The organism is Telluribacter roseus, from assembly GCF_017355915.2.
In the GTDB taxonomy this organism is placed as follows: Bacteria; Bacteroidota; Bacteroidia; order Cytophagales; family Spirosomataceae; genus Telluribacter.
This window is the reverse complement of record NZ_JAFEUV020000002.1, coordinates 1-115,343: the sequence shown is the minus strand read 5'-3', so window position 1 is coordinate 115,343 and position 115,343 is coordinate 1. Positions and strand designations below refer to the sequence as shown.

Below are 115,343 nucleotides of genomic sequence, written 5' to 3'. Positions count from 1 at the left end.
TCGGCGGGGTAGTGGTCTTCAAGCATCTTGAGCGCATCCACCATATTATCGAAATACTCGATCTGGAGCTGATCACCAAAGCGCTCGATAAACTTGATGCTTTGCTCATAATCTTTATTAAGATACACTACTCTTAATAAAGCTGGCATAACCGAAACACCTTTAGATGCCGAAAGGGTAGTAGCTGTCTCCATAAGCGTTAGTATGAATAGCGATTGATACGTCTTAGTATAGCATTGACCTTCGCCACTACTTCCATGGGGTTAAATGGCTTAAGCATAAAGTCATCAGCTCCCAGGTTGAGACACTGAATCCGCTCACTGCTCTCATCTGTTCCTGACAGGATAATGATAGGAATGTCGTTGTACAGGTTGCTGGCCCTTACCACTCTTACAAATTCCTTCCCGTTCAGGTTGGGCATGTTCAGGTCGGCAATGATCATATCTACTTTATATCCCTCTTCCAGCCAGGCCATACCTTCCATTCCATCGCTTTTGGTAACAACCTGAAAATCTTTCCGCAGAAAATGCTCCAGTACTTTGCTGGTACTGGGCTCATCATCTATGATTAATAGGCTTTTGGGGGAGTTCATAAAGTATAGTAGGGAAATAGTGTTATTCTTTGATTAATGCTTCAGTTGCTGTAAAAGCAGGGGTGGCTCCTGCACACGCGTATGGGTTGGAGTACTACTCTGTGTAAGCAAATACAGGAAGGCAATACTCATGTACATTACGGTACCCGTCGGGATCTGGCCCAGTACCTGGTTTCCGTAGCTGGCCACAACAATACCCGTTACACCGGCGTATAGCGCCATTAACTGCTGACGGGTAGGTATATGGGGCATATTCCAGATTTTGATAAAGAAATAGCCGAGGAAAAACAAGAGCATGCCCAGGTGCAGTATCAGCCCTATGATGCCTGTTTCGGCCCAGATCTTGACGTACCAGCTGTCAGTGGGAGTCTGCGCCAGCAGGGTATTGGGACTAAACCGCAACCCCCAGTAACCGGCAGAGCCAATTCCTCCCCCTAAGGGACGAGAGGCCAGGTAAGTACCTAGTTTCTTCTGATTTTCAAGCCTGACCAGCAGCGACGGATCATTAGGATCAAGGGCGCTCCGCATACGCTGTATCTGATGGTTGCTCTGACCGATATGGGTAAACTTCAGCATTCCAAATACCAGGGCGGCGGCAAGTCCTCCCACGATCAGCAGCTTGAAGTTGCGCGCCAGGAACAGATACGCGGTGAAGCCAGCCAATGGCACAAACAGGGCGCCCCGGGTACCGGATATCAGCATACCATAAAAGCACAGCAGGCACGTTACCAGGTAGAACAGGCGCTTTCGGACCGGAAAGTCCCCAATAACCATAACAAGGCTTGCCAGCCCCGCGTGAGCCATAGCGGCTCCATACTGCCCCGCATCTGAGTAGAACGAGAACACCCGCAGCCGCCCATGCAGCACATGGGTGGAGGCGTTGCCGGCATTGAGCCAGGCCTGCTCTGCCGCATCTACTCCAAAAAAGAATTGCTTCATACCATATATGGCGGCCACGCATGACCACCCAAACCAGATCGTTATGAACCAATTAAAATGCCCTTCATTATCCATCAGCTCCATAACCAGCCACACCGTCAGGATCAGGTACAGGGCCACCCCACGCATAGCATAAAACCAGGCAGCCATACTACGGGCCTCGGGATTGGCTATTTCAAGTATACAGTACGCCCCCCATACCAGGATCACCGCCAACACCGGATTGCGGCGTAGCGATGGCCACTGCCGCGTTTCGAACCGGCGGAAAAACTCCGCAACCAGCGTCAGTACCAGCAGGGCATCTACAGAGAGTCCTATCGGTGCTGATACGTAGCGTGTCAGTCCGATAGCAATAAAAGAGATCACCAGTACCGAATACAGCCCTACTACCGGCTGCCTGAACACCCACACCGTATATCCTGTGGCAATCGGTAAGCCCAGTAAAGCCACCACTGCCAATAGTTGCCCTTTAGCAATAACTGCCGCTAGTGCCAACACCAGCACCAGCATCAGTAAACCATGAAATACATGACGCAAGCCAAGAACCATAGTTGTTTTCGACTAAGTTGGCATAAATAGATACCCTGCTGTCTTATGGCATGGTGAGGAGTTACCCAATACGCGTACTAGTACTCTTTCTCTGTAGGCCGCTAGTAGTATTCCCGTTGAGCACTGACTTACTATCCACCCCCCAAAGAGCCTTTTTTGCTAGTCACTCCTGGTTATATCCTATTATTTCTGCCAGGGTACCTGCTACAGCCCAGCATACCTACGTGGTAGAGCAATAATGCTGCCAATTTTGCCCCTGAGTAATATATCACCCGGTGGACGTTGCTCTTTCATAAATCATTTTTGTACTTTGCTTCCGAAAAGTTTCACGATATGGTCCCAATACAGTTTCCTGATGCCCTTGATAATACCATTCTGCAAGAATTATACGCCGACGATGTCAACTATGCTACATTGATGTTTGAGCTTTTCCTGTCGGAAATAGTCCCCCAAGTATATGAGCTTAAACAGGTTGCGGAGCAGCAGAACTGGCCTCTTTTCCGTCAGATAAGTCATAAGATCAAGCCTACCTTTGGAATGGTAGGTATCACTCAGATGGAGCATTGGTTCGACAAGCTGGAAGCAGCCCAGGACTTACAGAGTGCTACTGAAATAATTGATGTAGTTCATACTAAATTGGCTCAGGTTTTGCCGGTTATACACTCAGCCCATACTCATCTAAAAAGTCTTCAGGATGAAAATTAATTGTTTGATTGTGGATGATGAATCAATGGCCCGTCAGTCGCTGGAGCGCCTATGTTCAAAAAGACCAGAGCTGCACATTGTCCACGTATGTGCCAGTGCTCAGGAGGCGTTGCCCATGCTGGAATCCCAAACCATTGATCTGTTATTTCTGGATGTAGAGATGCCGGGGCTAACCGGCCTGCAGCTGCTGGACCTGCTCCCGTATACGCCACAGGTGATCCTGACTACCTCCAAGACCGAATATGCCTTTGATGCTTTTCAATACCAAGTGGCTGATTATATAAAGAAGCCCATTACCTTACCCCGCTTCAACCAAGCGGTTGATAAGATCATTGAAACATTACGGTCTGCGGCTGCCTCTCCGCCCGCCACCAACGATATCTACGTGCGTATCGATGGCCGGTTTGTGCGGCTGCCTTTTGACGATATTCTGTATATAGAAAACACCGGCGATTACGTCAAGATACGTACCACTGCACAGACTCACATCGTCCATACTACCATGAAGAACCTGGAAGAGAAGCTGGATACGCGCCGGTTTATGCGGGTACACCGGACTTTTATCGCCAACCTGAGCCGGATTATTGATATCGAAGAAAATACGCTGGTTATTGCTGATAAAGTCATCCCGATCAGCCGCGCCAACAAGGCAGAACTTATGAACCGCCTGAATATTCTGTAAATATTCAGGCTCAGAAACAGCGGTATTATTGCTCATTCCTGCGCTACATCCCTCTTTCACCTCCCAAAAAGTTGAGCAATACTAGCTGTCTATCTACATAATGCTCAGTTAACAATTTGAGAATTGGCCGTGTTTCTCTAATTTTACCCTGTTTTTTACGTAATCATTACACAGAAACCAATTCTGATGAAAGAAATAGCATTCAGAGACGCCATTCGGGACGCCATGTCAGAAGAAATGCGCCGCGATGAGCGGGTACTCCTGATGGGTGAAGAAGTAGCCGAATATAATGGTGCTTATAAAGCCAGCCAGGGCATGCTTGATGAGTTTGGGCCTGAGCGCGTGATTGATACCCCCATCGCTGAGCTTGGCTTTGCTGGTATTGGTGTAGGTGCCGCTGTCAACGGCCTGCGCCCCATTGTAGAGTTCATGACATTCAACTTCTCGCTGGTAGCCATTGATCAGATCATCAACAGTGCCGCGAAGATGCTTTCCATGTCAGGTGGCCAATATTCAGTACCTATGGTATTCAGAGGACCTACCGGTAACGCGGGTCAGCTGGGTGCGCAGCACTCTCAGAACTTTGAAAACTGGTACGCCAACACTCCTGGTCTGAAGGTAGTAGTTCCTTCTAACCCCTACGATGCCAAAGGACTCCTTAAGTCATCGATCCGTGATAATGACCCGGTTATTTTCATGGAGTCGGAGCTGATGTACGGTGATAAGATGGTTATTCCTGACGAAGAGTACCTGATTCCTATCGGTAAGGCCGACATCAAGAAGCCCGGAAAAGATGTAACGATCGTGTCGTTTGGTAAAATGGTTCCCCGCGTGGTAATGCCAGCGGTTCAGGAACTGGCCAAGCAGGGTATTGAAGCCGAAGTAGTTGACCTGCGTACTGTTCGTCCTATCGACTATGACACCGTTATCCAGTCTATCAAGAAGACCAACCGCTGCGTAATTGTAGAAGAAGCATGGCCACTGGCGTCGATCTCGTCTGAGCTGGCTTACTGGATTCAGCGTTACGCCTTTGATTTTATGGATGCGCCTGTCCTGAGAGTAACCAACCGCGATGTACCGCTACCATACGCTCCTACACTGATTGAAGAAATCCTTCCGAACGTGAAGCGTACCATTGATGCTGTAAATACGGTAATGTACCGTTAATTATATAGTACTAGTAATGATTTAACCAGTGAGGCCGCCTCTGATCAGAGCGCGGCCTCACTTTTTTACTTTTTATATCTGATGGACATTCTTTCTCTTACTGATGTTTCAGTTCGGAAGTACGATACTCCGGTACTGCACGACCTGCGGTGGCAGGTTAGGCCGGGTGAGCAGTGGGCAGTGGTAGGTAGCAACGGGTCCGGCAAAACTACCCTGCTCGAAGCCCTCGCCGGTCGCTGGGCTACCGCCCGGGGTACTATGCACCGGCAGGGAGCCGTGGAGTTTGTAGCCAATGACTATTCATTCAATCGCATTGTACGAGCAGCGGCCCAGTACTACCAGCAGCGATTTCAGGCGTACGAGGCCGAGGTAGCCCCCACCGTACGCGAGGTACTGACGGGCCGGCTTAAGCCCATAGGTACCGTCAATGAGCAGTCGGTAAAGTTGCCTGAGGTAACTATTGATACTGAACGCTTTGAGCAGGTCTCGCAGCTCCTGCACCTGACGCCCCTTCTGGACCATCCGTTCATTACCCTTTCCAACGGCGAAACCCGCCGGATGCTGCTGGCCCGGTCGCTGCTCAAGAGGCCCAACATCCTCCTGCTCGACCACCCCTTCGTAGGGCTTGATGTCCATTCGCGGCAGGTACTTAGAGAGGCCTTAGCCAGTTTGGCTACCGAGGGTGTCTGCATCGTACTGGCTACTCCTCCCTCTGAGCTTCCCGACTACATTACTCATGTACTGGAGTTAGATAACGGGCGAATCAGCCGGGCCCTTTCGCTCTCCGACTGGCTTACCAGCCAACCAGCCCCGACAGCAACGGCAACTACACCTACCCGTTCACCCCTTGCCGCTTTTGGTCCTCCGGGCTTCACGGATTTTTCGTATGCCTTCCGCCTCAGGAATATCCGGGTGGTGTACAATGGTCAGGCTGTACTGGATGGAGTAAACTGGGACGTCAGAAAAGGTGAGAAGTGGGCGCTCAGCGGTCCAAACGGATCAGGCAAGTCTACTTTATTGAGTATTCTTACAGCCGATCATCCCCAGCGCTTCGCCAACGACTACGATCTTTTTGATCAGAAACGGGGCGGGCAGGGGAAGTCCATCTGGGATATTAAGCAGCAGATAGGCCATGTATCACCGGAGCTGCATCTGTATTTTCCTACGGATACCCTGGTCTCCAAGACCATCGCGTCCGGATTTTTTGATGCCACGGGTGTCTACTTCCGTCAGTTGACTCCTGAACAAACGCAGCAGGTACACCGTACAGCTCAGCTACTGGGAGTCGAAGACCTGCTGGACCGTACCTTCAGCAAATTATCCAAGGGAGAACAGCGCCTCACGCTGCTGGCTCGCGCTCTGGTCAAAAATCCTCCCCTGCTCATCCTGGATGAGCCCTGCCAGGGACTGGACATAGCCGCTATCGAGAAGTTTAAGGAAGTGGTAGATGCCGTTGCAGGCGGAGCGGAGCGTACTTTGATCTATGTATCCCACTATCCGCACGAGATACCCGGCTGTGTGACGCATACCCTCCGCCTGCAGCAGGGGAAGGTAGTTTAGTAAAAACTAGCTGACGCGAAAAACAAAAGATCCGGCTCCTTGTACAGGGCCGGATCTTCTTGTTAAATCGTAACATCTATAAAACGCGGCACCTGCACAAAAAGTTGCGCCGCAGAAAAATAGTAACGTAGTTTTTCAAATTAAATACATAACTTATCAGAAAAAGAGGCTATTACGGAATCAGCCTAGAATTTCGTCATAAAGTTCAAATCACTAGTACCACATGGCAGCACGTCAGCAACCCATATATGAAGTAAAAGTAGAAACTACCATTCTGGCTAATCCTTTCCACTCCACTGAGCCTACCTATACCTACTTCTCTAACCTTAAGCGGGCCATAGATACCATACGTATCGTACTTGGAGCTCAAGGTTGGCCTGCTCTGGTGAGTTACTCCTCCGTATACCGCGACCTGAAGCTACGCAATGTATATTCCCAGACCTTCAGTGCCGAGGGCGTGCGGTACTTTCAGCTCACTATTTCCAAGCGAATTATTAACCCACACCTGACTACCCTGGGCATTGACGAAATGCCCAGACCCCGTACCAAAAAATAATACGGCTACTTCTTCTGGGGCCACCCTTTGATGAAGGCCATGTATCTGGTGACTTCGGCCTTTACAACCGGCAGCAGGAAGAACAAACCGATCAGGTTTGGAACGGACATAGCAAAGATCATGGCATCCGAGAAGTCAGTAACGGCACTTAAGCTGGCTGCCGCGCCAACGATCACGAATAAGCAGAAGATAACCTTGTAGAGAATATCGTTGAAACGACTTCTACCAAACAGGAAGAGCCAGGCCTGCAGACCGTAGTAAGACCAGGATATCATGGTGGAGAAAGCAAAGAGTACTACAGTGAATGTAAGTACATACGGAAACCAGGGAAGTACCGTGGCAAAAGACTCAGAGGTCATTTCTACTCCACCCATATTGCCCGCGTTGTCGTAGTCGCCGGTAATGATTACTACCAGGGCGGTCATGGTACAGATGATAACTGTATCAATAAAGGGCTCCAGCAGCGCTACCAGACCTTCACTGGCCGCATAGTCCGTCTTAACAGCCGAGTGTGCAATGGCCGCTGAGCCTACCCCTGCCTCATTGGAGAAGGCAGCTCTCCGGAATCCCTGCACCAGTACTCCCACCAGGCCCCCCGACACCGCCACCGGACTAAAAGCCTGAGTGAATATCATACTGATCGTTGCAGGTAGATTGGCAATATTCACCCCGATTACCACCAGCCCCGCCAGAATATAAATCCCGCACATAAAAGGTACGATCTTCTCGGTGATGGAGCCAATGCGTTTAATACCCCCGATGATCACCAGTGCCACCATTGCCGCCATTAGTACCCCAAATACGGTACCTGCCGAAGTGGATGTACTACCCACCATACTCAAAAACTGGCTGGCGGCCTGGTTGGCCTGGAACATGTTGCCTCCGCCAAACGACCCACCCACGCACATGATTGCAAAAAACACGGCCAGTACTTTACCCAGCTTTTCCTGTCCCCGCTCCTTTAGCCCCTTAGTCAGGTAGTACATAGGGCCACCATATACTTTCCCGTCTGGACCTATTTCACGGTACTTTACCCCCAGGGTACATTCCACAAACTTGGAAGACATTCCCAGAAAACCGGCCAGAATCATCCAGAAGGTAGCTCCCGGTCCACCCAGTGATATGGCGATGGCTACGCCGGCAATATTACCCAGCCCTACGGTACCAGACACCGCGGCGGTCAGAGCCTGGAAGTGGGAGACCTCTCCAGCAGCATTACTCGAGTCACTGTACTTACCCTGCACCGTTTCGATGGAAGTACGCAGCCCACGGACATTGATGAATTTGAAATACACCGTGAACAGGATAGCCGACAGCAGCAGGAAGATAATCACCAGTGGCATGTTGGTAGCCGCTGTATCCCCTAACTGTATCGGATAAAAGACTATACTACTTACAAAGTCAGTGGCGGGCTGTACTACATTGTTAATTTTTTTGTCAAGGCCTTCAGAGGCTTGTGCGAAGAGAGGAGTGATGCTGCCCAGGCAGCCAGTAAGAGTCAACAGTAGAGGCTTTTTTCTCATAAAGGATCTAAAAGTGGAATAGTAGTAGGGTAGAATCGTAGAATAATATTTGGCTCATAAAGGCATAAACTAATATAAAATTTTAATCAGAAGCAATAAAAAGCCCGTAAGCGTTTCCACTTACGGGCTTTTTAGTATGTGAAGGAAAGTACTTTATCAGCTGTTTTTATATTCTTTCCCCAAAATGCTGTTCTTCTTACCGTAGCCAAAGTAAATGGCCAGACCAAGTCCCAGCCAGATCGCCAGACGGTACCAGCTTTCTATCGGAAGAGAGTACATCAGGTATAAACAGACAATAATACCCATTAGAGGCACAAAAGGCACCAGAGGCGCTTTGAACGAACGGGGCGCATCAGGCATCTTACGGCGCAGCATCCATACACCCGCGCACACCAGGCAGAAGGCAAACAAGGTACCTATACTTACCATATGTCCCAGATCGCTTACGGGTACAAATCCTGCAAACACACTTACGAACAGCATGAAGAAGATGTTGGTTTTCCAGGGAGTGCTGAACTTGTGGTGTACTTCGCTGAAGAACTTCGGAAGTAATCCATCCTTGCTCATAGTATAGAATACCCGGCTCTGTCCCAGTAGCATCACCAGCATTACGGAAGTATATCCCGCCAGAATAGCCACAATTAGACCATTCTGCAGGAAGTCATAGCCCGTTTGGGCAAAAGCCGTGGCTGCTGGCTTGGCATCGTTCGCAAACAGCTTGTAGTTAACAAGACCCGTCATTACGTGCGCAAACAACACGTACAGTATGGTACAAACGGCCAGTGACCCCAGGATACCAATAGGCATATCGCGTTGAGGATTTTTAGCCTCCTGAGCCGCTGTAGACACCGCATCAAATCCAATAAAAGCAAAGAATACCACCGCGGCTCCGGTAGCAATACCCGACCAACCGAAGTGCTCGTATTCACCGGTATTAGCCGGTATATAAGGCGTATAGTTAGCAGGATCAATGTGGCTCCAGCCTAGTGCTATAAATATAAGTACTACGGCTACTTTTACCACCACCAGCAGGTTATTCATAAAGGCAGAACCTTGGGTACCTCTGATGAGCAGCAATGACAGCAACCATACGATCAGGATAGCGGGCAGGTTGATCATCCCTCCCTCAATGATGGTACCATCACTCAACTTTACTGTTTCTAATGGCGAACATACCAGCTCAACCGGTAGCTGTATTCCAAAGCCGTTCAGAAACTCCAGCAGGTACCTCGACCAGCTCACGGCTACTGTAGCTGCGCCCAGGGCGTACTCAAGTACCAGGTCCCAGCCGATGATCCAGGCTACGAACTCGCCCATGGTAGTATAAGAATAGGTATAGGCGCTTCCGGCGATGGGGATCATGGAAGCAAATTCGGCGTAGCAGAGCCCGGCAAAAGCACAACCAACAGCCGCCAGTATAAAGGAAATAGTTACGGCCGGTCCCGCGTGTTCAGCGGCCGCAATACCTGTGAGTGAAAAAAGACCGGCTCCAATAATAGCGCCGATCCCAAGTGCAACCAGACTGGATGCCCCAAGCGAGCGTTTCAGTTGATTCCCTTCATCGGATGATTCCTCCTGTAGTCTCGCCAGAGGTTTTCTTATCCAAAGTTGATTTGCCATAGTAAAAAGAAGAGAGGTACTTAATTTTTAGTGTCAATGAACCTTAAAACTAACGTAAAATTTGTCAATACAGGATTGGTAAAAATAGAAAAAGGGAAAAGCACATACTTTTCCCTTTTTCAAACTATAATGGATTAAGCCTTAGCGGTCTTTGTTTTTTTAGCAGCCGGCGCTGGCTCGACAGGTACTACCGCTGGTGCAGCGGAAGCTTCTCGTAGTTGCTCACGCTGCAGGGTATCTACCACGATAGGCGCTGCAATGAACAGTGAAGAATACGTACCTACGATAACCCCGATCAGCATAGAGAAGGTAAATCCGCGGATTACTTCACCACCAAAGATCAGGAGCACTACCAACACGAGCATTGTAGAGATACCCGTTACGGCCGTACGGCTCAGGGTACTGTTCAACGCGTTGTTGATGATCGTCGGGATGCTCTCACGCTTACCACCTTTGTCATTGAGGTAGTCACGGATACGGTCAAAGATTACCACGGTATCGTTCATCGAGTAACCCATGATCGTCAGAACCGAACCAATGAACGCCTGGTCGATATCCAGCGAGAAAGGCAGCAGACCGTTGAACAGCGAGAATATCGCCAACAGGACAATTACGTCATGTGCAAGGGCCGCTACGGCTCCGTAGCTAAACGCCAGTCGGCGGAAGCGCAGGAAGATATAACCAAAGTTAACGGCTACGGCCAGTAATACAGCCCAGATAGCTGATATCATGGTATCGTATGCGATGGTAGGCCCTACTTTGGCCGAGCTCACGATTTCTCCTTTATTACCCTGTACTCCTGCGATACCTGCTACTATCTTAGCTTTTGCCTGATCATCCGCTTCGGGAGTTGTCTGCTCGATCAGGTAGTCAGTAGTAATCTTAACCTGGTTAAATCCACCGAATGTTTTTACTTCCGGTGCTTCACCCAGTGTAGCAGCCATGCTTTGACGTACAGCGTCAGTACTTACATTCTGATCAAAACGTACCACGTAGGAGCGACCACCTTTGAAGTCAATACCCAGACCAAAGCCTTTGAAAATGAACGAAGCAATACCAATCGCTATAATAGCCGAAGATATAATGTAGAACTTACGACGCTGCGACACAAAGTCAAACTTGGTATCCTTAAACCAGTTCTTGGTCAGAGGCGAAGTAAATGCGAAGGTCTTGCCTTTTTTCACCTGGTACTCAAGCAGCAGGCGGGTAATGAAGATAGCCGCAAACAGAGAGGTAATCAAACCAATCACCAGCGTAGTCGCAAAGCCAAGTACCAGACCTGTACCAAATACGAACAGGATCACACCTGTAAGCAGGGTAGTAACGTTGGAGTCAATGATAGCTGAAAGAGATCCTTTAAAACCATCCGTAACCGCTTGAGCAAACGGCTTGCCGGCTTCCATCTCTGCTTTGATACCTTCATAGATAAGTACGTTGGCATCCACCGCCATACCAATGGTCAGTACAATACCCGCGATACCTGACAGAGTAAGTACGGCACCCATTGAGGCCATTACTCCCAACAGGAAGAACAGGTTGACGAACAGAGCGATATCAGCGATCCAACCGGCACGGCTGTAGTAAACCACCATGAATACCAGTACTACCAGCAGACCTACCAGCGAAGAAAGTACCCCGGCCGTAACCGCTTCTGATCCCAACGTAGAACCTACTACGGCTTCTTCTACGATATGGGTAGGAGCAGGCAGCTTACCGGCTTTCAGTACGTTGGCCATGTCCTTGGTCTCTTCTACGGTAAAGCTACCCGTAATGCTCGAGTTACCGTTAGGGATTTCACCCTGTACAGTAGGAGCAGTGTATACCAGGTTGTCAAGCAGGATAGCTACCGGACGACCGATGTTATTGGCAGTAAGGGTACGCCATTTACGGGCACCTTCACCGTTCATACGCATAGTTACTTCAGGACGGCCACGGTCGTCATAGTCGCTGGTAGCGTCTACGATTACATCACCTTCCATGGGAGCCTTCCCGTTAGACTTCTTCACAAAGTACAGAGGCAGGATTTCCTGGCCGTTAGTAGCCTGCATTCCTTTACGCTCCCACGCAAATACGATATCATTAGGGAACATAGAACGTACCTCAGGGCGGTTAAGAATCTCACTAGCACGGGCGGTGTCTTTCAGGTACACACCCAGTCCCTGTGGAAGGGGTACGAACAGGTTGGTCAGAGCGGCAGTCTGGCTGGCCAGAGCAGAGGTATCGGCCTGAGCAGTGTCACTCTTCTGAGCCAGCTGTGCCTCAAGGCTGCTTCCGGTAGCCGACCTGGTAGTATCGGCAGCAGATGTTGTTGCTTTGCTAGGAGATACTTTGTTAGCAGCATCTTCACGTGCCAGGTACACGGCCAGCTGATCGATAGCAGGAGCTATCTCCTGAATAGTATATACTTCGGCAAACTCCAGCTTGGCAGCTCCCGAAAGCAGACGACGAACACGCTCAGGGTTGTCAACGCCTGGTAGCTCTACCAGGATACGGTTGGTACCAGGCAGACGCTGCAGGTTAGGGTTAGCTACCCCGAATTTATCCACACGAGCCTGAATGATTTCAAATGCACGGCCAATAGCTCCCTCTACTTCGGTATTGAGCATATTGATTACTTCGGCATCTGATGAGTTGCTGTTGATCTTACTGCGGTTGGCGCTGTTGGCGAATACACTCGCCAGACGGGAATTAGGAGCTACCTCCTTATACGCATCCACAAACAGGTCTACATAGCTGCTCTGGCTGGTCTTTTGAGCTTCTTCAGCTTTCTTGAGAGCCTGCTGGAACTGAGCACTACGGGCATTACCACCAGCCAGTCCTCTTACGATATCCGTAGGGGATACTTCGAGTACCACGTGCATACCTCCCTGCAGGTCAAGCCCCAGGCCCAGTTCGCGCTCCATTACTTCCTGAAGCGTGTGTCCCAGGTACACTTCCTCCCGCCATAGCGAGTCGATGTACCGCTGTTTCTTAGTAAAATCTACTTTACCCTGCGCATCGGTAGCATACGCTTCCGCGTTCTGCTTGTAGTTACGAGCGACAAAGGTAAATGACAGGTAGTAAAGGCAAATCAAAGCCACTACTATCGTCAATCCGATTATTCCGGTTTTGTTACGCATTGTTAATTATACAGATAGATTAAATGAAATTACACTGAAAGAATAGAAGTGATACTCCCGTCTCCTTCCACCAGTCGCTACAGACAAGGGTACAGAGCAGGTATCAATACAAGTAAAATTCCACGAAGGGAAACCGCAGGAGCTGTGGGTCTAGGGGGCATTGATGGCAATATGATGCCCAAAGACCTTTCGAAAATAGGAGAATAGATGAAACGGCTCACTGAAAGAAGCCGGTATAGACGTAGCTACTTCCACAAAACGCCAGGTAGGCGGGGGAAGTAAGTAAACCGCTTGCGCAAAATCAAAAGAGGCCGCCGGTATCACTACCGCATCCAGCGACAGTTCGCTTACCTTGGCCGCGTCAGGACGACTCTCATCCGCAGCGGTAGCACTGTGTTCCAGGGCTACCTTGTGCTTTCCCTCCTGCGGTACTGAACATGACTTACCTCCCACTGCTACCATAAGCAGTATTGTGGCTAACAGCCAGCTCATCAATTGGGTGATATGTCCTTGCTTCTTAGGCACTGTCAGGCAGTAGGTTTACGATCGAGGGCGCAAAGTTCATTCCAAAAAATCAGATAACCAAATATTTAGCAGATAATAGTGGTACTAAAAGAAGAAAATATTGAAACAATCTAAATCCACCGTAGTATAGATTATATTGTTATCTTCTACAAATGAGCACCTTCTATGTACCCTCTAACGAAAATAGGGGTTTGGTCGTTTCATTAGTAGACAGTATTTTCGGCGATATGGAAACAAATCCTCATAATTTACAAGATCTTATCAAACTGGCGCTGCTGGAAGACATCGGAGACGGTGACCATAGTTCGTTGTCGTGTGTACCTGCCGATGCCTCCAAGCAGGCTCGCCTGCTGGTAAAGCAGGATGGTATACTGGCGGGAGTAGAAGTGGCGCTGACTATTTTTAAAGAAGTAGATGCTAATCTTCAGATAGATGTACACCTGCAGGATGGTGCCTCCATCAAAGTAGGAGACGTAGTACTGACCGTAGAAGGCAGTGCGCGTTCGATACTACAGGCCGAGCGGCTGGTACTCAACATTATGCAGCGCATGAGTGGCATAGCTACTTACACCCGACACATGGTAGACCTGATCGCTGATCTGCCGGTGAAGCTGCTGGATACCCGGAAGACCACACCTAACTTTAGAGCTTTTGAAAAGATGGCAACGCGTATAGGAGGGGCTGTCAATCACCGTATGGGCCTGTACGACATGATCATGATTAAAGATAACCACGTCGACTACGCCGGAGGTATCGAAGCCGCTATCACCAATGCCCGTACTTACTTACAGCAGACCGGCCGAAGTCTGAAAATAGAGATTGAAGCGCGTAACCTGGATGAAGTAGACCAAATACTGCGAATAGGTGGCGTTGATATAGTCATGCTGGACAACTTCTCGCTGGACGACATGCGCGAAGCGGTGCGCCGCATCGGCGGGCGGTTCGAGACCGAAGCCTCGGGCAATATCAAAGAAACGACCTTACGGGCCGTAGCCGAAACGGGGGTCGATGGAATATCGAGCGGTGCCCTTACGCACCAGATCAAGAGCCTGGACCTAAGTCTGAAGGCTTTTTGAACGCTGGCTGAATAGCTATGGATAGAAAAAGAGCCATACCGTCTGCGATAGTTTATTCCCTACGCCAGACAGTATGGCTCGTTGTTTTGATAGCGGGTCGTGCCTATGCTCAGGAGCCGCCCCGTCCCGAAATCGATATCAATGCTTTTATACAGGAGCTTTTTCCTGTCCCGACCGAAGAGGCCAACTACGAAGACCTGTTCGAAGCTCTTTTCCAGCTGTATACCAACCCGCGTAATCTCAACACCGTCACCCGCGATGAACTGGCGGCTACCTACCTGCTCTCGCAGGAACAGTTGAACGCCTTCCTTGACTACCGCGCCAGGCTGGGCCCTCTCCTGTCTCTGTATGAGCTGCAGGCCATACCGGGCTTTGACCTGGTTACCATCCGACGTCTGCTGCCATTCGTCATTGTCCAGGAAACGGCTCTACCTCTGTCCCAAAGCCTGCGCAACCCTACGCAGCACTTCCTGATGCTGCGGACGGAGCGGCTCCTGGAGACCCAGCGCGGCTTTGCTCCTGTTGATACTACCTCGCGCTCCCTGACCCGCTACGTGGGCGGTCCTATGCAATGGTACGCCCGCTACCGCTATGCCCGTACGGGTGCTTATAGCCTTGGCTTTACCATGGAGAAAGACGCCGGTGAGGTAGTTCGCTGGCAGCCCGACCGCCACATCTTTGGTCCTGACTTTACTTCTTTTCACGCCCAGATCATGAACCGAGGGCGACTCAGGAACCTCATAGTAGGTGACTTTCAGATGCAGGCGGGGCAGGGTATGGTGATGGCGGCAGGATTCTCGCTGGGAAAGGGCGCGGAAGTAATCCGAACTACCTACCGCAGTACCCTCGGGCTCCGTCCCTATACCTCGGTGCTGGAAGCGGGCTTTTTCCGGGGTGTGGCTGCTACCTACGCCCTCACGCCCACTGTTGACATTACTACCTTCTACTCCGGTGTGCGCCGGGACGCCAGCCTCAACACGGCCGATGCCGCTCCCGGGCAGCTACTGGTCTCCTCCCTCCAGACCGCTGGGCTCCACCGTACACCCGCCGAGCAGGCCCGGCAGGGGATTATCCCGGAGCAGAACCTGGGCTTCCACGCGCTCTACCGTTCCCCTACTCAACGGGGACAGGTGGGCATCACCGCACTACATACCACTTTCGGAGCCGACCTCCAGCGCCGGAACGCCCCCTATAACCAGTTTGAATTCAGGGGAAAGGAAAATCTGGTAGTGGGTGTACACGGCGACTACCGCTGGCAGAATATTCATCTGTTCGGTGAAGGGGCAAGATCCTCAAGCGGAGGTGTAGGGGGTATTGGAGGATTGATAGCAGCCCTGGGCAAGACACTGGATTTTACGCTCCTGCTCCGCCACTACGACCGCCACTTCCATACCTTCTACGGCAATTCATTCGGGGAGGCGACGCGCCCCATCAACGAAACAGGTACCTACTGGGGGCTTCGGTACTCGCCCAGCCGTCGCTGGCAGTTCAGCGGATTCTACGATCGTTTCCGCTTTCCGTGGCTCCGGTACCTGGTCAATGCTCCTTCCGATGGCTACGATTACTTCCTGCACGCGCAGTGGATGCCCAACCGCCGGCTGCGAACGTACGCGCTCCTGCACGAGGAGCACAAGCAGCGCAACCTGCCCGGAAGCAGCGACGAGCCTATGCGTCCGCTCGCTACCACCATTCGCCGTACGGCCCTGATTAACTTTGAATACGAAGTACCCTTGAAATACAGTGTACGTACGCGGGTGCAGGGCGGGGACTTTGCCTACCAGGGCACTTCGCGCTCACGAGGGGTTACGGTACTTCAGGACGTGACCTGGCGGTGGCAACAACTCGAACTGAGCGGTCGCGTGGCCGTATTCTCCACCGACAGCTACGACAGCCGCCAGTATGTGTATGAGAAGGATGTACTGTATGCGTTCTCGCTACCTGCCTATTACAACCAGGGCACCCGGCACTACCTCATGGCGCGGTACGCGCTCAGTAAGCAGCTGCGGATGTGGCTTCGCTGGTCCCAGACCCGTTATTCCAACGTAGATGTCATCAGCTCCGGCCTCAACGAGATCCAGGGCAGTACCCGCAGCGAAATAAAGGCCCAGGTGATGTACCAGTTTTGATTATTTAGTGATTGAGTGAATGAGTGAATGTCGGATTTCGACGGTTCGTCGCAGCTATTGTGGATTATCAATTTAGTAGTTTCAAATGCAGAGAGTAGAGGTTCAGGGCTGAGGTACTATTATAATCTGATTTCAGACTTAGCCGTGATTTATTAGCATTCCGCATTCGTTGCGGCGTACCCCACATTAATCAAAATTCCATTTTGTCCTTTTGCCACACAACCCTCACTCATTCTCTCAATCACTCATTCACTAACTAACCTACTCAATCTCTATCCGGTCGGGCTTTCGCCGGATCTATGATGGTTTCGGCACGGCTGATGGCCGATGTACCAAAGTACCCCAGCGCCTTCCGCCCGTTGGGATTACTGTTACGGATGTTGGTAAAGATATTAGCGGGTGGCGTAGCAAATATGCCTCCGTTGGACGACTCCTGCCGTACCTGCTGCAGGAAGTAGTAGGTTTCGGGCGTAATACTATGCAGCTCCACCCCCACGGTATCGCCTGCCGAAAAGAGCTGATTGACGTTGATCGAGCGCCGGAGTGGCTGTATAAACACCAGTCCGTCTGATACGGAGCCGGGCGAAAAAGCCGCGTCAAAAGCCAGCGTGATATTTTCGGGATCATTGGCATACAGGCCACCGCCTCGGAGGGCTTTGATCCAGTAGGTATCACCTATCCCTGAAAAGTCACGGGCGTAAAATTCGGCTATATACCCTTCCTTGGGTCCATTGGGTGGAGTGAAGGGCAATGTCTCAAACTGGTATACCAGCGAATCAATAACCGGTACACGTTTGATGGCACTGGTAGCGGTATATTCTTCGCCCGCATACCTGACTAGCAGGGTATAGCTGCGGCCTATATGGCCCAGGGCATCGGAGGTATTGAGAGAATCAGCCTTCTGAGGGGTCCATTCGTACACACCGTTGCTATTGGTGTCTTCAAAGACATATACCTTGCCCTGATCATCGGTCACGGTCACATCGGCGTTCAGAGCGGGTTGAGGCTCGCTATTATTAAAGTAGCCGGATGAGAGAGTCAGACGTATGCGCTGGGGGCCGGGCTGGTTGGTAATCCACCCATCCACTACCAGTAGCTCGGGTCCTTCCTCTACATTCAGATCTATTACATCTTCACAACTGACCAGCCAGGGGCTCACCACCAGGAGCAGTAGCAGGTACAAATAGGTATTAAGGCTATATCTCTTTTTCATGCTATTCATCACTACTAATTTGAAGAAATTACCGGCTTCTGCTTTACGTATTGGCCCGCCGTCAGGCACTCCAGCATAAATTGCGCTACCGCCCGGCGGCTGATCATCAGATTAGGCTTGGAAGCCGAATCCAGTACCACTTTCACCTCCTGATCTTTTTCGGAGTTGCTCAACCCAACAGGGCGGATAATTGTCCAGTCAAGACCCGACTTGTCGATAACCTCCTCCTGCCGCTCGTGGTCTTTGTAGGCTATTTTTAGTTTGCTGTTATCAATAAAGAACCGGAACCAGCCGGGCAGATCCTTTTTAGTCTCATGTACTCCCCAGGCCGTAATCACCAGCAACCGTCGTATCTGCAACTCTTCACATAACGCGACTACCTTCTTCATGGTAGATGAAAGTAGATCTGACGGCGATCGCAGCGGCGACCACGGGAACTCACTGGTGCGGGATATATTCAATGCACTTAGTACGGCTTCGCAGCCAATGAACGCGTTGCGCAGTACCTGTTCGTCATTCGGTGATCCTTCAACTACTGTTAGATTCTCGTGTCGGAGCGACCAGCCTGCCGGGTTACGCACGATGGCACGTACCCGGTGGCCTCCTGCCAGTGCTTCCTTTACAATCCAGAGGCCGGTACGGCCCGTGGCACCTATGACTGCTATGGTTAGAGGAGTTGACATGGGTTAGAGTTCAGACAGAGGCTTAAAACTTGAAGTTATAGGTCACAGCAGGTACTACGGTACCTATCACCGAGTAGCGTACCGCTTCCGTAATTTGAGGCATATCTTCTTTCTGACGTACATACACCGAGAAAGGATTGCGACGGTTGTACACGTTGTACACCGAAAATACCCACTCGCCTTCGCCCCTGCCGAACAGCTTCCGGCGTGCTTTCAGCGTGGCGGCCAGGTCGAGTCGGTGGTAGGACGGAATACGGTTGTTGTTACGGGCATTGTAGGTATTGTAGGGTAGCGCCCATCCATTCCAGACGAAGCGGTTGGTCGGGAAGGTAGCCGGCGTGCCGGACGTAAAGGTAAAGTTTGAGGAGAGGGTCCAGCGGTCGTTCAGCCCAAATATACCTACGGCGGTAAAGTTGTGGGGCTTGTCAAAGCGGGCCGGAAACCAGTCGTCGTTGTTAACTCCCTCTACCAGTCGTTCTGTACGCGCCAGCGTATAGCTGAGCCAGCCGGTCAGTCGGCCCTTGTTCTTTTTGACGTAAAACTCGGCTCCGTAGGCCCGTCCCTCGCCAAAGAGCAGATCCCCCTCCACGTAGCGGTTGAGCAGCAGGTCAGAGTTACGTACGTAATCGATCTGGTTTTGCAGGGTTTTGTAGTATACTTCTACGGATGCCTCGAAGGTATTGTCGCGGAAGTTCTGGAACCAGCCCAGCGCCACCTGGTCGGCCAGTTCGGGGCGGATGGTGCGGGTACTTAGCGTCCATACGTCCAGCGGTGAGCTCGCGGCAGTATTAGAGAGCAGGTGCAGGTACTGGGCCGTGCGGTTATAGCTGGCCTTAAGCGAAGCCGTAGATGATAGTCCAATGTTCAGCGCAAAACGGGGCTCCCAGTTGCCGAATTGCTGTATAACTTCACCTTTCTCAAACTGCTCACCCGGTAGTACCGGAAACTTCCGCTCGCCTTTCACGATTTCCTGGTAGTCATATACCAGTCCCGGCCCCAGGTAGCGATAGAGGGAGTAGCGTATTCCATACTGCAGCGACAGCCGCTCGGATACCTTCTGCTCATTGCCAATGTACAGGGCTGACTCGTCGCCGTAGCGAGGCTCAAGGCTGATATCACGCCGCTCACCGGCCGAAACGGCTACCGCCGCCCCTGGACGCGAATCGTAGTGGATGTACTGCCCTCCGAAGGTAATCTGGTTGTTGGGCGTCAAGTAGTAGGTAAAGTCAGGTTTAATGCTCTTGCTGATGATCTTGGAGTTCCAGGTAAACCGGTCCGGGTCGTTTTCATCCCGGCTCGATTCCAGCGCGTAGTCGTAGTTGCTGTAGTAGCCGGTCAGGTTCATGAACAGCTTGTTCGAGAATATGTGGTTCCAGCGGGCGGTGGCGGTACCATTGCCCCAGCTAAAGCCAAAGTCGGCCCCGAACACATCGCGTCCGAAGTACCCTGAGGCATAGAAGGTATTCTTGTCGTTGATGCGGTAGTTGACCTTGGCCGTAAGATCGTAGTAGTTGAAGCGCGAGCCCCGCAGATCTTTGTTTAGGAAAGGCTTGGCCAGTACATCGATATAGGAGCGACGCGCAGCCACAATAAACGAACCACGCCCCTCCAGGAAGGGCTGCTCGTAGGTAAGCCTAGAAAATATACTACCTATGCCACCGTTGATCTCGCGTTTCTTGGAGTTTCCCTCCTTCATCCGCACATCCAGAATAGATGAGATACGACCTCCGTATTGCGCAGGTATCCCGCCTTTGATCAGCTTGACATCTTTGACCGCATCCGGATTGAAGACCGAGAAGAAGCCGAACAGGTGGGAGGAGTTATAAACGGGAGCCTCATCGAGCAGAACCAGGTTTTGCGAAATATCTCCGCCTCGCACATTAAAGCCTGAGGCCCCTTCGCCAACGGTAGTCACACCGGGTAGTAGCTGAATACTGCGAATCAGGTCCACCTCCCCCAACAGGGCGGGCATCTGACGGATGGTTTTCATCTCCACCCGGTTTACAGACATCTCGATACTTCGCACGTTTTCGTCCTCCTTCCGGGTCGATACTACTACCTCCTGCAGCTGCTTACTTTCTTCCGTCATCTCTACATCCAGTCGCTGATCAGCGGAGAGCGTAACAGTCCGTTCTACCTTATTGTACCCGATGTAACTAAACACCAAAGTATAGGAGCCGCTGGGGAGCGTGAGCGAATAAAAGCCGTAGGGGTTGGTAACCAGGCCGGTACCCGCTTCACGTACATATACCGACACCCCGATCAGACCTTCACCGTTGGAAGCATCCTTGACGTAGCCGCTAATCGTTGGCTTGTCCTGTGCATAACCGGCCGCCGCTACACATAAGAAGAAAAAAGCAGAGAAGAATATACGCAGACAGCACCTCATAAAATTGAATTTTTCCCATTAGTATATAAGGCAAAACAACACCCACAAAGAATGGTTTGGTATAAAAAAATGATGAATCAACTAAAAAGGGGGCCGAACGGAGGAAAGGGAGATGTGAATCAGGGGCAGGGGCAAAACGAAAAGGCTTCACCGAGCAGGAGAAGCCTTTAGCAACACGTTAACAAATTCGTTGTATCGGAATACGATATCCGGTATCTTAGAAAGTAAGCGTACCTTTTTCGTATGCTTTCTTAATTACGGCCTCAACACCATTCTTGTTGATAGTGCGAAGTGCCGATGTAGATACTTTCAGAGTTACCCACTCCCCTGTAGAAGGAATGAAAAAACGCTTCTTCTGCAAGTTAGGGTAAAACTTACGCTTCGTCTTATTATTAGCGTGCGATACGTTGTTACCTACACGTGTTCTTTTTCCGGTAATTTGACAAACCTTAGCCATGATCTTTCAACTTTTGCAAATGAGGGTGCAAATATCTACAAAACTTCCCAAATCAACAAACAGATCTCTTAAAAAATACCTGATTATTATTCACTTTCAGGCTCTACCGGCTTTCGGGTAAAGCCATAGGGGCAGTGCAGACACCCACTCTTGCAGCAGTAGCCCCGCTTTAGATGGTAGTGTTCTGTAAATACCATCAGCCCCTTCTCATTAAGGTAATAATCCTCCTTCAGGAGTCCCCTGCGCTGGAGCATTGAGGTTTTACCGGACTTGCTACTCTTATCTGGCATTAGGTCAGAATATGGGTTTTTCTTAATTTTAACCCTCCAACCCTGTGTTTACTACCATTGTTTACTACGCTCCAACTGATTATTAGCTATACCTATGATACATTCTACCGAAACTACATCAGGATCTGCAACCCAGCGGGTTATTGAGACAGAGTACCGATATGGCGCCCATAATTACAAACCCATGCCTGTAGTGCTGAGCAGGGGGGAAGGTGTGTACGTCTGGGATGTAGAAGGCAAGCAATACCTGGACTTCCTGTCGGCGTACAGTGCAGTAAGCCAGGGGCACTGCCACCCACGCATTGTACAGGCGATGATCGAGCAGGCCCAGCGTCTTACCCTTACCTCCCGGGCCTTCTATAACGATCGTTTAGGAGAATGCGAAAAATACCTGTGCGAGTACTTCGGCTACGATAAGGTACTGATGATGAACTCCGGCGTAGAAGGCGGCGAAACGGCCCTGAAACTGACCCGCAAGTGGGCCTACAAAGTAAAAGGTATCCCGCAGGATCAGGCCAAGACGGTATACGCGGAGGGTAACTTCTGGGGACGTACCCTGGCGGCGATTTCCTCTTCAACGGACCCCTCCAGTACCAATGACTACGGCCCTTTCATGCCGGGCTATGAGATAGTACCCTACAATGACTTGAATGCCCTGGAAGATCTGTTCAGAAAAGATCCACACATCGCGGGCTACATGGTAGAGCCCATACAGGGTGAAGCGGGCGTACGGGTACCGGACGAGGGATACCTGAAAGGAGTGCGGGAACTATGTACCAGGTACAATGTACTATTTATTGCCGATGAGGTACAGACGGGTATTGGGCGTACAGGTAAGCGCCTCGCCTGCGACTGGGAGGGAGTAAAGCCCGACATACTGGTACTGGGTAAGGCGCTTTCGGGAGGTACCATGCCCGTATCAGCCGCGCTGGCCGACGACGAGATCATGCTGACGATCCGGCCGGGGGAGCATGGATCTACCTACGGCGGCAACCCACTGGCCTGTGCCGTGACCATTGAAGCCCTGCGGGTAGTGGAAGACGAGCGCCTGGCTGATAATGCCCAGCAGATGGGGCAGATATTCCGTAGCCGGATGGAGGCGCTTCAGCAGCAATGCAGCCTGATCGAGCAGGTACGGGGTAAGGGACTACTCAACGCCATTGTCATTAACGACACCGAAGAGAGCCCTACGGCCATGCAGCTTTGCCTCAACATGATGGAGAAAGGCCTGCTCTGCAAGCCTACCCACGGCAACAAGATACGCTTTGCTCCGCCCCTCGTTATTAACGAAGCGCAAATGGATCAGGCCTGCAGTATCATTGAAGAAGCTTTTATAAAATTTGAAAAATAGTAATCAAGTAGTACTAATCAACTTTTGAGGTGGAAAGATAAATAAGTACCACCGGTATAAAGCAACTACCTGAATAGAAAAAGCCGGAGACAGGAAAATTAATCCCTGCCTCCGGCTTCTTTACTTTTATCCTTTTACCTTCTCTTCCTTCCTACCTGACTCGTTTATCATTCTGGTAGTATCCACTCTCGCGGGTACCATTAGCTCGGTACAGTACGCCATATCCATCCCTGACGCCCGCCTTAAAGGTACCGGAGAACCGCTCCCCGTCACTATAGTAGTAGCTGCCCTTGCCGTGGGGGACGTTATTCTGAAAGTACCCTACGTACTTATCGCCGTTGGAGAAGTAGTACGTACCACGTCCGGAGCGGGCATCGCTTATAAACTCCCCTTTGTACCTGACCATTCCATCAGGGTAGTACTGCACACCCACGCCATGTTTTTTGCCGTTCATGAACTCACCTTCGTAGCGCTCCTGATTCTCCCGAACCAGGATACCCATTCCGTTGGTACAGTCGCCCGAAGCGCATCCTTTAACGCGGGCTACCGGTGCTCTAAGGGTAATGTCTGTTTCTACTACTTCCTCTCTCTCCCGAGTCGGACGAGACGAAGGCTGATACACCGGAGGAGCCGGACGGGAAGGGGCAGGGGTAGAGGCTACGCCTCCGTTTGACTTATTCCAGCGGGGATACATTTTTTCAGCTTCTCCCCAGCCCTGACGGATGGCGTCTACCCGTACCTGACGTCCCGGATGGGTATCCGTGTTTTCATGACCTGACAGGGTACGAATGGCTATCAGCGATTCATCCAGCGAGGCTCCCAGCTGATGTAGCACAAATCCGGAGAAGCGATCAGCTTCCAGTTCTTTGCTGGGGCGGCTTCCCATACCGTCGATGGTATGTCCCTGCAGGTGGTGCCCGATCTCGTGCGCTACTATACTGATAGCCGACCAGTCGGTGTTGGTGATGTTTTCGATTTGCTTCATAAACTTACCGTCGTAGATAATAAATCGCTTACCATCTACCACGGTAGCAAAGCAGTTGTCGCTCTCGGGGCACTCTACCACCACAAAGTTACGGGTGAGGCCTACGGGCTGCAGAATACGCTCTACCACCCGTTCGGCGTGGCGGTTTGAAGTAAATGACAGATAGTTGCAGATTTCCTGTGGACTTCGCAGCCGTCCCCCTCCATCTACATAGTTACACACAAAAGTTTCCTGAGGGCCGTTGCTGTGCTGAGCCGCTACATCTAAAGACATAGAGCTACCGATCAGGCACATGCAACCCAACCATACAAAATTCTTCATCCCAAACACCTTGCTTTTAGTGAACCGAAAATTGCTTATATTCGTAAGTACAACGGCGAGAGGTAGGATTGTCTTGTGTAGACGAAAAGGAAAAGTTCAGGGTAGCATAAATTGTTAGTTTTCACCCCCTGTTCCGGTCAGAAAAACACCAGATTGGCTATTGTTGCTGATGGTAGTATTGCCTCCTGACGAGCCTTTACAAGCCCTGCCGCAAGCTACTATACGAACCGGAACGATTTGTACTAAAACAAGGTTACTGTCGTTAGCTGTAAGCACGTGAGTCTAACCTTATCAACAACCGCAACTATAATGAGAATTAAGAGCTTATTGGTATTGCTCGCCAGTGTCAGCCTGCTTGTATCCTGCCGGGAAAAAACCATAGATCCCGTAGGTACCACTACCGATCAGGAGGTAAACAAGTGGGTGTACGACAACATGAAGACCTGGTACTACTGGAACGACAAACTACCGGCTTCCCCCAACTACGAGCAGGGTACCAAATCTTTCTTTGAATCCCTCATCTACCGATTTGATGCTACTGCCCGCCCCGATGGCGACCGTTTCTCATGGATTCAGGAAAGCGCTGATGAATTAAGAGCATCCCTGAGCGGTGAGTCCAAATCTACGGGGATGGAGTTCCGGATCGTGCGGTACGCCAGTGGAAGTGATGATGTGTTTGGGGTAGTTACCTACACACATCCTAATTCACCAGCGGCTAATGCAGGCTTTAAGCGGGGTGACTTTTTCACCAAGATCAACGACCAGAAGCTTACAACTTCTAACTACTACAGCCTGCTTTATACCGGTGACGGCAAAAAGACATTTACCGTAGGTACACTGGATGGATCCAATCGGGTAGTGGATGGTACCACAACCCGTGAGGTAACTCCTACTGTTATACAGGCCAACCCTGTCTACTTTGATACCCTCTTTACACAGGGTGCCAAGCGCATTGGCTACGTAGTGTACCACCAATTTATACCGGGCCCTAATGGCTCCAGTACCAAAACCTACGACCTGCAGCTGGATAATATTTTCAACAACTTTAAGACACAGGGCATCAACGAGCTGATCATCGACCTGCGCTATAACCGCGGAGGTTATGTAAGCTCGGCTACCAACCTCGCCAGCCTGATTGGCAGAGGTGTCAACTCCACCGAAGTATTTGCTATTAAGGAATACAATAAGGTCATCACCCCCGAACTGGAAAAAGAGTACGGTAAAAACTTCTTTTCGGACCGCTTTCTGAGCAAGACTCAGAACGTAGGCAGCAACCTGAACCGGATTTTTGTATTGACCTCGGGCAATACCGCCTCAGCCAGCGAGCTTCTGATCAATGGTCTTAAGCCCTATATGGATGTTGTAGTGGTAGGATTGCGTACTACCGGTAAAAATGTAGGCTCTATTACCATCAGCGATGATAAGAAAAAGATCAAGTGGGGAATCCAGCCCATTGTATCCAAGTCATTCAACAGCCTGCGGCAGTCGGAGTATACCAATGGCTTCAAGCCTAACTTCGAAAAGTCAGAGGGCGTGTTTCTGTATCCCTACGGCGATGCTCGTGACCCGCTGCTGGGTGAGGCGCTCGCACAGATCCTGGGAAGCCGCGTAGCGCGTCAGGGAGTAGATGTAACTACCCTTGCTATTAAAGCGGGTGCGGATGTATACTCCACCATTGACGAAAAAGCCGGTGGAGGTAATATGTTTGAGGAATTGCCGGTGCATTAAAGGTAGGTACATACCTGATTTTTTAGAGCATGCCACTCAGCGTTTACTGAGTGGCATGCTTTTTTTAATTCCTACTGCAAAACTTAATTTAGACACTAAAACACATTAACTATTATGGGTATTCTGACTTGGATATTAGTAGGTCTTGTGGCTGGATTTATAGCTAAGGCCATACACCCGGGCAAAGATCCGGGAGGATTTATTGTTACAATTCTGATCGGTATCGGTGGTGCCATTATCGGTGGATTTGTTTCATCACTTTTTGGATTTGGTACTGTAGATGGCTTCAACTTTGGTAGCCTGGTAATTGCCATCCTGGGAGCAGTTATTCTCCTGTGGGTTTACCGACGGTTTAGTACCCGAAGAGTTTAGGGCCAAGGCCCATCCCCATTGCCTTTGAGCAAAAGATAAGAACAGACGTACATTTGGGATAAGCACAGGTAGTATATCGTTATTTACGTAAACTACCTCCTCTACCAAACTACAGCTTTCGGGTCTTTTTGCTCAAAGGCTTTTTTTATGGTTTACCATTACTATAATCTTAGTGATATCCGAGCCTGGTCCGGTATAGTTGCCGATACCTATGTCTATAAGAGCTACTGATTGAGCAGTAACTATCCTGGAAAGCACTATTCACTATAAAAGACCAGCCGGTAGTAATAGTTTCTCACTCCCCTACTTTTACCCTGTACATCTTACTTAGCCTGATGGCTCTTCTGTTTGACAAGCAAAGAAAAACATTCATTTTCAGGTCATTACCAGCGCAGTACTGCTGACCAGGGAGGTATTTTTTCAACAAAAAGGGCTGTTTCAGTAGTTTATAGTGTAGAGATTAAGAGCAAAGCAAACAAATACTGTTCTTCACACTTCCAGCTCAATGTATTTTGGGTTGTGAATAGGCTTGGTGTCAGCCTGATACATACAGGCATTAAGACCCGCCTACTCTAGTCGCTTCGCTCTCCTCAAATGAAATTACTACCTTTGTACCACAAAGTATTATCTTAATCCTACTTAACCCTTAGCTATGAAACTGGTAAATGACGTGACGGTTTGGTTTTTGAAGCGCCGAATAGAACGCATTGAGCATTTCATGGCTAATCCCATCGAGACGCAGCAGGCTATTTTTTCTGATTTGCTGCACACCGCCCGCTATACCGAATGGGGCCAGCGCTACCAGTATGCCCAGATAAAGAGCATCAGTGAGTACCGTGAGCAGGTACCTGTTTCTACGTATGAAGATATTTTTCCCTACATAGAGCGCGTACTCAAAGGCGAACCCAACATCCTGTGGCCTACCCATACCGATTGGTTTTCCAAATCTTCCGGTACTACCAATGCCCGTAGCAAGTACCTGCCCGTCACGCCCGAGGCGCTGGAAGACTGCCATTACATGGGGGGAAAGGATATGATGACCCTGCTGATCCACAACCGCCCCAATACACAGGTATATGAGGGAAAGGGACTATCAATAGGAGGTACGCTACACCCCAACCCCTACAACCCTAATACGCAGGCCGGTGACGTATCGGCGGTGATCATGCAGAACCTACCTGCCTGGGCGCAGTTTCTGCGTACCCCGCCGCTGGAAGTGGCACTGATGGATAAATGGGAGGAGAAGCTCGAGAAGATGTCAGAGATCTGCGCCGAAGAGAATGTGACCAGTATCCTGGGAGTACCTACCTGGACCATCGTGCTGCTGGACCGTATCATGGAGCTTAAGGGAGCCCGTTCGATGCTCGATGTATGGCCCAACTTTGAAGTATTTGTACACGGAGCCGTGGCTTTTCATCCCTACCGCGAGCTGTTTATGACCAAATACTTCCCATCTGATCAGGTCACCTACCTCGAAACCTACAATGCCTCCGAAGGATTTATAGCCATACAGGACGATTTGAGCCGCATCGGAGAAATGCTCCTGATGCTGGACTACGGTATTTTCTACGAGTTTATGCCGATGGAAGAGTTGGGTAACCAATACCCTCGTACCCTAACGCTGGATGAGGTGGAACTGGATAAAAACTACGCACTGGTGATCTCTACCAACGCGGGGCTCTGGCGGTATATCATTGGCGATACGGTGAAGTTTACCTCAAAGTACCCCTTCCGGATTAAGGTGAGCGGCCGCACCAAGCACTTTATCAATGCCTTTGGCGAAGAGATTATCGTAGAGAATGCCGAAGCCGCCATTACCGCAGCCTGCAACCGCACCGGAGCTGTAGTGAGTGATTTTACGGCCGGACCGGTGTACATGGGTGACGGTTCGCGCGGACGTCACGAATGGATCATTGAGTTCTCGAAAGAGCCTTCCAGCCGGGAGCTGTTCTCTCAGGTCCTGGACGAAACGCTCCGCCACGTCAACTCCGACTACGATGCCAAGCGCTACCAGGACATGGCCCTGCTCCCACCACTCATTCACTTCGTAGCTCCAGGTACGTTCTATACCTGGATGGGGCAACGCAACAAACTGGGAGGCCAGAACAAAGTACCTCGCTTAAGCAATGATCGTACCTATGTGGAAGCTATTTTGGAAATTTTGAAGTAAACATAGCATAAATAAAAACTTACTATATATATTTATCTCGTAGCGTACTGAGAATTAATCACCTAAGAGATAAATTGTATAGCTTATGATCTTAAGTTTATTTCAGAAGAGTCTCCTTGTTGTACTGCTCATCATCCTCAGCTATCTCCTTTGGAAAAACAAAAGTGCCACCCGAACCCGGTGGGTGCTGGCAGGGATACTACTCATTACTTTTCTGCTGCGGCTTATTAACGTCAGTAACGCCGAAGGAAATGTGGACACCAGTACCTGGCTTACCAGTGCCATCTCCATACTCCACTACCCCGACCCGCTCTGGACTGTCTTTAACTACACAGATTCCCGTCCTCTGACGGTACTGCCCTTAGTGGTGGCTTCAAAGCTGGGCCTGGAGATCAACTACGCTGGCTCTCAGGTGGTCAGTATTCTGCTCTGGCTGGCTAGTCTGTCTTTTTTTTACTTTGCAGTTTCACTCTTCCAGCCCAAAACTCATGCGTTACTCTACACCTGGATACTCTGTCTTTTTATAGGTACAACCGGCTTCTTTGAGTTCATCTGCTACAACTCCGAGCATATCAGTATATTCATGCTCACCTTAGCCTCCTACTGGTACTTTCAGAATGAAAAAGAAGCTCCCATCAGCAACCTGAAAACGCTTGTGCTGGGGCTAGTGCTGGGCAGTCTGCTGTTTGCCAAGTTTCAGAACATCCCGATGGGCTTCGTAATAGGCGGGTTTTGCCTTATTTCATTCGTAGCGCAGAAAAGCTGGAACCGCGTCCTTCTGCTTGTTACAGGCAGTGTGCTGCCTACGGTACTTGTCAACGGGTACTACGCCTGGCATAATGAGCTGCCTACCTTCTGGAACAACTACTTCTGGAACTACTTCTACTACTCCTACACCAACGAGTTTTCGTCCACTCCCCTTTCAGAGCGATTCAATCCGCTTCGGATCGGGACGTTTATATTTGTAAATAAATCTCAGGGCTTCTACTTCCTGTCGTTGCTTGCCGTTGCGCTCGCAGGCACTTTTCTCTATCTCCGTGCCCGCCCTAAGCTCACTCCCTCTCTGCGGACCAATGGTGCCTTTGCCTTTCTTTTCATACTAGCCAGTTTATACGCTACCGTCCAGTCCGGTAATTTCTTCTACCACTATTTACTGTATTTGCTCATACCCTCTACCTACCTGATCGTGTGGCTGGTGTCCCACGTGAAGGCCCCGGCTCGTCCGATTCTGCTCGGAGTACTGCTAACGGGTTCATTGGTACAGGCCAGTTATAACATCCTGACCCGCCAACCTCTATCTGACACCAGGACGGAGCGTACCGACCGTGAAGTAATCGCCTTCATTCGAAAAAACAGCCAGCCTACCGACCGGGTAGTAATATGGGGCTGGGCCGACCGCCTCTATGTCAGATCGCACCGGCCGGCGGGGTACCGCTATCCCCAGTCGGTGCATCTGTTCCTGAAGTCGAGCTTATTTACCTTCCGAAAAAAGACGTTCCTGGAAGATATAGACAAGAATAAGCCGCTCCTGTTTGTAGATGTACTGAACTCAGAGGTACGTGAGTACTCGACCAAGGATTTTCTCATGAAGCCACACTACTACATACGGGATGTGAGAAACTACGTCCGGAAGCACTACCGGCTGATCAGTACGATCAACGGCATTAAGATTTACAAGAGGATCAGCCCCCTGACCCAGGCTATTGCCCGTAAATAGGCCATGTAGCGGGTAGGCTCTACCCTCTGACCAGTCCCTTTTCCCGCAGGAAGTGGTGAGTCATTACTTTTTTATCCGGATGGAGGACCACCTGCTTCAGTACTTTGCAGATGACTACCTCATGGTCGCCGCCATCGGTATAGCTGACTACCCGGCACTGAGCATAGCCCACGGCCTCGGTAAGGTAGGGGCAGCCCTGCTCGTCCAGCGCGTAGGCCAGCCGTTTGTATTTATCTACCTCCCTGCCGCTCTTGCGTCCCAGTTTGGTAATAAGGGCCGTTTGATCCTCCGCCAGCAGGTTCAGGTTAAAGAGGCCGCTACTGCGTACCAACTCCAGCGTATAGTCCACCTTGTACAGGGCCACGCACAGCATCTTACCGCCCATAGCTACCGGCATCGCCCAGATCACAATGTTGGCATTGCGACGGCCATCGGCAGTTGCCGTTGTAACCGAATGCACCTCGTAATTCTTGTACTTTAAGAGTTTGGGAGGCATGACGTTGAAATATGATAGTTATATTTGGATACACAAAACCAAAAGTGCCATATTTAGTTTAGCATAATGTTTGCCTGCCAAATACGAAGAACACTCCCCTTTGCAGGTTGCATAAAATAAAAAGCTTAATTTTGGCTCGTCTAATACTAACTAAAACGGAGGAATGACTCATCACGAATTTCTGCACGCCCTGGTTTGCCCCTTAACCACTACTCCCCTCGAAGTCTCTGCGGATGGCAGAACCCTCACCAGCCAGGAAGGTACAGTGTACGAAGTAGGCGATACAGGTATCGTTAATATGCTTTATCCTAAAGAACTGCTGGAAGAAGATGCCCGGGAGCAGTACCTGTACGACCAGGCGTTTCAGCGCTACGACCGTGGCGTGTCGTGGGTTTTCCAGACCCTGAACCATTCGGATGAGGCGGCTACCCGGAAGTTCATGATTAGCCTGATGGACCTGAAGCCCGGTATGACTGTACTGGAAGTAGGAGCCGGAACAGGTAAAGACTCCGCTCTGATCATCGACCAGATCAAGCCCGGAGGTACCGCTGTACTTTCGGACCTTTCGCCCAATATGCTGAAGCTGGCGCAGGACAAGCTGCCTACTGATGAGGTTAATGTACACTACTTCCTTGGTAATGGATCGTACCTGCCTTTTGCCGATGACACATTTGACGCAGTATTCCACTTTGGTGGTATCAATACCTTCTCTGAGCGCAAGCGCGCCTTTGAAGAACTGACCCGGGTAGTACGTCCAGGTGGTAAAGTAGTAGTAGGAGATGAAAGTATAGCTCCGTGGATGCGCAATCAGCCTACCTACCAGACACTTCTGAAAGCCAATCCTCTTTTCCGCGCCGAAGTACCTCTGGAAGATGTTCCGGCTAATGTTGAGAACTTCAAACTACACTGGATATTTGGCAATGCTTTCTATGTAATGGAATATGTCGTTAGTGCCAAGGCACCCGAGATAGACATTGAACTGCCAATTCCTGGCAAAGACTTTGTAGATAACTGGAGGTTGCGGGCTGAGAAAGCAGAAGCCGAACAAACATCTTCTGCTCAGTAATATAGTCTGACTTAATAATACTCATCCACTACCAACCACGCAATTAGCAAGTAACAATGCCCTGGATTAAAAAAGGAGTAGTTTATAAACCCGATGGAAGTCTGGCACACAGCCGTTCACACGCACAAGTGCCCTTTGCTTATAAACATAAAGATTTTTTAAGAGTATATTTTTCGTCACGTGACGATCAGGGTCAATCCAGACCTACCTTTATTGACGTAGATTATGAGGACCCGACCAAAATCCTGTACACCCATGACCGGTCGGTACTGGAATTAGGCGGTCCGGGCGAATACGACGAAACCGGCGCTATGCCCGCCTGGTTTGTGGATATGCCCAACGGAGATATATGGCTGTACTACACCGGCTGGAACCGTACCTGGAACTCCTACCGTCTGTCGATGGGCCTGGCAGTAAGCCATGATGGTGGCCTTACCTTCCAGAAGATGTTCAAGGGCCCGATCATGGATCGTAGCATCCAGAACCCGATCTGGGCGGCGCAGCCTTCGGTGATGCGTGAGGAGGATGGTACCTGGCGGATGTGGTATATTTCGGGCCACAAGTGTGAGTACATACACGGGTACCCCGAGCCCTTCTACCGCGGCCAGTCCGCTACCTCTAAGGATGGTATTCACTGGAACATAAGCGATGTTCCTACGCTTGATTTTGATGATTTTCTGCACGCCGTGGGTCGGCCGAGTGTGTTCAAGGAGGATGGTCTGTACAAAATGTACTACTCCTACCGCCACACCCTCGACTACCGCACCGATCGTAACCAGAGCTACCGCCTGGGTTATGCTGAGTCAATGGATGGTGAGCACTGGGACCGTAAGGACCACCTGGTAGGGATAGGCAAGTCGGATAATCCAGAAGACTTTGACTACCAGATGATCAACTACGCCCACCTCTACGAGCATAATGGCAAAAAGTACCTGCTCTATAATGGTAATGGGTTCGGAGCATCCGGATTTGCCTATGCAGTGTGGGAAGACTGAGGAAGGATTGTGAAGTGTGATCTAAACCACTAATCCAGCCTTCCTTTTTATATCCCAGAAAGTCTGTTTGCTGATCAAGTAGCCATAGTACCTGCTAGTGCTCTTTCAGTGATGGATACGGTATTTCTTGTAAAACCTTTGAATGTAAGGCTCGAATCAAAGTATGCTCAAAGTCAGCGTTACTATATTAACCTATAATCAGGCCGCTTTTATCGGAGAAGCCATAGAGAGCGCTGTCAATCAGATAACCGATTTCGAATACGAGATCCTGGTGGGCGACGACTACTCCAATGATGGTACCCGCGATATCATTCTGCAGTATCAAAAGCAGTATCCTGATAAAGTAAAGCCTGTATTCCACGCCAAAAACCTGGGACAGAACGGCTTGTTCAACACCATCGAAACGCTCAAGCTGGCCAAGGGAAAGTACATCGCCCACATGGACGGTGACGACTACTGGATCAACCCGCACAAGCTACAGAAGCAGGTAGATTTCATGGAAGCTCATCCTGATTTCTCGGCTTGCTTCCATAATGCCTTTGTTACGTATGAAGATGGCTCCCCTACCGAAGAGCTGAATCCGCCTGATCAGAAAGCTGTGATCGGAGTGGATGATCTGATCGGAGAAGAGGAAATATGGTTTATGGCTACCTCAGCCGTAATGTTCCGGAACGGCCTGATGTACTACCCCGAGTGGTTCATGAAATCTACCAGCGGTGATATCCCCCGCTACGTGATCCTGACCAAGCAGGGGCCCATCGGTTACCTCCCGGAGATCATGTCGGTGTACCGGAAGAACCGCGCCGGAGCCAGCTTCAAGGACCATTACCGCGATGCCCGCTTTCTGCGCAACCGTATCATGATGTATAGCGGCATCAACAAGGAAACCGACCACAAGTACGATCGTGCACTCCGTCGCAACATTGCGCGCTATTACCGCATGCTACTCGACTCGCGCCAGTATGGCAAGACCTACTTCCGCCGCGCCGGACTGGCGCTGTACTATCTGTACCTGAAGAATCCGGATTCGGTGGAGTACCGAGAGGTATTCCGTGACTATATACTGCCTAAATGGGTGATGAGTACGTACAGCTTTTTTGCTTTGCTGCCGCACCGTATGCGCGAAAGTGAAAGTACCCGCTAGCCCTGTTTAATCGGCTCTAATGCTCCGCTATGAAAGTATCCGTTTGTGTACCTACCTATAACCACGAAAAGTTCATCGGCCAGATGCTGGACGGTGCTTTGATGCAACAGACGACATTTCCGTTTGAAATAGTAGTAGGCGACGATGGCTCTACAGATGGCGCTCCTGCCATTATTCAGGAGTACGCAGACCGTTACCCTGATCGCATTCGGGCTTATATACACCCGGAGAATCTGGGCCCCAAAGAGCCCAGGGAATTTGGAGGCCGTAACAATGTCCTGTTTCTGCTCAAAGCCTGCCGGGGAGAGTACGTAGCCCTCTGTGAAGGAGATGACTACTGGACCGACCCCTACAAGCTTCAGAAGCAGGTAGATTTTCTGGAGCAGCATCCTGAATACGCCCTTTGTCATCATAACGTTCGGGTTATGTACGAAGATGGTTCACCGGAGCACTTGTTCAACTCCCCGGACCAGAAGCTTACCTCCACGGTGGAAGACTTGCTGGAGGACCGGTGGTTTGTGGCGACGGCCAGCCTCCTGTACCGCAACTACTTCCAGACCGATGACTTTGCGGACTGGCACCACCAGGCTGCCGCCGGTGACTGGGCCTTAGTGATACAACTGGCCGCTCGTGGTAAGATAGGGTACCTGCCGGAAGTAATGGGCGTATACCGCAAGCACCGCGGCGGGCTTAGTAATGTACAAGCTCCCACCAACCCTTACTTCCTGAAGAACCGGAAACAGATGTTTCTGAACGTAAACAACTGGCTCGGCGGACGCTACCACCAAACCGTAGCTACCACCGTACAGCGTTATGAGCAGCAGCTTAAGGCGCTCGAACAATAAGTAAATTAGGAAGTTTACGTTGATAATAAATATATTGTATCTAATATTAGTAGGAAATATATCCATCCTGTACCAACATAGTCTACAATCCAATGAAACTTAGTGTTGTAATTCCGGCCTACAACGAAGAGGAGTCCCTACCGGATACCATTCGGACCCTGTATAGTACCCTAAAAAAGTACAACATACCCCATGAGATATGCGTCACCAACGACAACTCTAAGGATGGTACGCTACGGGTACTGGACGAGCTCAGCATCGAAATCCCAACCCTCGTGTACTACACCAACATGGGTCCCAACGGCTTTGGGTATGCGGTGCGTTACGGTCTGGAGCGCTTTACAGGTGACTGTGTGGCGGTATTCATGGCCGATATGTCCGATGACCCGGAAGACCTGGTAAAATTCTACTTCAAAATGCTGGACGGCGACTATGACTGTGTCTTTGGAAGCCGCTGGGAGAAGGGTGGAAAAGTGATAGACTACCCCAAGACCAAGAAGATAATCAACCGCGTTGCCAACTTCATCGTGCGGATGGTAATGGGTATCCCTTACAACGATACGACCAACGCCTTCAAGCTGTACAAGCGCGAAACTATGGAGGGTCTCAAGCCTTTCCTTTCCCCCCACTTCAACCTCACCATTGAGCTTCCTCTCAAAGCCATGGTGCGCGGGTATAACTATGCCGTAGTTCCCAATAGTTGGACCAATCGCAAGTACGGGGAGTCGAAGCTGAAGATCAAGGAAATGGGAAGTCGCTACTTCTTTATACTCATGTACTGCCTCATTGAGAAGTACTTCTCACGCGGTGATTACATGAAGAAGGCCAGTGCACCCAAGCAAGTAGTAAGCCGGTAGGCCAACTACTTGAACCACTCCTGGATAAAGGTCAGACGGTAAATCAGAAAGGAAAAGATAAGCGACCAGGCGGTACCACTAATCAGCATCCACAGAAATATGCTGTGCCGTGGTACCCTGAAAGCTACTGCAATGGCAGTTCCGCCAATGGGGGTAAACAGGAGGGGCGTCATGAAGGCTATGCCAATGATTCCAAAGCGCTTCCAGGTGCGTACGGCCATCCGGTTAAAAGAAGTAAACCGACGCTTGGGCTTTTTACTCCAGCGCTTTAGCAGTAGCTGCAGCCCTTTGCCTACATAAGTTACAACCATAACCCCCAGCATCATTCCTACTACCGTACAGAGGGCAGTTTCGAGCCAGTGAAGCTTCAGCGCAAAGCCCGTAAGCGGCCCACCTACAAACTTAACTGCACTGGCCAGTACTACTGGCAGGTACTTTAACAAATCAATTGAATTCATAGTTTTCCCGCACCAGTTCGGTAGCTATCCGACGGGTCTCCTCGTCCGTCTGTACGTAATCATCATACGACGGCTTAGCTACAAATGAGACTCTGTCAGCGCAGGCCTCAATGATAGCTGATATGTTCAGGAAGCCAATCTCATCGTTCAGGAAGGCCGCTACCGCTACTTCATTGGCCGCATTGATAACGCAGGCCGCATTACCTCCCCGCTCCAGCGCCTCATAAGCCAGCCCCAGATTACGGAAAGTATCCATATCGGGCTGCTCAAAGGTGAGCGAAGGGTACTTAGCAAAACTAAATCGGGGGAAATCAGCCTTCAGGCGGTCGGGGTAGCTAAGTGCGTACTGGATCGGAAGCCGCATGTCGGGCAGTCCCATCTGAGCTTTGATGCTGCCATCCTCAAACTGCACCATGGAGTGGATGATACTCTGCGGATGTACCACTACATCAATCTGATCGGGACGCAGGTCAAACAGCCACTTGGCCTCTATTACTTCCAGCCCCTTATTCATCAGTGTAGCTGAGTCAATGGTAATCTTGGCACCCATGCTCCAGTTGGGGTGCTTGAGGGCCTGAGCTTTGGTTACCGTAGCCAGAAAATCACGCGTCTTGCCGCGGAAAGGTCCTCCCGACGCGGTCAGTATTATTTTCTCAATGGGATTCTGCTCCTCGCCCGTCAGACACTGGAATATAGCCGAATGCTCCGAGTCAACAGGATAAATATTGACCTGGTGCTCACGCGCCAGCCCCGTGATCATCTCACCGGCTACTACCAGTGTTTCTTTGTTGGCCAGGGCTATGTGCTTACCCGCTTTGATGGCCTGAATGGTAGGTAGCAGGCCTGAATAACCCACCAGAGCGGTTAGTACTGTATCAATATAATCGGCTTCTACCACTGATGCCAATGCATCCACTCCGGCATGTACCTGAATACCAAGCGGGGCAAGCGCCGAAGCCACCTGCTGGTATAGCTCTTCATTACAGATCACCACTTCACGCGGGCGGAAACGTACCGCCTGCTCAATCAACAGATCGGCGTTGTTTTGCGCGGTAAGTACCTCTACTGAAAAAGCATCCGGATTGGCATCCACTACTTCCAGTGCCTGAGTACCTATCGAGCCGGTAGAGCCTAGCAAGGCTATTCTTTTGGGAGTCATTCGTCTGGCTATCTTGTTGTTGCGCCCCTGGAGGTAGCTTTTTTATTTTAGTAGCGATCGCAGGCTATCCGCAATCTTACGATCATTGGAGAGACGAGGTACTTTGTTCTGTCCACCCAGTTTTCCCTGCGAGCGCATATGATCAATAAAGGCGTTCTTAGGCAGCGGCGTAATCACCAGCCGTCGCAGAATATTGCCCGAGATCAGGTCGTCGTAGTACACGTTCAGCTCCATCAACCTTCGGTCCAGGTCATTGGCAAAGGCCTCAGGGTCCTGAGGAGGTGTCGCAAACTCGATAAGCCACTCGTGGTAGGGAAGCCCGCCTTCGGGGGGCGTTACCATTGGAGCCACGGTAAATTCCACTACTTCGGTTCCGGGATGGCGTTCCATGGCATAGCGCAGGGCTTTCTCCACCTCTTCGCCAATGACGTGTTCGCCAAAGGCCGATATAAAATGCTTGATCCGCCCCGACACGATCACCCGGTACGGATTGGTAGATACGAATTTAACGGTATCTCCGATCGAGTACCCCCACAGACCAGCATTGCTATTGATCACTACGGCGTAGTTCTTGCCGACTTCTACTTCACCAATGGATAGCCGCTTCGGGTTTTCGTCGAAATAATTTTCGGCAGGAATAAACTCAAAGAAAATACCCGTGTTCAGCAGCAGCAGCATTCCTTCCTCGTGCTGGGAGTCCTGATACGCCAGGAAGCCTTCCGAGGCCGGATACAGTTCGATGGAGTCGATAGGCTTGCCGATGGAGTCAAACAACTTGGCCCGGTAAGGCTCAAAGTTTACTCCACCATACACAAACAACGAGAAGTCCGGGAATACGTCCTTGATCTTTTTGCCGGTGCGGGCCATGATGCGGTCGAAGTACATCTGTACCCAGGGCGGTATACCCGAGATGAGCGACATGGGCTGGTCGATGGTCTCGTCGATGATCCGATCCAGCTTGGTCTCCCAGTCTTCGATGCAGTTGGTTTCGTAGCTGGGCATCTGGTTGGTACGCAGGTAGCCCGGTACATGATGATTGGAAATACCCGACAACCGGCCGGTATGGATACCCGCCTTCTTGTCTAGCACCGGACTCCCCGACAGGAAGATCAGCTTTTTGTCCAGGAACTCCGATTTGCCCGTTTCGTTAATGTAATTCAGCAGTGCATTACGGGCTGAATTGATATGGTTAGAGATCGAATCGTGCGAGATAGGAATGTACTTGGTACCCGAGGTAGTACCTGAGGTTTTGGCAAAGTACAGAGGCTTATCCGGCCATAGTATATCCGACTCTCCCGCCAGGATGTACTCGATGTACGGCTTCAGATCTTCATAATCCCGTACCGGTACGGCCTGCTTATAATCTTCGTAGCTGTGGATGTCCCGGAAGAAGTGATCCCTCCCAAAACGCGTGTTAGCGGCCTTCTGTACCAGCGTCCGGCGCCATTGGTCCTGTACCTCTATACTCCGGGCAATCCATTCCTGTTGTTGCTGTACTATATACTGAGCCAGTGGTCGGCTTAAAAGTGATCTTATTCCCATAGTTGGGCAAAGGTAAATAGTATTTGGAAAATCTGGTGCATACTCCCTTTTACTCTATCCGATAGCACCTGATTTACATCCCTTTATGGAAATTATTGAAATACCTTTGTTTGTGGTTAATAATCTTTAATTTTGCAATCCTGAAATCCAAGCAAGTGTATTTTTTATAAGCGTAAACATGGGATTGTTTGATTTTTTGACCAGCGATATCGCCATTGATCTGGGTACTGCCAACACCCTGATTATTCACAAAGACACCGTGGTGGTAGATGAACCCTCCATCATCGCAATTGACAAGACAAGTGGAAAGGTATTGGCGATTGGCCACACGGCGATGCAAATGCACGAAAAGACCAATGAAAATATAAAAACCATTCGTCCGCTCAAAGACGGCGTAATTGCCGACTTTACAGCTGCTGAAATGATGATCCGGGGGATGATCAAAATGATCGATTCAGGCAACCGGTTCTTCTCAGCTTCACACCGGATGGTAATCTGTATTCCTTCAGGCATTACGGAAGTAGAAAAGCGGGCCGTTAAGGACTCAGCCGAGCACGCCGGGGCCAAGGAAGTATACATGGTACACGAGCCTATCGCAGCGGCGATCGGTATCGGTATCGACATTACCCAGCCCAACGGGGTGATGATTGTTGACATTGGTGGAGGTACTACCGAAATTGCCGTGATTGCGCTCTCAGGTATTGTTTGTGAGCAGTCGGTACGCATCGCTGGTGACGTGTTTACGCGTGATATTGTTGACTACATGCGCCGCGAGCACAACTTGCTGATTGGAGAACGCTCAGCCGAAATGATCAAGATAGCCATCGGCTCATCACTGCCTGAGCTTGAGTCACCACCAGATGATTACGAAATCCGGGGCCGTGACCTGATGACAGGTATTCCCAAAGAAATCAAAGTAACATACAGCGAGATTGCCTACGCCCTGGATAAGTCTATTTCCAAGATCGAGGAGGCTGTTATGAAAGCGCTGGAGATATCACCTCCGGAGTTATCTGCTGATATTTATAAGAATGGTATTCACCTGACGGGTGGGGGCGCCATGATACACGGTCTGGACAAGCGTCTGGCTGCCAAGACCAAGCTGCCTATCCACGTGGCCGAAGAGCCCCTGAAGGCAGTAGTACGCGGTACTGGTGAGGTCCTGAAAAACCTTGAACTGTACAAGCCTGTATTGATTACCTAGTAACGGATTGTTCACAGCAACCCAGATAGTACCGCTATCTGGGTTGCTGCTTCTTGTGAGCTCCTTTCGCCCATGTTTCAACTTGTTGAGTTCCTCTCCCGGAACCGGAATTTTATACTATTCGTGTTACTGGAAGTATTCAGCTTTTGGCTGATCGTCCAGAATAACTCGTATTGGGGAGCTACGTACTTTAATACATCCAACTACTACGTAGCCCAGGTACTTACGCTATCCAATTCGGTTCGCGACTTTGCCAATCTGAAGGATGTAAATACGCATTTGGCCGAGGAAAACGTTCGCCTTAACGCCCTGGTAGCTCAGTTGCAGCAACAGCGATCTTCCGATGCCCCTGCCGGGTACCAGCCTGACTCCGTCTTTGCCAGCCGCTTTACATTCAGAGTGGCCAAGGTAGTCAATAACGAAACCAGCCGGGCCAACAACTACATCACCATCGACAAGGGTACTGCCGAGGGGATACGTCCCGGAATGGGAGTTATTTCAGCTACGGGTGTAGTAGGGAAGGTACGTTTCTGCTCGGAGCACTACTCGGTAGTTACGTCTATCCTTCACTCGCAGTTCATGGTGTCGACTCGCCTGATCCGTAGCAATGAGATAGGTACTGCCAAATGGAGCGGTCAGAATCCGGAGATCATTGAACTGCACGATATATCGCGCTACCGGCCGGTACAGAAGGGCGACACCGCCGTTACATCCAACTTCAACTCGGTATTTCCTCCGGGTATAATGGTAGGAAAGGTCCAGGATTTGAGAGTCCGCCAGGACCAGACTTTCTTTGATATTGACCTGCAGCTGTCCACCGACTTCCGGAATCTATCGTATGTATACGTGGTACAGAACCGCCTGCGCCCCGAGCAGGACATTCTTCAAAAACGCATAGAAGACGAGCGCCGATGAGCTTACGCGAAATAATTCAATATACTTTATGGTTTTTGCTGTACATGGCCCTGCAGATACTGGTCATGCGCAATCTGGTGCTTTTTGATTATGCGTTTTGCTTTGTGTACATAGCCGGAGTTATCCTGCTTCCTACCGAAGCCAACCGTACCCTACTGCTGCTATTGGGCTTTGCCACCGGTATTATCGTCGATGTTTTTTACAATACTCTGGGACTGCACGCAGCGGCTACGCTGCTGGCCGTGTACCTGCGCCCCTTACTGATCAAGCTGATGTTTGAATCAAAAGGTACCGAACGCACCGACATCAGCATCCAGTCGTTAGGAGTAGGCTCTTACATCTCTTATATCTTCCTGCTGGTTCTTATTCACCACAGTGCTTTGTTTTTTATCGAAATGAGCCACTTCGGCATGGTACTCTACACTTTGTTACGAATAATCGCCAGTAGCCTCTTTACCACTTTAGTTATTCTGCTTATTCAGCTATTTTCCCGCCGTCAAAAGACTCTTGCCTGACAAATTGACCGTATGCCTGCATACTGGAGCGAAATTTTAGCTAGTTATCAGAATAAGTATTCGTACATACCACAAACCATTTAGTTAGTAATTGGTTTGTTCATAAAAACCCTCCAGATACAGTCTTATGATAAATCACTACTGATTTTATCCAGATGCCGTTCATCAAGTACTACTTGTCGGTGTCTGGGACTGTGCTAAAATTTGTAGTAGTCAGCATACCTATGTCAGTTGTTATGTCAGAAGCAATCATAAAAGAAGGATACACGGACGATCAGCGATATGAGATATTCAATCGCGAGTTCATGCCACATATAGATTCAATGTACAACTTCGCCTTTCGCCTTACAACCGATGAGGACGATGCCAATGACCTGGTGCAGGATACCTACTTAAAGGCATTTCGGTTTATCTCTTCGTTTGAGCAGGGTACCAACGCTAAGGCCTGGTTGTTTCGAATCCTGAAAAATAGCTTTATCAACGATTACCGTAAGAAGAGCAAGGAGCCATCCAAGGTAGATTACCAGGAGGTGGAGACTACCTATAACTCCGAAGAAGCGGCTGATACCAACTATACCGTCGATTTGCGGGCCGATGCCGTGCAGGATCTGATAGGTGATGAGGTAGCCACGGCTCTTAATGCTTTACCGGTAGATTTCCGTACGGTCATTATACTTTGCGATATCGAAGGCTTCACGTATGAAGAGATGGCCAAGATACTTGACATCCCTATAGGTACAGTACGGTCGCGTCTGCACCGGGCTCGTAACCTTTTGAAGGAAAAATTAAAAAATTATGCGAGTTCAATGGGTTATGACGCTTAACTCATGAAACTTTTTCATGGACCACTGTGGTTATCAGGGTACAACCATACCACTTATAACTAATTTCACGAGAACGATTTTGTGATGAATGCACCATCTAACAGGCCTTCTGCTGAGGGAGAAAAGCAAGAACAGCCAATGAAGCAACATTGTGAGCATCATGCTGAATGTATTAAGAAGATTCAAGCTATTCTTGATGGCGAAGCAACCGAAAGCGAGAAAGAACATTTCAGGTTAAATATGGACAAGTGCATGCCATGCATCCAGTCTTATCACCTAGAGAAATGTATTAAGGAAGCCTTACATAACAAAGTACTACGTAAGCCTTGCCCAGATGACCTGCTAGCCGTAATTAAGGCTAAAGTAAACAGTTAATGAATAAAGGTGGAAGGAAAGCTTATCATATTTTCTGCACCTTCTGGTTCAGGTAAAACGACAATAGTCAGGCACCTTCTGGCTAAGTACTCTTCAAAACTCGCTTTTTCTGTATCTGCCTGTACCCGGCCTCGCCGTGATTACGAAGTACACGGGCGGGACTATTACTTCCTTACTCCGCAGGAGTTCAGAAAGCATATTGCAGACAACGACTTTGCAGAATGGGAGGAGGTATATGCCGGCAACTACTACGGTACGCTTAAGTCCGAAATAGAGCGCCTGTGGAGCGAGGGCAAGCATGTCCTGTTTGATGTGGATGTAAAAGGTGGTCTAAAGCTCAAGGAAGCCTACGGAGACCAGGCACTGGCCGTATTTGTTAAAGTAAGCTCAGAGGATGAGATCCGGCGACGCCTCAACAGCCGTGGTACCGAAACGGAGCAAACTATGGCTACACGCCTGGCCAAGGTCCGGTATGAACAAAGCTTTGAGCATGAATTTGACCAGGTACTTGTCAACGATGACCTGGAAGAAGCGCTTCGGAAGGCAGAAAATATAGTAGAAGACTTTATAGCCCCTACGGGCGGAGCCTTATCATGAAAATAGGCTTATTCTTTGGGTCTTTTAACCCTATCCACGTAGGGCACCTGATTATAGCCAATACCATGGCTACGGCCACCGACCTGGATCAGGTATGGTTTGTAGTAAGCCCACAGAATCCTTTTAAGAAGAATAAGAGCCTCCTGCACGAATTTGACCGCCTTGATATGGTTGAGCGGGCTATTTCGGACAATGCTCTTTTGAAAGCAACCGACGCCGAATTCCATATGCCGCGCCCCAGCTATACCATTGACACGCTGGTGCGCCTGCTCGAAAAATACCCCCAGCATACCTTCCGCCTTATTATGGGGGAAGATAACCTGGCTCAGTTTCCTAACTGGAAAAACCACGATAAAATACTGGAGTATGTAGGGCTGTACGTATATCCACGACCGCAAGCAGCTCCACATGCCTTTGCTAATCATCCGGCGGTGCGTTTTGTTCCGGCTCCTCTGCTGGACATCTCAGCTACGTACATTCGGGATTCTATCCGACAGGGCCACTCTATACGCTACATGGTACCTGATGTAGTAGAGGAAATGATAACCCGAAAGAAGTTTTACGTATAAGGCCTAAAGAGCTACTCCAGAGGCTGACTCTGGTAGGTAATCTCGGTAAGCAGGCCTACAGCATTGAAGCGCAGGATTGCTTTGGGAGAATAGGATTTCTTTGTTATGTCCTCACAGTGGGTACCTTTCTCCAGGAAGTATACGTACACCTTTTGATTACGACCTCCAAGCTGATGAATATCGGGGCGCCCCAGTAGCTCACCTACTTCATTGGCAAACTTACCAATGAGTACTTTCTGCTCCGCCTTGAAGTTATCTACCTGCGTAGCACGATCTCCTTTGCATCCTCCCCTATCCTGTCGCCACTTAACCAGATCCAGCTGACCCAGCTTCTCAGGTGCCGAGGTACAGGCTACCATAAGTGCCATCAGGCCGAAGGATACTATTTTCAAAGCTTGTTTCATCACTACAGCAAGGTTTACTGAATAGGCTGTGCCTCCTGATAAATTACCTGTACCAGCGTCTGACCGACGGCCTTCAGGGTATTGCGGTCAATGGTATCCATATCATCCTGGGCGGTGTGCCATTCGTCGAAGAAGGTCCGGCTCAGGCTGTTTACCCGCAGATGGATAATATCGATCATCGGAAAACGAGCTATTTCGTTGACCGGTACATGATCGTCCGTAATGGCCGGTCCACGCTGGTCAATAAAATACTGGTTATACCCCAGTTGACTGGCGGTGCGCCACACGTTGTTGACGATCTCAGCTCCGTACTGCATTGAGTACCCTTCCTTCGGAAAAGTAGCGCCCTTGGCTCCTACCATATCCAGTAGTACTCCGAAGTAAGCCGTATAACCAGGTATATGACGGTTGGCCGCCCAGTACTGTGAGCCGAGGCAAAATCCACCGTACTTGTCTTTGGCCTCCTGCGAATTGCCCCAATCTTCGGCATCAAAGAATACAATATCCACGCCTACATCAGCCTTATTGGGGCTCTGGCTAAGTACCCGGGCTACTTCCAGCAGTACCCCTACTCCACTAGCTCCGTCGTTGGCGGCCGGTACCGGTTTGGTACGAGCGGTAGAGTCTTCATCCGCAAAAGGACGCGAGTCCCAGTGTGCAGCCAGCATGATCCGCTTAGCCGCCTGCGGATTAAAGGTACCGATGATGTTACGGGCGTTGAGTTTTTTGCCGTCGTAGGTGGTGGCGGTAAAAGGCTGCTCCGTCACCTGCCAGCCGTACTGCTTCAGCGTTGCCACCAGGTAGTCACCCGTCTGCCGGTGAGCCGGTGTATTGGGTACACGCGGCCCAAAAGCTACCTGCTTCTCAACAAAAGCATAGGCAGAATCAGCATTGAAAGCAGGAGCCTGCACAAGTGCGGTAGTTTGCTGTTCGGTGGTCTGTTCAGAAGATTCTTTTTTGGTACAGCCCCAATGAGTACCAAGTGTTGCAATCAACAGTAAGCCTGCAATAGTGTTACACTTCATATAATTCCTAAAAAGAAATAGAATCGCCTACTTTGATCCCGTAGCGGTCGGTAAAGCCGGCATTGACCTCTACCACGTACTGCGCATTCTCGTACGACGGAAGGCTTTGCTCGGAGTAGGGAGTTGTATTCTTATGAATATAGACGATCTCTTTGTTTTCATTCACATAGAGGATGTCCAGCGGTATAATGGTATTCTTCATCCAGAACGACTGCGGCTCTGACTGCTCAAAGATAAACAGCATCCCTACCGAATCGGGCATGTACGAGCGGTACATCAATCCCTGATTCCGCTCTGCCTCATTCTCCGCCACCTCTACATCTATTTTCTTGATGGCTGCCCCACCACTTATAAATACCACTTCTCCCTCTTTGGTAAAAGTAGGTGTACTACTTCCGGCCCCGGCCGAGCCTTCTGAGGTAGCCTCAGTGCTGGTCTTGCGGTCGTTAAGAAAGGGTACTACTACATAGCCAATACCGGCGAGCACAAAGACGGCCAGCAGGATCAGCGCAAAGAGGGATTGGCGGTTACGGCGCATAGGTTTATTCTTCGTAGGCCCAGTCGATGCGGTGCTTCATATCGCGGATCACCAGGCCCTGGTTTTTAAAATAGTGACGGATTTCATCTACTTTCTCGTACTCCTGAGCGGCTTTATACTCGCGGTACAGGCTCAGCATTCCGGTTATCACGGCATCGCCGGCCGTATTCTCTTCCTGCAGACCCAGTACATCCTCGAAGAAAACCACAAACTTCTCTTTCAGCAGATCAAAGGTTTCCTTACCCAAAGCCGCTGATTTCAGCTGGTTGAGGTAAAGCATGTTGGCGTACTTGAGCAGGTTGAACAGGTGCGCAATGGCCACGGCGGTATTAATATCGTCGTTCATGGCCTCGTAGAAACCCCGGATCGAATTCTCCACATCGGCCTTCTTCTTTTCGTCGATGGCTACGCCTTCCTCCTCTACAAACTCCTGCAGCTTGAGTACCCGGTACCCATTCACCAGTCGCTTATAGCCTTTCTGCGCGGCTTTGAGCGCATCGTTGGAGAAGTCCAGCGTACTGCGGTACTGGCTCTGCAGCATGAAGAAACGTACCGTCATGGGACTAAATGCCTGCGCCAGCAGCGGATGGCTTCCCGTAAACAGCTCGTGCGGCAGGAACGAGTTACCCAGCGACTTAGACATTTTCTGGCCGTTTACGGTCAGCATGTTGGAGTGCATCCAGTACCGTACGGGATCGTGGCCCGTGAGGCCGGTACCCTGCGCGATCTCGCACTCGTGGTGGGGAAACTTGAGGTCCATACCGCCCCCGTGAATATCAAACTGCTTGCCCAGGTACTTGGTACTCATACAGGTACACTCGAGGTGCCAGCCCGGAAAGCCACGCCCCCAGGGCGAGTTCCACTGCATAATATGTTCGGGCGAAGCGTTTTTCCAGATGGCGAAGTCGAGCGGGTTGCGCTTTTCGGCCTGTCCGTCCAGCTCGCGGGTTTCGTTGAGGAGGTCTTCGAGTACCCGGCCCGAGAGCTTGCCGTAATTGTGCCCGCCCTCGTTGTACTTCATAATATCAAAGTACACCGACCCGTTGGACTCGTAGGCCAGACCGGAGTCAATCAGTTTTTTCACTGCCTCAATCTGCTCGATGAGGTGGCCGGTAGCGGTAGGCTCAATACTGGGTGGCAGCAAGTTGAAAGTAGCCGTTACCTGATGGAAATCGTTAGTATATCGCTGCACGATCTCCATGGGCTCTACCTTCTCCAGCTTGGCCATCCGGCCGATTTTGTCTTCGCCCTCATCTCCATCACCTACCAGGTGCCCTACGTCAGTAATGTTGCGGACGTAGCGTACTTTATAGCCAATATGGGTAAGGTACCTGAACAGGGTATCAAAGGTCAGGAAGGTACGTACATTGCCCAGGTGTACATTATTATATACGGTGGGTCCGCATACATACATGCCTACATAGGGAGGAGACAGAGGTTCAAATAATTCTTTCTGACGGGTAAGCGTATTATATAGCTTCAGAGGCTGTTCACTCATGCGTAGTTCTAACTGGTTCTATTTTGCAAAACTAATCATTTGTTGAGGATTGACCTCTAAAAATAGTGGCTAACCCGCCTACCTGCCACCCGATTCGGCAGTTTTCGCTATATTCGCGCCTATTATTCTGAAAACGAACCGCTACTGGACGCCCGTCCTTGCCTGTATATACCACTATGGAAATCGTAGAAGTAGGAAATGATGCTTACCTCCGCAGCGAGTTTCTTCAGCTTCCAGTACGGATTTACCGCAACAATCCCTACTGGATACGTCCGCTCGACAAGGACATTGAGGAAGTATTTGATCCCAACAAAAATAAGTTGTTTCAGGATGGAGAGTGCGCGCGCTGGCTGGCAGTAGACAGCAGTGGCCAGACCGTCGGGCGCGTAGCTGCTTTCTATAATCGCAAGCTGGCGGAGAAAGGCAACGACCAGCCTACCGGCGGCATGGGATTCTTTGAGTGCGCCAACAACCTGGATGTAGCCTACCTGCTCTTTAACACCTGCCGCGACTGGCTGGAGGCACGGGGTATGGAAGCCATGGATGGTCCCATCAACTTCGGCGACCGGGACCGCCACTGGGGACTACTGGTAGATGGTTACGACAAGGAACCTACCTATGGGATGGGGTACCATATGCCCTACTACCGCCCGTTCTTTGAAAGCTACGGCTTTCAAACCTACTTTGAGCAGTATACCTACTACTTACCGATGGAGGAAGAACGGGTGCGCCCCCTGCTGCATCCGGCGGTATTTGCCCGTGCCGAGAAAATATTCAATACCCCCGGCTACGACTTCCGGCATATCCGGAAAAATGAGATGGAGAAGTACGCCGAAGATTTCAGAACCATTTACAACAAAGCCTGGGCCAAACATCTGGGTGTAGGTGAGATGACATCCGATAAAGCCAGGCAGCTCATCAACCGGATGAAACCGATCCTGGAAGAAGATCTGATGTGGTTTGGGTACTACGAAGATGAGCCCGTAGCTTTCTTTATCATGCTGCCGGAGCTGAACCAGATCTTCAAGCATGTCAACGGGAAGCTCGACTGGATCGGGAAGCTCAAGTTTATGTACCACAAGCTGATGAAGACCAACCACAAAGCCTTTGGAGTTATTTTTGGCGTGGTACCGGAGTTTCAGAAGAAGGGTATTGAATCAGCCATCGCACTGGCCTACTCCAAAATAGCCTGGAACACCGACTACCAGTACAAAGACCTCGAACTGAACTGGATTGGCGACTTTAACCCCAAGATGATCAACTTTGCCAAGTTGCTGGGAGGAGTACCTCACAAGACCCATCTTACCTACCGCTACCTGTTTGACCGTACCAAAGAGTTTAAGCGTCATCCTGTCATCTAGTCCATACTAATCTTAGCTTTTATTCTAATTTAAAAATATACAATGAGTCTTCTTACCATAGGATCCGTGGCGTTTGACGCCCTTGAAACACCATTTGGAAAAACTGATAAAATCATTGGAGGTGCTGCCACCTATATCACACTGGCGGCTTCCTACTTTACCAAGAAAAACAACCTGGTAGCTGTAGTGGGAGGCGACTTCCCTCAGGATATGATAGACCTGCTGCAGACACACGGTGTCAATACCGAAGGACTGCAGATCAAGCAGGATGAGAAGACGTTCTTCTGGTCGGGCAAGTACCATACCGATATGAATACCCGTGATACCATGGATATTCAGCTCAACGTAATGGAGCATTTCGATCCTACCATTCCGGATACCTATCAGGACTGCGAGTACCTGATGCTGGGCAATACGGCACCGGCTATTCAGCGTATGGTGATAGAGCGTATGCACAAGCGCCCCAAGCTCATCATGCTGGATACCATGAACTTCTGGATGGATGTAGCCTGGGACGATCTGGTGCAGGTATTGGGTATGGTAGATGTACTGACCATCAATGATGAGGAGGCCCGCCTGCTCTCGAAGGAATACTCATTACGTAAAGCAGCTAAGAAGATCATGGAAATGGGTCCCAAGACACTGATCATCAAGAAGGGTGAGCACGGTGCTCTGCTTTTCCAGGGCGACCGCATCTTCTTTGCTCCTGCTCTGCCACTGGAAGAAGTATTCGATCCAACCGGTGCCGGTGACACGTTCGCGGGTGGATTTATCGGGTACCTGGCCAGCACCGACGACATCTCGTTTGACAACATGAAGCGCGCCATCATCTATGGCTCGGCCATGGCATCGTTCTGCGTCGAGAAGTTCGGTACTGAGCGTATCGTCAACCTGACCGAGCAGGATGTAAATAATCGTGTACTTGAATTTGTGAACCTGGCCAGCTTTGAGATCAGGTAGTTAGGTCTTAGCTGATAGCTTTGTAGATAAAAAGAGCGGGCTCATGCACAAAGTACATGAGCCCGCTCTTTTTATAAGGTTATGTTCTCCAGCCAGCGGGGCTTAGTGTTCAGGACCTCCTCGTATATGGGGCAGTCGGGACTATGAGCGCCGGGCAGGTACCCCGTACTCATCAGAAACTCGTTGACAATCTCACCTCCCACAAATCGGAACTTCTTCTTGAACAGCTTGATCCACTGCTCCTTCGTAGCCGGGTGGTGGTGGTCCAGCCAGGCTTTGAACGATCCGTACTCCTGCTGCATCTCCTGGATAACCCGCGCATTATGGATAGCCGCCAATACCTTCAGGCGGTTACGAATAACACCCGGGTCGGCCAGCAGGCGCGCTATATCCTCTTCACCGTACATGGCTACTCTGTTTATACTGAAATCGCTATAAGCCTTACGAAAGTGGTCCTGCTTCCGCAGCATAAGCGTCCAGCTCAGGCCAGCCTGATTAATCTCTAGCAACAGCCTTCCAAACAGCTCATCGTCATCCTCAATCGGGAAGCCGTACTGCTGGTCGTGGTAGTGCTTATTCAGAAGGTAATCGGTACTATCCGATATGCTTTGAATGATGTAGTTGCAGTAGCTCATTGGGAGTATAGTTAGCTTATTGGTTACCGTCTCTATACAACCAGGTATTTATCTCCTCGGACGGCTGCGTACCTTTCTTTTCACATTTGGGTATAGCAAGTACATGGCTTTGGTAGTACCTATCCCTACTCCGGCTCCGAATAGTACATCCGACAGCCAGTGGCGGTTGTTGAGCATGCGCAACGTCGCCACGGATGTAGCTACTCCGTATCCCCCTACACTGTACCACACACTGCGGTGGCCGTACTCCTGGTGTAGCAGCGTAGCCCCGGTAAAAGCCGCCGTGGTATGCCCCGATGCGAAAGAATCAAAGCCATTCAGGTCGGGACGGGGGTACTTGGATAGTACCTTAAAGGTAGTAGTTATACCCTGTGCTACTAAGGTAGACACAACGGCCAGTAGTATCTGCTCGCCAAAGGGATGCCTTCCTTTGACACCTATAGCTCCCAGGCCCAGGCTCACCGCAGCGGGCGTCACCGCCAGAAAGTCGTCGGCTCTGGTAGCGTAGCTTGGGTATCTGTTTATGATCTGACGCTGCAGCTGACGGCTGATATTACCCTGCACGATCAACCCCGATGTCATCAAAGCAGCCGGTAGAATAAACTCACGAGGCCGAACCCCGGTACCTGTCGTATCAATAGCGTACTGGGCCTGCAGTCCGGAAGCTCCGTGGAGGAAAATCAGAAGTAGGAAAAGAAAACGATAAAATAAATTCATGCGTAAGCTACTCTATAATTGTGGATATGGGACTAATCGTATCAAAAGGACAGGGAGCTTTTGAGGCCCGCTTGTATCAATTCGATATACTTAAGATATAACGGCTTCTCTCACGCGTAGTAGTCGCTCCAGCAGACCTTCTAGCTGGTCCAGCGGAAGCATGTTGGCTGCGTCCGACTTAGCCTCGGAAGGATTGTAGTGCGTTTCCATAAAGAGCCCGTCAGCTCCTACGGCTATGGCTGCTTTGGCAATGGTTTCGATGAGTCTGGGCTTACCACCCGTTACACCACTGCTCTGGTTGGGCTGCTGCAGCGAGTGTGTACAATCCATTACCACCGGTACCCCAAACGACTGCATCTCGGGCAGGTTGCGGTAGTCAACTACCAGGTCGCCGTAGCCAAACATATTGCCCCGGTCGGTAAGTACCACCTGCGCCTCAGGATTGGTAGCTCCGATTTTTTCTACCGCGAATTTCATAGAAGCCCCCGACAAAAACTGCCCCTTCTTCACATTCACCACTTTTCCCGTCTGGGCGGCAGCTACAAGCAGATCGGTCTGGCGGCACAGGAACGCCGGTATCTGCAGTACATCCACATACTCGGCAGCCATGGCGGCTTCGTGCGCTTCGTGGATGTCGGTAACAGTAGGTACTCCGAAAGTATCGCTTACTTCTTTGAGTATACTGAGTGCCTTTTCGTCACCAATACCCGTAAAGGAGTCCACCTTAGTACGATTGGCTTTACGGTAAGAGCCTTTAAATATATAAGGGATCCGCAGTCGGTTTGTGATGGTTACAATCTGTTCTGCAATGCGTAGCGCCATGTCCCGCCCCTCTACAGCGCAGGGGCCCGCCATCAGGAAAAAGTTGGAGGAATCGGTATGTTGAAGTTTCGAAATATGCAGCATAGGCTTCTGAAATCGGTAATAATTGAAAATTTCCTCAAAGGTACGGTTCTCTAAGCTGATCTGGACCAAATCTACTTTTATAGCCAATCAATATTTTGTAAGCAGCTGATATACTGCTATTTTTTTTGCATGGCTGGCTGTGAGCTTCATCCGGGCGTATTAAAAATTGTTTGACAAAATGATTTGAAATATCTTTCTTTGTGGCGTTTTTAACCAAAAAGCGTTTACAAAATGTCAGAAATCGCAGAAAGAGTTAAGCAGATTATCGTCGAGAAACTCGGCGTAGAAGAGTCGGAGGTAACGCCCGAGGCCAGCTTCACAAACGACTTGGGAGCAGACTCTCTGGATACCGTTGAGTTGATCATGGAGTTCGAGAAAGAATTCAACATCTCTATTCCTGACGACCAGGCTGAAAATATCGGTACGGTAGGTCAGGCTATCACCTATCTGGAAGAAAACGTTAAGTAGTCAAAGCTTACACTAACCGTATTATCTTCCCCTTTTAGTCCATTTTATGAGTTTCAAGCGAGTTGTAGTTACCGGATTAGGCGCCCTTACGCCAGTAGGAAATGATGTTCAAACTTTTTGGAAGAATTTGGTGGCCGGCGTCAGTGGCGCGGCACCTATTACCCGATTCGATGCCGAAAAGTTTCGGACCCGCTTTGCCTGTGAGGTAAAGGGTCTGGATCTGAATGACTACATTCCCCGGCAGGAGGCTCGTAAAATGGACCCCTTTACCCAATACGCAGTTATCGCGGCCGAAGAGGCCATGAAAGATGCCGGCTTTGATCTGGAAAAACTTGATCTGGACAAGGCGGGTGTTATATGGGGCTCGGGTATAGGCGGTCTGAAAACCTTTGAAGATGAAGTAATGAACTTCAGCGAAGGCAACCGTACCCCACGCTTCAATCCTTTCTTTATCCCCAAAATGATCGCAGATAGTGCCTCCGGGGTTATCTCGATCCGCTACGGCTTCCGTGGGCCAACCTTTATTACCGTTTCGGCCTGTGCATCTTCTACCAATGCCCTTATTGATGCCTACAACTACATCAGGCTGGGTATGATGGATGTGTGCATCAGCGGTGGATCCGAAGCAGCCGTTACCAATGCGGGTGTAGGTGGATTCAACGCACTGAAAGCCCTTTCGGAGCGTAATGATTCTCCCGAAACAGCCTCACGCCCCTACGACAAAGATCGTGATGGGTTTGTATTAGGCGAAGGAGGAGCTGCCCTGATTCTGGAAGAATACGAGCACGCCAAAGCCCGCGGTGCTAAGATCTACGCCGAAATGATCGGTGCCGGCATGACCTCTGATGCCTACCATATCACGGCTCCTCATCCTGAAGGACATGGCGCCTACATGGTAATGAAAAATGCCCTAGCGGATGCAGGTATCAAGCCCGAAGATGTAGATTACATCAATACGCATGGTACTTCTACTCCCATTGGAGATCCTCAGGAAATAAAAGCCATTGAGCGGATGTTTGGTGATGCTGCTTATAACCTCAATATAAGCTCTACCAAATCGATGACCGGACACCTGCTCGGTGGAGCCGGTGCTATCGAAGCCGCCGCTTGTATCCTGGCTATCCAAGATCAGGTGGTACCTCCTACCATCAATCACTTTACGGACGACCCCGAGATTAATCCTCGCCTGAATCTTACCTTTAATAAGGCTCAGCAACGTACCGTTAATATCGCACTCAGCAATACCTTTGGTTTTGGCGGCCACAATGCGTCTGTCATCTTCAAAAAGTTAGACGTCTAACGTACTGTTTCCTTGGCGAAGCGAGTCCTGCAACCGATTATTTCCCTCTTCAAATCTACTATTAACGACGCTGAAGAGAAGAAATTCAGGAAGGCTATCGCCCATATACTTGGCGAGCGTCCATCCAACCTAAGTGTATACCAGCTTGCTTTTCGCCATACGTCGGCCTCCAAGGAAACAGCGATCCAGGGGTTCCGGGAGTCTAACGAACGTCTTGAGTACCTGGGCGACTCGGTACTGGGTATGGTCGTAGCGGAGTTTCTGTTTACCAAGTACCCCTACAAGGACGAAGGCTTCCTGACTGAGATACGCTCCCGTATCGTCAACCGTGAAACGCTTAACCAGATTTCGCGTAAGCTGGGCCTGGACCACCTGATCGAATACGATGGCAACCGCCGCGGTATGTCGCCCCGCTCCTCTATGTACGGCGATGCTCTGGAAGCTTTTGTCGGGGCTATCTATCTGGACAAGGGCTTTAACTTCACCCGCAAGTTCATTATCAAGAAGCTCCTGGCCCACTATGACCTCGAAAACATTATCCAGAATAATGTTAACTTCAAGAGCCTGGTTATCGAATGGGCACAGCGTGAGGGAAAGGAGGTGAGATTTGAGATTGTCGAAGAACGCGGCAACCGCCACCACCGCGAGTTTATATCACGACTTTTGGTAGATGAAGAACCGTTTGCCGTAGGCAATGGCTATACCAAGAAGAAAGCCGAACAGTCGGCTGCCGAAAAAGCCTGTGAGCAACTGGAACTGAAATAGTTACTACACACCAGTTCCCATTCCTACAATACGTAGCTGATCCTCTACTAAGCTTCCTTAGAGGCTGAGGGATTTATTCCCCATGACCCACTACTAGTATGCCTTTCTATCCCGCTTGCTTAGGGACTACTTCTTCTATATCCTCTTTTTTTCGCAATCTCCCTACCATTAATTATACTGATACACTTCATTCAATTTGACACTTTTTTTTCTCGGCCATAATGGCACCTTATATAACTTTTTCTAAACTATTAACGCCATAATGTCATAAAAACAGCTATTTTTTGGTTTGGTATACCTCTTTTAAATCTGTTAGTACAATTGAAAATGTAAAAAAGTAAACAGATATAGATTAACTTAAAAGCATAAATAGCTATGAACTCAGTAGTAAAAAATGGATATGCTTATCCTACTTTATTTGAAGGCTTCTTTGGAAAAGACTCTATGAATGAGCTGTTTGCTCCTGCCTACAACGGTACCTCTCCCGCGGTCAATGTTATCGAGCATACCGAAGGCTACCGTATAGAAGTAGCAGCGCCCGGTATGCAGAAAGAAGACTTCAAGCTGGACCTGAATAACAATAAGCTGACTATTTCGGCCCAGAGGGAGCAGAAGGAAGAGAAGGAAAATATGAAGTATACCCGTCGTGAATTTAAGTATGCTTCATTTCAGCGTACATTTACTTTACCTGCCACCATTGATAGTGAAAGAATCGAAGCGACCTACACCGATGGTATCCTATCCATAGAGCTACCAAAGCGTGAGGAAGCAAAGGTAAAGCCTGTACGCCAAATTGAAATAAAGTAAGCAGTTCATCCACAGAGATGAGGTTGTACAAACGGGGGTGGTGTCAAAGCAAACAGATACCACCTCTGTTTGTTGTCATGTTAAACCTCTCATCATCATTTGGTACGATTCTTTTTCTAAGAATTTATCTTTGTTAAAATTTGTTAAATACCTCGTACAGGGGAATAGATTACTATCCTAAGTGCGTTTCGTAAATACATTATTAAACCCATTGAGATGGCTATGAAAACAAACTGGAAAGCAATAGCGCTGGTTGGGGTACTATCAAGTGCCACAACTATAGCCGGCTTCAAATTATTAGATTCTGACGGTGAGCGTGACGTAATTTTAAAAGAGTCTTCTACCGAGACTTTGCCTCGCTTTACCTCAACCGGCCTACCTGCCGGCACCCCTGGCGATTTTACATATGCAGCAGAAGTAGCAACTCCCACAGTAGTACATATTAAATCAAGTATGACGCGTCAGACTGCACGTGGCGGTCAGCAGCAATTACCAGATTTCTTCCGTGACTTCTTTGGTGATGACATGAGAGCTCAGCCCCGTGGGCCACAGCGAGGTCAGGAAGCTTCCGGGTCTGGAGTAATTATCAGTGCAGATGGATATATCGTTACTAACAACCACGTAGTTGAAGGTGCCGACCAACTGGAAGTAACGCTCTACAATAAAAGCAAAATTACGGCGAAGGTAGTCGGTACTGATCCTTCAACGGATATTGCCGTGATCAAGGTAGAGCGTAAAGACCTACCAGCTGTAGTGTTTGGTAACTCTGACGCCTTAAAGGTAGGTGAATGGGTAGTAGCCGTAGGTAACCCTTTCAACCTTGAGTCTACAGTAACAGCGGGTATTGTAAGTGCCAAAGGACGTGGTCTGGGTATCATTAGCCAGGAGTACGCTCGTAAGTTTGGTGCAAGTGGTGATTTCGAAGGTGATTCTCCCCTGGAAGCTTTTATCCAGACTGACGCGGTAGTAAACCCCGGTAATAGTGGTGGAGCACTCGTAAACCTCAGAGGTGAACTGGTAGGTATCAATACTGCCATTGCCAGCCCTACTGGTAGCTTTGCTGGTTATGCCTTTGCGGTACCTGCGGGCATTGTAAAGAAGGTATCCAGCGATATTATCAAGTATGGTGCTGTTCAGCGTGGTTACCTCGGTATCGCCCTTGACGATCTGGATAGCCGTAAAGCCGAAGAGTATGGCGTAAAAGTTAGTGAAGGTGTATATGTACGCGAATTCACTGACAATAGCGCTGCCAAGGCGGCTGGTATTGCCAAAGGAGACGTAATCGTTAAGGTAGATGGTCTGCCTATCGGTTCTATTCCTCAACTGCAGCAGGCGATCGGTCTGCACCGTCCTGGTGACAAGGTAGCTGTAACTGTTAACCGTAACGGACAGGAGAGAGATCTGACTGTAACACTCAGAAACCGTACCGGTGGATCAGATGTTATCCGTCGTGAAGAGTCAGCCAGTACACTGAGTTCTTTAGGAGCTCGCTTTGGCAACCTGAACGATCAGGAAAAGCAGCGTCTGTCACGTTATAGTGTACCTGGCGGTGTGAAAGTAACAGGCATTGAAGGCGGTAAACTAGCCCGTGCCGGTGTAGAGGAAGGCTTCATTATCACCAAGGTGAATGGTAAAGCGGTACGTTCGGTGAAAGAGCTGGATCAGGCTTTGGCTGGTAAGACTGACACTATGGTGCAGTTCGAAGGATTCTATATCGACGCGCCACGTGATGTATTTACCTTCGGTTTCCGACTGTAATAGGTTAATATAGATAAAAAGCAGCGGCCCCGATCATACGATCGGGGCCGCTGCTTTTTTATTAGTAGCTGTTAAAAGCTGTTATTCAAAATAATTCATGACGCGGTGCCCGCTGCTTTCCAGTAGTTGGTCTTTCTTGAACAGATCAAGATCTGCGCTTACCATGTCCTTCACCAGTGCAGGCAGGTCATACTTAGGCTTCCAGCCCAGCTTGGTCATAGCCTTGGTAGGATCACCGATCAGCAGCTCTACCTCCGTAGGGCGGAAGTACCGCTCATCTATACACAATATCTCTTTCCCAATCGGCAACTGATAGAGTGGATCGTTGCACTTGGCTACCACCGCTCTTTCTTTGGCGCCCTCACCTTCAAAAGTAAGCTCGATACCTACCTCAGCAAAAGCCATCTTTACAAAGTCACGGATACTGGTAGTCTGGCCGGTAGCGATCACATAGTCTTCGGGTACATCCTGCTGTAAGATCAGCCACATAGCCTCCACAAAGTCCTTGGCGTGTCCCCAGTCGCGGCGGGCATCCAGGTTACCCAGGTAGATCTTATCCTGCAGGCCCAGCGCAATACGCGCTACGGCACGGGTAATCTTGCGGGTCACGAAAGTTTCGCCACGTAGCGGTGACTCGTGATTAAAGAGGATTCCATTGACCGCGAACATATTGTAGGCTTCGCGGTAGTTGACCGTAATCCAGTAGCCGTATAGCTTGGCTACTGCATAGGGCGAACGAGGGTAAAAGGGCGTATTCTCGGACTGGGGTACTTCCTGTACCAGACCGTACAGTTCCGAGGTAGAAGCCTGGTATATCTTTGTCTTCTGCGTAAGTCCCAGCAGGCGCACCGCCTCCAGGATACGCAGTGTACCTATACCATCTACATTGGCTGTATACTCCGGTTCTTCGAAGCTCACCCGCACATGCGACATGGCTCCCAGGTTATAGATTTCGTCGGGCTGTACCTCCTGAATAATCCGGATGATGTTGGTAGAGTCACTCAGATCACCGTAGTGGAGATGAAAGCGTACGTCTTTCTCGTGCGGATCTTCGTACATATGATCAATACGCTGAGTATTGAAAAGGGAGGTACGGCGCTTGATACCGTGTACCTCATAGCCTTTACTCAATAGTAACTCAGCCAGGTAGGCTCCATCCTGCCCTGTAATACCTGTAATAAGCGCTTTCTTCATTGTAAATTAAGAAGTGGTGGGTGATCTTCCTTTATAGTATCACAAAAATAAACATCCGGCCGACAATCATGGCCTTAAATTAGTGAGTGGTCATTGGGCTGTTACTCCTTAGTAGCCTCAGCGGTAGCTCCAATCTGCAGCCCTTTCTTAATTTCTACCCGATCAGCCAGAATAACTGACGAAGGATACTGCTGGCGTATCTGGTCCAGGTACTGCTCGGCATCGGCCCGGTACATAAAATCCCCGGCTTTGACCCGATAGGTAGGCTGCGAGTACGATACGTAAGGAATCAGGTCCGGGAACATCTGGTATATGTAGGCTTTGGCAGCCTCGGCCTCCCCACGGGTATTTCCAACATACAGCTGTATACGATACCCATTGATATACTTGATGGCTTTGTTCTGACTGTACATGGTATCCAGTACTGCCTCCAGCCGCTTGTTGATGTACAGCGGCTTGTCGTCTTTGGCCGATGGCTTACGCACCGGTTCTTTACGCTCAGCAGCCTTTTCTTTCTCTATGGCAGGCTCTACGTACGAGTACCTGGGACGTACGTTCGACAGATCTTCCTTATACGTACTGCCTGAGGCAGCGGCTACTCCCCGGCGGCTACAGCCAGACATCCCTACTACTCCGACTCCCAGAATAAGCAAGGCTATTAATCTAATGCGTATCATACCACAGTCATATTCAAGATTAATGTACAAACATAACCAAAAATGGATTAACATTCCCAGCTGGCATATTGTTGTGCTCCTATTCTTACCTTTGCCCCGTCAAAGTATTCATAGTGTATGCAGTTATTAGAAAACGTTTCCCTACGTCCTTACAATACATTCGGTCTGGAAGCCAAAGCCCGGTATTTTGTAGAAGTAACCACAGCCGACGAGCTACGTCAGCTCCTGCAGAACCCCCGCTGGCAGCAGGTACCCAAGTGGATTCTGGGCGGTGGTAGTAATGTATTGCTGACCCAGGATGTGGATGCCCTGGTAATCCGGATTGCCATTAAAGGTATGGAGGTAGTCAAAGAGGACGATGAGCATGTGTACCTTCGGGTAGGGGCGGGTGAAGTATGGCACGAGCTGGTTCTGCATACGGTGGAGGCCGGCTACTCCGGCCTGGAGAACCTGTCGCTGATACCGGGTACGGTAGGGGCAGCTCCCATGCAGAACATCGGTGCCTATGGCGTGGAGATCAAAGAGGTATTTGAAGAGCTGGAAGCCGTACATATCGAAACGGCGCAGGCTCGACGCTTTAAAGCTGATGAGTGTAACTTTGGCTACCGGGAGAGCGTATTTAAGCGCGACCTGCGCGGGCAGTATATTATTACGGCCGTGACCTTCCGTGTCAACAAGGTACCGGCTTTTCAGGTATCCTACGGGGATATTCAGAAGACCCTGGCCGAGATGAATGTACAGGAGCTGAGTACCCGCGCGATCAGCGAAGCCGTTATCCGGATACGCCAGAGCAAACTCCCCGACCCCACCCAGATTGGTAATGCGGGCAGCTTCTTTAAGAATCCTGAGATACCCAAAGCCCAGTACGACCAGCTCAAGCAAGAGTACCCTGAACTTCCGGGCTACGTTACGGCTCCGGATAAGATCAAAGTACCGGCTGGCTGGCTTATCGAACAGGCCGGCTGGAAGGGCTTTCGGGAGGGGCAGGTGGGTGTACATGCCCGTCAGGCCCTGGTACTGGTCAACTACGGCGGTGGTACCGGCGAGCAGATCAAAGCCCTGGCTGAGCGGGTACAGGCCTCGGTAGAAGCCAAGTTTGGTATTAAGCTTACACCAGAGGTAAATTTTATCTAGCTACTGGGAAATCAGGAGGTTAGGTATCCGCCTTCTTTTACATAAGTTCTAACAAAAGAGCGGCGACAGGAATACATAAGTATCTGTCGCCGCTTTTTATATAGCGTATATACTTTTCTTAGTCAAAGCAAAGAGAAGCAGCTCCCAGCAGACCAGCGTCATTGGCCAGGGTAGCTCTCTTTACAACCAAGGTCTTCTCATAGTAAGGGGTCAGCCAGTAGTGCAGGCGCTCATTAACCGCAGGCATAATATACTCAAAAGAGGCTGATATTCCACCGCCGATCAGAACGGTAGTGATATCCAGAATCCGTATCATGGCTACCAGACCATCACCCAGCATATAACCCATCTCATCAAATATCTGCTTGGCCAGCTCGTCACCTTCGCCCGCGGCTGCTACCAGCCCGGTAGTAGAGATAGTACCATCGGCAGGTAGTTGAGTCTGCCCGGTGTACTTGCTACGCATTTCGTTAGCCATATCCAGCAGCTCTTTCTTACCTATATTACGCTCCAGTACCCGGCTATTCTTTGAAGGAATGTGGCCCGGCTCCATCGCGTTACCACCTCCTCCTTTGAATACTTTTTTGTCTATGATGGCAGCACCGCCTACACCTGTTCCCAGCGTTACGAATATGTAGTCTTCGGGCAGCTTTTCTTCACCAAAGTAGTATTCGCCCAGAGCCGCAGCATTAGCATCGTTCTCCAGGTAAAACTCGTGGTTGGGGAAGCGTTTCTTTAGATCGGGTACTATAGTAATTCCGTCTATTTCGGGAATGGCAGTAATTTCGAGCAGAGTGGTACGATCGCGGGTAATCAAACCAGGTACGCCAATTCCTACACGCCTTACGCTGGGGTATTCATTAAGCTGGAGTGAGATAGCGTCACCAAGACGCTCTATAAAGTGACCTGACTTACGCCAGCTGGCTGTATCGTGGCTGTAAAAATTTGAAATTCGTCCATTTGTAGCGTCCACGATTCCCATTTTTACGTTGGTTCCGCCTACATCTATGCCGAGGTATTGTTCCATTTAGAAAAAGAGTATGGTAGGGAAGTTTATTATTTTCAGACCGAAAGTTAGTTATTTCTGCTACATTCACCACTATTTCAGCCAATGTCGCCTAGCTGAGGACGCATTAATATATCCTCTACCACCGCACCCGGCGACAGATGATAAACGGCCCAGACTGTCTCTGCCACGTCTTCTGCCTTCATAAATCGCTCCTCCGGCAGGTCAGTACCTTCCCAGCTGCTGGTCAGGGTAGCACCGGGCAGTATAGCTGTGACTTTGACACCAAAAGGCTTCATTTCTTCGCGCAGCACCTTAGTCATTCCGTGCAGAGCAAACTTGGAGATGCAGTACGACCCCCCGTTGGGATAAGCGGTGATACTGGCCGTCGAGCACATATTGAACACGTGCCCTTTCCTTCGCTCCATCATGGTCGGGATGAGGCCGCGGGTAAGGTGGTACGCGCTGTACACATTGGTTTCAATGGTTTTCTCCAGCACTCCTTCCTCCTCGTTATGAATCTGCCCCGGCATGAATACGCCCGTATTATTGACGAGTACATCTACCGGCCTTTCCAGCGAATGCACAAAGGTAATAAAATTATCAAGGTCGCTCCGGACCGACAGGTCGGCCTGCTGACATAGTATACGTCCACCGGCAAGTTGGGAGACCTCCTGCTGCAACACCGCCAGATCCTGCTCATTTCTGGCGCAGGTAACTACGTCGAAGCCGCCCCTCACAAACCGTTCCACTAATGCCCTGCCTATACCTTTCGTGCCCCCCGTAACTACTGCTAATGGGTTCATTGTACTGTTTAGATCTATTTTTTTTCTAATTTTCCCGAAAATATGGGATATAGTTTGAACTAGCGTGGTTATTGAGTCAGAATATCCGAGAATCTTCAATTTTTAGATGTAAAGATCTGCCCGGCGCAGGATTACTAGTTCTCATTGTTGATAATACCTCATCTATCTGTTTATATACTTAATTAAAAATTGATCTACGGGTCCGATGGTTACCATAGGTAAATATTTCGTTTTCTTAGGATACCTTTTTACACGTCGTGAAAAGCTATCCGTGTACTGGCGGCGCTTCATGGAAGAGGCTGTCAATATTGGTGTTAACTCTGTCTTCATCGTATCCATTGTTTCCACTTTTATCGGGGCCGTATCCTGTATCCAGACAGCCTACAACCTGGTGAGCCCTTTCATACCTGTGTCTACAGTGGCCCTGATCGTACGGGATATGGAGATTCTGGAGCTGGCTCCTACCATTACGTGTGTAGTACTGGCCGGTAAGGTAGGCTCCAATATCGCCGGTGAGCTGGGTACCATGCGTATTACCGAGCAGGTGGATGCGCTGGAAGTAATGGGTATCAACTCGGCCTCCTACCTGGTACTTCCCAAGGTACTAGCCGCCATGGTCACCTTTCCGATGCTGGTCATTCTGTCGGCGTTTCTGGGTATACTGGGCGGGTACCTGGCCGGCACACTTACCGGTGTCATCTCACCCAAAGATTATGTATCGGGAATCCGCAATGCGTTTGTCCCTTACAATATCTTTTTCATGTGTGTAAAGCCCTTTGTATTCGGCTTTCTGATCTCAACGATTTCTTCGTATAAGGGGTATTATACCAAAGGAGGAGCCCTTGAAGTAGGGCAGTCAAGTACACAAGCTGTGACCAATAGCTGTATAGCCATACTGGTAGCCGACTATTTACTGGCTCAACTTTTTCTATAAAAAGCTGAAGCTAACTACTTACTGACTTAGCTGTATTATGATAGAATTAAGAGATGTAGCCAAGGCTTTTAACGGCAACGAGGTACTGAAAGGAGTAAGTGCTACGCTAAAAAAAGGAGAGACCAACCTGATCATCGGAGGGAGTGGTACTGGCAAGAGTGTATTGCTGAAGTGCATTATCGGGCTTATCAAGCCCGACCGGGGACAAATCCTGTACGATGGGCGTGACTTTTACCGCTGTGACGACGAAGAAAAGCAGGCCATCCGACGTGAGATGGGGGTACTTTTCCAGGGAGGGGCCCTGTTTGATTCCAAGACGGTGGAGCAGAATGTACGCTTCCCGCTGGATATGCTTACCAATCAAAATGAGGATGAAAAGCGGGAGCGGGTGCAGTTTTGTCTGCAGCGCGTAGGGCTGGAAAAAGCCGGCGACCGTATGCCTTCGGAGATCAGTGGGGGTATGAAAAAGCGCGTAGCGATAGCCCGCGCCATAGTGATGAATCCCAAGTACCTGTTTTGTGACGAGCCCAACTCGGGCCTGGACCCACTGACGGCGGTAAAGATAGACGAGCTGATTCAGGAGATAACGGAAGAGTACCAGATCACTACGCTGGTGATCACGCATGATATGAACTCCGTAATGGAGATAGGCCAGAACGTCATATTCCTGTACAAGGGCCTCAAGCTATGGGAAGGCGACAACACGACCCTAACCAACTCCAATGTACTCGAGCTCAATGAGTTTATCTTTGCCAATAAGCTCCTGCGCGACCAGGCGCCTTAACAGGTACCTTATTCAGCCCGGCTCCCCAGCATCCGGCGAAAGCGCAGGGGCAGGGAGTCTTTCTCTACCAGTAAGGTTCCTACCAGAAATACGGTAAACAGGAGCATGTGGTAGGGTACAGCTATCCATAGGTTACTGATGGTGAACAGAGAACTACCGTAAATCAGCAATCCGCCAGCCACCATGTACCCGATTGCCGAGCCCACCTGGTAGGGCACCGGGTAGTACTTCTGGCCGAAGTAGTAGCAAAGGCTCATCATCAGAAGGCCCGACCCGGCAAAGGCCAGCGCACATCCCAAATACCCCAGTTGAGGCACCAGGAAGAAGTTTAGGGCAGCGGTAGTAGCTGCTCCCGTTATAGTAATATACGTACCGTACTGGGTCTTGTCGGTAAGCTTAAACCAGGCCGCCAGGTTATAGTATATACCCAGAAACAGGAAGCCCAGCAACAGCCAGGGTACTATGGCGAGCCCTTCGTGATAGATCTTCTTGCGGAGGAATAGCTCGGCCAGCAGGTCCAGATTCAGGCATATACCTACCCACATCACTACGCAAATAATGATAAACCACTTCATGACCTCTGCAAATACCGGAGGAGCGTTCTTGTCTTCGGCCTTGGAGAAGAAGAAGGGCTCGGCGGCATACTTGAAGGCCTGAATGGCCAGGTTCATAAAGATAGACAGCTTAAAGCACTGCCCGTATATACCAATGGCCTCTTTGGTAGTGCGCCCGGCATAAAAGCCATCCGGCAGGAGGTACTGCAGGGCCATCCGGTCGAAGAGATAGTTGGTTACGGCTGCCAGGTTCATGATCAGGATCGGAAAGGCATATACCCACACCGGCTTAAACAGCTCCATACTGAACACAAAGCGGAAGTCCATAAACTCCCGGCGCAGCAGCCAGAAGAACATCAGGTTGGCGATAAGATTGGCCAGTATGATATAGCCGGGAGCTATGGCCGGATCATAAAAAAGGTCAACAGCGGGTTTCAGCATGGTGAGGTACTGTCCCTGATAAATATCCCGGCAAACGACCAGAAAGAATATATTAAGCCCGATGTTGATCAGGATATTGGCTACGCGGGCCATAACAAATTTCTTGCCCTTCTTTTCCAGACGCAGGCGCGCAAAAGGAATAGAGACAATTCCATCCGTAGCCATAATAATGGCCATCCAGCGCACCAGTAGTACATCGTCAGGGTATTGTATAAACTCCGCTGCCTGCTCCGCAAACACGAACATCAGCCCCGAGAAGAAAACACTGACCAGGATAACGGCGCTCAGAATTAGATTATAGTACTTCTGCTGGTCGTTTTCTTTACGGGCAAAGCGGAAATAAGCCGTTTCCATACCAAATGTGTATATCACCAGCGACAGGCCGGCGTAGGCATACAGCTGTACCTGCACACTCAACTGATCAGGCCTGAACAACTGCGTATGCAGGATTACCAGCAGGTAGTTGAGTAGCCTGCCCAGCATGGTACTTACTCCGTAGGTTGCCGTTTCGCCCGCTAATTTTTTAAGAACACTCATATCACCGTATTACCTCTCTATTGAAGGTTGCAAATATACGCCTACCTGCTCCTAAATATCCTATCCGCTTGTACACAAAAAATCCTCCCCCCGATCAGGAGGAGGAGCTATCAAAGTAATTGTCTGTAAGCAGACTACTTGCTGCTTCCTACAAGAATAGATTCCAGTGCTCTTTCAATACGCTCCCATCCTTCTTCTGACTGTATGTCTATATCCGCTAATCTTTCCCGGTAGTCTGCGGCTAATGTAGAGTAGTATACTGCTCCGATCATCAATGCCAGCAGAGCATTGGTATCCTCAACGCCGGGAATGGGTCCGATCTTCTCCATCCATTTCGCTGCTACTTCGTCGCGCGCGTCCGTCAGAGATGATTTGCCGGCACCTATTTCCCATCTGAGCAGGTCGCGGGTAGCTTTTCGGGCACGCAGGTCACGCATCATTATGGTGAATGCTTTGGCCCATGCCTTACCACGATCTTCGGGAGCGGGTGTAGGGAAGTTTTCAATAAACTCGGTGCCCATGGTAGAGGCATACTGCCCGGCTTTCACGTATTGTTCCATCAACCCGTCCACACCACCAAAATACCGGTAGATAAGGACTTTATTCACACCTGCCGTACGAGCAATGAGGTTAACACCTACTTTCTCGGTGCCATATTGCTCTACTACTTCTCCGACAGCCTTCAGAATTTTGTTTTTGGTACGCTCGCGGTCGCGCTTTTTTACTTTCAATTGTGTAGCCATTTTTAGTGGGTTATTAAGCGTGTATGATTTAAGATAGAAGAGATACTCATAGATAGTCGGGGGGGTATGGTTATTATATACGATAAAAAGACAGAGTCGGGTGAGTAATGGCTACTTTTTTAATATAACGATTTTTGTAATGTTAGCGGTAAATCTTACTATGTCAATATTTAAGAAAAATAAGACACAAAAATGACACCAAACTGCTGCTATGGCAGCAGTATTCACAAACTTTATTCTGTCGAATAAATTTTATGAGGCTCCCAGTGAGCAACCTTGTCTGATTTTGAATGGTGCAGATAAGATATTACCTCTTTCTTAGAAAAAAAGGGCCAGCCAAAGAGCGTCCCTCAGGCACTGCCAGCTTGCTTCTATACCTTCTACTTTATATATGTGTTTTAACGCTTACCTCTGAGTATGAGCGCAACTCAGGCCTGCTAACAGGCACAACAAACTACTTCCTGGACTTAAGGTAAGGATGGTACAGCCACTTAGCCATTTGCTTGAGTATTTCCCGTACCTCTTCCTGAGGGGCATCCTGGTATACTTCTACTAGTTCCACAAAGGCAGGGAGCTCCCCGATCTGAATACGAAGCTTTTTCGATCGGGCCGTCGGCTCTTCATTCAATAAAACGACGCGGGCTGTACAAGCCGGATTCCGGGCATGTATAACGTAGGGTACGGTATTGCGGGCCGATCGGTTCTGTGTAATGAGGAAACGGGGTATTCTCATGGTAGGGTCTACTAATCACGACACAAGATGAGAATAATAAAGCAATAATAAAAGCAAAATACGACGGGAGTCATGTAGTAGTAGCCCGGAGGTAACCAGAGTGGGTGTTTGTTACTAAGCAGGCCCTTTTTGAGTAAGAGCCAAAGCAGGAGAGACTAGCAGTCGGGTCGGAAGCGCTCTTCGATTGCCTTCTCGAACTCGTTCCTTCCTTCGTAGGTAGTCAGTATCTCTCTGAGGGCCGGGGCGGTCAGGTGCATATCCGTTACGGTACCTACTTCATTTTTGATTAGACACGCCAGCCAATCGCTCTTCTGATCAATCTCTACCGTAAAGGTACAGTTGTAGGTAGAAAGTATATCCTGAAGAAGCTCCTCAAACTGCCTTTGCTCCTGAGTAGTAATTGTATTCATGCAATGGTACCTAAATCGTGTGTGAGTTATTTTTAGTTTTTGATTAGTACATAACTACCCAAAGGGTAAGTAATATGTTTTTAAAAAATTACTACTACCAGCTACAGGAGCGTCACTGGCAGTAGCAGATTTTCAGTAAGTACGTAATCCTTTTGTTTACAACATACCTTTCTCCTCATATCGCTATCTCCTGTTGCTTTCAAGGAATTTCATCCTGAAAACCGTTGTATGCATTCTTAGGTAGCGCTTCTGTTAGCGTACACCGGAACTACCAGGGACTTCATGGCAGCCTGCTGATGTGCCTCAGCCCCTCCTACCGCTGCTTGGTCAGATGGGTATAGTAGTACCACTCAGCCATACGCACGAGGTTCTTCTTAACGAGTTCCTGATCATCACTTTCCGAATACACTACCTCCAATAGTATTGGGAGCTGCCTACGGACCTGCACGGTCAAGTACTCCGACGTGTACGCATCCATTTCAGCGTGTGTACGGAATTCTTTGATCAGGGCAGTGAGCCGTGGGTTATACTCGCAAATAATAAAGGCCGCCCGGGTATCCGAAGCGGCCTCAAACCTATACTTATTTGGCATTAATAATCTTTAATGTGAACTATTCATAAGTTCATTTAGTCAGGGTTGAACTATAATAATGCGAACTTTTCTCTGGAGCTACTCTTCTTCCTGAGGAGACTACCAAAGCCAGGGTGGATGTGCCCTTAAGGGTACATCCCACTCTCATTCTACCTCATTGGGGGAGCGCATCGAGGCCTTCCACCATGAGGGCATTACCGTCTTCAGATTGATTTCACTATGTACTTGCCAGTTGTTTGACCAGTGGCGCTGCTTGGGTGTAGACAGATAGCTTTCTAAGATTATATACCTTCCTTGGCTATCCGGGTATAGGTGTTAACCTGCTTTGCTGTTTTCCATAAAAAAACCTCTGTTAATCCTGAAGATTTACTAAAAGCTTATTTTCTGAAACAGAAGAGGAGGTTTAATATGGCTTCTAAAAAGGAGTCAAAGAATTTAGTCTGCAAATTAATAAATAACTGTTTAATAATCTAGCAAATACGTAAAATTACGTAGCACCTGGCATTGAACAGGTCAGTTCGTTTTCCAAATGTAGTAGTAGGTGAGTAATATACAAGCTATTTACAGGCACGTTGGGTCTATTTTGCCTGCTTTACCCCCAAAGCAGGAGCTTCTGGACTTGCAAACGCTACTTTGCAGAGAGTAGCGCTATGAATTGGGCCGCCTCTTCCGGGGTAGCGATAGCTCCACAGCGGTTGTATCGGACCCGGCCGTCGCGGTCTATAACTATGGTGGTAGGCATGCAGCTGAAGCCGAACAGGTTGGGGCCGGTATAGTTCATAAAGTCTACTTTTTCGAGTACCTCGTACTTGACCGGGTACTTGGTTAGCCAGGTTTTAAGCTGCTCACCGCCGTTCATGGTTATGGCCACAAACCGGACTCCCTTGCTTTTGAGCCTTTCGCTCATTTTGTTCATAGTCTCCCGCTCCATCTCCCGGCCTTTGCTGCCTATGTTCCAGAAGTTGAGTACAATCACCTCGCCCTTCATATGATCCAGGCTGATCGTGCGGCCATCAATGGTGTTGAAAGTAAGACTTGGAGCATCGGTACCTACGGTAAAGGGGGACGTAGGTACACGTCGTGGGAGTTGCTCCTGCGCCGAGCTAAACGATAGGGTACTTGTCCATACCACCAGTACTAGTAGGAATTTGACCATGGCTTCGGAGCTTTAGGAGTTACTACTAGTACAATAACTATATAATATAGAATAAGTTGTAGTTATTGCCTAATGCGTCCAATCAGGATAGAGGAAGGAGCACCGTGTCCCACCAGTAACGCCGCACCGCGTGGAAGATCTGGAGCCAGCAGCCTGCACCACCTGATCTGACCATATAAGCCGAGCACCCGAGCCCGTACGCCTCCCGCACATCGGCCTGATCGGCCGAATCGCTCAGTACTACTACGGGTATATTTCGGTAGGGAGCCTCATCCTCTTTCAACTCCTGCAGCCACTGTTTCCGTTGAAGATCCCGCCTTTGAAAAAAGTCCAGCAGAATCAGTTTGGGGAGGGCCTTTCGGTTGCTTTGCCACTCGGCCAGTAGAACGTACGCCTGCGGCAGGTCCTCTGCTATCACCAGCTCTACTTCGGGCAGGCTTTGCCGTAAGGCTGCTTTGATACCAGTCCACGCCTGTCCATCATCCGCGGCGATCAGTAGTAGCCGGGCCTGGTGAAAATTAACAGGTAAGTAACCGTATTCCTGACTAGTAGCCATAGATCAATGGAGGGACCAGAGTCACAGATGTATCAGAGGGAGGTACAATGAGCAGAAGTCGCTTACTGTATTTCGCTAGTATGAACCGATTATCCAGCCGCACTACCTCAAAAGCATAGCAGCAAACGTATGACAGGAAACCTGGATAATCAGATAAGTACTATTAAACCTAATGTAATGATAGAAAATAACTAGCACTAAATCAATAGCTGTGAAGAACAGCGAAGGGGAGGCCTGAAAAAGCAAAAATCCGCTCACATTGCTGTAAGCGGATTTTCTTGTTTGTTCTGTTGGCCGACAAGGACTCGAACCCTGAATAAGACAACCAAAATGTCCTGTGTTACCATTACACCATCGGCCAGAACCGAAATTGTGATGCAAAAGTACAGCTCAAATTAATTGCTGTCAAGTCCTACTCGAAAAAAAATTTAAATACTTGCAACTTCTACTCCGCCGGCGATCTTTTTCACTAGTCCCTGCAGTACTTTACCGGGTCCACATTCCACAAATACGGTAGCGCCGTCAGCCACCATCTGCTCTACCGATTGGGTCCAGCGTACCGGAGCGGTCAGCTGAGCAATCAGATTAGCCTTAATGGCATTTACATCGGTAGAAGGCATAGCGTTGACGTTTTGATAGATGGGGCAGCGGGGCGAGCTGAAGGTAGTATTCTCGATCGCCTGAGCCAGTTCCTCACGCGCAGGTTGCATCAGAGGCGAGTGAAAGGCTCCACCTACCTGCAGCAGCAGGGCTCGCTTGGCTCCGGCGGCTTTGAGCTTCTCGCACGCCAGGTTTACTCCTTCTACCGTACCCGATATGACTACCTGGCCGGGGCAGTTGTAGTTGGCAGGTACCACTACTTCGCCTTCGATGGAGGCACAGATATCTTCAATGGTTTTATCATCAAGGCCGAGGATAGCCGCCATCGTAGAGGGACGTACCTCACAGGCCTTCTGCATAGCATCGGCACGCTGCGCTACCAGGCGGAGTCCATCTTCAAAAGAAAGTCCTCCGGCCGCTACCAGCGCCGAAAACTCACCCAGCGAATGGCCTGCTACCATATCAGGTGCAAAGTCAGGTGCTACCATGGCTAGTGCTACCGAGTGAATAAATATGGCCGGTTGGGTTACGTTGGTCTGCTTGAGCTCCTCGTCCGTTCCTTCAAACATGGTTTTGGTAATCTCGAAGCCCAGGATCTGGTTGGCCTGATCAAACAGAGCCTTTGCCTGCTCAGACGACTGGTACAGGTCAGCTCCCATACCTTTAAACTGTGATCCCTGACCCGGAAATACGTACGCCTTTTTCATAGATTTCTATCAATAGTTAAACAGATTGCTTTCAACAAAATAGCCCGGCTCTACTAAACCGGGCTACAAAATAAAGGATTACTGGTCAAAGTAGGAAATGGCTCAGACGAACCGCCCCCGAAGTTCGGGTGTAGGCATACGGCACGAGCTATTTTTACCAAACCACCGATAGCGGTTACGGGCCACCCAGCTATACACGGCGTCTCTTAGGAAGCGGGGCACCAGCTTGAATACATAGAAGCCAGTCCACATCCCGCCCAGCAGGCGCGCTACCTCCAGCGCCGCGTCGGACTTCTGGTACAGCCGGTCGCCTTTGAGGAGCAGAAAACTCTCGTATTGGTGCTGGGGCAGGCCGTACTTCTGCAGTACGGCCTGCCCTGCTTCTGATTGCAGGGAGGCAAATCGTAGCCGCTGCTTTGCGTCATGGTCGATCAGGAAGTTGACTGCTCCGTTGCACAGATTGCACACCCCGTCAAAGAATACAATATTCATTAGCGCAGCAGTTGTACCCACCCTTTCAGGATCAGCGGCTCGCTATTAGGGCGTACCGACTGGAAGCGTACCGAAGCCTCGTAGTAGTACTGGCCCGAAGGCAGATCCTGTCCGGCGTTGTTTTTACCGTTCCAGTTGATACCTACGTCCGTGGTTTCGAATACCTTGGTACCCCAGCGGTTAAATACCCTGAATTCCACCGTCTCCACAAAGCTCGGACAGCTGAGCGGCTTGAAGGTATCGTTCTTGCCGTCGTTGTTAGGCGTGAATACGTTAGGCAGCGAAAACTGCGGACAGTTATCCTTACATACGATGTTGCTGGGCGCACTCTCGTTACCGTACCGGTTTACGGCGGTCACGTAGTAGCAGCCGGCAAACGAACTGAGGTCGGTATGAGCATAGGTCATGGCCGGTGGCGTTGGAGGAGGCAGTACCGAAGCCAGGTACTTAGGCTCTTCACCATCAAAACGCGCATAGTAAATCTTGTACTCTACTATGTTAGGATCACACTCTCCACCCACGGCATTCTGAGCCGGATATGTCCACGACAGATTGTTGGTAAAGGTGGTCTGGTTACAGAAGGCATCCGCCGTCAGTGTAGCGCAGTCCAGTGTATCCAGCGACAGTACCGGCGGACACGGCCGGATCGTATCGATCGGGGTTACACAGATAATCTGTGAAAAGTTGTACAACAGCGAAGGCCTGATGCGGGCACTGTTGTACGAGCCTACCGTCTCCACCCGGTAACAGTAGGTGGAGTCGGCGGATAAGGTGATGGACTGAGTACCGTCGGCAGCGAAGCGATCGGTACCGTCGTCGGTGTAAGTGAATGTCTCCGGCCCCTGTACCTGTACCTCAGCGATCTGGTTGAATACGCCCCGCTGCGTGCGGCTCTCGCGGTATACCCGGTGGCGCTGATTGCTGTTATCCCAGGGTACATTGGCCGTCCATACCAGACGTACCTGACGCGAGGCTCCTCCCTCCTGCTCCAGTCGCACGCTGCTGGCCGGTTCGGTTTCATCAAATTTTACCAGACTTCCGTTGCTGGTAAAGTAGTAGTCGATGCGGTAGCGATACGCATTCGCGGTAGTGTTCAGGCCTCTGTCTACAAATAGGGTATCGGCTACGCCTGGCTGCAGATTCGTGTTGATGGTAGCAATCTGGGTAAAGTCGGTACCGTTAAGGCCCGTAGCCCGGAACAGGCGGTACTGCGAAGGCCCATCACCGGCACCTGGCGCCACTCCCAAAGGACGAGTCCAGCGTACGGTGATCTGACCGCGGGTCTGGCTGGTTGAGTCTACAGTTACGTTGGTAATAACCGGCATCATCTGAGGCAGGTCCAGACAGAACTCCGATGAAGGCAAGCTGGTACCACCACCGTTCAGACGGTTAGGCTCGGTAGGCAGAGCGCCCGGACGTGGGAACTCTACTACGATGCGGTAGCTGTAGTTGACACCCCGCCGTAGTCCCTGACCGCCGTTATTATCCACAAAGGAGGTTTCACCCACGGCTACGCGGCCTACTTCCTGGTACCCAAGCCCTACCGGCAAGCCCGGCTGACACAGGTCGGCTTCGTAGTTGGTACAACCCTCCCGACGATACACCACGATCTGAGCACCCGGTATCTGGCACTGGTACGAGCTCCACGTGATCCGGAAAGCCTGCCCCGACGGATCTGTCGCCGGCTCTGCTCGCAGGTTCTGTGGCTTGGGGCCATATACCCGTATCTTGACGTTGATGATATCTACCAGCTTCCTGAACAGCGACGGGTTGGGGAAGTTGGGGCCGGCATTATCCTCTACTTTGAATAGTACATCGTAGGGTTCCAGTCGGATATGGTTACAGCCCGTCTGCCAGTTAAACAGTCCGCTTACCTGCCCCAGGGCATTCTGCTGACCTACTGTAAAGGTTGCATTCTGTGCGGGTACCAGCGTGTTCTGATATACCCCACTGATGGAGGTAAGCGTTAAGCGGTCTCCGTTCTTGTCCCTGGCGGTGATAGATTGCCTGATCATCATACCTGCTTCTACGCATATATCTGGTATGGAGTCGAGTCGCGGCCGGTCGTTACGTACCTCAATCACAATGATCTGCATCTCGCGGACTATCTCACCGATCTTGACCCCGTTGCGCCATTCCTCCACCACAAAAGCTACGTTGTAGTAGCCCGGTATGGAGGGGGCATCCCAGATCAGGTCTCCCGTAATGGCGTTGATACTGAAGGTAGAAGGGAAAGTACCGTTTTCGGTAGGGCCTTCGGGCTGTACCCGGTTAGGATCAACGTACTGTACGTCGCGTCCACGGCCGGCAGCAGCGCTACGCTGAGGCGTCACCAGGCGGTAAGACAGACTATCGCCATCAGCATCGAAAGCTCCGGGGTTGTGGATGTAACGCTGTCCAACGGCCGCCAGATCAATCGGCGGATTCAGCAGTACGGGTGTACGATTGAGCCCCAGTGATGCGTTAATAACCAGGGTAGAACGAATAAAGAAATCAATCTCCTGAGTAGGTGGCGGCGATATGTTTAGTACGTTATTGTTCCGGTTTTGTAGTGCCGTAGAAATAACGAAGCGGCCCGGTGCCGGAAACGTATAAACAAAGGTATATTCGTTACGGGTCGTATTATTACCAATATCCACAATAGGCAGCTTACGCGGCACTACTATAGGTTGTCCTCCATCCCCCACATAAAAGGTTACATCTACCTGAGCATCAGCCGCAGGCCTACCGTTCTGCATATCAAAGTAGGCAGTCAGGGTAATTTCGTAGGTAAGGGAGTTGGAAGAGATCCTCCGAGCCGTAATCTCACCCGCCCGAACGTGGGTAGCCGCGGCGTCGTGAGCAAATACAGCAAGTAAAAGGAAAAGGAATATACACTGTAGTGATTGGCGCATATATTAGGAATTAATGCTTGTAACAGGTTTTTATGGATATACCTTGAACGAAAAATAAGGTAAAATATATGTGTTTTCAAAAGCTAAAAGTAAGTCTGCACCATTCCCGGCTCTCTCCATTCTTGATTGTGTACAAACCAAACAATCATTTTATACAAACTGTTAGACTGAGCAATCCTTAAAACTATTATAAATAAACACTAATTGAGCAAATTTGAACGGTATTTATTGTATCGGATTCGTTTGTCGCGTACCTTTGAAAGGTTATAATTCTACCATTTTTCGCACTAAATAAACCTAGTTGTTTGCTATGTCGTGGCTAACACAAACGTTATCGAGTTCTATTGGAAAGAAGCTCGTTATGGCCCTTACAGGCCTTTTTCTTTCTGTTTTCCTGATCGTCCATCTGGTCGGAAATCTACAGGTGTTTAAGTCAGATGAGGGATTGGCATTCAATTCCTATACAGTATTCATGACTACAAACCCATTTATCAAGACCATCTCGTGGGGTCTGTACGCTATGATCTTGCTGCACGCCATCGATGGCATTTACCTGGCTTACGTGAATCGTAAAGCTCGCGGTAGAGTCGGCTACAAGCGGTTTGACAACCAAAGTAGCTGGGCCAGCCGTAACATGGCTATTCTCGGAAGCGTGCTCTTTCTGTTCATCGTCGTGCACATGGGCAATTTCTGGTACTCCTACAACTTTGGCGAAGTTCCTTTCAAAAGGTACAACGTAGATCTGACCGAAGGCCGGCTTCTGAATACCGAGGTAATGCCCGAAGACTACCGACTCAGTACCAAGATGGAGCAAAGCCTCAGTGAGGATGGTACTACCAAAACGGTCATCGTAAAAGACCTCTACTCCCGCGTAGATGCCACTTTCTCTAACCCGCTGGTGGTACTGTTCTACCTGCTGGGAGTAGCAGCACTGGCTTACCACCTTGCCCACGGTTTCTGGAGTGCCTTCCAGACCGTAGGTCTTAACCATCCAAAGTACACGCCTCTGATTCAGGGTATTGGCTTCTGGATATTTGGAATTATTATTCCGGTAGTATTTGCAGCTATGCCTGTGTACATATTCATCCGGAACGTAATGTAATGTTTTAATTCACAATCAGTTAATTAAACAGATTATATATGGCAACTTCACCGCTTTTGGATGCCAAAATACCCGCTGGACCACTTGAAGAGAAGTGGAACAGATATCGTTCTTCAGTGCCGCTAGTTAACCCTGCCAATAAGCGCAGGCTCGAGATAATAGTAGTAGGTACCGGACTGGCAGGAGCTTCCGCTGCCGCCACTCTGGCTGAGCTTGGCTATAAAGTAAAAGCATTCTGTTTTCAGGACTCTCCACGCCGGGCTCACTCTATTGCCGCTCAGGGAGGTATCAATGCCGCTAAAAACTACCAGAACGACGGTGACTCGGTGTACCGTCTGTTTTATGATACAGTAAAAGGGGGCGACTACCGCTCACGCGAATCCAATGTATACCGCCTGGCCGAAGTATCGGGCAGCATCATTGACCAGTGCGTAGCGCAGGGAGTACCTTTTGCCCGTGAGTACGGCGGACTCCTGTCCAACCGCTCTTTTGGTGGTGTGCAGGTACAGCGTACATTCTATGCCGCCGGTCAGACGGGCCAGCAGCTACTATTAGGTGCCTACTCCGCTCTGGAGCGTCAGGTAGGGATCGGTGCTGTCAAGATGTACAGCCGCCACGAGATGCTGGACATCGTAATGATAGATGGAAAATGCCGTGGTATCATTGCCCGCAACATGGTGACAGGTGAGCTCGAGCGCCACGCCGGACACGCCGTCCTGATCTGCTCGGGTGGATACGGCAACGTATTCTACCTCTCTACCAACGCCATGGGTAGCAACGCAACGGCTGCCTGGAAAGCTCACAAGCGTGGAGCGTTCTTCGGTAACCCTTGCTTTACTCAGATTCACCCTACCTGTATTCCGGTGTCGGGTGAGCACCAGTCCAAGCTGACTCTGATGTCGGAGTCGCTGCGTAACGACGGACGTATCTGGGTACCCAAGAAGCAGAACGACAACCGGAACCCTAACGCTATACCTGAGGATGAGCGCGACTACTACCTGGAGCGCCGTTACCCTGCCTTCGGAAACCTGGTACCACGCGATATCGCCTCACGGGCGGCCAAAGAGCGTTGTGATGCTGGTTACGGAGTAGGCCCTTCCAAAATGGCCGTTTATCTGGACTACACATCCGCTATTGAGCGTTATGGTAGAGCAGAAGCCAATAAAAACAACCTTTTCAACGCTACTCCTGAGCAGATCATTCAGATGGGTAAGGCGGTTGTGAAGGAGAAGTACGGTAACCTGTTTGACATGTACAAGCAGATTACCGGCGAGGATCCGTACGAAGTACCAATGCGTATCTATCCGGCCGTGCACTATACCATGGGTGGTATCTGGGTTGACTACAACCTCATGACTACTGTACCTGGTCTGTACGCACTGGGTGAGGCTAACTTCTCAGATCACGGTGCTAACCGTCTGGGAGCTTCGGCCCTTATGCAGGGACTTGCTGACGGATACTTTGTAATCCCCTATACTATTGGAGCTTACCTGGCCAACGAGATTCGCTCGGGCGATATCTCTACTAACCACGAGGCTTTCGTAAGAACTGAGCAGGAAGTAAAGGAGCGTATCGAGAAGCTTCTTTCGATCAACGGTAAAACATCTCCTGAGCAGTTCCACCGCCGTCTGGGTAAGATCATGTGGGATAAGTGCGGTATGGCTCGTAACGCTGAGGGTCTGAAAGAGGCCATTCAGGAGATCAGAGCGCTGCGTAAGGAGTTCTGGAGCGACCTGCGCGTAGTAGGTACCGCCAATGAACTCAACCCTGAGCTGGATAGAGCAGGCCGTGTGGCTGACTTTATTGAGCTGGGCGAGCTGATGTGTCTTGATGCGCTCAACCGTAATGAGTCCTGCGGGGGCCACTTCCGGGAAGAGTTCCAGACTGAGGACGGAGAAGCTCTGCGCGATGACGAAAACTACATGTACGTAGCTGCATGGCAGTACCTGGGCGAAAGCCAGTGGGAGCTCCACAAAGAGGATCTGGTATACGAAAATATCAAGATCGCACAGCGGAGCTACAAGTAGTGCTGGCATAGCTTTTTCTAGCAGCGATAGCCGGGGAGTAAGTCCCACAGTTCCTAAAAGACTTACTCCCCATATTTATAGGTAAAGTACAACACTAACTTTAATTTTATAAGTATGTCGCCGTCCATTTACAGAACCATTTCCTGGATAGCATTAGGCCTCGGTATGGCCTCTGCTCTGCTTTTTGCCATTTACACCGATCACCGTTGGGAAGATTGGTACATTACTTTTAGGGCTTCAAAAAATCTGGCAGAGGGGGTCGGCTTTACTTATAACCTGGGTGAAAGAATCCACTCTTTTACTTCCCCACTGGGGACTTTAATCCCCGCTTTGTTGTACTATATCACCTGGAACGACGAGGCAGTTATCTGGCTTTTCCGTATTGTTAATGTTATTCTGATAGGTTTTACTGCCAAAATCTTGTTCAGCCTGTTCGTTGACAAGCTGAAGGCTCCTGTCTGGCTGGCATTTCTGATTACCATCATGTTCGTCTTTGACGAAAAGAGCATGGACTTCAGCATCAATGGTATGGAAACCGCCTTTATGCTACTCGGAGTTAGCTTATTCGTGCGGGAGTTGCTCAGTGATGAAAAGCTCAACCCGGTACGTATAGGCCTGATCTGGGCCTTCCTGATGTGGAGCCGTCCTGATGCCTTTATACACATCGGGTCTATTCTCGTAGGGTACCTCCTGTTCCGGAACCGGTCTTTGCCTTATATCACTACATTTTTCAGAGCTGGTGTTATCGGAGTCATCTGTTATATACCCTGGGTGATCTTTGCCTGGGCTTACTACGGCAATCCTATCCCTAATACTGTTCTGGCCAAGGGTTCACTTACCTTTAGTAATATAATAGATCGCGGCCTTAACTATGCCCAGTACATCTTTACCGGGATGGTTTCGGGTGACGGTCCTTTCATATGGATTTTTGCCCCCACCTACTACCAGACAGGTGGCTGGCCTGATGTACTTATGTTTGTACTGAAGTGGCTATGCTACGTGGTAGTTTTCCTATGGGCGGTGCCTAAGGTCAATGCCAATGCCCGCTTCCTCTCGTTTGCGGCCTTTTGCATAGCTTCATATCTGATTGTATTTTCGCCATTTATATATCCCTGGTATATCCCGGCTGTAACTATCTTGTGCATGATTGCCTTCGGTAGTGTACTTACCCAGATCGCCACATCCAGTGCTGCTACTGTTCAGGTGCGCAAATGGGCGCCGGCAGCTATGGTGGGCCTGGCGGTAATCGTGCAGGTGTGGGTATATACAGGTGGCCTTTCGCAGATGAAGATGCAGCAGCAGCTCATAGAGAACGGACTCCGGAAAGAAATAGGCCTCTATCTGAAAGAAGAAGCCGAAAGCAACAACGAAACCGTTTTTCTGGAACCGCTGGGCTACATTGGGTACTACTCCGGGCTTACTATGTATGACTACCCCGGCCTGGGCAACAAGACCATCATCAATGCACGTAAAACCCTCGGATCTGAGTCCTATATTGAAATAATCAACCACATCCAGCCTGATTGGGTGGTTGTTCGTCCTGGCGAACTCAGGACCAGTAAACAAGAACATTCAGATCAATTTGCGCATACTTACACACTGGTCAGATCGTACGACCGTAAACCCACTATCGAAAACCTGTCTATCTACGGGAGAGGGTACCTCAGATACGACAGTCAATTTTTAGTATACAAGAAAAATCAAACTGACAGTAAAAAAATAGCTTATGGACGCTAATGCTAACATGCATCTGACTCTGAATGTATGGAGACAAAAAAATAATAGTACAGAAGGTGGATTTGAAACATACGAAGTAAGTGACGTTTCACCGGATATGTCGTTCCTTGAAATGCTTGATGTACTCAACGAACGCCTCGTTCACGAAGGAAAAGAGCCCATTGCCTTTGATCATGATTGTCGCGAAGGTATCTGTGGAAGTTGCTCAATGTATATAAATGGCCGTCCCCACGGCCCTCTTAAAGGGGTAGCTACCTGCCAGCTGCACATGCGCACGTTCAAGAGCGGTGATACCATTGCGATTGAACCCTGGCGTGCGGTTGCTTTCCCGGTTCTTAAAGACCTCGTTACTGATCGCTCCGCGTTTGACCGCATTATAGCATCGGGAGGTTTCGTTTCGGTGAATACGGGAAATGCCCGTGACGCCAACAGTCTTCCTGTTGCCAAAGAAAACGCCGATGATGCCTTCATGGCAGCTTCGTGTATCGGATGTGGAGCCTGTGTAGCGGCTTGTAAGAATTCCTCAGCTATGCTATTCGTATCGGCTAAGATTTCGCAGCTGGCTTTACTGCCACAGGGACAGGCTGAGCGTAAGATCAGAGCTGAGAAAATGGTAGCTCAGATGGATGCCGAAGGCTTTGGTGCCTGCAGCAATACCGGTGCCTGCTCAGCGGAGTGCCCTAAAGAGATATCTCTGGATACCATAGCGCGTACCAACCGCGAGTACTTGGGTGCCAAGCTTACTTCCAGCGTCGTATAATAGTAGTAGATAAAGCTTAAATAAAGAGAGGGCGGCTGATTTATTCAGCCGCCCTCTTCTTTTGATAGTACTGACGAATTATTCTTCAGTACAATACTATTTATTTCTTGCTAGTTGAGTCTGCCTTGGCTGCTCCACCCTTGCTGGCTTTATCCTTATACTCTTTATTCAAGCCTGCGATCATCTTTTGAGTCACGTCCAGTGTGGTGTCGGCATAAAGGATGCCACCGCCCTGTGAGTAGCCCAGTACAAACTCATACTGGTTTTCGTCGTTGTACTTTTTGATGTACTCCTGGATCTGCTTGTAGAGCATTTCGTTTTTGTCGGCCTCCTGCTGAGCCAGTTGCTGAGCTGAACGATCACGGTACTGAACCAGATCCTGCTGCTTCTTCATCAGCTGTTGCTCGGTAGCACGAGCCTGGTCCAGCGTCATGGTCTGAGCTCTCTGCTGGAAGAAAGCAATTTCATTCTCAAGTGAGCGTCCTCTGGTAGTCAGATCGTTTTCCAGTTGGAAACGCTTATTTTCCAGTTCTTTTTTTGTCTCCTTAAAGAAATCGTAGTTAGTCAGAAGCGAATCTACCTGCACGTATACGATACGACGTCCGCCCACTGCGGATGAGTCACTAGAAGACGCTGATCCTGACTTACTTCCGGAAAAATGCAAAAAATACAACACTGCCAACGCCACAGTCAGCACAATGTTCCAGATGAGAGAAGTGTTATTGTTCACGATACTTAAATTGTTTTGGGGTAAAAGGTTGCTTTTTTTTAAGAGCCGCAAATATAATGATTTGTGTAGCACCGGCTATACATGCGGCATTAATTTGGTTTTGTGCTACTTACAGCCTATACTGAAGCTACCGGCGGTACACCAGCTCATCTTTTCTGACAAACATAGCGCGAAGATGATAGCCCGCCACTCCGGCAAAGCCTGCCACTAGTCCTCCTACCAGTCCGGCTACTCCAACCATAGCCAGGCCATTGGGCAGGAAGAAGATCTGGGAGATGCGGTCCGACATAGCTCCGTTCGTCTGATCATGCAGGTACCAGGCAAAGGCCGCCCACACGATACACAGGGCCGCAAAGCTCAGGAAGAAGGCCTTCCACCCGCTCCTCGACAGCCACATACATACGATAAAAGGTACCAGGGCGATGGTCCACCAGGGCAGGAAAAACTGCGCTATAGCCGCTACGACAAGTATGATTAGAAATTCCATGAGTCTGCTGTTTTAGTTTTTCTTCATTACTACCTTAGATGTAAGACGCGGGTGGCTCTGATCCGGCGACTGCAGGTACACCAGTTCTTTGAGCTCACCTTTTTCCCACGTATCGAGCAGGTTGAGGTAGTAAGGGCTACCAGGGTTACCCGACTGACCACCCGGATAGATACCGTAGGCCTTGGGCTCAGGCCCCAGCTCTACGACCATCCGCCACGAGGGACCGTGGTGCTTGCTGGTCGCATTGACGATGCTGCCCCCGCCCCCGTTGCGAATCGGCAGGGTATTGAAGGGCTTCAGCATACGGGTCAGGTGACGAATCTCAGTATCCTTCACCAGCGCCCACTGCCATTTGGTTCCCATGGGACCGTGGTGAATGGTGAGCGTATCCATAGCTGCTTTGAAGCTACCCGCTACTACATCACGGATAGTCTCGCGGGCAGGTGTCTTGACGTTGTCAAACCACGGTGCGTCCGGCTGATTCAGGAGCATGTACAGGGTGCGGTCGCGGGTAGGATAGCGCATAAACAGCGTGTCGGACGTAAATTCGTCTTTCCAGATGGCATCAGCTAGTGTAGGGTGCCACTCTTCAAAAATAGAAGCCGCCACGGACGTAGGCTCGTTCTGATAGTCCCACTGCTCCAGTAATTTTACGGCCGCCTTTTGCGCCGAATTCAGGGACACCGCTTTTACATAGGTCAGGAGCGTGGGCAGTATATTACGCGCCAGTACGTTGAAGTTGTCATTCTGCAGCAACCGCAGGCTATCTCCCGTGGCCTGAGTCATAGTCTGCAGGCGCTCATTGATCCGGACCCCACGTTCCGAAGGGGCCTGGCGCCAGTTGATGTAGTACGGATAGGTAGGATCCACGGATGACTGATTGGCCGAACTGACAAATCCTCTGGGTGGGTTCTTGACGTGCGGATTCTGCTCCATCGGTATCCAGCCTTTCCAGTCATGGGCGGGGTTGCTGCCGTCCAGTAGGAACTTGCCCTGTTGCTTCCACTTTAAAGGAAACTTACCGTTGACTGTGATCGCGATGTTTTTGCTGTTATCCGCAAAAACGAAATTTTGAGCCGGGCCTACGTAGTGGGTGAGCGCCTGCCGGTAGTCATCATAATTGGACGCCCGGTTGAGGGAGTGAAAAGTCAGGAAGCTGTTACCGGGCTCGTGGCCGATCCACTTCACGGCCATGGTAGGTCCTTTGTGGTATTCTCCTTTATAAAAGGCAACCGGTCCATGGTGGGTGTACACTACCTCTTCACGCACATCGGCCTGTCCTTTTACCCGTATTACCTCCTCCCGCTTACGGGTCTCCTTCCACTGGTTGTCGTGCCAGTAGGCGGCGCGGGTCGTATCCCTGAACTTTACCTCATAAAGGTCCATCACGTCAGCATCTACGTTGGTAACTCCCCAGGCCACATTCTTATTGAAGCCGATGATTACACTAGGTATGCCCGGTAGTGATACGCCATATACGTTCACATCCGGCCCGGATAGCTGTACCTGGTACCAGATCGAAGGCAGTGTCAGCTCCAGGTGCGGGTCATTGGCCAGGATGGGATAGCCCGTAACCGATTTCTCGGCTCCGATGGCCCAGTTGTTACTGCCCAGCCCCTCTACCGGAGGCTCCGATACAAGGGACTTGTCTACAATAATGGACGAATCAATGGGGGCATCCGGCTTGGGTGCAGCTGGCAAAGGAAGGGGTTTGAAGTCCCAGGGAGTACCTTCGGGTATAATAGGGCTCTCCTGAAATACAGGGTAGTTAGGAAACAAATCATCAACTACTGCCTGGCCGTAGCGCTTCAGGATGTTGGTCATACGGAGGTCATCGGCTCCGCCCGCGAGGGTCTGGGTCATTTGCTCCAGCATCAGCATACTCTTGATGGGTCCCCAGGGCTCAGGTGCATACCCCAGTAGCTTAAACTCCACGGGGTAATCCTTTGGCGCCAGTTGACGGATGTACTCATTGACACCCGCGGCATAAGCCACCATAGCCTCCCGCGATTGCGGATGGCTCATGATGACCTTTAGGTTAGCTTCTGCTCCGTAGCCCAGACCCAGGCGTCGGTTGCGGCGGTCCATCTCCAGCGTAGCCGGACCCAGTACCTCCGACAAGCGCCCCGCGGCAGCACGAGTTTGCAGGTCCATCTGCCACAGGCGATCACGGGCTGTTACGTACCCCTGAGCGTAGTACAGGTCGTAGTTGTTTTTGGCAAAGATGTGGGGAACTCCGATGTCGTCGTAGCGGATCGCTACTTCTTCCCGCAGGCTATCCAGGCTGAGCTCCACCAGGGTTGTGTCATCTGAGTGCAGGACTTCGCCATTTTGCCAGAAACCAGTATACGGACTAATAAATGGCCCTAAAGCAGGTACCGGTCCCCACGGGCGACTTAGCGCATATACTAAGCCGGCCGCAATGATTAGACTCAGGAAGGCTTTTACTATTTTCATATAGAGGGTTAAAGATAAAAGAACTAAAAGCTATTTCTACTCCAATTCTATCCGCCGGGCGGCTTCCACAATGGCTTTGATACGCAGGGAGTCACTGTACATTACACTCCGCTCATCGGGTACCTCACCGGCCATGGATATGTCATCCGGAAAATAGGTTTGGCGTCCCGGGCGGAATGCCTTACCAGTCAGGTGCAGGGCATGTACTCCGGCTGCTACCAGTACAGGGGCATTCTCTGCATTTACTCCCCCACCGGCCATAATCTCGATCCGGCCATCGGCCTGTTCGGCCAGGCTTTCCAGGAGCTTCCGTCCCTGAGGGGCTGCCGGCTTCTGGCCCGAGGTAAGGATACGCTCTGCTCCGGCTTCAATGACCATTTCCAGGGCTTCCGACGGATCAGGAGTCAGATCAAAAGCCCGGTGGAAAGTCACTCCCATCGGGGCAGCCAGTTCTACCAGCTCCCGGGTAGTCGCTACATCCACCCGCCCATCCGGCTTCAGCACGCCCAGCACCACTCCGTCTGCTCCCAGCCTACGGGCTATATCTATGTCCCGCCGCATCACTTCCAGCTCCTGCTCGTCGTATACAAAGTCTCCCCCGCGCGGGCGAATCATTACGTACACCGGGATCTGCAGGTGCTCCCGCACCAGGGCTATCAGACCGGCACTGGGCGTGGTTCCTCCTTCACCCAGTCCTCCACAGAGTTCTACGCGTCCGGCTCCCGCCAGTTGGGCATTAAGGCAGGACTCCAGCGAATAGGCACATACTTCAATAGTCATTTTCTGGTCAGTAAAAGGTTTATTCAATAAAATTGGAAAATTAGCAAACAATTTCGTCAGGATACTCTTCTAGTAGGTAAATACCCAAAGGATGCCGTCCTAAACAGGATAGATCCTATACAAACGCCATCAAAATCTAGTATACATATACTTTCTTCCTCTTGCGTAATATATTAGCTTTCAATATATTACACAGGTATAGAAAATTTTTTTTCACAAGCAAAAATTTTTTTAATAAATTCTTGTTTAAGATTACCGAGAGTAGCATTTTTTTTTACTTTTGCACTCCAAAAATTTTTCGTATCATTTAATCGAAAAGACTTTACTATGTACTGGACACTTGAACTAGCATCGTATCTTGAGGATGCACCATGGCCAGCTACCAAAGATGAGCTAATTGACTTCGCCATTCGCACCGGAGCACCATTGGAGGTAGTAGAAAACCTACAGGAACTGGAAGACGATGGGCAGCCTTATGAAAGCATCGAGGAAATCTGGCCTGACTATCCAACCAAGGAAGATTTCTTCTTTAACGAAGACGAATACTAAAAAAGAGCGGCACCTGTACGGTGCCGCTCTTTTTGTATCCGGATAAGTAGTGTCGTCTACTCCGGGTCGGTTGCCTGTTTATGGAGCTTCTGGTGCTCATACTTGGGCGGCGCGTACAAAAACCCAAAGGCCTCCGCACCTTCACGCACGTGTACCTTATGATGGATGTAGTGTGCTTTTATGATTCGTTTCATGTAGCGGCTCCTGGGCTTGTACCTGGTCCTGATCCGGCGGTGTACCAGTATATCATGAAAAATAAAATACGACAGGCCGTACAAGGTAATCCCAAATCCTATCCACAGCAAAGGACGCAGCGAAGGCACCTCCGCTCCTATTATAATGATAGCCGTAGCTATACATCCGAAAATCACACTGAACAGGTCATTCTTCTCCCACCAGCTCTTGTGGGGAGCGTGGTGCGACTGGTGCCAGCTCCACATAAATCCGTGCATGATATATTTATGCGTAAACCACGCAAAGCCCTCCATCAGCAGGAAAGTGCCCAGCATAAGCAGTATATTCAGTAGTAGCTCCATAGTGATTGGTAAGAGGGTGTTGATAGCTGTTTAGGATCAAAAAATAGTGGTTCCAGAAGGGACAAAAAGCTATTGAAAAAACGATTTTCATACGAATATTGTTAATAAAATATATTTCAATAAGCGCTTTTTAGGAAATAAGGAATTGCCTATCTTTAAAAAGCTCAGTCTTCATTTTAATTCCGAACAGTCATGGATTTACGATCTCTAAAAGAGTTAGTCAGGCAAGGCGAGGGGGACCGTTTGGAATTCAAGCTTAAGTCCAACCATCCTGAGCGAATTGTCCGTGAAATCGTAGCCTTTGCCAACTCCGGAGGAGGTAAACTGCTCATTGGAGTGGGGGATGATAAAACTATCAAAGGGTTAAAATACGCCGATGAGGACGAGTACATACTGGTGCGGGCGATTGAGAAGTACTGTACCCCGGAGATCAGGTACCGCATGGAGCGGGTACAGCTCCCTGACGAACGCGAAGTACTTGTGTTCCATATACTCCATAGCCCCGACAAGCCCCACTACGTCATTGATGAAGAGGGAAATCGCCGCGCCTATGTACGTGTAGCCGACCGCTCGGTACAGGCAAGCAAGGAAATGCGGGAAATCATGCGTCGGGCCCGCCAGGAACGTGATGTCCGCTTTCAATACGGCGAAAAGGAGCAAAAGCTTATGCAGCTTCTTGATAAACAGAAGAGCGTAACGGTAGACTCCTTTGCCTCTACGGCCGGTATACCCCGCAATATGGCTTCCCGTACGCTGGTGCTACTTGTACTGGCCAACGTCCTGGAAGTACACCCCGATGAAGTGGTAGATCGCTTTACAATGGCTATGCTTTAATATACTTAGGTTAACCTGCCCGACAGCCCCAAAGAGCTATCGGGCTTTTTTTGACACCTCCTATCGGGCAGTCTGATACACTACAATAAGGCCTCCAGCGTTCATACTATTAGTAGTATCTGATACTCAAAACCAGGAGGCTACGGTTTCGTAGCTGCCGTTAAACAATATTCAGATACTTTTGTAGTTAAATCAATCAATACCACGAGTAGTTCTTCTACGTAAGCCGCCTAATATAGTATATTTGTTTGGTACAGAAGGCTCAGCATGGGTAGCCGGGTATGATAATTAGCAGACATGAGAACACAGTATTTTAAAATAGCCCTGCTGATGGGCCTCCTGGTAGCATCCGGCGCCGATGAAGCCTTCGCACAGCGTCGTACCAAAGCGCGCGGCGATAAGGAAAAGAGTGGTGGTGTGTCGGGCTTCCGTCTGGAAGAGGAAAGCCTCACGGCCGACGGCATGAAGTACATGATGATGGATGAACCGGCCCGCGCTCTTCCTATCTTCGAGAAACTTATCAAGCAAAGCCCCAGCGACCCCGCTGGCTACTATATGGCTGCCACAGCCCTTATGAAGCTGGACCGGCTCAATGATGCGGTACAGCACTCCCTTAAGGCCTACGAGCTCGACAACACCAATAAGTTCTACGGACAGCAACTGGCCGAAATTTACGGCAAGCAGCGCAAGTACCACGAGGCGGCGGCTGTCTATGAAATTCTTCTCAAGAAAGACCCGGGCAATATCCAGTATGGTATAGAGCTGGCGGCGGTATATGTATTCAGCGATCAGTTTGATAAGGCTATCGCTACGTATGATCAGCTGGAAAAAACGCTTGGAGTAACGGAAGAGATTATCCACCAGAAGCAGCAGCTGTACCTGCGCCAGAACAAGCTCACTAAGGCCATTGAAGAAGCGCGTAAGCTCATCAACGCCGAAGCCAACGAAGTATCGTACCGGATCGAGCTGGCGGAGCTGCTGATTGCCAATGAGCGCATCGATGACGCGGTAGCTCCACTCGAAGAAGCCCTGCGCCTCAACCCCGACGAAGCCCAGGCCCACGTACTGCTGGCCGACATCTACCGCCGGAAAGGAGATGTAGAGAAGTGTAACAGAGAGCTCCGTATTGTATTCTCAAACCCCAATCTGGATGCAGAACCCAAGGTAAGAGTCTTGTCGGGGTACCTGACTATGCTCAAAACCGACAAAGACCGCCAGGATGCCCTCCAGCTGGCCAAACAGCTGGTAGAAACGCACTCCGGTGAGGCCCGTGCCCTGGTACTGTATGCTGACTTGCTCGTGCAGCAGGGCCGCAAGGCTGATGCCCGCGATATGTACAGCCGCGCGGCCCGGATCGATGGCTCCGTGTTTGAGGTGTGGGGTGCTGTGCTGCAGCTCGACGGTGAGCTCAACCAGGTGGATAGCCTGCTGGTGCACTCAGAGCAGGCCCTCGAGATGTTCCCCAACCAGGGTATGTTCTGGTACTCCAACGGGTCGGCTCACCTGGTCAAGCGTAACTACAAGAAAGCCGTATCTGCTCTGGAAGAAAGCCGTAAGCTGATTAATAACAACCCACAGATGATCCCGATCATTAATGCGCAGCTGGGTGATGCTTACAATGGACTGGGCGACCATTCCAAATCTGACTCTTCGTACGATCTGGCCCTGAAAGAGGACCCCAACAACGATCATGTCCTGAATAATTACAGCTATTTCTTATCCCTGAGAAAAGAAAAGCTTGACCTGGCTCTGCAGATGTCCGAGCGGCTGGTGCAGCGCCATCAGAACAACGTTACCTTCCTGGATACCTACGCCTGGGTACTGTATACCCGTAAAGAGTATAAGAAGGCCAAGCAGTATCTGGAAAAAGCCGTTCAGAGCAGCGAGAACGTGAGTGGTACCATCCTGGAACATTATGGTGATGTACTTTTCCAGCTGGGTGAGCGGGACAAAGCAGTGGAACAGTGGAAAAAAGCCAAATCCAAGGGCGAAGTAAGTGATCAGATCGATAAGAAAATCACAACCGGAACACTGCATGAACAGTAAGATTATCTGGTGGTTTGGGATAGTGGGCTGCCTGTTATTTACGGCCTGTCATAAGCCCCGTACCCAAAGCACCCAATCCAGTGAAGTACTTAGTAAAAAAGACTCAGCCAAAGTAGTAACTGCGGACACGATCCGTGCTGACACCGTAGCGGCCAGACAGCCGGAAGAGGAAGGCAGCAAGATCAATATCAACGTAGAAGAGATCAACTTCAGCTACCTGCTGGCCCGCTCCAAGTTTTCTTTCAAAAGCCGCACCCAGAATATTGACAACGCCAACGTCAACCTCCGGGTCAAGAAAGACAGCCTGATCTGGCTGTCAGTAACCGGAGCCGGGTTTGAGGTAGCCCGTGGCATTATTACGCCTGACTCTATCGTATTCATCGATAAATTCCACAAAGAGTACTTTGTCTTTACCTACCCGCAGATCAGCCGGCAGTTTAACTTCGAGCTGAGCTTCCCGCTTATTCAGTCTCTCATTGTAGGCAACCTGCCCCTCCCGCGCGAGCCGGACCAGAAGGTACGCCGGGAGAAAGACTACCTGCTGCTTCGCCAGAAGGAAGGCCGCATCATGATAGACAACTACATCGGCGAGAACACCCGCAAGCTCAAACGCCTCCAGGCCGTTGAGCAGCCTTCCCGTAACTCCCTGACGCTGGATTACGAAGACTTTCAGCAGTTGAGCAACTACCTGTTTCCGTACACCAGCCTGATCACCCTGGACGTCAAGTCACCGCAGGACCAGCAATATTACCAGACGGTCATTCGTATCAAACATAATAAGGTAGAACTGACCGACTCGAGTCCCGGATTCCCGTTTAATATACCATCCAGCTATAAAAGAAAACAGTAAATACGGGGATTGATAAGGCATGGGTTAGGGCTAAACTCCTAAGTCTGCTTACCTTTGCGGGAAGGAAGGAGGTCATGCACGCTCCTTAAAAACATTATCATGCGTTTTCAAAGTACTTTACATCGTGGTTTACTCTTACTCCTGCTCCTGACAGCCATCAGCAGCATTGAGGCGTTTGCTCAGAAAAGCCGTCAGCAACTCGAGCGTGAAAAGCGTGAGAACCAGGACAAGATGAAAGAGATACAGGGGATTCTGCAGGAAACATCTTCTCAGAAAAAAGTAAGCGTGGGGCAGCTGCGTGCCTTGAATCAACAGATAACTACCCAGAAGAAACAGATAGACCTGCTATCGGACGACCTGCAGATTCTGGATAAGGAACTCCGTAATCTGGAAAAAGCCCGGCAGGAGCTCAACAACGATCTGGGTAAGCTGAAGAAAGAGTACGGCCACATGATCTATGAGGCATCCAAGCGCAACGCGTACCTCAACCAGCTGGTCTTTCTTTTCTCGGCTTCTACCTTCAACCAGTTTGTACTACGCTACAAGTACCTGAAGCAGTACACCGACTCCCGGCAGGAGCAGGTAAAGCAGATGGAAGAAGTACAGCAGCAACTGGCCCAGAAGCGCGAACGCATTACCGTTAAAAAACAGCAACAGCAAAAAGTACTGACGACCCGCGTCGACGAAGCGAAAAAGCTCGAAAACCTGAAGGTACAGCAGGACGTCGTAGTAAAAGAACTATCACAGAAGGAATCACAGCTAAGAACCGAACTGGCGGCCAGTCGCCGTGCGGCCAACCAACTGGAGTCCACCATCCGCCGCCTGGTAGAGCGCGAGATGCGCGAGCGCGCTGAGCGGGAGCGCCGGGAGCGGGAGGCGCGGGAGAGAGCCGAGCGGGAACGCCTGGCCCGTGAAAAGGCGGAGCGCGAACGCGCTGCCAAAGCTGGTGAAACACCGGCAGTAGTAGCCGAAGCCCCTCCCGCCGAGAAAGAACCCGCTAACACTGGAGGTATGACCAACGAGGAAGTAGCGCTGGCGTCATCTTTCACAGCCTCGCGGGCACGCCTGCCCTGGCCGGTCAAAGGCTTCGTATCGGACCACTTCGGACGAAAAGCGCATCCGGTTCTGAAGGGAGTGATGGTAGATAACCTGGGGATTGATATCCAGACCAGCAGCGGCGAATCAGTAAGAGCGGTATATGATGGTGTGGTACTGGACGTAACGGATATGCCCGGCATGGGTAACGTAGTAGCCATTCAGCATGGTGACTACATGACCGTGTACGCTAAAATGCAGAACGTGTCCGTCCGGACGGGGCAGAAGGTAAAAGCCCGGGAGCCCATCGGTACCGTTGCCAGCGATAGTGATGGCACCTCGGAGCTACAGTTTCAGATCTGGAAAAACACGACGCGCCTCAACCCCGAGCTATGGCTCCTGAGGCGGTAGTCGTCCGTATATCGGGTACCTGTAAAGTAGGTACCTGCAAATCATCTAATCAAATAGCTTTTAGCTACTAACTAATTCCTAACAGCTACTCATGTCTGTACATACTCCTGATATAAAACGCGTAACGACCCATATCATCCAGGAGATGAAAAACCGGGGCGAAAAGATATCGTGTCTGACCGCCTACGACTACTCACTGGCCGGTATTGTGGACGCTGCCGGTGTCGAACTGATTCTGGTAGGTGACTCTGCCTCCAACGTCATGGCGGGGCACGAAACTACGCTCCCCATTACCCTGGATCAGATGATCTACCACGCGGCTTCGGTAGTACGGGCCGTGAAGCGGGCTCTGGTGGTAGTAGATTTGCCTTTTGGCTCCTACCAGGGCAACTCAGAAGAAGCCCTGCGTTCGGCCATCCGGATCATGAAGGAATCAGGAGCACACGCCGTGAAGCTGGAGGGCGGCCTGGAGATCAGAGACTCTATTGTTCGTATTCTGAGTGCTGGAGTACCCGTAATGGGCCACCTGGGGCTCACGCCTCAGTCTATCTATAAGTTTGGTACCTATACCGTACGGGCTAAGGCCGAGGCCGAAGCCCATAAGCTTATCGAAGATGCCCAGATGCTCGAGGAAACCGGTTGCTTCTCCGTAGTACTGGAAAAAATTCCCTCGACGCTGACGAAGCAGGTTTCCGAGAAACTGACCATTCCGACCATTGGTATTGGGGCAGGTCCGCATGCCGATGGGCAAATCCTGGTACTGCACGACCTGCTGGGCATTACCAAAGAATTCAAGCCGCGCTTCCTGCGTCGCTACGCGGATCTCAATAGCATTGTGCACGACGCTATCTCTAACTACGTGGGTGATGTAAAAGGAAGATCATTCCCCAACGAAAAAGAATCTTACTGATATGGCAAAATATCCTTTTCAGGTTATATACGAAGACAACCACCTCATCATCGTCAATAAGGAGCCGGGTATACTGGTGCAGGGCGATGCCACCGGCGACAAGTGCCTGCTGGACATGGTGAAGGAGTACATAGCCGAGAAATACAACAAGCCCGGAGCGGTGTTTCTGGGTACAGTACATCGGCTGGACCGCCCCGTAAGTGGACTGGTGGTATTTGCCCGTACCTCCAAATCGCTGGAACGCATGAACGAGCTGTTCCGCAAGCGCGATGTGCAGAAGATCTACTGGGCCGTAGTACGTAACCGGCCGCCCCAGCCGAAGGGTAAGCTGGTACACTGGCTCAGCAAAGATGAAGCAAAAAACGTAACTACCGCCTACGACTACGAAGCCCCCGGTACTCAGCGTGCCGAGCTCTCGTACCGCGTACTGGGCGAAATAAATAAGTACCATCTGCTGGAAGTAACACCCATTACGGGGCGTCCGCACCAGATCAGGGTGCAGCTGGCCAGTATGAACTGCCCGATCCGGGGTGATATCAAGTACGGCTATCCTAAGCCCAATCCGGACGGAAGTATCAACCTGCACGCACGCCGCCTGTACTTTATCCACCCGGTCAAGAAGGAGCCCATAATCTGCCGGGCCGGTGTTCCGGCCAATCCGTTCTGGGAGGAATTTCTTTTACTGGACGACGAAGTGATCAAGGACGATAATATGGACTTTCTATACGAATAGCAGCGGTATGTGGGAAAAACTCAAACAACGCTGGAATGTCCAGAGCGGGTGGGACGTAGCCATCATCCTGCTGGTATTCGCCTGCACCGGCTTTTCGATTATGTACATCAAGCGGGCCCTGTTTGACTGGGTCGGACTGGACCAGGCGGCTGCCTGGCTACGCTGGACGGCTAATATCCTGGTGATCCTGCCCCTCTACCAGGTAGTACTGCTGGCCTGGGGATGGCTGTTTGGCAAGTTTGAGTTTTTCTGGCAGTTCGAGAAAAGAATGATAGCCCGCATGGGCGGGCTATTCAGGCGGTAGCAATCTACCTTAGTAGCAGTTAATTTCTTCCAGTGAGCTCTCTGAGCATAGCAGGCCCTCCTCCTCATCCGTAGTCTTTTCTCTTATAAGCCTGCGTAGGATAGGGGAGGAATCATAATTCCATGTCCAACCACATGCGCTGTGCCATTTTCTCCACCGTAGCCACTATGCCCTGTACAGCGCCGAAAACAATACAGAGTGGCAGGATAATCGGCAGAAAAACAAACCACTGCAAAGCCCTGGAATGGTTGAATTTCTTTGGACTGGGTGTCTTCATCAAACTAGCGGGTTACAGTACTAACATTTTATTCATTAACGCCTAAACACTCACACAATGTTATACTAAGAGGCCACATTGTTCTTCATTTAATCAAAAATAAAACACGATTTATTATATAGCAAATCTTTCTTGCGTTTGATGCTGCCCGCTCGAAAAAAGATACTATCACCTTACAAAATATTGTTGTTAATTTGTTAACCTAACCAACCTCTTTGATCATCTGCATCATGACTACCTCAAATGTCATACAATTACTACCCGATTCGATCGCTAATCAGATCGCGGCGGGAGAGGTAGTACAGCGGCCGGCCTCTGTGGTTAAAGAGCTACTGGAGAACGCAGTAGATGCCAACGCCCACAATATTCAGGTCATTATCAGGGATGCGGGCAAGACCCTCATTCAGATCATAGACGACGGTGATGGTATGTCGGAGACCGACGCCCGCATGTGCTTCGAACGCCACGCTACTTCCAAAATAAAAACTTCTGACGACCTGTTTCGTATCCGGACCATGGGCTTCCGGGGCGAAGCGCTAGCCTCCATTGCGGCGGTAGCTCAGGTGGAAATCCGCACCCGCCGCGCCGACGACGAAATAGGTACCCTGATACGGATTGAAGGCTCGGATGTAAAGCTTCAGGAGTCGGTGGCTACGCTGCCTGGTACCAACCTGCTGGTCAAAAATCTGTTTTTTAATGTACCTGCCCGCCGCAACTTCCTTAAGTCTAACTCGGTGGAGATGCGTCACATCCTCGACGAGTTTCAGCGGGTAGCGCTGGCTCATCCGGAGGTGGGCTTTTCGCTGTACCATAACGACGTTGAGATCTTTAACCTCTACCCCGGTAAGCTGGTACGCCGCATCGTGGATATGTTCGGCAAAAACTACCGTGAGCAACTGGCTTTCTGTCAGGAAGAGACTTCGTACATAAGCGTACGGGGCTACATCGGCAAGCCGGAGTTCGCGCGCAAGACCCGCGGGGAGCAGTTCTTCTTCGTCAACGAGCGCTACATTAAGCATAGCTACCTGCATCATGCTATTATCAGCGCCTATGATGGTACCATTCCCGAGGGAAGCCATCCTTTCTACGTGCTTTTTATCGAGATAGATCCCTCGCATATAGATATTAACATTCATCCTACCAAAACGGAGATCAAGTTTGACGATGAGCGCTCTGTCTACGCCATTATCATGGCTGCCGTCAAGAAAGCGGTAGGAGTGTACAACATGACTCCGCCCATCGACTTCGAGGATAATGTGAACTTTCTGGTACCGCGCATCCCGTCAAAGAATGCTCCGGCTCCCCCCCCGGCCCCCCGGCCCGTACAACCCGACTGGGCCGCTCAGCCCAAAGAACAGGGAGCAGAGCGCCAGCGCAACAACCTGACCAACTGGAACAAGCTGTTTGAGGGGCTGAAGTCAACGCCGGAGGAAGAGCAACAGGCAGCCATTGAGCTGGATTCGCCGGTATCTTCGCGGCCCTCTTACAAGCAGCAGGCCATGACCGTAGCCAGTAAGGTCAACCGCCTTGCCTCAGAGGCCATCTCGGCTCCCGATGGAGATGCCGTTCTGTTTCAGTTGCACAACCGGTACATCCTGTCGCAGGTCAAGGAGGGTATTATGCTTATTGACCAGAAAGCTGCCTACGAGCGCATTCTGTACGAGCGGTACCGCCAGATGCTGACCAAGCGCAACGGCGCCTGCCAGCAACTGCTGTTTCCCAAAACGGTACGGCTTAGCCCTTCGGATATGCAGCTGGTAGCCGATACCCGGAATGAAATCCGTAGCCTCGGATTTGAATTTGATGAAATCGGACCCAATGAACTGATTGTGCGGGGTATTCCGGCCGACCTGCCCGACGAAAGTGAGCAGGATCTTTTTGAAGAGCTCATCGAGCAGCTTAAGCAAAGCTACTCGGACCTGAAGCTCGACAAGCCCGATAGCTTGTCCCGCTCGCTGGCCAGGCGTTTTTCGGCCCGCTACGCGGTAAAGCTATCCCTGCTTGAGATCAACACCCTGATTGACCAGCTTTTTGCCTCCTCTGACCCTAACCGGACACCGGGTGGCGACCCCATTATTGTCATGCTGACTCTGGACAAGCTCAATGCATTGTTTAAGGGGTAGGTCAAACGAAATCCGGCCAGAAACAGTTACTAATAAAGTACTTACTATTGTTTTAGAAATTCATGTTAGCGCTCACCCCGGTTGTCCGTAATTTACTGATACTGAATATTGTATTTTTTATAATAGATGCTTATATTATCAACCTGACGCCGGGGTTCGCCTTGTACTCATTCCTGTCGGCCTCGTTCCTGCCGTACCAGTTTGTGTCGTACATGTTTCTGCACGGCGGCCTGGGGCACCTGTTCGGGAATATGTTCGGATTGTTCATGTTCGGTCCGCTGCTGGAGCGAATGTGGGGGCCCAAGCGTTTTATTTTCTTTTACTTTTTTACCGGTATTGGAGCTGGTCTGCTGTTTTCACTCATAGGTTTGTATGAGATGACGCAACTAAGGGAGGCCGTTCAGACGTATGTAGAGTACCCTTCTCCCGAAGGGCTGGTGGACTTTATGAGCCGGCATGCTAAGGAGCTGTACCAGGCGAATCTCGACTTTCTGAACAAGTTTGAAGAAAGCCCTGCTAACCGGAGTTATATTCAGGATAGTGTCAACTTTGTACAGAGCCTCTATCAGCAGCAGGTTAACATTCCAATGGTTGGGGCATCGGGAGCCATATTCGGAATTTTGATGGCATTTGGATTATTATTCCCAAATACCGAAATTTTCCTCCTGTTTTTCCCGTTCCCAATCAAAGCGAAGTATTTTGTAGCTTTTTATGGACTTTATGAGTTATATGCAGGTATACAGAACGTTCAATCGGATAATGTTGCTCACTTTGCCCACATCGGGGGTATGCTGTTCGCCTATATCCTGTTGAGGTACTGGGGTACCCAAAGTAAAAACTTTTATTGAGCGATGAGTGTTTTTGACGATTTCAAAAGAGAATTTGCCAAATCAGACAATGCCCTGATCAAGATTATCCTCATCAACGGGATAGTCTTTTTGTCATTGCTGCTGGTGAAAGTAATCTTTACGCTGGGGCAGTCATCTAATGTGTACCTGTGGCTGATTGATATGCTCCGGCTCCCTGCGTCGCCCGCCGAGTTTATCTATAAGCCCTGGACCATCATTACGTATTTCTTCACCCACGAAGACTTTTTTCACATTCTTTTTAATATGCTTTTCCTCTACTGGTTTGGTCGGCTGGTAGACGAATACCTGGGGGCCCGGCGGCTGGTCGCTCTGTATATACTGGGCGGCATCACCGGTGGCCTTATTTACATGGCTATCTATAATCTGCTGCCCTACTTTCAGGCCCAGGTGGTAGGCTCACGTATGCTGGGAGCATCGGCGGCGGCCTTTTCGGTGGCCGTGGGTGCCTCTACCCTGCTGCCCAACTACACCTTCAACCTGCTGTTCATCGGACCGATTCGGATCAAGTACATTGCTTTCTTCTATATTATTCTTTCTCTGGCGCAGTCGATCGGCCCCAATGCGGGTGGTAATCTGGCTCACCTGGGAGGAGCTCTGCTGGGCTATGCCTTCATCAAGCTCCTGCAGAATGGTACTGACCTGGGACAGCCGGTGTACACGGTGATGGGCGCCTGGCAACGACTATTCAGAAGGCGGGCCCCGATGCGCGTAACGTACCGGGAAAAGCAGGTGTACCGCAGTACCACCCTATACTCCTCGGCTCCTACGCCCTCAGCCGTGGATATGCCCGATCAGGACGAAATAGACGCGATTCTGGATAAGATTTCGAAGTCTGGCTACGAGAGTCTGACCAAGGAAGAAAAGCAGAAATTATTCAGAGCCAGTCAACAAAAGTAACAGGAGGCTACTACGCCTCCTTCTTTCTTTTTAACTTTGAACACTTTTTAACTAGCAATAGTTAAATCACACAGTTGATAACCAATTATATAAGAGGTATGCTCATTACGCCTGGAAAATTACTGGCAGGTATTGACTCCCCCGAAGATTTACGTAAGCTGGACCGTACCCAACTACCCCAGGTTTGTAATGAACTTCGACAATATATCATTGACAATGTTTCGGTCTACGGTGGGCATTTTGGAGCCAGTCTGGGAGTAGTAGAACTTACCGTTGCCTTACACTATATATTCAATACTCCCGACGACCAGCTGGTATGGGACGTGGGACACCAGGCCTATGGCCATAAGATCCTGACCGGCCGGAGAGATAACTTCAAGACCAACCGTATTTACGGGGGCCTGTCGGGCTTTCCTAAGCGTAAGGAGAGCCCCTACGATACCTTTGGCGTAGGTCATTCGTCTACGTCTATCTCGGCCGCACTGGGTATGGCCGTAGCTTCCTCACTCGAAAAGAACCCTCAGCGCCAGCACATAGCCGTAATAGGGGACGGCTCCATGACCGCCGGACTCGCCTTTGAGGGCATGAACCACGCCGGCTCTACGGACTCCAACCTGCTGATTATCCTCAACGATAACTGCATGGCCATTGACCCCAACGTAGGAGCCCTGAAGGAGTACCTGACGGATATTACCACTTCGCATACCTACAACAAAGTACGCGATGAGGTATGGAACCTGCTGGGTAAGATGAGTACCTTCGGTAAGAGTGCGCAGGAGATCGTATCCAAGGTAGAGACCGCTATGAAAAGCGCCCTGCTGCGACAAAGCAACCTGTTTGAGTCATTGGGACTACGCTATTTTGGCCCTATTGACGGCCACGATATTGACCACCTGACTGCTGTACTGAATGATCTGAAAGATATACCCGGCCCTAAGATCCTGCATTGTGTTACCGTCAAAGGCAAAGGCTACGGCCCCGCCGAGAAGGATCAGACCAAGTGGCACGCTCCGGGTCTGTTTGATAAAGTAACCGGCGAAATCCAGAAGAAAGTATACGACACGCCACAGGCTCCTAAGTACCAGGATGTATTTGGACACACGCTGGTGGAGCTGGCCGAGCAGAACCCGCGCATCGTAGGGGTAACTCCCGCCATGCCGTCAGGCTCATCCATGAATATCATGATGAAGGCTATGCCCGAGCGCGCCTTCGATGTAGGTATTGCTGAGCAGCACGCGGTGACGTTCTCGGCAGGTATGGCCACGCGCGGCGAGGTAGTGTATTGCAACATCTACTCTACCTTCATGCAGCGTGCTTACGACCAGGTGATCCACGATGTATGTATACAGGAGCTACCCGTTATCTTCTGCCTCGACCGGGCCGGTTTTGCGGGAGCTGACGGTGCTACGCACCACGGAGCTTACGACATAGCTTATATGCGTTGCATTCCGAACATGATTGTAGCGGCTCCAATGAACGAGCAGGAACTACGCAACCTAATGTATACAGCCCAACTGGACAAGATTCAGCAGGGAACGCAGGCCTTCACCATCCGCTACCCACGGGGACAGGGTGTGATGCCGCAGTGGCGTACCTCGCTGGAAGAAATTCAGATTGGTCAGGGACGTAAGGTTCGGGACGGTGAGGACATCGCCATTCTGACCATCGGCCACATTGGTAACTATGCCGTAGAAGTGTGTGATACACTCGCCAAAGAAGGCCTCAGCGTAGCTCACTACGATATGCGCTTTGTAAAGCCGCTGGACGAAGCGATGCTTCACGAGGTATTCAATAAGTTTGACCGCGTGATTACGGTAGAAGACGGTTGCTTACAGGGTGGCTTTGGTAGTGCGGTAGTGGAGTTTATGACCGATCACGACTATACTTCCCGAATCAAGCGCCTGGGTATCCCGGATCGTCTTGTAGAGCACGGTGAGCAGATCGAGCTGCACCACGAGTGTGGCTTTGATCCCGAGGGTATTGCCAACGCCGTACGTGCTATGGTAGGACATGGCATCAGCGTGTAGATAAATATATTGTGCTAAAAGCGGGGCCTGGACATCCAGGCCCCGCTTTTTTTATACAGGTAGTTTTATTTTTCCTTATAAATAAGGTAGTTATCTCGGGGTTGTCGTCTTATAAGAAATAGCGCAAAACTTCACCATTTTATCCTATACCCCTTGCCTTATGAAACATCTTGACCACTTATCCCGGAGGGACTTTATCAAAAATTCCGCCGGAGCGGCTGCCGCTCTTACCATTCCTACCATTATCCCGTCCAGTGCCTTTGGAGCCAATGACAAAGTACGGGTAGCGGTACTGGGCCTCAATGGCCGTGGAAAGAATCACATCAGTGGCTACTCAAATCTGAGTAACGTTGAACTGGCTACCTTCTGTGATCCTGACAACAATGTACTGCAGAAGGTTGCACAGGACTTTGAGGCTAAGTCGGGCAAGAAGGTCAAGACCGAACAGGACCTGCGCCGGGTCATGGAAGATAAATCCATCGATGTCGTGAGTATTGCCACCCCCAACCACTGGCACGCGCTGGCTACCATATGGGCCTGCCAGGCTGGCAAGGATGTGTACGTGGAGAAGCCCGGCTCGCATAACTTCGCCGAAGGCCGTAAGATGATAGATGCCGCCAGAAAATACAATCGTATTGTACAGCACGGCGTGCAGCTACGCAGTTCGGAGGCGATGAAAGAGGCCGTAAAGCACCTGCGCGACGGCCTGATCGGCAACGTGTATATGGCGCGCGGCCTGGTGTACAAGTGGCGTCCGGACATCGGCAATAAAGGTACCGAGCCTGTACCCGAAGGCCTGAACTACGATCTGTGGACCGGGCCGGCCGAGATGAAGCCCTTCTCCCGCAACTATGTACATTACAACTGGCACTGGAACTGGAACTACGGCAACGGCGACATTGGTAACCAGGGCATTCACGAAACGGACCTATGTATGTGGGGACTGGGCGTAGATACCTTCCCCGAGAAGATTACTTCGGCGGGTGGTAAGTTCCTGTGGGATGACTGCCAGGAGACCCCGGAGGTACTATCATCTACCTATATTTATCCTAAGGAAAAAAAGATCATTGAGTTTGAGGTACGCCCCTGGATGACCAACAAGGAAGACGGCGTAGATATCGGTAATATATTCTACGGCAGCGAGGGGTACATGATCGTAAAAGGCTATGACTTCTACGAAACCTTCCTGGGCCGCGAACGCAAGCTCGGACCTACCCGCAAAGCCGGCGGCGATCACTACAAAAACTTTATTGACGCTGTAGTAGCCCGTGACTCGTCTATATTGAACGGTCCGGTCGAAACGGCTCACCTGTCGTCGGGGCTGGCACACCTGGGTAACATCGCCTACCGTACCGGCCGAGCCCTTACCTTCGACCCCAAGACGGAGAAATTTGTAGGCGATAAGGAAGCCAACGCCATGCTTACCCGCAAGTACCGTGCTCCCTACGTACTTGATGTAGTATAAGGGCAGATAAGAATTAAAAGTAAAAGAGCGGGCTCCGGTATAGTACCAGAGCCCGCTCTTTATGGTAGTAGCTGCCTAAGCCCAATATTAAATATCTGAATACTCCGTTGGGCGCAGAAAGAACATCTCCAGCTTGTTCATATTATCCTTGTATTCGGCTACGTCTTTCAGCTTACCCCAATCAGGATCGTTGCTGAAAGCCTTCCAATGCTCATCGCGAGAAGCTTTGTTGGCAAAGGTAGTCATATACATCAGGTTAGGCATACGACGGCCCGACAGCACCTCACCGTAGAATACCGCGTTGAAGCCCAGCTTGTTGAAAATGCCGATCTCACCACCGGTGTTGAACATCTTTACTTTGTTGAGGTAGCGCTTCTCCGAAGGGCTCTCGTAGCTGCGCAACTCGTACACGCGCTCGCTGCGTGGGCCGTCGAGCGCTGGCTTCTGATGCTGAGGCATACCCGCAAAGGCCTGCATGATGATAGTCTCGTAGCGTGCGTAGGCCGGATCTTTAAACTCAGAGTCAATGTAGTCTTTGCCGGCCGTCTGATACGCTTTGTCCTTATTGAGCGTTTGCGGGAGCTTAGCCAGCTGGTCCAGCGACTTCAGGGGCGTTAACACGTAGATGCGCTTACCAAAAGTGGTATCGGATTCGACGGGTTTGAATACACCTACACTCTTGATACCGGCGCGGTGCAGAGCGGGCAGATACGCGTTCTTAAGGTAGTTTTCCATACGCTCTTCCTGTGCCTTTCCGGTGACGTGGTAAATCCGGATCTCGTAAAACTCACGCTTCGGGGCACTAGCGCTGGCAGGCGCACTTAGTTGGAAAAGTGCAAACAATACAGCGAATAAACTAATGTACTTCAACATAACGATGAGATAAATGATAAAATAAAAAAGAGTAAATAGAAGTCACAGCGGCACCTCTATTTACTCATACAAAAATAGGCTACTTTTTAGAATTCCCTCAAGCAAGGCAAAGCCGTCCACTCATTAAAACTTAGGACAGGATAGCTGCTTGTCCTTTCGGCGGAAGCGCTTATTCTTGGGTGTTATCTCGTCAAACAGGTAAGACAGTGATATTTCGTGGGCGCCGCCGCTTCCGAATCCCAGCGTCGAAATGGTAGCATCGTAGCTATAGCCGATCGAAAACTTGTCCTGACGGAATCCGGCCAAAACAATGAAAGATTCGTGGTTGTTGATATTCTCGGCGTACTTCTTTACCGGAATCCCCCGGTACCAGGCACCGACTACCAGCGGAGCATAGGTAACGTAGAGACCGGCGTCAAACTGGTCAAACTTGCCTTGGGACTTGTACATAATAGCAGGAGAAATCGTCTTCTCGCGGTCTATTTCGTTACCCAGGTAGGTATAGCCGGCAAACGGAATACGAAGTCCGGCGTGGAAGCTGGTTTTCATCGGCAGACGCGCGATTTCCAGATTGGAGAATGCCTGGTTGGGCCGGTTCATGTGGTGTACCGATAGTCCTGCCCAGTACCAGTCAGAGTACATAATGGCACCGGACGAGAAGTCGGCATAGGATACCTGCGGAATACCGTTCTGCACCAGGGGCTCGCCGGTAGGATTGCCGGTATAGCCCTGGTTGGAGTACTGGTCGCCGAAGGTAAGTCCAAAGTAGTCAAGCGTACGGGTAGCATAAGCCCCCTGTAAGCCCATACGCACATAGGTAGCTTCGTTGAGCCGGAGCTGATACGAGTACTGAGCCGCCACCTCAGTTGATTTCAGGTTGCCCATACCCTGGCTATCCATGGTTACCAGCACCCCTACTCCACTATTGATACTTGACAAATGCATATCGGCTCCGAACGAGCTGGTCACAAAGTTGGCCGATAGGGCCGGCCACTGATTCCGATAATTAACCGTAGCTCTGGGCGCCAGTGCACTACCTGCCATAGCGGGGTTCAGGTAGAGCGGATTAGCGTAAAACTGAGAAAATTGCGGATCCTGACTCCAACCTTCCAGCACACTTAGGGTCAATGTTATAAGAAGTAGTAATCTCTTTATCATAAAGCTTAAAATCAATAAACACCACAATTAATCTGCCGCAATTTCAATCAAGACAAAAATTATAAAAAATATTCACAAATTAGGTTGACTTTACGTACTAAAGATTCAGAAGGAGAACTAATAGTGCAAACACCTCACAAAATTTTAGAAATTTATTTTCGTTAAAATTAACAGAAGTTCAGTTAAGAGCAGTTTCATAGGTAGGTGGTTTTGAGTATGTAACGAAAACATGAAGTGGATACATAATTTTTACAGCAACTTTTTTTGGATTGTATGTTTTGGACTGCTCTTGTGTGGTAACCTCGCAAAGGCTCAAACTCCTTTTGTGGTCAAAGGCCAGTGTATGGCTAACCCCAATTGCGCCGACGACTCTACCTCGTTCAGCGATACGTTGAAAACGGCGGTAGCGTGGCAGTGGAACTTTGGTGATCCTAATAGCGGGGATAATAACACCTCTACCCGTCGCAACCCACAGCACTCTTATTCGATGCCAAGCACCTATCAGGTAAGCCTGGTAAGAACCTTGCAGAATGGCAGCAAGGATAGTGTAAGCATGCAGGTACAAATCGGTGAACTTCCTCCTTCATTCCAGAACTGGAAGCCCGATACAACCATCTGTCCCGGTGAGACCATCACGTTGGATCCTTATCCAAACGGTGGTGCCCCCGCCGGAGCCAAGTTTATCTGGTACCCCAAGGGAGACACTACGCAGACGCTGGAAATAGACAGTTCAGGTTGTTATTCGGTAGAAGTAATCCTGCCCAATGGATGTAAGATACAGGACCGGGTCAATGTGAAGGTCTGTCTTGAGCAGTCGGGGCAGGAGGGGGCCAAGTGGTTCTTTGGTTCTAACGCGGGTCTTGATTTTTCCAACGGAGCCCCCCAGGCCATTACGGACGGTAAGCTTAATACACCCGAGGGTACTTCATCTATTGCCAACTCCAAGGGGCAGCTCCTCTTTTATACGGATGGTATAAAAATCTTTGATAAGGAAGGGAACGAGATGCCGTGTCTGGCGGATAGTTGCCAGACGTTGAAGGGAAGTAAACAGTCGACCCAATCGGCCCTGATCGTACCGCAGCCAACCTGCCGGGGCTGTGACTACCTCTACACGGTATTTACAACTACGGATATCAACGATACCACCAAGCTACTTACCACCAGCGTGGTAGATATGCGCCGCAATAATGGCAATGGAGCCGTGGTAGAGCAGAATAGTGTGCTTCAACAGACTACTACGGAACGCCTGGCTTCGGTGCGTAACGATGCCGACAGTACCTACTGGGTCATTACCCACGACTACGGCAACAACATCTTCCGTGTATTCCACGCTACTACCGGCGGCCTTACCGAAACCGGTACCTACCCGCTGGGTATGGCGCACGATACGCCGGAAAAGGGGGAAGGGTATATGAAGTTTTCGCCTGTGGATAGTACCTCGGGCAAGCGACGGCTGGCCGTAGTAGTACCCGGTCCGCCCCAGAACTACGTCGAGCTATTTACCTTCTCGGACTCCACGGGGCAACTTGAATACGAACGAACGATTAACCTGGGGCCTGCCCCTCCCAAAGCCTACGGGGTGGAGTTTTCGCCCGACGGGGAGAAGCTGTACGTCTCGTTCAGCGGGAATGGAAAGGATACAGCTTCGGTACTGGTCCAGTACGATATAAGTCTGGGGGACTCCGCCCTTATAGCCGAGTCCCGAATCACGATAGACAGTTCACAAACGCAGAAGTACGGGGCCTTACAGGCGGGGCCCGATGGCCGAATCTATTTGGCCATTGAGGGAAGCGAATACCTGGGGGTTATCAATAATCCGGATCAGAACTCGGCTAATGCCGTAGACTTTGATCCAGAAGGCGTTAGTCTGGGAGGTAAAAAGAGCCAGTTGGGTCTGCCGAGCCTCGTGCAGAACTTCACGCAGCAGCAGGATGGCCCCGGCTTCCAGGCTGATGGCTTTTGTACGGGCGCCCCTACGATGTTCCAGGCCAGCCCGCTCTGTCAGCCCATTGAGGATATGTACACCTGGAACTTTGGAGACGGCAGCGCGCCCGTGGCAGGCAAGCAAACCCAGGTACAGCATACCTACCAGAACCCGGGTATCTATACCGTAACGCTACGCGCCATCAACCGCTGTAAGGACACCACCTTTACGCAGCAGGTAGAGATCTATGCTACTCCCGACCCGATTGATCTGGGACCAGACCAGGATGTATGCCGCAACAGCGTGGAACTGAACTCCAATGTAAATGCAGAACTGTTTGTATGGCTGTACAACGGTCGCCCCATCAGCCGCGAGAAAGTACTGAAGGCCACCGCTACCGGTCAGTACGTAGCTATCGCGGCCAATGGCCCGCAGGGGGTATGTTTCCAGGCCGATACGCTGGAGATGACCATCCGTCGTCCTCCGGCTTTCTCACTGGGTCCTGATACCACCATGTGTAATGATAGCTCTATTGTCATTACGGCTCCCGGCCAGACCTGGCGCGAGTTCAAGTGGAATACCGGCGCAACTACCCGTGACATTACCGTTCGTCAGCCCGGCATCTACTTCGTAGAGGTAAAGAATGGCAACGACTGCTACAACGAGGACACGCTGCAGGTAGTGGCCCGCCCCCGGGCCCGCATCGCGGCAGACCTGCTACCACCCACGACCTGTACCTCCGCCGACGGAGCCATAGAAGTCACATCCATTAGTCCGGGAGGTACGTACATCTACACCTGGACCCGGCCGGACAAAACGCCACTGGGTAGCGATCCTGTACTAACCGGCCTACGCGAAGGCTCCTATATGCTGCGCGTAAGTGGTAGCTTAGAGGCCTGCACGACTGATACAACCTTTGCCCTCAGGTCGGCGGCTAATCCGCTGCGTATGTCCGCAGTGGTAGACAATGCCGCCTGTACCCAGCCGGATTCGGGCTCCATTGCCCTCAACATAACCGGAGGCCAACCTACTACCTATCGCTGGCTCAGCAGCACCGGGCAGGTAGTAAGTAGCAATGCTACGGCTACCAACCTAGTACCCGGCACGTACAGCCTCGAGACATCCGACGCCGGTGGTTGTACCTTTACCCTCACGGGTATTGTAGTAGGGCTTGACAAGGACAACCTGGCCCGCCTGGGTCCGGACCGGGGCCGGTGCATTGGTGATACGGTACAGCTGATTCCGCTGGCGGTTAACTTCCCCGGCAACCAGTATCTATGGAGCACCGGAGCTACTACCCCAGGTATCGTTGTAGAGCAGGATGGTACCTATACCCTCACCGTTCGCAATGCCGAAAATGGCTGTGAAGGTAGCGATGAGATCGTGATTCGTTCGACGGCTCCTCCTACCGTTGATCTGGCACCGGAGTTCCCGCTCTGCGTGGATCAGGGAGGTGTAGTGAAGCTACAGGCCAACGGCCGGAACAATCTCTCGTACCTGTGGCCACATTCATCAGATACTACCTCAAGCGTTACGGTGAGCCAGATCGGCCAGTACCTGGTAGTAGTGACTAATCCGGAGGGCTGTGCGACGGAGAAAACAACTGTGGTAGTGGACCGGTGCGAACCGCGTCTGTACATTCCGGATGCCTTCACCCCCAATGGCGACGGCTCCAATGACTACCTGGATGTATTTGGCCTGTACTTCCGGGACTTCAACCTCAAGATCTACAACCGCTGGGGCGAAGTAATCTTTGCTACGGATAGCATAGAGCAGAAGTGGGACGGTACCTACCGGGGTACCAAAGTACAGCCGGGCAGCTACGCCTACGTAGTGAGCTATGGCAGTGAGGACTACCCCGACCGCCGACCTACGGTGGTACGTGGTTCGGTCATGGTCATTCGCTAAGGTGCGGTTTTCCGTTTAAAAATCCGTATTTTTGACCCTATCATATATACCCTTTCCGGCCACGGCCGGAAAGGGTACTTAGTTACCGACACCCCATGCGCAAAGATTACTTGACCGGAGATAAAGAACAGCTTTCCAATACTGAAAAAGAAATCGAACGGGCCTTACGGCCGCTTTCGTTCGAGGACTTTACGGGACAGGATAAAGTATTGGCCAACCTGAAGATATTCGTTCAGGCGGCGCGCCAGCGGGGTGAGGCACTTGACCACGTGCTGCTGCACGGACCTCCGGGACTGGGTAAGACCACCCTCTCGCATATCGTGGCCAACGAGCTGGGCGCTAATCTTAAAATTACGTCGGGCCCCGTACTGGACAAGCCCAGCGACCTGGCCGGCCTCCTGACCAACCTGCAGCAGTACGACGTGCTGTTTATTGACGAGATTCACCGCCTCAACCCGATCGTAGAAGAGTACCTCTACTCGGCCATGGAGGACTATAAGATTGATATCCTGCTGGACAGCGGCCCCAACGCCCGCAGCGTTCAGATCGGCCTCAACCCTTTTACACTGGTAGGCGCTACTACCCGGGCTGGCCTGCTTACGTCGCCCCTGCGGGCGCGTTTCGGGATCAACGCCCGCCTGGAGTATTACGACGCCAAACTGCTGGCTTCTATCGTGCGCCGCTCGGCTTCCATTCTGGGTACTCCCATCGATGAGGAAGCTTCTTATGAAATAGCCCGCCGGAGCCGCGGTACCCCGCGTATTGCCAACAACCTGCTGCGCCGCACCCGCGACTTCGCCCAGGTCAAAGGCAAGGGGCATATTACCGTAGCCATCGCCGAGATGGCCCTGTCGGCGCTGGACGTAGATCAGAATGGCCTGGACGAGATGGACAACCGCATCCTGCTCACCATCATTGAGAAGTTCAAGGGCGGTCCCGTGGGACTTTCCACCATTGCTACGGCCTGCGGCGAAGAAGCCGAGACCATCGAAGAGGTATACGAGCCGTTTCTGATTCAGGAAGGTTACCTGAAGCGTACCGCACGGGGACGAGAAGCTACCGAAAAAGCCTACCGGCACCTGGGCGTTGTGCCTAAGTACCGTAATGGTGAGCTGTTTTAGCAGGTATCCATTCCGATCAGAATACGTAATAACGGCTCAAAAGACCTGCTGTAACCTTGCCGTCAGCCACTTATACAATAAAAATTGCCGTTCTCTGTTTATAGGTAATACCTGCGAGGCACGGGTTTTTTCAGGTATTATCAAAAGTTAATGTACGAGTAAAATATATTACCCGTACTTTTGCGGCTTGAAAATCAAGGGAATGGTAGGTTCAGAAATGCCGGTAAAGTTAGTTGTAAAAGTACCCTGTGCCGTAATCGAGCACGAAGGGAAAGTATTGGCTGCCCAGCGTAGCGCTACCCTGTCACTACCGCTGAAATGGGAGTTTCCGGGTGGCAAGCTGGAAGAGGACGAAACTGAAGAAGAGGCTCTTAATCGTGAGATTCTGGAAGAGCTGAACGTGGAGGTTGAGATAGGCGTTCGTCTGCCCCTGAGTATACGCGACGACGGCTGGCGCGAAATCCAGCTAGTGCCGTTTGTGTGTCAGCTACTGACCTTCGATATTCAGCTTATCGATCACGAAGAGATTCGCTGGCTGACTCCTGACCAGATGTACGACCTCGACTGGGCAGAGGCCGACTACGCCATCATCGAAAACTACCTTGCTTACCTGGAAAGCCAGAAGCAGAATCAGTAACTCTGCTATTTCTTCCCCTTCCACCCAACCAGTACCACCCCGGCCAGTACCAGCAAGGTACCTGTCATCTGCAGCAGGTCAATCTGTTCGTCCAGCACTAGTGTCGCCAGTATAATGGTGAATATAGGGCCAATGCTGGCAATAATAGAGGTATTGCCCGACCCTACGCGTTTGATTCCTTCGGCCAGCATAAAGGTGGGAAGTACCGTCACGAAGAGTGCCATGATCAGGCTGATGTAGTACACCGGGGCCGGAAAACTGAATAGGGTAAAACCATTCTCCACTACCGCGTGCACAACCGTAGGTACCGTAGCCGCGATCATAGCGTAGCAGGTAAACTTCTGCGAGCCTACCACCGGTATAATGCGATCACTACCTACCAGGTACACCGCGTATACGATGCCACTCACAATCACCCAGAACGCACCCCAGAAAAGATCCTTCTGCTCACCAGCCTCTATATTGGGCACAAAAGCCAGTACTATACCCAGGTACGTTAGCGCCAGCGCGCCGTACTGCAGCCGGGTGATGCGGCGTCCGAAGAAGAACGCCCCCATCAACAGCACGAAGGTAGGATAGATAAATAGGAGCACCCGCTCTAGGCTGGCTGTAATGTACACCAGCCCCAGGAAATTGAAGTAGCTGGCAAAGTAGTAGCCGACTATACCCATCCCACTCAGGTAGCCCCACTGCCGCAGGGTAAGCCGGACATTGGTCTGCTGCCGCGATAGCCGCCAGGCGGCTCCTACGTAGAACGGCAGCGAGAACAACATACGCAACGCCACCAGCGAGATGGCATCGATCCGGTACTGGTAGGCCAGCTTGACCAGTACCCCTTTACAGGCAAAGCAGAAGGCAGCTACCAGTACCAGAGCCGCCCCCAGCCAATAGTAGGAACGGGGAACAACTCCGGTATTATATTCGTGACTTCCACTCACACACCTGCCCTATTACTTCTCCCGGAAGAACATCGTGATAGGTACTCCCGAAAAGTCAAAGTGCTCACGCATCCGGTTTTCCAGGTAGCGCATGTAAGGCTCCTTCACGTGCTTGGGATTGCTGCTGAAAAATACGAAGGTAGGTGAAGGCGTTGGCAGCTGGATCATGTACTTGATGTTGATGTACTTACCCCGGTAGGCCGGTGGCGGGTACTTCGCAATCTCCGCCTGCATTACCTCGTTCAGCTTGGACGTAGAGATTTTCTTGGTCTTATTCTCGTACACCTCCATGGCCTTTTCCATCACCTGGAATATCCGCTGCTTCTCCAGTACCGACGTAAAGATGATCGGTATGTAGCTCATGGTAGCGAGCCTTTCGTAGATGTCTTTCTTGTACTTATCGGCCGTTTTGGAATCTTTCTCTACCAGGTCCCACTTATTCACCATGATCACAACGCCCTTCTTGGCTTTAATAGCCTGCGCTATGATGGTAATATCCTGGCCTTCCAGCCCCAGCGTAGCGTCAAGCAGCACAATACATACATCCGAGTCCTCCATGGCTTTTACGGAGCGCAGCGTGGAGTAAAACTCGATATTTTCCTTCACGCGGGACTTGCGACGGATACCGGCCGTATCAGTCAGGATAAACTCCCGGCCGAAAGCCTTGTAGTGGGTATGAATGGCGTCGCGGGTGGTACCGGCTATGTTGGTCACAATACTGCGGTCGGTGCCCGTCAGTACGTTCAGGAACGACGACTTACCTACGTTAGGACGTCCCAGAATAGCTATTCGGGGAATACCCGCTTCGGGATCTTCCACCCCCGGATCCTCAAAATGCTTCACTACGTCATCCAGCAACTCACCCGTGCCATGGCCGTTTTGAGCCGATATCGGGTAGATCTCTTCGCCCAATCCCAGCTCGTAAAACTCCGCGGCCGACTGCTGACGTTCCACCGTTTCGACCTTATTGGCCACCAGGAACACCGGCTTGTCGTAGCGTCGCAATACATTTGCAAATTCTTTATCCAGTTCGGTCAGGCCCGTCATGGTATCTACCACAAACAGTATTACCGTCGATTCTTCAATCGCCAGCTCTACCTGCTCCCGGATAGCTCCTTCGAATATATCCTCCGAACCTACTACATATCCTCCTGTATCTATGACCGTAAAATACTTACCTATCCACTCGCCGTAGCCGTAGTGGCGGTCGCGGGTAACCCCGCTTTGGTTGTCCATGATCGCCTTTCGTTCCTCGATCAGGCGGTTGAACAGGGTCGACTTGCCCACGTTTGGGCGTCCGACTATACTAATTATGTTTGCCATCTTTATTAGTTGTAAAAGTGAAGAGTACTCCTATTCCCCCTCACGGCACTCGTTATCAAAATTATATTCCTCCTACTACAAGGAGGGTGTAACTAACTTACTGTTTCTTTCGGAAGAGTAAGTATCTCTTTAATCATTGTTGTTGTAGCCGTACTGCCGCAGTTTGTTTTCCTTGCTGCGCCAGTCGGGCTCCACCCGTACGTACTGCTCCAGAAACACCTTCTTGTCAAAGAAAGCTTCCAGATCCTTCCGGGCCTGTACGCCTACTTTTTTGAGCATCGAGCCCTTCTCCCCGATCAGGATACCTTTCTGCGTCGGGCGCTCCACGATGATCTCCGCCCGGATCACGATCATATCATCGCGCTCCTTAAACTCCGTGATTACTACCTCACTGCTGTACGGAATCTCCTGGCGGTAGTTCAGGAATATCTTCTCGCGGATAATCTCCGAAGCAAAAAAACGTTCAGGCTTGTCAGTAAGTTCTTCGGTATCAAAATAAGGCGGGTGCATCGGTAGCCGCGTCACAACCACCTCAAAGAGCGACTGGATGTTGGCACTATGTAGCGCTGATATCGGAATAATCTCCGCCGCATCTACTACCTGTCGCCACTCTTCCATTTTCAGCTTTACCTCCTCCTCGTTCGAGAGGTCAATCTTGTTCAGGACCAGCAGTATGGGTGCATCGGCCCGTTTGAGCAGGGGTAGTACTTCGTGGTCAGCGGCTTTTTCGCCCATCTCCGTCACAAACAGGACCACGTCGGCATCTTCGAGCGATCCCTTTACGAAGGTCATCATGGACTCGTGTAGTTTGTAGGCGGGCTTCACCACACCCGGGGTATCGGAGTAGATCAGCTGAAACGGCGTACCCTGGTGCTCTCCGTTGAGGATACCCATGATGCGGTGGCGGGTGGTCTGGGCCTTGGACGTAATGATGGAGAGTCGCTCCCCTACCAGTACGTTCATCAGGGTCGACTTTCCTACGTTAGGCTTACCTATAATACTTACAAACCCGGCGCGAAAGTTGACGGGTTGGTCCGTGGCAGAACTATTTTCCATAACCAAAGAAATTTTACTCCAAAAAGATAATTAGGTGTATATCAGACGAACTCAACAACCCGCCTGGTTGTTGGGGAACAAGGAGAGAAACAGGACTGAGAACGCTACTGAAAAATATTTTTACAAAGGTAGTTGTTTTTTTGAAAACTCTCTCGTATGTTTGCAGTCCAATCCAACAACAACACCGCGGGATGGAGCAGTTGGTAGCTCGTTGGGCTCATAACCCAAAGGTCGCTGGTTCGAGTCCAGCTCCCGCTACTACCAAAGCAAAGTAAAGCCCTGTAAGTCAAAAACTTATAGGGCTTTTTGCATTTCACTGCGGAACAATTGCGAAACATTTCATTAATATTACACAACGTGAGTGTCATGCTTATGACAGTCTGTAGCCTCAACTAGTACAATTTCATATGCGGGCTTAATAACGTTTGTGTTATTTGGTTACTGTACCTTGCACTCTTCCCTCTGATGTACAAAACCTATCGATAGTACTCCACTCATACTATAATAGTACTCCACTCATACTATATTAGAATATGAATCTACAGATCTACCTATTTAGTGTTAAAAAAGTAAAGAATTGTCTTATATTCTTTCAGTTACATAAAATAAATATAGGTACCTTTCTCATATCTTACTCTACGACCATCAGATTAGGATTTGAATATGGAAGAATCAGTTAATGCTGTAGCTATTAATGGAGACGGTAACATTACTTTACAGGGTAATGACAACAGCACTATCACACTTAATATCAATGATCCTCAACTGACTCATAAGCTGGAGGCCTTAGATGCAGCTCAGATGGCTAGTCTGCTGCAGATCAAAGAACAACTTGCAGATGGATTTAAAGCTATATTAGATAAAGTAGCTCAGGAGAAAGGAGATACCACTCCCCCAAAAGAGCTTACTCTGACTATTCCTAAAATAGACTCCAGAGATATAGTTGGCCGGGAGAAGGAATTGGAAGATCTGCATGTGCTGTTAAGCCAGGAGCGAAGAATAGTAGTAGTGAATGGCATGGGAGGCATCGGTAAGACTACCTTAGCACAAGTCTATGTAAGTAAATACTACGACCACTATAAGCATATTGCCTGGGTCACCCAAAGCTCAGAGAGCATAGAAACAGACTTCATTAACGATAGTGGGCTGATTAAAAACCTCTCAGTTTCGACAGCCAATTTAGAACCAAAGGAGCTGTTTGAAGACATTATTAGAAGGCTCAAAGCTATACATGATCGTCCTAATCTTCTAATCATTGACAATGGGGAGCAGTCCTTGAGAAAGTACTTGAAAATACTACCAAGTCAGCCTCACTGGCACCTACTTGCTACCTCCCGAGAGGAGATAGAAGGCTTCTATCTGATGCCGCTGGACTTTCTAACTGAAGAGCAAGCCATCAAGTTATTCCAAAAACACTATCCATACACGAAGCTATCGGATCAGGATATAAAGGAACTGGTAGTGCTAGTTGATTATCATACTCTTACCATTGAGATTTTAGCTAAAATAGCCAAAGTACAGCGGTATGATTTGCAAACACTGAAACAGGCCATTAAAGATGATTTAAGAGCTAACGTAGAAGTAGCACATAATAGACAACAAGAAAAAATAGAAAAAGTAGGTTCCTATCTGAGCACTGCATTTAGTTTAAGTAAGCTAAACGTAGCTGAACTTTGGTTGTTGAAGCAGTTCACTTGCCTACCGTTAGACTTTCACACATATAACTTATTAGAAGTACTGTTAATCGACAAGCAGAGTCCCTATAAAGATGTGTTTGCAGAGACTCTTTATGGATTAGTACAGAAAGGATGGATCTTGTACAACAGCACCACGGACAGCTATAAGATGCACCGAATTATAGCAGAGGCAATAAGAAAAGTACAGCCAGTAAGTATTGATGATGTTAGAGTACTCATTGAGGTTCTTACAAAGGAGTTAGATTTAGACCGAACCAAAGATAATCCTGTTGACAAGTTTGGTTGGATCGTTTATGGAAAAACTGTATTAAATAACTTTACTTCTATTCATTCTGATAAGATAGCAGAGCTTCAGAATAGCCTTGCCATAACTTTGCGCATGCTAGGCCAATATATGGAGGCAAAGGATCTATTGGAAAAAGCAAAATGGTTTTTCACATATAACTTTGGTGAAGATCATACTAGCACATTAAAAATATATAACAATTTAGCCTTAGTACATAAACAGTTAGGCGAATATGCTGAGGCAAAAGCACTATTAGAAGTAGCTGTACTTAAAGGGGAGGAAAATTTAAAACAAGATGATCCTATTTTAATAAGGACCTACTCTAACTTAGGTTTAGTACTTCAAGACCTTGGCGAATATGGAAAAGCTCGAAAACTACTTGAAGATGCAGTACACTTAGAAGAGAAACTTTATGGTATAGATCATCCTTTCACTTCAGTGGACTACTCTAACCTTGCGATGGTGTTACGAGAGCTAGGTGAGTATGAAAAGGCAAAATATTATGTAGAAAGAGCTCTTCTAATAGATGAGGGACGCTTTGGTGAGAACCACCCTTTTACCGCCGAAAACTACTCAAATTTGGGCATAATACTTCAAGACCTAGGAGATTATAAAGCAGCTAAATATTTCAATGAAAAAGCCTTGCATGCTAACGTGAAGAACTATGGTGAGGATCATCCTGCTACTTCAAGAAGCTACTCAAACTTTGCTATGGTGCTATGGGAACTAGGCGAGTGCGAACGGGCAAGAGAACTGCTGGCAAGAGCAGTATCATCAGATGAGAAGAACTTTGGTCCAGATCATCCTTCTACTTCAAGAAGCTACTCAAACCTTGCCTTAGTGCTCAAGGATCTGGGTGAATATGAACAAGCAAGGGAATTGCTGGCAAGAGCAGTGTCATCAGATGAGAAGAACTTTGGGCCAGATCATCCTTCTATCGCTATTAATTATTCTAACCTTGCCTTGGTGCTCAAGGATCTGGGTGAGTATGAACAAGCAAGAGAACTATTGGTAAAGGCTGTTCAATTGTATGACAGGAATTTAGGGCTAGATCATCCTTCCACCGCTATTTGTTATTGCAATCTTGGACTAGTACTCAAAGAACTGGGTGAATATGAACAAGCAAGAGAACTGCTGGCAAGAGCAGTGTCATCAGATGAGAAGAACTTTGGTCCAGATCATCCTTCTACTGCTATTAGTTATTCTAACCTTGCCCTAGTACTTCAAGAGTTGGACGATTATCAGCAGGCAAGAGATCTATTGGTAAAGGCTGTACAATCTAATGAGAAGATCTTTGGTCAGAATCATCCTTCTACTACGAATTGTTACAATAATTTAGCTCTGGTATTGATAGACCTAGGTAAATACGAACAGGCAAGAGAGCTGCTAGAAAAGGTTATGTTGTCAGATGAAAAGAACTTTGGGCTTCTTCATCCTTCTACTGCTATTAGCTATAACAATCTAGCTCTGGCACTTCAATATTTAGGGCAATTTGAAGAAGCAAATGAGCTTATATCGAAAGCTCTGTCTATTGTTAGAAAGGTACTACCCAAGGAGCATCCTTATATAGAACTAATTATTAATACTTATGCACATGTTAAAGTTGGGCTAGCTTCACAAAAGGAAAATTTATGATGGAAAAGAGAAGAATATTCTTAGCCTCGTCTTCTGAGCTAAAAGATGACAGACAGCAATTCGAGATATTTATCAATAGAGAAAATAAGGTGTTACATGAAAAAGGGGTCTTTCTAGTATTAGAAATATGGGAGGATTTTTTAGATGCTGTATCTCAAACAAGATTGCAGGACGAGTACAATAAAGCCATTAGGGAGTGCGATATTTTCATTATGCTTTTCTGTACTAAGGTTGGTAAATATACAGAAGAAGAGTTTGAAATAGCCTTCAAAGAGTTCAAAGCAACAAATAAACCTTTCATTTTCACTTACTTCAGGGATGCTCAGATCAGCAATGTTAGTGCTAACAGAGAAGATCTGAACAGCCTATGGTCCTTTAGAGATAAGCTTGATCAACTAGGGCATTTTCCTACTATTTATAAAAACGTTGAAGAACTGCAACTAAGGTTTGGACAGCAGTTAGAAAAGTTAATAGCTAATGGATTTGTTGAACTCAGTAGACCATCTGATGAAGAGAAAAGAACAGAGAATAGGCAGATAATCAACACGATGGATGTCAAAGGGGATAATAATATCTCCAATCAAGGGAACAACCATTCTTCAATTACTATTAATCAGGGTGTTAAGAAGAGTTGAAGGTTTGGTATTGATTAAGACAATAAGCCATGGGATTACTGTACGTAGTCAAGTAAAAATGGACAGAAGGGAAGAAAAAGGGAAGAGACAATTTAGTAAATTGTTTCACCCAAATTACCTTAGTTATGTCCAAACCAT

General features: G+C 49.9%; 104 protein-coding genes and 2 tRNA genes (1 of these 106 running past the window's edge). 56 read left to right on the top strand and 50 right to left on the bottom strand.

The genetic code is table 11. The features are described from left to right. The 3 genes in view from JTN23_RS03675 to JTN23_RS03665 are tightly spaced (at most 33 nt apart) and all read right to left on the bottom strand, a layout consistent with a single transcriptional unit that may run on beyond the window. Positions 1–194 carry the beginning of a sugar transferase gene (locus JTN23_RS03675; protein WP_247232478.1) on the bottom strand. 1,015 nt of this gene lie to the left of the window's left edge, so only the first 194 of its 1,209 coding nucleotides appear in the window; it begins with the start codon at positions 192–194; its stop codon lies beyond the left edge, outside the window. 5 nt (positions 195–199) lie between these two features. Continuing rightward, a complete protein-coding gene (locus JTN23_RS03670) occupies positions 200–592 on the bottom strand; it encodes a response regulator transcription factor (protein ID WP_247232476.1) in 393 nt (130 codons plus the stop codon). 33 nt (positions 593–625) lie between these two features. Beyond that, on the bottom strand, positions 626–2,080 hold the full coding sequence (locus tag JTN23_RS03665) for an O-antigen ligase family protein (RefSeq protein ID WP_247232474.1): 1,455 nt from the start codon (positions 2,078–2,080) through the stop codon (positions 626–628). A gap of 333 nt (positions 2,081–2,413) precedes the next feature. Here JTN23_RS03665 and JTN23_RS03660 point away from each other — a divergent pair, with 333 nt between their 5' ends. The 5 genes from JTN23_RS03660 to JTN23_RS03640 all read left to right on the top strand — a co-directional run bounded on the left by JTN23_RS03660 (position 2,414) and on the right by JTN23_RS03640 (position 6,750). Then, positions 2,414–2,785, top strand: a complete 372-nt coding sequence (locus JTN23_RS03660) for an Hpt domain-containing protein (RefSeq protein WP_247232473.1) — start codon at positions 2,414–2,416, stop codon at positions 2,783–2,785. After that, positions 2,775–3,467, top strand: a complete 693-nt coding sequence (locus JTN23_RS03655; protein WP_247232472.1) for a LytR/AlgR family response regulator transcription factor — start codon at positions 2,775–2,777, stop codon at positions 3,465–3,467. Before JTN23_RS03660 ends, JTN23_RS03655 begins: the two co-directional genes overlap by 11 nt. Positions 3,468–3,653: 186 nt before the next feature. After that, positions 3,654–4,634, top strand: a complete 981-nt coding sequence (locus tag JTN23_RS03650) for a pyruvate dehydrogenase complex E1 component subunit beta (protein WP_247232471.1) — start codon at positions 3,654–3,656, stop codon at positions 4,632–4,634. An 81-nt stretch (positions 4,635–4,715) separates the two neighbouring features. Continuing rightward, positions 4,716–6,194: an ATP-binding cassette domain-containing protein gene (locus JTN23_RS03645; RefSeq protein WP_247232470.1), complete on the top strand. Its 1,479-nt coding sequence runs from the start codon at positions 4,716–4,718 to the stop codon at positions 6,192–6,194. A 223-nt stretch (positions 6,195–6,417) separates the two neighbouring features. Beyond that, entirely contained in the window at positions 6,418–6,750 is a 333-nt protein-coding gene (locus JTN23_RS03640) for a hypothetical protein (RefSeq protein ID WP_247232469.1), read from the top strand. A 5-nt stretch (positions 6,751–6,755) separates the two neighbouring features. On the opposite strand, the gene JTN23_RS03635 is transcribed toward JTN23_RS03640, so the two are convergent. The 4 genes from JTN23_RS03635 to JTN23_RS03620 form a co-directional block, all read right to left on the bottom strand. Then, positions 6,756–8,273, bottom strand: coding sequence for an alanine/glycine:cation symporter family protein (locus JTN23_RS03635; protein WP_247232467.1), 1,518 nt, complete (start codon positions 8,271–8,273; stop codon positions 6,756–6,758). Between the two features lie 156 nt (positions 8,274–8,429). After that, entirely contained in the window at positions 8,430–9,893 is a 1,464-nt protein-coding gene (locus tag JTN23_RS03630) for an amino acid permease (protein ID WP_247232465.1), read from the bottom strand. A gap of 134 nt (positions 9,894–10,027) precedes the next feature. Continuing rightward, positions 10,028–13,012, bottom strand: coding sequence for a protein translocase subunit SecDF (gene secDF, locus JTN23_RS03625; protein ID WP_247232464.1), 2,985 nt, complete (start codon positions 13,010–13,012; stop codon positions 10,028–10,030). 150 nt (positions 13,013–13,162) lie between these two features. Continuing rightward, on the bottom strand, positions 13,163–13,504 hold the full coding sequence (locus JTN23_RS03620; RefSeq protein WP_247232463.1) for a hypothetical protein: 342 nt from the start codon (positions 13,502–13,504) through the stop codon (positions 13,163–13,165). A 260-nt stretch (positions 13,505–13,764) separates the two neighbouring features. Here JTN23_RS03620 and nadC point away from each other — a divergent pair, with 260 nt between their 5' ends. Further along, positions 13,765–14,613 carry a carboxylating nicotinate-nucleotide diphosphorylase gene (gene nadC, locus JTN23_RS03615; protein WP_247232462.1) on the top strand — a complete coding sequence of 283 codons (849 nt, stop codon included), beginning with the start codon at positions 13,765–13,767 and terminating at the stop codon, positions 14,611–14,613. Positions 14,614–14,630: 17 nt separating this feature from the next. After that, positions 14,631–16,739: a ComEA family DNA-binding protein gene (locus JTN23_RS03610; protein ID WP_247232461.1), complete on the top strand. Its 2,109-nt coding sequence runs from the start codon at positions 14,631–14,633 to the stop codon at positions 16,737–16,739. Positions 16,740–17,004: 265 nt separating this feature from the next. Here the strand turns inward: JTN23_RS03610 and JTN23_RS03605 are convergent, their stop codons facing one another. From JTN23_RS03605 to JTN23_RS03585, 5 genes are all read right to left on the bottom strand, one after another. Continuing rightward, positions 17,005–17,952 (bottom strand): DUF4249 domain-containing protein, encoded by a 948-nt coding sequence (locus tag JTN23_RS03605; RefSeq protein ID WP_247232460.1) that lies wholly within the window; start codon positions 17,950–17,952, stop codon positions 17,005–17,007. Between the two features lie 14 nt (positions 17,953–17,966). Then, the gene (locus JTN23_RS03600) at positions 17,967–18,635 is read right to left on the bottom strand and encodes an NAD(P)-dependent oxidoreductase (protein ID WP_247232459.1); all 669 of its coding nucleotides are present in this window, start codon (positions 18,633–18,635) and stop codon (positions 17,967–17,969) included. Between the two features lie 22 nt (positions 18,636–18,657). After that, the gene (locus tag JTN23_RS03595; RefSeq protein WP_247232457.1) at positions 18,658–21,024 is read right to left on the bottom strand and encodes a TonB-dependent receptor; all 2,367 of its coding nucleotides are present in this window, start codon (positions 21,022–21,024) and stop codon (positions 18,658–18,660) included. A gap of 217 nt (positions 21,025–21,241) precedes the next feature. Further along, positions 21,242–21,481 (bottom strand): 50S ribosomal protein L28, encoded by a 240-nt coding sequence (gene rpmB, locus JTN23_RS03590; protein ID WP_207503995.1) that lies wholly within the window; start codon positions 21,479–21,481, stop codon positions 21,242–21,244. 86 nt (positions 21,482–21,567) lie between these two features. Next, positions 21,568–21,771, bottom strand: a complete 204-nt coding sequence (locus tag JTN23_RS03585) for a C1orf53 family protein (protein ID WP_247232455.1) — start codon at positions 21,769–21,771, stop codon at positions 21,568–21,570. Positions 21,772–21,865: 94 nt separating this feature from the next. Between JTN23_RS03585 and rocD the strand changes: the two genes are divergently transcribed. Then, complete coding sequence (rocD, locus tag JTN23_RS03580; protein ID WP_247232453.1) at positions 21,866–23,122, top strand: ornithine--oxo-acid transaminase; 1,257 nt, start codon at positions 21,866–21,868, stop codon at positions 23,120–23,122. A gap of 151 nt (positions 23,123–23,273) precedes the next feature. Here the strand turns inward: rocD and JTN23_RS03575 are convergent, their stop codons facing one another. After that, the gene (locus JTN23_RS03575) at positions 23,274–24,428 is read right to left on the bottom strand and encodes a hypothetical protein (RefSeq protein ID WP_247232451.1); all 1,155 of its coding nucleotides are present in this window, start codon (positions 24,426–24,428) and stop codon (positions 23,274–23,276) included. Between the two features lie 309 nt (positions 24,429–24,737). Here JTN23_RS03575 and JTN23_RS03570 point away from each other — a divergent pair, with 309 nt between their 5' ends. The 4 genes from JTN23_RS03570 to JTN23_RS03555 all read left to right on the top strand — a co-directional run bounded on the left by JTN23_RS03570 (position 24,738) and on the right by JTN23_RS03555 (position 30,415). Beyond that, positions 24,738–26,156: a S41 family peptidase gene (locus tag JTN23_RS03570; protein ID WP_247232448.1), complete on the top strand. Its 1,419-nt coding sequence runs from the start codon at positions 24,738–24,740 to the stop codon at positions 26,154–26,156. 114 nt (positions 26,157–26,270) lie between these two features. Next, complete coding sequence (locus tag JTN23_RS03565; protein WP_247232446.1) at positions 26,271–26,528, top strand: GlsB/YeaQ/YmgE family stress response membrane protein; 258 nt, start codon at positions 26,271–26,273, stop codon at positions 26,526–26,528. 652 nt (positions 26,529–27,180) lie between these two features. After that, on the top strand, positions 27,181–28,698 hold the full coding sequence (locus JTN23_RS03560; RefSeq protein ID WP_247232444.1) for a GH3 auxin-responsive promoter family protein: 1,518 nt from the start codon (positions 27,181–27,183) through the stop codon (positions 28,696–28,698). Between the two features lie 85 nt (positions 28,699–28,783). Next, positions 28,784–30,415 carry a hypothetical protein gene (locus tag JTN23_RS03555; protein ID WP_247232443.1) on the top strand — a complete coding sequence of 544 codons (1,632 nt, stop codon included), beginning with the start codon at positions 28,784–28,786 and terminating at the stop codon, positions 30,413–30,415. Between the two features lie 19 nt (positions 30,416–30,434). On the opposite strand, the gene JTN23_RS03550 is transcribed toward JTN23_RS03555, so the two are convergent. Continuing rightward, positions 30,435–30,911: a flavin reductase family protein gene (locus tag JTN23_RS03550; protein WP_247232442.1), complete on the bottom strand. Its 477-nt coding sequence runs from the start codon at positions 30,909–30,911 to the stop codon at positions 30,435–30,437. A 163-nt stretch (positions 30,912–31,074) separates the two neighbouring features. Here JTN23_RS03550 and JTN23_RS03545 point away from each other — a divergent pair, with 163 nt between their 5' ends. The 5 genes from JTN23_RS03545 to JTN23_RS03525 all read left to right on the top strand — a co-directional run bounded on the left by JTN23_RS03545 (position 31,075) and on the right by JTN23_RS03525 (position 35,818). Beyond that, a complete protein-coding gene (locus JTN23_RS03545; protein ID WP_247232441.1) occupies positions 31,075–31,977 on the top strand; it encodes a class I SAM-dependent methyltransferase in 903 nt (300 codons plus the stop codon). A 56-nt stretch (positions 31,978–32,033) separates the two neighbouring features. Continuing rightward, the gene (locus JTN23_RS03540; protein ID WP_247232440.1) at positions 32,034–32,972 is read left to right on the top strand and encodes a hypothetical protein; all 939 of its coding nucleotides are present in this window, start codon (positions 32,034–32,036) and stop codon (positions 32,970–32,972) included. 163 nt (positions 32,973–33,135) lie between these two features. Then, positions 33,136–34,116: a glycosyltransferase family 2 protein gene (locus JTN23_RS03535; RefSeq protein WP_247232439.1), complete on the top strand. Its 981-nt coding sequence runs from the start codon at positions 33,136–33,138 to the stop codon at positions 34,114–34,116. A gap of 29 nt (positions 34,117–34,145) precedes the next feature. After that, positions 34,146–34,961 (top strand): glycosyltransferase family 2 protein, encoded by an 816-nt coding sequence (locus JTN23_RS03530; RefSeq protein WP_247232437.1) that lies wholly within the window; start codon positions 34,146–34,148, stop codon positions 34,959–34,961. Between the two features lie 92 nt (positions 34,962–35,053). Continuing rightward, positions 35,054–35,818, top strand: a complete 765-nt coding sequence (locus JTN23_RS03525; RefSeq protein ID WP_247232435.1) for a glycosyltransferase family 2 protein — start codon at positions 35,054–35,056, stop codon at positions 35,816–35,818. Between the two features lie 5 nt (positions 35,819–35,823). On the opposite strand, the gene JTN23_RS03520 is transcribed toward JTN23_RS03525, so the two are convergent. From JTN23_RS03520 to JTN23_RS03510, 3 genes are read right to left on the bottom strand one after another with little or no spacing between them, the layout of a single operon-like run. Continuing rightward, positions 35,824–36,276, bottom strand: a complete 453-nt coding sequence (locus JTN23_RS03520; protein ID WP_247232432.1) for a hypothetical protein — start codon at positions 36,274–36,276, stop codon at positions 35,824–35,826. Next, positions 36,263–37,435 (bottom strand): 1-deoxy-D-xylulose-5-phosphate reductoisomerase, encoded by a 1,173-nt coding sequence (locus JTN23_RS03515; protein ID WP_247232430.1) that lies wholly within the window; start codon positions 37,433–37,435, stop codon positions 36,263–36,265. Before JTN23_RS03515 ends, JTN23_RS03520 begins: the two co-directional genes overlap by 14 nt. 42 nt (positions 37,436–37,477) lie before the next feature. Beyond that, complete coding sequence (locus JTN23_RS03510) at positions 37,478–38,977, bottom strand: GH3 auxin-responsive promoter family protein (RefSeq protein WP_247232427.1); 1,500 nt, start codon at positions 38,975–38,977, stop codon at positions 37,478–37,480. A gap of 178 nt (positions 38,978–39,155) precedes the next feature. Between JTN23_RS03510 and JTN23_RS03505 the strand changes: the two genes are divergently transcribed. The 6 genes from JTN23_RS03505 to nadD all read left to right on the top strand — a co-directional run bounded on the left by JTN23_RS03505 (position 39,156) and on the right by nadD (position 43,976). Next, the gene (locus tag JTN23_RS03505; protein WP_247232426.1) at positions 39,156–40,181 is read left to right on the top strand and encodes a rod shape-determining protein; all 1,026 of its coding nucleotides are present in this window, start codon (positions 39,156–39,158) and stop codon (positions 40,179–40,181) included. Positions 40,182–40,253: 72 nt separating this feature from the next. Next, positions 40,254–41,096, top strand: coding sequence for a rod shape-determining protein MreC (mreC, locus tag JTN23_RS03500; RefSeq protein ID WP_247232425.1), 843 nt, complete (start codon positions 40,254–40,256; stop codon positions 41,094–41,096). A 44-nt stretch (positions 41,097–41,140) separates the two neighbouring features. Continuing rightward, positions 41,141–41,611: a hypothetical protein gene (locus tag JTN23_RS03495; RefSeq protein WP_310586701.1), complete on the top strand. Its 471-nt coding sequence runs from the start codon at positions 41,141–41,143 to the stop codon at positions 41,609–41,611. Between the two features lie 224 nt (positions 41,612–41,835). Beyond that, positions 41,836–42,435 (top strand): sigma-70 family RNA polymerase sigma factor, encoded by a 600-nt coding sequence (locus tag JTN23_RS03490; protein WP_409049426.1) that lies wholly within the window; start codon positions 41,836–41,838, stop codon positions 42,433–42,435. 384 nt (positions 42,436–42,819) lie between these two features. Further along, complete coding sequence (gene gmk / locus JTN23_RS03485; RefSeq protein ID WP_247232422.1) at positions 42,820–43,407, top strand: guanylate kinase; 588 nt, start codon at positions 42,820–42,822, stop codon at positions 43,405–43,407. Continuing rightward, positions 43,404–43,976, top strand: a complete 573-nt coding sequence (nadD, locus tag JTN23_RS03480; protein ID WP_247232421.1) for a nicotinate (nicotinamide) nucleotide adenylyltransferase — start codon at positions 43,404–43,406, stop codon at positions 43,974–43,976. Before gmk ends, nadD begins: the two co-directional genes overlap by 4 nt. Positions 43,977–43,987: 11 nt before the next feature. On the opposite strand, the gene JTN23_RS03475 is transcribed toward nadD, so the two are convergent. Genes JTN23_RS03475 through cysS form a run of 4 tightly spaced genes read right to left on the bottom strand, consistent with a single transcriptional unit; the run spans position 43,988 to position 47,441 of the window. After that, the gene (locus tag JTN23_RS03475) at positions 43,988–44,380 is read right to left on the bottom strand and encodes a hypothetical protein (RefSeq protein ID WP_247232420.1); all 393 of its coding nucleotides are present in this window, start codon (positions 44,378–44,380) and stop codon (positions 43,988–43,990) included. Positions 44,381–44,394: 14 nt separating this feature from the next. Further along, on the bottom strand, positions 44,395–45,405 hold the full coding sequence (locus JTN23_RS03470; protein WP_409049425.1) for a M28 family peptidase: 1,011 nt from the start codon (positions 45,403–45,405) through the stop codon (positions 44,395–44,397). Positions 45,406–45,412: 7 nt separating this feature from the next. Beyond that, the gene (locus JTN23_RS03465) at positions 45,413–45,943 is read right to left on the bottom strand and encodes a DUF192 domain-containing protein (RefSeq protein WP_247232418.1); all 531 of its coding nucleotides are present in this window, start codon (positions 45,941–45,943) and stop codon (positions 45,413–45,415) included. 4 nt (positions 45,944–45,947) lie between these two features. Then, positions 45,948–47,441 (bottom strand): cysteine--tRNA ligase, encoded by a 1,494-nt coding sequence (gene cysS, locus JTN23_RS03460; protein WP_247232417.1) that lies wholly within the window; start codon positions 47,439–47,441, stop codon positions 45,948–45,950. A gap of 176 nt (positions 47,442–47,617) precedes the next feature. Here cysS and JTN23_RS03455 point away from each other — a divergent pair, with 176 nt between their 5' ends. Together JTN23_RS03455 and JTN23_RS03450 are read left to right on the top strand one after the other, a co-directional pair. Continuing rightward, entirely contained in the window at positions 47,618–48,802 is a 1,185-nt protein-coding gene (locus JTN23_RS03455; RefSeq protein ID WP_247232416.1) for a hypothetical protein, read from the top strand. Between the two features lie 42 nt (positions 48,803–48,844). Next, entirely contained in the window at positions 48,845–49,762 is a 918-nt protein-coding gene (locus JTN23_RS03450) for a PfkB family carbohydrate kinase (protein WP_247232415.1), read from the top strand. Between the two features lie 71 nt (positions 49,763–49,833). Here the strand turns inward: JTN23_RS03450 and JTN23_RS03445 are convergent, their stop codons facing one another. The 3 genes from JTN23_RS03445 to kdsA form a co-directional block, all read right to left on the bottom strand. After that, complete coding sequence (locus tag JTN23_RS03445) at positions 49,834–50,397, bottom strand: DNA-3-methyladenine glycosylase I (protein WP_247232413.1); 564 nt, start codon at positions 50,395–50,397, stop codon at positions 49,834–49,836. A gap of 48 nt (positions 50,398–50,445) precedes the next feature. After that, a complete protein-coding gene (locus tag JTN23_RS03440; RefSeq protein ID WP_247232411.1) occupies positions 50,446–51,114 on the bottom strand; it encodes a phosphatase PAP2 family protein in 669 nt (222 codons plus the stop codon). Between the two features lie 90 nt (positions 51,115–51,204). Further along, complete coding sequence (gene kdsA, locus JTN23_RS03435) at positions 51,205–52,020, bottom strand: 3-deoxy-8-phosphooctulonate synthase (protein WP_247232409.1); 816 nt, start codon at positions 52,018–52,020, stop codon at positions 51,205–51,207. A 231-nt stretch (positions 52,021–52,251) separates the two neighbouring features. Here kdsA and JTN23_RS03430 point away from each other — a divergent pair, with 231 nt between their 5' ends. From JTN23_RS03430 to JTN23_RS03410, 5 genes are all read left to right on the top strand, one after another. Next, complete coding sequence (locus tag JTN23_RS03430; RefSeq protein WP_207503943.1) at positions 52,252–52,488, top strand: acyl carrier protein; 237 nt, start codon at positions 52,252–52,254, stop codon at positions 52,486–52,488. A gap of 46 nt (positions 52,489–52,534) precedes the next feature. Further along, positions 52,535–53,788 carry a beta-ketoacyl-ACP synthase II gene (gene fabF / locus JTN23_RS03425; RefSeq protein ID WP_247232408.1) on the top strand — a complete coding sequence of 418 codons (1,254 nt, stop codon included), beginning with the start codon at positions 52,535–52,537 and terminating at the stop codon, positions 53,786–53,788. 12 nt (positions 53,789–53,800) lie between these two features. Then, complete coding sequence (gene rnc, locus JTN23_RS03420) at positions 53,801–54,553, top strand: ribonuclease III (protein WP_247232407.1); 753 nt, start codon at positions 53,801–53,803, stop codon at positions 54,551–54,553. Between the two features lie 375 nt (positions 54,554–54,928). Next, positions 54,929–55,360 carry an Hsp20/alpha crystallin family protein gene (locus JTN23_RS03415; protein WP_247232406.1) on the top strand — a complete coding sequence of 144 codons (432 nt, stop codon included), beginning with the start codon at positions 54,929–54,931 and terminating at the stop codon, positions 55,358–55,360. A 216-nt stretch (positions 55,361–55,576) separates the two neighbouring features. Next, on the top strand, positions 55,577–57,118 hold the full coding sequence (locus JTN23_RS03410) for a Do family serine endopeptidase (RefSeq protein WP_310586700.1): 1,542 nt from the start codon (positions 55,577–55,579) through the stop codon (positions 57,116–57,118). Between the two features lie 81 nt (positions 57,119–57,199). Here JTN23_RS03410 and gmd read toward each other — a convergent pair whose 3' ends face one another. Beyond that, positions 57,200–58,312, bottom strand: coding sequence for a GDP-mannose 4,6-dehydratase (gmd, locus tag JTN23_RS03405; RefSeq protein ID WP_247232404.1), 1,113 nt, complete (start codon positions 58,310–58,312; stop codon positions 57,200–57,202). 101 nt (positions 58,313–58,413) lie between these two features. Then, positions 58,414–58,989 carry an SPOR domain-containing protein gene (locus JTN23_RS03400; protein WP_247232403.1) on the bottom strand — a complete coding sequence of 192 codons (576 nt, stop codon included), beginning with the start codon at positions 58,987–58,989 and terminating at the stop codon, positions 58,414–58,416. A gap of 117 nt (positions 58,990–59,106) precedes the next feature. Between JTN23_RS03400 and murB the strand changes: the two genes are divergently transcribed. Continuing rightward, on the top strand, positions 59,107–60,123 hold the full coding sequence (gene murB / locus JTN23_RS03395) for a UDP-N-acetylmuramate dehydrogenase (RefSeq protein WP_247232401.1): 1,017 nt from the start codon (positions 59,107–59,109) through the stop codon (positions 60,121–60,123). A 118-nt stretch (positions 60,124–60,241) separates the two neighbouring features. On the opposite strand, the gene JTN23_RS03390 is transcribed toward murB, so the two are convergent. After that, positions 60,242–61,150, bottom strand: a complete 909-nt coding sequence (locus JTN23_RS03390; RefSeq protein WP_247232399.1) for an ROK family protein — start codon at positions 61,148–61,150, stop codon at positions 60,242–60,244. 77 nt (positions 61,151–61,227) lie between these two features. Beyond that, a complete protein-coding gene (locus JTN23_RS03385) occupies positions 61,228–61,935 on the bottom strand; it encodes an SDR family oxidoreductase (protein ID WP_247232398.1) in 708 nt (235 codons plus the stop codon). A gap of 205 nt (positions 61,936–62,140) precedes the next feature. On the opposite strand from JTN23_RS03385, the gene JTN23_RS03380 reads away from it, so the two are divergent. Together JTN23_RS03380 and JTN23_RS03375 are read left to right on the top strand one after the other, a co-directional pair. Further along, entirely contained in the window at positions 62,141–62,869 is a 729-nt protein-coding gene (locus tag JTN23_RS03380) for an MlaE family ABC transporter permease (protein WP_247232397.1), read from the top strand. Positions 62,870–62,906: 37 nt separating this feature from the next. Further along, a complete protein-coding gene (locus JTN23_RS03375; RefSeq protein WP_247232396.1) occupies positions 62,907–63,653 on the top strand; it encodes an ABC transporter ATP-binding protein in 747 nt (248 codons plus the stop codon). A gap of 8 nt (positions 63,654–63,661) precedes the next feature. On the opposite strand, the gene JTN23_RS03370 is transcribed toward JTN23_RS03375, so the two are convergent. The 11 genes from JTN23_RS03370 to JTN23_RS03320 form a co-directional block, all read right to left on the bottom strand. Then, positions 63,662–65,185: a lipopolysaccharide biosynthesis protein gene (locus JTN23_RS03370; RefSeq protein WP_247232395.1), complete on the bottom strand. Its 1,524-nt coding sequence runs from the start codon at positions 65,183–65,185 to the stop codon at positions 63,662–63,664. Between the two features lie 134 nt (positions 65,186–65,319). Then, a complete protein-coding gene (locus tag JTN23_RS03365) occupies positions 65,320–65,928 on the bottom strand; it encodes a TetR/AcrR family transcriptional regulator (RefSeq protein WP_247232394.1) in 609 nt (202 codons plus the stop codon). 454 nt (positions 65,929–66,382) lie between these two features. After that, positions 66,383–66,661: a hypothetical protein gene (locus JTN23_RS03360; RefSeq protein WP_247232393.1), complete on the bottom strand. Its 279-nt coding sequence runs from the start codon at positions 66,659–66,661 to the stop codon at positions 66,383–66,385. 155 nt (positions 66,662–66,816) lie between these two features. Further along, positions 66,817–67,071 (bottom strand): hypothetical protein, encoded by a 255-nt coding sequence (locus JTN23_RS03355; protein ID WP_247232391.1) that lies wholly within the window; start codon positions 67,069–67,071, stop codon positions 66,817–66,819. Positions 67,072–67,384: 313 nt separating this feature from the next. Further along, positions 67,385–67,663 carry a hypothetical protein gene (locus tag JTN23_RS03350; protein WP_247232390.1) on the bottom strand — a complete coding sequence of 93 codons (279 nt, stop codon included), beginning with the start codon at positions 67,661–67,663 and terminating at the stop codon, positions 67,385–67,387. 628 nt (positions 67,664–68,291) lie between these two features. After that, positions 68,292–68,819, bottom strand: a complete 528-nt coding sequence (locus JTN23_RS03345) for a peroxiredoxin family protein (protein ID WP_247232389.1) — start codon at positions 68,817–68,819, stop codon at positions 68,292–68,294. An 82-nt stretch (positions 68,820–68,901) separates the two neighbouring features. After that, entirely contained in the window at positions 68,902–69,375 is a 474-nt protein-coding gene (locus tag JTN23_RS03340; protein ID WP_247232388.1) for a response regulator, read from the bottom strand. A gap of 290 nt (positions 69,376–69,665) precedes the next feature. Further along, a tRNA-Gln gene (locus tag JTN23_RS03335) sits at positions 69,666–69,736 on the bottom strand. A 67-nt stretch (positions 69,737–69,803) separates the two neighbouring features. Further along, a complete protein-coding gene (gene fabD / locus JTN23_RS03330; RefSeq protein WP_247232387.1) occupies positions 69,804–70,682 on the bottom strand; it encodes an ACP S-malonyltransferase in 879 nt (292 codons plus the stop codon). Positions 70,683–70,784: 102 nt separating this feature from the next. Continuing rightward, positions 70,785–71,174: a thiol-disulfide oxidoreductase DCC family protein gene (locus JTN23_RS03325; RefSeq protein ID WP_247232386.1), complete on the bottom strand. Its 390-nt coding sequence runs from the start codon at positions 71,172–71,174 to the stop codon at positions 70,785–70,787. Further along, complete coding sequence (locus JTN23_RS03320) at positions 71,174–74,068, bottom strand: T9SS type B sorting domain-containing protein (RefSeq protein WP_247232385.1); 2,895 nt, start codon at positions 74,066–74,068, stop codon at positions 71,174–71,176. The genes JTN23_RS03325 and JTN23_RS03320 overlap by 1 nt, the downstream gene beginning before the upstream one ends. Before the next feature lie 310 nt (positions 74,069–74,378). On the opposite strand from JTN23_RS03320, the gene JTN23_RS03315 reads away from it, so the two are divergent. The 4 genes from JTN23_RS03315 (at position 74,379) to JTN23_RS03300 (ending at position 79,694) form a co-directional block, all read left to right on the top strand. Next, complete coding sequence (locus tag JTN23_RS03315) at positions 74,379–75,170, top strand: succinate dehydrogenase cytochrome b subunit (protein WP_262918430.1); 792 nt, start codon at positions 74,379–74,381, stop codon at positions 75,168–75,170. 38 nt (positions 75,171–75,208) lie between these two features. Next, positions 75,209–77,197 (top strand): fumarate reductase/succinate dehydrogenase flavoprotein subunit, encoded by a 1,989-nt coding sequence (locus JTN23_RS03310; RefSeq protein ID WP_247232383.1) that lies wholly within the window; start codon positions 75,209–75,211, stop codon positions 77,195–77,197. Between the two features lie 333 nt (positions 77,198–77,530). Continuing rightward, positions 77,531–78,934 (top strand): DUF8728 domain-containing protein, encoded by a 1,404-nt coding sequence (locus JTN23_RS03305; RefSeq protein WP_247232381.1) that lies wholly within the window; start codon positions 77,531–77,533, stop codon positions 78,932–78,934. A gap of 7 nt (positions 78,935–78,941) precedes the next feature. Further along, positions 78,942–79,694 carry a succinate dehydrogenase/fumarate reductase iron-sulfur subunit gene (locus JTN23_RS03300; RefSeq protein WP_247233132.1) on the top strand — a complete coding sequence of 251 codons (753 nt, stop codon included), beginning with the start codon at positions 78,942–78,944 and terminating at the stop codon, positions 79,692–79,694. 100 nt (positions 79,695–79,794) lie between these two features. Here JTN23_RS03300 and JTN23_RS03295 read toward each other — a convergent pair whose 3' ends face one another. From JTN23_RS03295 to JTN23_RS03280, 4 genes are all read right to left on the bottom strand, one after another. Beyond that, entirely contained in the window at positions 79,795–80,424 is a 630-nt protein-coding gene (locus JTN23_RS03295) for an OmpH/Skp family outer membrane protein (protein WP_247232379.1), read from the bottom strand. A 127-nt stretch (positions 80,425–80,551) separates the two neighbouring features. Then, complete coding sequence (locus tag JTN23_RS03290; protein WP_247232377.1) at positions 80,552–80,911, bottom strand: hypothetical protein; 360 nt, start codon at positions 80,909–80,911, stop codon at positions 80,552–80,554. 12 nt (positions 80,912–80,923) lie between these two features. Then, positions 80,924–83,368, bottom strand: coding sequence for a penicillin acylase family protein (locus JTN23_RS03285; RefSeq protein WP_247232376.1), 2,445 nt, complete (start codon positions 83,366–83,368; stop codon positions 80,924–80,926). 36 nt (positions 83,369–83,404) lie between these two features. Then, positions 83,405–84,148, bottom strand: coding sequence for a copper homeostasis protein CutC (locus JTN23_RS03280; protein ID WP_247232374.1), 744 nt, complete (start codon positions 84,146–84,148; stop codon positions 83,405–83,407). Between the two features lie 327 nt (positions 84,149–84,475). On the opposite strand from JTN23_RS03280, the gene JTN23_RS03275 reads away from it, so the two are divergent. Then, a complete protein-coding gene (locus JTN23_RS03275; RefSeq protein WP_132122348.1) occupies positions 84,476–84,697 on the top strand; it encodes a DUF2795 domain-containing protein in 222 nt (73 codons plus the stop codon). A 56-nt stretch (positions 84,698–84,753) separates the two neighbouring features. Here the strand turns inward: JTN23_RS03275 and JTN23_RS03270 are convergent, their stop codons facing one another. Then, positions 84,754–85,233 (bottom strand): sterol desaturase family protein, encoded by a 480-nt coding sequence (locus JTN23_RS03270; protein ID WP_247232372.1) that lies wholly within the window; start codon positions 85,231–85,233, stop codon positions 84,754–84,756. Positions 85,234–85,425: 192 nt separating this feature from the next. On the opposite strand from JTN23_RS03270, the gene JTN23_RS03265 reads away from it, so the two are divergent. The 7 genes from JTN23_RS03265 to JTN23_RS03235 all read left to right on the top strand — a co-directional run bounded on the left by JTN23_RS03265 (position 85,426) and on the right by JTN23_RS03235 (position 92,356). Then, entirely contained in the window at positions 85,426–86,067 is a 642-nt protein-coding gene (locus tag JTN23_RS03265) for an AlbA family DNA-binding domain-containing protein (RefSeq protein ID WP_247232371.1), read from the top strand. 297 nt (positions 86,068–86,364) lie between these two features. Then, positions 86,365–88,113: a tetratricopeptide repeat protein gene (locus tag JTN23_RS03260; RefSeq protein ID WP_247232370.1), complete on the top strand. Its 1,749-nt coding sequence runs from the start codon at positions 86,365–86,367 to the stop codon at positions 88,111–88,113. Next, entirely contained in the window at positions 88,103–88,963 is an 861-nt protein-coding gene (lolB1, locus tag JTN23_RS03255; protein WP_247232369.1) for a lipoprotein insertase outer membrane protein LolB1, read from the top strand. The genes JTN23_RS03260 and lolB1 overlap by 11 nt, the downstream gene beginning before the upstream one ends. 99 nt (positions 88,964–89,062) lie before the next feature. After that, complete coding sequence (locus JTN23_RS03250; protein WP_247232368.1) at positions 89,063–90,409, top strand: murein hydrolase activator EnvC family protein; 1,347 nt, start codon at positions 89,063–89,065, stop codon at positions 90,407–90,409. Positions 90,410–90,500: 91 nt separating this feature from the next. Further along, positions 90,501–91,319: a 3-methyl-2-oxobutanoate hydroxymethyltransferase gene (gene panB / locus JTN23_RS03245; RefSeq protein ID WP_247232367.1), complete on the top strand. Its 819-nt coding sequence runs from the start codon at positions 90,501–90,503 to the stop codon at positions 91,317–91,319. A gap of 1 nt (position 91,320) precedes the next feature. Continuing rightward, positions 91,321–92,052, top strand: a complete 732-nt coding sequence (locus JTN23_RS03240; protein ID WP_247232366.1) for an RluA family pseudouridine synthase — start codon at positions 91,321–91,323, stop codon at positions 92,050–92,052. Positions 92,053–92,059: 7 nt separating this feature from the next. After that, positions 92,060–92,356: a DUF6787 family protein gene (locus tag JTN23_RS03235; protein ID WP_247232365.1), complete on the top strand. Its 297-nt coding sequence runs from the start codon at positions 92,060–92,062 to the stop codon at positions 92,354–92,356. Between the two features lie 112 nt (positions 92,357–92,468). On the opposite strand, the gene JTN23_RS03230 is transcribed toward JTN23_RS03235, so the two are convergent. Then, positions 92,469–92,633 (bottom strand): hypothetical protein, encoded by a 165-nt coding sequence (locus JTN23_RS03230; protein WP_247232363.1) that lies wholly within the window; start codon positions 92,631–92,633, stop codon positions 92,469–92,471. A 230-nt stretch (positions 92,634–92,863) separates the two neighbouring features. Between JTN23_RS03230 and mutL the strand changes: the two genes are divergently transcribed. The 5 genes from mutL to JTN23_RS03205 all read left to right on the top strand — a co-directional run bounded on the left by mutL (position 92,864) and on the right by JTN23_RS03205 (position 100,014). Continuing rightward, positions 92,864–94,756, top strand: coding sequence for a DNA mismatch repair endonuclease MutL (mutL, locus tag JTN23_RS03225; protein WP_247232361.1), 1,893 nt, complete (start codon positions 92,864–92,866; stop codon positions 94,754–94,756). A gap of 62 nt (positions 94,757–94,818) precedes the next feature. Next, a complete protein-coding gene (locus tag JTN23_RS03220; RefSeq protein ID WP_247232359.1) occupies positions 94,819–95,604 on the top strand; it encodes a rhomboid family intramembrane serine protease in 786 nt (261 codons plus the stop codon). Positions 95,605–95,607: 3 nt separating this feature from the next. After that, positions 95,608–96,522 carry a rhomboid family intramembrane serine protease gene (locus tag JTN23_RS03215; RefSeq protein WP_247232357.1) on the top strand — a complete coding sequence of 305 codons (915 nt, stop codon included), beginning with the start codon at positions 95,608–95,610 and terminating at the stop codon, positions 96,520–96,522. Between the two features lie 98 nt (positions 96,523–96,620). Further along, the gene (gene dxs, locus JTN23_RS03210; RefSeq protein WP_247232355.1) at positions 96,621–98,549 is read left to right on the top strand and encodes a 1-deoxy-D-xylulose-5-phosphate synthase; all 1,929 of its coding nucleotides are present in this window, start codon (positions 96,621–96,623) and stop codon (positions 98,547–98,549) included. 160 nt (positions 98,550–98,709) lie between these two features. Then, positions 98,710–100,014 (top strand): Gfo/Idh/MocA family oxidoreductase, encoded by a 1,305-nt coding sequence (locus tag JTN23_RS03205; RefSeq protein WP_247232353.1) that lies wholly within the window; start codon positions 98,710–98,712, stop codon positions 100,012–100,014. An 87-nt stretch (positions 100,015–100,101) separates the two neighbouring features. Here the strand turns inward: JTN23_RS03205 and JTN23_RS03200 are convergent, their stop codons facing one another. Then, positions 100,102–100,857 carry an NIPSNAP family protein gene (locus JTN23_RS03200; RefSeq protein WP_247232351.1) on the bottom strand — a complete coding sequence of 252 codons (756 nt, stop codon included), beginning with the start codon at positions 100,855–100,857 and terminating at the stop codon, positions 100,102–100,104. A gap of 153 nt (positions 100,858–101,010) precedes the next feature. Further along, positions 101,011–102,045, bottom strand: a complete 1,035-nt coding sequence (locus tag JTN23_RS03195; RefSeq protein WP_247232350.1) for a PorP/SprF family type IX secretion system membrane protein — start codon at positions 102,043–102,045, stop codon at positions 101,011–101,013. Positions 102,046–102,388: 343 nt separating this feature from the next. Between JTN23_RS03195 and JTN23_RS03190 the strand changes: the two genes are divergently transcribed. The 3 genes from JTN23_RS03190 (at position 102,389) to JTN23_RS03180 (ending at position 107,635) form a co-directional block, all read left to right on the top strand. Further along, positions 102,389–105,877 carry a PKD domain-containing protein gene (locus JTN23_RS03190; protein WP_247232348.1) on the top strand — a complete coding sequence of 1,163 codons (3,489 nt, stop codon included), beginning with the start codon at positions 102,389–102,391 and terminating at the stop codon, positions 105,875–105,877. 95 nt (positions 105,878–105,972) lie between these two features. Beyond that, positions 105,973–106,998 carry a Holliday junction branch migration DNA helicase RuvB gene (gene ruvB, locus JTN23_RS03185; RefSeq protein ID WP_247232346.1) on the top strand — a complete coding sequence of 342 codons (1,026 nt, stop codon included), beginning with the start codon at positions 105,973–105,975 and terminating at the stop codon, positions 106,996–106,998. Positions 106,999–107,185: 187 nt separating this feature from the next. Next, positions 107,186–107,635: a (deoxy)nucleoside triphosphate pyrophosphohydrolase gene (locus JTN23_RS03180; RefSeq protein ID WP_247232344.1), complete on the top strand. Its 450-nt coding sequence runs from the start codon at positions 107,186–107,188 to the stop codon at positions 107,633–107,635. Between the two features lie 5 nt (positions 107,636–107,640). On the opposite strand, the gene JTN23_RS03175 is transcribed toward JTN23_RS03180, so the two are convergent. The 3 genes from JTN23_RS03175 to era all read right to left on the bottom strand — a co-directional run bounded on the left by JTN23_RS03175 (position 107,641) and on the right by era (position 110,952). Continuing rightward, the gene (locus JTN23_RS03175) at positions 107,641–108,573 is read right to left on the bottom strand and encodes a DMT family transporter (RefSeq protein WP_247232343.1); all 933 of its coding nucleotides are present in this window, start codon (positions 108,571–108,573) and stop codon (positions 107,641–107,643) included. Positions 108,574–108,585: 12 nt separating this feature from the next. After that, on the bottom strand, positions 108,586–109,896 hold the full coding sequence (der, locus tag JTN23_RS03170; protein WP_247232342.1) for a ribosome biogenesis GTPase Der: 1,311 nt from the start codon (positions 109,894–109,896) through the stop codon (positions 108,586–108,588). A 129-nt stretch (positions 109,897–110,025) separates the two neighbouring features. Beyond that, positions 110,026–110,952, bottom strand: a complete 927-nt coding sequence (era, locus tag JTN23_RS03165; protein ID WP_247232341.1) for a GTPase Era — start codon at positions 110,950–110,952, stop codon at positions 110,026–110,028. Between the two features lie 185 nt (positions 110,953–111,137). Here era and JTN23_RS03160 point away from each other — a divergent pair. The 3 genes from JTN23_RS03160 (at position 111,138) to JTN23_RS03150 (ending at position 115,205) form a co-directional block, all read left to right on the top strand. After that, positions 111,138–111,210, top strand: a tRNA-Met gene (locus JTN23_RS03160). Between the two features lie 405 nt (positions 111,211–111,615). Next, entirely contained in the window at positions 111,616–114,570 is a 2,955-nt protein-coding gene (locus tag JTN23_RS03155; protein ID WP_247232340.1) for a tetratricopeptide repeat protein, read from the top strand. Further along, positions 114,567–115,205: a toll/interleukin-1 receptor domain-containing protein gene (locus JTN23_RS03150; protein WP_247232339.1), complete on the top strand. Its 639-nt coding sequence runs from the start codon at positions 114,567–114,569 to the stop codon at positions 115,203–115,205. Before JTN23_RS03155 ends, JTN23_RS03150 begins: the two co-directional genes overlap by 4 nt. Positions 115,206–115,343: the final 138 nt, after the last annotated feature.

What these genes read in the sequence shown, in the direction of transcription:
- JTN23_RS03670 (WP_247232476.1), bottom strand. Translation starts at nt 592, where the DNA reads ATGAACTCCCCCAAAAGCCTATTAATCATAGATGATGAGCCCAGTACC.
- JTN23_RS03665 (WP_247232474.1), bottom strand. Translation starts at nt 2,080, where the DNA reads ATGGTTCTTGGCTTGCGTCATGTATTTCATGGTTTACTGATGCTGGTG.
- JTN23_RS03660 (WP_247232473.1), top strand. Translation starts at nt 2,414, where the DNA reads ATGGTCCCAATACAGTTTCCTGATGCCCTTGATAATACCATTCTGCAA.
- JTN23_RS03655 (WP_247232472.1), top strand. Translation starts at nt 2,775, where the DNA reads ATGAAAATTAATTGTTTGATTGTGGATGATGAATCAATGGCCCGTCAG.
- JTN23_RS03650 (WP_247232471.1), top strand. Translation starts at nt 3,654, where the DNA reads ATGAAAGAAATAGCATTCAGAGACGCCATTCGGGACGCCATGTCAGAA.
- JTN23_RS03645 (WP_247232470.1), top strand. Translation starts at nt 4,716, where the DNA reads ATGGACATTCTTTCTCTTACTGATGTTTCAGTTCGGAAGTACGATACT.
- JTN23_RS03640 (WP_247232469.1), top strand. Translation starts at nt 6,418, where the DNA reads ATGGCAGCACGTCAGCAACCCATATATGAAGTAAAAGTAGAAACTACC.
- JTN23_RS03635 (WP_247232467.1), bottom strand. Translation starts at nt 8,273, where the DNA reads ATGAGAAAAAAGCCTCTACTGTTGACTCTTACTGGCTGCCTGGGCAGC.
- JTN23_RS03630 (WP_247232465.1), bottom strand. Translation starts at nt 9,893, where the DNA reads ATGGCAAATCAACTTTGGATAAGAAAACCTCTGGCGAGACTACAGGAG.
- secDF (WP_247232464.1), bottom strand. Translation starts at nt 13,012, where the DNA reads ATGCGTAACAAAACCGGAATAATCGGATTGACGATAGTAGTGGCTTTG.
- JTN23_RS03620 (WP_247232463.1), bottom strand. Translation starts at nt 13,504, where the DNA reads ATGAGCTGGCTGTTAGCCACAATACTGCTTATGGTAGCAGTGGGAGGT.
- nadC (WP_247232462.1), top strand. Translation starts at nt 13,765, where the DNA reads ATGGAAACAAATCCTCATAATTTACAAGATCTTATCAAACTGGCGCTG.
- JTN23_RS03610 (WP_247232461.1), top strand. Translation starts at nt 14,631, where the DNA reads ATGGATAGAAAAAGAGCCATACCGTCTGCGATAGTTTATTCCCTACGC.
- JTN23_RS03605 (WP_247232460.1), bottom strand. Translation starts at nt 17,952, where the DNA reads ATGAAAAAGAGATATAGCCTTAATACCTATTTGTACCTGCTACTGCTC.
- JTN23_RS03600 (WP_247232459.1), bottom strand. Translation starts at nt 18,635, where the DNA reads ATGTCAACTCCTCTAACCATAGCAGTCATAGGTGCCACGGGCCGTACC.
- JTN23_RS03595 (WP_247232457.1), bottom strand. Translation starts at nt 21,024, where the DNA reads ATGAGGTGCTGTCTGCGTATATTCTTCTCTGCTTTTTTCTTCTTATGT.
- rpmB (WP_207503995.1), bottom strand. Translation starts at nt 21,481, where the DNA reads ATGGCTAAGGTTTGTCAAATTACCGGAAAAAGAACACGTGTAGGTAAC.
- JTN23_RS03585 (WP_247232455.1), bottom strand. Translation starts at nt 21,771, where the DNA reads ATGCCAGATAAGAGTAGCAAGTCCGGTAAAACCTCAATGCTCCAGCGC.
- rocD (WP_247232453.1), top strand. Translation starts at nt 21,866, where the DNA reads ATGATACATTCTACCGAAACTACATCAGGATCTGCAACCCAGCGGGTT.
- JTN23_RS03575 (WP_247232451.1), bottom strand. Translation starts at nt 24,428, where the DNA reads ATGAAGAATTTTGTATGGTTGGGTTGCATGTGCCTGATCGGTAGCTCT.
- JTN23_RS03570 (WP_247232448.1), top strand. Translation starts at nt 24,738, where the DNA reads ATGAGAATTAAGAGCTTATTGGTATTGCTCGCCAGTGTCAGCCTGCTT.
- JTN23_RS03565 (WP_247232446.1), top strand. Translation starts at nt 26,271, where the DNA reads ATGGGTATTCTGACTTGGATATTAGTAGGTCTTGTGGCTGGATTTATA.
- JTN23_RS03560 (WP_247232444.1), top strand. Translation starts at nt 27,181, where the DNA reads ATGAAACTGGTAAATGACGTGACGGTTTGGTTTTTGAAGCGCCGAATA.
- JTN23_RS03555 (WP_247232443.1), top strand. Translation starts at nt 28,784, where the DNA reads ATGATCTTAAGTTTATTTCAGAAGAGTCTCCTTGTTGTACTGCTCATC.
- JTN23_RS03550 (WP_247232442.1), bottom strand. Translation starts at nt 30,911, where the DNA reads ATGCCTCCCAAACTCTTAAAGTACAAGAATTACGAGGTGCATTCGGTT.
- JTN23_RS03545 (WP_247232441.1), top strand. Translation starts at nt 31,075, where the DNA reads ATGACTCATCACGAATTTCTGCACGCCCTGGTTTGCCCCTTAACCACT.
- JTN23_RS03540 (WP_247232440.1), top strand. Translation starts at nt 32,034, where the DNA reads ATGCCCTGGATTAAAAAAGGAGTAGTTTATAAACCCGATGGAAGTCTG.
- JTN23_RS03535 (WP_247232439.1), top strand. Translation starts at nt 33,136, where the DNA reads ATGCTCAAAGTCAGCGTTACTATATTAACCTATAATCAGGCCGCTTTT.
- JTN23_RS03530 (WP_247232437.1), top strand. Translation starts at nt 34,146, where the DNA reads ATGAAAGTATCCGTTTGTGTACCTACCTATAACCACGAAAAGTTCATC.
- JTN23_RS03525 (WP_247232435.1), top strand. Translation starts at nt 35,054, where the DNA reads ATGAAACTTAGTGTTGTAATTCCGGCCTACAACGAAGAGGAGTCCCTA.
- JTN23_RS03520 (WP_247232432.1), bottom strand. Translation starts at nt 36,276, where the DNA reads ATGAATTCAATTGATTTGTTAAAGTACCTGCCAGTAGTACTGGCCAGT.
- JTN23_RS03515 (WP_247232430.1), bottom strand. Translation starts at nt 37,435, where the DNA reads ATGACTCCCAAAAGAATAGCCTTGCTAGGCTCTACCGGCTCGATAGGT.
- JTN23_RS03510 (WP_247232427.1), bottom strand. Translation starts at nt 38,977, where the DNA reads ATGGGAATAAGATCACTTTTAAGCCGACCACTGGCTCAGTATATAGTA.
- JTN23_RS03505 (WP_247232426.1), top strand. Translation starts at nt 39,156, where the DNA reads ATGGGATTGTTTGATTTTTTGACCAGCGATATCGCCATTGATCTGGGT.
- mreC (WP_247232425.1), top strand. Translation starts at nt 40,254, where the DNA reads ATGTTTCAACTTGTTGAGTTCCTCTCCCGGAACCGGAATTTTATACTA.
- JTN23_RS03495 (WP_310586701.1), top strand. Translation starts at nt 41,141, where the DNA reads ATGGCCCTGCAGATACTGGTCATGCGCAATCTGGTGCTTTTTGATTAT.
- JTN23_RS03490 (WP_409049426.1), top strand. Translation starts at nt 41,836, where the DNA reads ATGTCAGTTGTTATGTCAGAAGCAATCATAAAAGAAGGATACACGGAC.
- nadD (WP_247232421.1), top strand. Translation starts at nt 43,404, where the DNA reads ATGAAAATAGGCTTATTCTTTGGGTCTTTTAACCCTATCCACGTAGGG.
- JTN23_RS03475 (WP_247232420.1), bottom strand. Translation starts at nt 44,380, where the DNA reads ATGAAACAAGCTTTGAAAATAGTATCCTTCGGCCTGATGGCACTTATG.
- JTN23_RS03470 (WP_409049425.1), bottom strand. Translation starts at nt 45,405, where the DNA reads ATGAAGTGTAACACTATTGCAGGCTTACTGTTGATTGCAACACTTGGT.
- JTN23_RS03465 (WP_247232418.1), bottom strand. Translation starts at nt 45,943, where the DNA reads ATGCGCCGTAACCGCCAATCCCTCTTTGCGCTGATCCTGCTGGCCGTC.
- cysS (WP_247232417.1), bottom strand. Translation starts at nt 47,441, where the DNA reads ATGAGTGAACAGCCTCTGAAGCTATATAATACGCTTACCCGTCAGAAA.
- JTN23_RS03455 (WP_247232416.1), top strand. Translation starts at nt 47,618, where the DNA reads ATGGAAATCGTAGAAGTAGGAAATGATGCTTACCTCCGCAGCGAGTTT.
- JTN23_RS03450 (WP_247232415.1), top strand. Translation starts at nt 48,845, where the DNA reads ATGAGTCTTCTTACCATAGGATCCGTGGCGTTTGACGCCCTTGAAACA.
- JTN23_RS03445 (WP_247232413.1), bottom strand. Translation starts at nt 50,397, where the DNA reads ATGAGCTACTGCAACTACATCATTCAAAGCATATCGGATAGTACCGAT.
- JTN23_RS03440 (WP_247232411.1), bottom strand. Translation starts at nt 51,114, where the DNA reads ATGAATTTATTTTATCGTTTTCTTTTCCTACTTCTGATTTTCCTCCAC.
- kdsA (WP_247232409.1), bottom strand. Translation starts at nt 52,020, where the DNA reads ATGCTGCATATTTCGAAACTTCAACATACCGATTCCTCCAACTTTTTC.
- JTN23_RS03430 (WP_207503943.1), top strand. Translation starts at nt 52,252, where the DNA reads ATGTCAGAAATCGCAGAAAGAGTTAAGCAGATTATCGTCGAGAAACTC.
- fabF (WP_247232408.1), top strand. Translation starts at nt 52,535, where the DNA reads ATGAGTTTCAAGCGAGTTGTAGTTACCGGATTAGGCGCCCTTACGCCA.
- JTN23_RS03415 (WP_247232406.1), top strand. Translation starts at nt 54,929, where the DNA reads ATGAACTCAGTAGTAAAAAATGGATATGCTTATCCTACTTTATTTGAA.
- JTN23_RS03410 (WP_310586700.1), top strand. Translation starts at nt 55,577, where the DNA reads ATGGCTATGAAAACAAACTGGAAAGCAATAGCGCTGGTTGGGGTACTA.
- gmd (WP_247232404.1), bottom strand. Translation starts at nt 58,312, where the DNA reads ATGAAGAAAGCGCTTATTACAGGTATTACAGGGCAGGATGGAGCCTAC.
- JTN23_RS03400 (WP_247232403.1), bottom strand. Translation starts at nt 58,989, where the DNA reads ATGATACGCATTAGATTAATAGCCTTGCTTATTCTGGGAGTCGGAGTA.
- murB (WP_247232401.1), top strand. Translation starts at nt 59,107, where the DNA reads ATGCAGTTATTAGAAAACGTTTCCCTACGTCCTTACAATACATTCGGT.
- JTN23_RS03390 (WP_247232399.1), bottom strand. Translation starts at nt 61,150, where the DNA reads ATGGAACAATACCTCGGCATAGATGTAGGCGGAACCAACGTAAAAATG.
- JTN23_RS03385 (WP_247232398.1), bottom strand. Translation starts at nt 61,935, where the DNA reads ATGAACCCATTAGCAGTAGTTACGGGGGGCACGAAAGGTATAGGCAGG.
- JTN23_RS03380 (WP_247232397.1), top strand. Translation starts at nt 62,141, where the DNA reads ATGGTTACCATAGGTAAATATTTCGTTTTCTTAGGATACCTTTTTACA.
- JTN23_RS03375 (WP_247232396.1), top strand. Translation starts at nt 62,907, where the DNA reads ATGATAGAATTAAGAGATGTAGCCAAGGCTTTTAACGGCAACGAGGTA.
- JTN23_RS03370 (WP_247232395.1), bottom strand. Translation starts at nt 65,185, where the DNA reads ATGAGTGTTCTTAAAAAATTAGCGGGCGAAACGGCAACCTACGGAGTA.
- JTN23_RS03365 (WP_247232394.1), bottom strand. Translation starts at nt 65,928, where the DNA reads ATGGCTACACAATTGAAAGTAAAAAAGCGCGACCGCGAGCGTACCAAA.
- JTN23_RS03360 (WP_247232393.1), bottom strand. Translation starts at nt 66,661, where the DNA reads ATGAGAATACCCCGTTTCCTCATTACACAGAACCGATCGGCCCGCAAT.
- JTN23_RS03355 (WP_247232391.1), bottom strand. Translation starts at nt 67,071, where the DNA reads ATGAATACAATTACTACTCAGGAGCAAAGGCAGTTTGAGGAGCTTCTT.
- JTN23_RS03350 (WP_247232390.1), bottom strand. Translation starts at nt 67,663, where the DNA reads ATGCCAAATAAGTATAGGTTTGAGGCCGCTTCGGATACCCGGGCGGCC.
- JTN23_RS03345 (WP_247232389.1), bottom strand. Translation starts at nt 68,819, where the DNA reads ATGGTCAAATTCCTACTAGTACTGGTGGTATGGACAAGTACCCTATCG.
- JTN23_RS03340 (WP_247232388.1), bottom strand. Translation starts at nt 69,375, where the DNA reads ATGGCTACTAGTCAGGAATACGGTTACTTACCTGTTAATTTTCACCAG.
- fabD (WP_247232387.1), bottom strand. Translation starts at nt 70,682, where the DNA reads ATGAAAAAGGCGTACGTATTTCCGGGTCAGGGATCACAGTTTAAAGGT.
- JTN23_RS03325 (WP_247232386.1), bottom strand. Translation starts at nt 71,174, where the DNA reads ATGAATATTGTATTCTTTGACGGGGTGTGCAATCTGTGCAACGGAGCA.
- JTN23_RS03320 (WP_247232385.1), bottom strand. Translation starts at nt 74,068, where the DNA reads ATGCGCCAATCACTACAGTGTATATTCCTTTTCCTTTTACTTGCTGTA.
- JTN23_RS03315 (WP_262918430.1), top strand. Translation starts at nt 74,379, where the DNA reads ATGTCGTGGCTAACACAAACGTTATCGAGTTCTATTGGAAAGAAGCTC.
- JTN23_RS03310 (WP_247232383.1), top strand. Translation starts at nt 75,209, where the DNA reads ATGGCAACTTCACCGCTTTTGGATGCCAAAATACCCGCTGGACCACTT.
- JTN23_RS03300 (WP_247233132.1), top strand. Translation starts at nt 78,942, where the DNA reads ATGCATCTGACTCTGAATGTATGGAGACAAAAAAATAATAGTACAGAA.
- JTN23_RS03290 (WP_247232377.1), bottom strand. Translation starts at nt 80,911, where the DNA reads ATGGAATTTCTAATCATACTTGTCGTAGCGGCTATAGCGCAGTTTTTC.
- JTN23_RS03285 (WP_247232376.1), bottom strand. Translation starts at nt 83,368, where the DNA reads ATGAAAATAGTAAAAGCCTTCCTGAGTCTAATCATTGCGGCCGGCTTA.
- JTN23_RS03280 (WP_247232374.1), bottom strand. Translation starts at nt 84,148, where the DNA reads ATGACTATTGAAGTATGTGCCTATTCGCTGGAGTCCTGCCTTAATGCC.
- JTN23_RS03275 (WP_132122348.1), top strand. Translation starts at nt 84,476, where the DNA reads ATGTACTGGACACTTGAACTAGCATCGTATCTTGAGGATGCACCATGG.
- JTN23_RS03270 (WP_247232372.1), bottom strand. Translation starts at nt 85,233, where the DNA reads ATGGAGCTACTACTGAATATACTGCTTATGCTGGGCACTTTCCTGCTG.
- JTN23_RS03265 (WP_247232371.1), top strand. Translation starts at nt 85,426, where the DNA reads ATGGATTTACGATCTCTAAAAGAGTTAGTCAGGCAAGGCGAGGGGGAC.
- JTN23_RS03260 (WP_247232370.1), top strand. Translation starts at nt 86,365, where the DNA reads ATGAGAACACAGTATTTTAAAATAGCCCTGCTGATGGGCCTCCTGGTA.
- lolB1 (WP_247232369.1), top strand. Translation starts at nt 88,103, where the DNA reads ATGAACAGTAAGATTATCTGGTGGTTTGGGATAGTGGGCTGCCTGTTA.
- JTN23_RS03250 (WP_247232368.1), top strand. Translation starts at nt 89,063, where the DNA reads ATGCGTTTTCAAAGTACTTTACATCGTGGTTTACTCTTACTCCTGCTC.
- panB (WP_247232367.1), top strand. Translation starts at nt 90,501, where the DNA reads ATGTCTGTACATACTCCTGATATAAAACGCGTAACGACCCATATCATC.
- JTN23_RS03240 (WP_247232366.1), top strand. Translation starts at nt 91,321, where the DNA reads ATGGCAAAATATCCTTTTCAGGTTATATACGAAGACAACCACCTCATC.
- JTN23_RS03235 (WP_247232365.1), top strand. Translation starts at nt 92,060, where the DNA reads ATGTGGGAAAAACTCAAACAACGCTGGAATGTCCAGAGCGGGTGGGAC.
- JTN23_RS03230 (WP_247232363.1), bottom strand. Translation starts at nt 92,633, where the DNA reads ATGAAGACACCCAGTCCAAAGAAATTCAACCATTCCAGGGCTTTGCAG.
- mutL (WP_247232361.1), top strand. Translation starts at nt 92,864, where the DNA reads ATGACTACCTCAAATGTCATACAATTACTACCCGATTCGATCGCTAAT.
- JTN23_RS03220 (WP_247232359.1), top strand. Translation starts at nt 94,819, where the DNA reads ATGTTAGCGCTCACCCCGGTTGTCCGTAATTTACTGATACTGAATATT.
- JTN23_RS03215 (WP_247232357.1), top strand. Translation starts at nt 95,608, where the DNA reads ATGAGTGTTTTTGACGATTTCAAAAGAGAATTTGCCAAATCAGACAAT.
- dxs (WP_247232355.1), top strand. Translation starts at nt 96,621, where the DNA reads ATGCTCATTACGCCTGGAAAATTACTGGCAGGTATTGACTCCCCCGAA.
- JTN23_RS03205 (WP_247232353.1), top strand. Translation starts at nt 98,710, where the DNA reads ATGAAACATCTTGACCACTTATCCCGGAGGGACTTTATCAAAAATTCC.
- JTN23_RS03195 (WP_247232350.1), bottom strand. Translation starts at nt 102,045, where the DNA reads ATGATAAAGAGATTACTACTTCTTATAACATTGACCCTAAGTGTGCTG.
- JTN23_RS03190 (WP_247232348.1), top strand. Translation starts at nt 102,389, where the DNA reads ATGGCTAACCCCAATTGCGCCGACGACTCTACCTCGTTCAGCGATACG.
- ruvB (WP_247232346.1), top strand. Translation starts at nt 105,973, where the DNA reads ATGCGCAAAGATTACTTGACCGGAGATAAAGAACAGCTTTCCAATACT.
- der (WP_247232342.1), bottom strand. Translation starts at nt 109,896, where the DNA reads ATGGCAAACATAATTAGTATAGTCGGACGCCCAAACGTGGGCAAGTCG.
- era (WP_247232341.1), bottom strand. Translation starts at nt 110,952, where the DNA reads ATGGAAAATAGTTCTGCCACGGACCAACCCGTCAACTTTCGCGCCGGG.
- JTN23_RS03155 (WP_247232340.1), top strand. Translation starts at nt 111,616, where the DNA reads ATGGAAGAATCAGTTAATGCTGTAGCTATTAATGGAGACGGTAACATT.
- JTN23_RS03150 (WP_247232339.1), top strand. Translation starts at nt 114,567, where the DNA reads ATGATGGAAAAGAGAAGAATATTCTTAGCCTCGTCTTCTGAGCTAAAA.